This is a genomic window from Roseibium sp. QJM3NY_11 (assembly GCF_056173175.1).
The window spans coordinates 1,355,705-1,469,960 of the sequence record NZ_CM149660.1 but is presented as its reverse complement, the minus strand read 5'-3'; the positions used below and the strand labels follow the sequence as shown (position 1 = coordinate 1,469,960).

The 114,256-nt window shown below is 61.8% G+C and carries 102 protein-coding genes, 1 tRNA gene, 1 other RNA gene, 1 pseudogene and 1 riboswitch (2 of these 106 cut by a window edge); of the genes and pseudogenes, 34 read left to right on the top strand and 71 right to left on the bottom strand.

What is annotated here, in order from left to right; translation table 11 throughout:
* From AC0VX3_RS06725 to AC0VX3_RS06715, 3 genes are all read right to left on the bottom strand, one after another.
* Positions 1 to 302 carry the 5' portion of an ABC transporter permease gene (locus AC0VX3_RS06725; protein ID WP_342892915.1) on the bottom strand. 583 nt of this gene lie to the left of the window's left edge, so 302 of the gene's 885 nt are visible here — the first part of the coding sequence; it begins with the start codon at positions 300 to 302; the stop codon falls past the left edge of the window.
* An 85-nt stretch (positions 303 to 387) separates the two neighbouring features.
* Positions 388 to 1,380, bottom strand: coding sequence for a glycine betaine ABC transporter substrate-binding protein (locus AC0VX3_RS06720; RefSeq protein ID WP_348151696.1), 993 nt, complete (start codon positions 1,378 to 1,380; stop codon positions 388 to 390).
* A gap of 330 nt (positions 1,381 to 1,710) precedes the next feature.
* Complete coding sequence (locus tag AC0VX3_RS06715) at positions 1,711 to 1,995, bottom strand: hypothetical protein (RefSeq protein WP_475524050.1); 285 nt, start codon at positions 1,993 to 1,995, stop codon at positions 1,711 to 1,713.
* 27 nt (positions 1,996 to 2,022) lie between these two features.
* Between AC0VX3_RS06715 and AC0VX3_RS06710 the strand changes: the two genes are divergently transcribed.
* The 4 genes from AC0VX3_RS06710 (at position 2,023) to AC0VX3_RS06695 (ending at position 5,705) form a co-directional block, all read left to right on the top strand.
* The gene (locus AC0VX3_RS06710; protein WP_475524049.1) at positions 2,023 to 2,436 is read left to right on the top strand and encodes a VOC family protein; all 414 of its coding nucleotides are present in this window, start codon (positions 2,023 to 2,025) and stop codon (positions 2,434 to 2,436) included.
* A complete protein-coding gene (locus AC0VX3_RS06705) occupies positions 2,433 to 3,380 on the top strand; it encodes a 2-hydroxyacid dehydrogenase (RefSeq protein WP_475524048.1) in 948 nt (315 codons plus the stop codon). The genes AC0VX3_RS06710 and AC0VX3_RS06705 overlap by 4 nt, the downstream gene beginning before the upstream one ends.
* 87 nt (positions 3,381 to 3,467) lie before the next feature.
* Entirely contained in the window at positions 3,468 to 4,286 is an 819-nt protein-coding gene (locus tag AC0VX3_RS06700) for a sugar phosphate isomerase/epimerase family protein (RefSeq protein WP_475524047.1), read from the top strand.
* A gap of 1,173 nt (positions 4,287 to 5,459) precedes the next feature.
* The gene (locus AC0VX3_RS06695; RefSeq protein ID WP_475524046.1) at positions 5,460 to 5,705 is read left to right on the top strand and encodes a GIY-YIG nuclease family protein; all 246 of its coding nucleotides are present in this window, start codon (positions 5,460 to 5,462) and stop codon (positions 5,703 to 5,705) included.
* A 327-nt stretch (positions 5,706 to 6,032) separates the two neighbouring features.
* Here the strand turns inward: AC0VX3_RS06695 and gndA are convergent, their stop codons facing one another.
* On the bottom strand, positions 6,033 to 7,457 hold the full coding sequence (gene gndA / locus AC0VX3_RS06690; protein WP_475524045.1) for an NADP-dependent phosphogluconate dehydrogenase: 1,425 nt from the start codon (positions 7,455 to 7,457) through the stop codon (positions 6,033 to 6,035).
* A 256-nt stretch (positions 7,458 to 7,713) separates the two neighbouring features.
* Between gndA and AC0VX3_RS06685 the strand changes: the two genes are divergently transcribed.
* Together AC0VX3_RS06685 and AC0VX3_RS06680 are read left to right on the top strand one after the other, a co-directional pair.
* Positions 7,714 to 8,694: an ABC transporter substrate-binding protein gene (locus AC0VX3_RS06685; RefSeq protein ID WP_475524044.1), complete on the top strand. Its 981-nt coding sequence runs from the start codon at positions 7,714 to 7,716 to the stop codon at positions 8,692 to 8,694.
* Between the two features lie 138 nt (positions 8,695 to 8,832).
* Positions 8,833 to 10,533, top strand: coding sequence for an ABC transporter permease (locus AC0VX3_RS06680; RefSeq protein ID WP_475524043.1), 1,701 nt, complete (start codon positions 8,833 to 8,835; stop codon positions 10,531 to 10,533).
* Positions 10,534 to 10,710: 177 nt separating this feature from the next.
* Here the strand turns inward: AC0VX3_RS06680 and AC0VX3_RS06675 are convergent, their stop codons facing one another.
* Together AC0VX3_RS06675 and AC0VX3_RS06670 are read right to left on the bottom strand one after the other, a co-directional pair.
* The gene (locus AC0VX3_RS06675) at positions 10,711 to 11,757 is read right to left on the bottom strand and encodes an ABC transporter ATP-binding protein (protein WP_475524042.1); all 1,047 of its coding nucleotides are present in this window, start codon (positions 11,755 to 11,757) and stop codon (positions 10,711 to 10,713) included.
* A 63-nt stretch (positions 11,758 to 11,820) separates the two neighbouring features.
* On the bottom strand, positions 11,821 to 12,732 hold the full coding sequence (locus AC0VX3_RS06670; protein ID WP_475524041.1) for a phosphotransferase: 912 nt from the start codon (positions 12,730 to 12,732) through the stop codon (positions 11,821 to 11,823).
* Positions 12,733 to 12,958: 226 nt separating this feature from the next.
* On the opposite strand from AC0VX3_RS06670, the gene AC0VX3_RS06665 reads away from it, so the two are divergent.
* Both AC0VX3_RS06665 and AC0VX3_RS06660 read left to right on the top strand, forming a co-directional pair.
* A complete protein-coding gene (locus AC0VX3_RS06665; protein ID WP_475524040.1) occupies positions 12,959 to 14,557 on the top strand; it encodes a trimethylamine methyltransferase family protein in 1,599 nt (532 codons plus the stop codon).
* 62 nt (positions 14,558 to 14,619) lie between these two features.
* Complete coding sequence (locus tag AC0VX3_RS06660) at positions 14,620 to 17,055, top strand: GcvT family protein (protein ID WP_475524039.1); 2,436 nt, start codon at positions 14,620 to 14,622, stop codon at positions 17,053 to 17,055.
* A gap of 131 nt (positions 17,056 to 17,186) precedes the next feature.
* Here AC0VX3_RS06660 and AC0VX3_RS06655 read toward each other — a convergent pair whose 3' ends face one another.
* Positions 17,187 to 17,495: a hypothetical protein gene (locus tag AC0VX3_RS06655; protein WP_342892931.1), complete on the bottom strand. Its 309-nt coding sequence runs from the start codon at positions 17,493 to 17,495 to the stop codon at positions 17,187 to 17,189.
* A 153-nt stretch (positions 17,496 to 17,648) separates the two neighbouring features.
* Positions 17,649 to 18,587: a LysR substrate-binding domain-containing protein gene (locus tag AC0VX3_RS06650; protein WP_475524038.1), complete on the bottom strand. Its 939-nt coding sequence runs from the start codon at positions 18,585 to 18,587 to the stop codon at positions 17,649 to 17,651.
* Between the two features lie 162 nt (positions 18,588 to 18,749).
* Here AC0VX3_RS06650 and AC0VX3_RS06645 point away from each other — a divergent pair, with 162 nt between their 5' ends.
* On the top strand, positions 18,750 to 18,884 hold the full coding sequence (locus tag AC0VX3_RS06645; protein WP_348151732.1) for a hypothetical protein: 135 nt from the start codon (positions 18,750 to 18,752) through the stop codon (positions 18,882 to 18,884).
* 19 nt (positions 18,885 to 18,903) lie between these two features.
* Here AC0VX3_RS06645 and AC0VX3_RS06640 read toward each other — a convergent pair whose 3' ends face one another.
* Both AC0VX3_RS06640 and AC0VX3_RS06635 read right to left on the bottom strand, forming a co-directional pair.
* Positions 18,904 to 19,755, bottom strand: a complete 852-nt coding sequence (locus AC0VX3_RS06640; protein ID WP_475524037.1) for a phosphate/phosphite/phosphonate ABC transporter substrate-binding protein — start codon at positions 19,753 to 19,755, stop codon at positions 18,904 to 18,906.
* A complete protein-coding gene (locus AC0VX3_RS06635; protein WP_475524036.1) occupies positions 19,752 to 20,687 on the bottom strand; it encodes a fatty acid desaturase in 936 nt (311 codons plus the stop codon). The genes AC0VX3_RS06640 and AC0VX3_RS06635 overlap by 4 nt, the downstream gene beginning before the upstream one ends.
* 282 nt (positions 20,688 to 20,969) lie before the next feature.
* Between AC0VX3_RS06635 and AC0VX3_RS06630 the strand changes: the two genes are divergently transcribed.
* Positions 20,970 to 22,298, top strand: a complete 1,329-nt coding sequence (locus AC0VX3_RS06630) for an NAD(P)/FAD-dependent oxidoreductase (RefSeq protein WP_475524035.1) — start codon at positions 20,970 to 20,972, stop codon at positions 22,296 to 22,298.
* Between the two features lie 78 nt (positions 22,299 to 22,376).
* Entirely contained in the window at positions 22,377 to 23,498 is a 1,122-nt protein-coding gene (locus tag AC0VX3_RS06625) for an ATP-dependent DNA helicase (protein ID WP_475524034.1), read from the top strand.
* Here the strand turns inward: AC0VX3_RS06625 and AC0VX3_RS06620 are convergent.
* Positions 23,482 to 24,132 (bottom strand): TetR/AcrR family transcriptional regulator, encoded by a 651-nt coding sequence (locus AC0VX3_RS06620; RefSeq protein WP_475524033.1) that lies wholly within the window; start codon positions 24,130 to 24,132, stop codon positions 23,482 to 23,484. The genes AC0VX3_RS06625 and AC0VX3_RS06620 overlap by 17 nt on opposite strands.
* Before the next feature lie 385 nt (positions 24,133 to 24,517).
* Here AC0VX3_RS06620 and AC0VX3_RS06615 point away from each other — a divergent pair, with 385 nt between their 5' ends.
* Positions 24,518 to 26,956, top strand: a complete 2,439-nt coding sequence (locus AC0VX3_RS06615) for a Tex family protein (protein ID WP_475524032.1) — start codon at positions 24,518 to 24,520, stop codon at positions 26,954 to 26,956.
* A gap of 227 nt (positions 26,957 to 27,183) precedes the next feature.
* On the opposite strand, the gene AC0VX3_RS06610 is transcribed toward AC0VX3_RS06615, so the two are convergent.
* From AC0VX3_RS06610 to AC0VX3_RS06550, 13 genes and pseudogenes are all read right to left on the bottom strand, one after another.
* On the bottom strand, positions 27,184 to 28,425 hold the full coding sequence (locus tag AC0VX3_RS06610) for an NAD(P)/FAD-dependent oxidoreductase (protein ID WP_475524031.1): 1,242 nt from the start codon (positions 28,423 to 28,425) through the stop codon (positions 27,184 to 27,186).
* 236 nt (positions 28,426 to 28,661) lie between these two features.
* Complete coding sequence (gene arsB, locus AC0VX3_RS06605) at positions 28,662 to 29,711, bottom strand: ACR3 family arsenite efflux transporter (protein WP_475524030.1); 1,050 nt, start codon at positions 29,709 to 29,711, stop codon at positions 28,662 to 28,664.
* 14 nt (positions 29,712 to 29,725) lie between these two features.
* A pseudogene (locus AC0VX3_RS06600) lies at positions 29,726 to 30,133 on the bottom strand (arsenate reductase ArsC); the annotation flags it as partial.
* A 20-nt stretch (positions 30,134 to 30,153) separates the two neighbouring features.
* Positions 30,154 to 30,507: an ArsR/SmtB family transcription factor gene (locus AC0VX3_RS06595; protein ID WP_475524029.1), complete on the bottom strand. Its 354-nt coding sequence runs from the start codon at positions 30,505 to 30,507 to the stop codon at positions 30,154 to 30,156.
* A 455-nt stretch (positions 30,508 to 30,962) separates the two neighbouring features.
* Positions 30,963 to 31,793 (bottom strand): ABC transporter ATP-binding protein, encoded by an 831-nt coding sequence (locus tag AC0VX3_RS06590; RefSeq protein ID WP_342892943.1) that lies wholly within the window; start codon positions 31,791 to 31,793, stop codon positions 30,963 to 30,965.
* Positions 31,794 to 31,796: 3 nt separating this feature from the next.
* Positions 31,797 to 32,633 carry an ABC transporter ATP-binding protein gene (locus AC0VX3_RS06585; protein ID WP_475524028.1) on the bottom strand — a complete coding sequence of 279 codons (837 nt, stop codon included), beginning with the start codon at positions 32,631 to 32,633 and terminating at the stop codon, positions 31,797 to 31,799.
* 4 nt (positions 32,634 to 32,637) lie between these two features.
* The gene (locus AC0VX3_RS06580; RefSeq protein WP_475525153.1) at positions 32,638 to 33,489 is read right to left on the bottom strand and encodes an ABC transporter permease subunit; all 852 of its coding nucleotides are present in this window, start codon (positions 33,487 to 33,489) and stop codon (positions 32,638 to 32,640) included.
* Positions 33,490 to 33,582: 93 nt separating this feature from the next.
* On the bottom strand, positions 33,583 to 34,590 hold the full coding sequence (locus tag AC0VX3_RS06575; RefSeq protein ID WP_342892945.1) for an ABC transporter permease subunit: 1,008 nt from the start codon (positions 34,588 to 34,590) through the stop codon (positions 33,583 to 33,585).
* A 117-nt stretch (positions 34,591 to 34,707) separates the two neighbouring features.
* A complete protein-coding gene (locus AC0VX3_RS06570) occupies positions 34,708 to 36,312 on the bottom strand; it encodes an ABC transporter substrate-binding protein (protein ID WP_475524027.1) in 1,605 nt (534 codons plus the stop codon).
* A 297-nt stretch (positions 36,313 to 36,609) separates the two neighbouring features.
* Entirely contained in the window at positions 36,610 to 38,103 is a 1,494-nt protein-coding gene (gene glpK, locus AC0VX3_RS06565) for a glycerol kinase GlpK (RefSeq protein WP_475524026.1), read from the bottom strand.
* Positions 38,104 to 38,197: 94 nt separating this feature from the next.
* Positions 38,198 to 39,718 (bottom strand): glycerol-3-phosphate dehydrogenase, encoded by a 1,521-nt coding sequence (glpD, locus tag AC0VX3_RS06560; protein WP_475524025.1) that lies wholly within the window; start codon positions 39,716 to 39,718, stop codon positions 38,198 to 38,200.
* Positions 39,719 to 40,071: 353 nt separating this feature from the next.
* Positions 40,072 to 40,488, bottom strand: a complete 417-nt coding sequence (locus AC0VX3_RS06555; protein ID WP_475524024.1) for a VOC family protein — start codon at positions 40,486 to 40,488, stop codon at positions 40,072 to 40,074.
* A 129-nt stretch (positions 40,489 to 40,617) separates the two neighbouring features.
* Entirely contained in the window at positions 40,618 to 42,942 is a 2,325-nt protein-coding gene (locus tag AC0VX3_RS06550) for a mechanosensitive ion channel domain-containing protein (RefSeq protein WP_475524023.1), read from the bottom strand.
* A gap of 293 nt (positions 42,943 to 43,235) precedes the next feature.
* On the opposite strand from AC0VX3_RS06550, the gene AC0VX3_RS06545 reads away from it, so the two are divergent.
* Positions 43,236 to 44,351 carry a DUF2336 domain-containing protein gene (locus AC0VX3_RS06545; RefSeq protein ID WP_475524022.1) on the top strand — a complete coding sequence of 372 codons (1,116 nt, stop codon included), beginning with the start codon at positions 43,236 to 43,238 and terminating at the stop codon, positions 44,349 to 44,351.
* Between the two features lie 24 nt (positions 44,352 to 44,375).
* Here AC0VX3_RS06545 and AC0VX3_RS06540 read toward each other — a convergent pair whose 3' ends face one another.
* The 3 genes from AC0VX3_RS06540 to fliI all read right to left on the bottom strand — a co-directional run bounded on the left by AC0VX3_RS06540 (position 44,376) and on the right by fliI (position 46,747).
* On the bottom strand, positions 44,376 to 44,810 hold the full coding sequence (locus AC0VX3_RS06540) for a paraquat-inducible protein A (protein WP_475524021.1): 435 nt from the start codon (positions 44,808 to 44,810) through the stop codon (positions 44,376 to 44,378).
* 175 nt (positions 44,811 to 44,985) lie between these two features.
* A complete protein-coding gene (fliJ, locus tag AC0VX3_RS06535) occupies positions 44,986 to 45,393 on the bottom strand; it encodes a flagellar export protein FliJ (protein WP_342892953.1) in 408 nt (135 codons plus the stop codon).
* A gap of 28 nt (positions 45,394 to 45,421) precedes the next feature.
* Entirely contained in the window at positions 45,422 to 46,747 is a 1,326-nt protein-coding gene (fliI, locus tag AC0VX3_RS06530; RefSeq protein WP_475524020.1) for a flagellar protein export ATPase FliI, read from the bottom strand.
* Positions 46,748 to 47,120: 373 nt separating this feature from the next.
* On the opposite strand from fliI, the gene ctrA reads away from it, so the two are divergent.
* Positions 47,121 to 47,813 (top strand): response regulator transcription factor CtrA, encoded by a 693-nt coding sequence (gene ctrA, locus AC0VX3_RS06525; protein WP_475524019.1) that lies wholly within the window; start codon positions 47,121 to 47,123, stop codon positions 47,811 to 47,813.
* Between the two features lie 172 nt (positions 47,814 to 47,985).
* On the opposite strand, the gene AC0VX3_RS06520 is transcribed toward ctrA, so the two are convergent.
* Entirely contained in the window at positions 47,986 to 48,957 is a 972-nt protein-coding gene (locus tag AC0VX3_RS06520; RefSeq protein ID WP_475524018.1) for an MBL fold metallo-hydrolase, read from the bottom strand.
* 44 nt (positions 48,958 to 49,001) lie between these two features.
* Here AC0VX3_RS06520 and AC0VX3_RS06515 point away from each other — a divergent pair, with 44 nt between their 5' ends.
* Positions 49,002 to 49,253 (top strand): hypothetical protein, encoded by a 252-nt coding sequence (locus AC0VX3_RS06515; RefSeq protein ID WP_475524017.1) that lies wholly within the window; start codon positions 49,002 to 49,004, stop codon positions 49,251 to 49,253.
* Here AC0VX3_RS06515 and AC0VX3_RS06510 read toward each other — a convergent pair.
* From AC0VX3_RS06510 to AC0VX3_RS06480, 7 genes are all read right to left on the bottom strand, one after another.
* Positions 49,250 to 50,131, bottom strand: coding sequence for a CheR family methyltransferase (locus AC0VX3_RS06510; RefSeq protein WP_475524016.1), 882 nt, complete (start codon positions 50,129 to 50,131; stop codon positions 49,250 to 49,252). The two genes, AC0VX3_RS06515 and AC0VX3_RS06510, sit on opposite strands and share 4 nt — an antisense overlap.
* Entirely contained in the window at positions 50,128 to 51,348 is a 1,221-nt protein-coding gene (locus AC0VX3_RS06505; protein WP_342892958.1) for a protein-glutamate methylesterase/protein-glutamine glutaminase, read from the bottom strand. The genes AC0VX3_RS06510 and AC0VX3_RS06505 overlap by 4 nt, the downstream gene beginning before the upstream one ends.
* A gap of 21 nt (positions 51,349 to 51,369) precedes the next feature.
* Positions 51,370 to 51,735 carry a response regulator gene (locus AC0VX3_RS06500; RefSeq protein WP_475524015.1) on the bottom strand — a complete coding sequence of 122 codons (366 nt, stop codon included), beginning with the start codon at positions 51,733 to 51,735 and terminating at the stop codon, positions 51,370 to 51,372.
* A gap of 38 nt (positions 51,736 to 51,773) precedes the next feature.
* Complete coding sequence (locus tag AC0VX3_RS06495) at positions 51,774 to 52,265, bottom strand: chemotaxis protein CheW (RefSeq protein WP_348151785.1); 492 nt, start codon at positions 52,263 to 52,265, stop codon at positions 51,774 to 51,776.
* Positions 52,262 to 55,021: a hybrid sensor histidine kinase/response regulator gene (locus tag AC0VX3_RS06490; protein WP_475524014.1), complete on the bottom strand. Its 2,760-nt coding sequence runs from the start codon at positions 55,019 to 55,021 to the stop codon at positions 52,262 to 52,264. The genes AC0VX3_RS06495 and AC0VX3_RS06490 overlap by 4 nt, the downstream gene beginning before the upstream one ends.
* Before the next feature lie 134 nt (positions 55,022 to 55,155).
* Positions 55,156 to 55,800 (bottom strand): histidine phosphotransferase ChpT, encoded by a 645-nt coding sequence (gene chpT, locus AC0VX3_RS06485; protein ID WP_342892962.1) that lies wholly within the window; start codon positions 55,798 to 55,800, stop codon positions 55,156 to 55,158.
* 217 nt (positions 55,801 to 56,017) lie between these two features.
* Positions 56,018 to 56,473 carry a YHS domain-containing (seleno)protein gene (locus AC0VX3_RS06480; RefSeq protein WP_342892963.1) on the bottom strand — a complete coding sequence of 152 codons (456 nt, stop codon included), beginning with the start codon at positions 56,471 to 56,473 and terminating at the stop codon, positions 56,018 to 56,020.
* Positions 56,474 to 56,629: 156 nt separating this feature from the next.
* Between AC0VX3_RS06480 and AC0VX3_RS06475 the strand changes: the two genes are divergently transcribed.
* The 4 genes from AC0VX3_RS06475 (at position 56,630) to AC0VX3_RS06460 (ending at position 60,306) form a co-directional block, all read left to right on the top strand.
* Positions 56,630 to 57,235 (top strand): DUF1134 domain-containing protein, encoded by a 606-nt coding sequence (locus AC0VX3_RS06475; RefSeq protein WP_475524013.1) that lies wholly within the window; start codon positions 56,630 to 56,632, stop codon positions 57,233 to 57,235.
* 122 nt (positions 57,236 to 57,357) lie between these two features.
* A complete protein-coding gene (locus AC0VX3_RS06470) occupies positions 57,358 to 58,740 on the top strand; it encodes a hypothetical protein (protein ID WP_475524012.1) in 1,383 nt (460 codons plus the stop codon).
* Positions 58,741 to 58,792: 52 nt separating this feature from the next.
* On the top strand, positions 58,793 to 59,578 hold the full coding sequence (locus AC0VX3_RS06465) for a DeoR/GlpR family DNA-binding transcription regulator (RefSeq protein WP_342892966.1): 786 nt from the start codon (positions 58,793 to 58,795) through the stop codon (positions 59,576 to 59,578).
* Between the two features lie 71 nt (positions 59,579 to 59,649).
* Complete coding sequence (locus tag AC0VX3_RS06460) at positions 59,650 to 60,306, top strand: hypothetical protein (protein WP_475524011.1); 657 nt, start codon at positions 59,650 to 59,652, stop codon at positions 60,304 to 60,306.
* A gap of 140 nt (positions 60,307 to 60,446) precedes the next feature.
* Here AC0VX3_RS06460 and AC0VX3_RS06455 read toward each other — a convergent pair.
* Together AC0VX3_RS06455 and AC0VX3_RS06450 are read right to left on the bottom strand one after the other, a co-directional pair.
* A tRNA-Glu gene (locus AC0VX3_RS06455) sits at positions 60,447 to 60,522 on the bottom strand.
* A gap of 150 nt (positions 60,523 to 60,672) precedes the next feature.
* Positions 60,673 to 61,035, bottom strand: a complete 363-nt coding sequence (locus tag AC0VX3_RS06450; RefSeq protein ID WP_475524010.1) for a hypothetical protein — start codon at positions 61,033 to 61,035, stop codon at positions 60,673 to 60,675.
* On the opposite strand from AC0VX3_RS06450, the gene AC0VX3_RS06445 reads away from it, so the two are divergent.
* Both AC0VX3_RS06445 and rpoH read left to right on the top strand, forming a co-directional pair.
* The gene (locus AC0VX3_RS06445) at positions 61,034 to 62,059 is read left to right on the top strand and encodes an RluA family pseudouridine synthase (RefSeq protein ID WP_475524009.1); all 1,026 of its coding nucleotides are present in this window, start codon (positions 61,034 to 61,036) and stop codon (positions 62,057 to 62,059) included. The two genes, AC0VX3_RS06450 and AC0VX3_RS06445, sit on opposite strands and share 2 nt — an antisense overlap.
* A gap of 179 nt (positions 62,060 to 62,238) precedes the next feature.
* On the top strand, positions 62,239 to 63,126 hold the full coding sequence (rpoH, locus tag AC0VX3_RS06440) for an RNA polymerase sigma factor RpoH (RefSeq protein WP_475524008.1): 888 nt from the start codon (positions 62,239 to 62,241) through the stop codon (positions 63,124 to 63,126).
* A gap of 128 nt (positions 63,127 to 63,254) precedes the next feature.
* Here the strand turns inward: rpoH and AC0VX3_RS06435 are convergent, their stop codons facing one another.
* The 4 genes from AC0VX3_RS06435 to AC0VX3_RS06420 form a co-directional block, all read right to left on the bottom strand.
* Positions 63,255 to 64,196 (bottom strand): ABC transporter substrate-binding protein, encoded by a 942-nt coding sequence (locus AC0VX3_RS06435; RefSeq protein WP_475524007.1) that lies wholly within the window; start codon positions 64,194 to 64,196, stop codon positions 63,255 to 63,257.
* Positions 64,197 to 64,225: 29 nt separating this feature from the next.
* Positions 64,226 to 65,077: an ABC transporter permease gene (locus AC0VX3_RS06430; RefSeq protein WP_348151812.1), complete on the bottom strand. Its 852-nt coding sequence runs from the start codon at positions 65,075 to 65,077 to the stop codon at positions 64,226 to 64,228.
* A 50-nt stretch (positions 65,078 to 65,127) separates the two neighbouring features.
* Positions 65,128 to 65,234, bottom strand: a riboswitch (TPP riboswitch).
* 138 nt (positions 65,235 to 65,372) lie between these two features.
* Complete coding sequence (locus AC0VX3_RS06425; RefSeq protein WP_475524006.1) at positions 65,373 to 67,118, bottom strand: hypothetical protein; 1,746 nt, start codon at positions 67,116 to 67,118, stop codon at positions 65,373 to 65,375.
* 256 nt (positions 67,119 to 67,374) lie between these two features.
* The gene (locus tag AC0VX3_RS06420) at positions 67,375 to 68,667 is read right to left on the bottom strand and encodes an adenylosuccinate synthase (protein ID WP_342892974.1); all 1,293 of its coding nucleotides are present in this window, start codon (positions 68,665 to 68,667) and stop codon (positions 67,375 to 67,377) included.
* A 471-nt stretch (positions 68,668 to 69,138) separates the two neighbouring features.
* On the opposite strand from AC0VX3_RS06420, the gene AC0VX3_RS06415 reads away from it, so the two are divergent.
* Positions 69,139 to 70,038 carry a DMT family transporter gene (locus AC0VX3_RS06415; protein WP_475524005.1) on the top strand — a complete coding sequence of 300 codons (900 nt, stop codon included), beginning with the start codon at positions 69,139 to 69,141 and terminating at the stop codon, positions 70,036 to 70,038.
* A 46-nt stretch (positions 70,039 to 70,084) separates the two neighbouring features.
* On the opposite strand, the gene serA is transcribed toward AC0VX3_RS06415, so the two are convergent.
* From serA to AC0VX3_RS06395, 4 genes are all read right to left on the bottom strand, one after another.
* Positions 70,085 to 71,671: a phosphoglycerate dehydrogenase gene (serA, locus tag AC0VX3_RS06410; protein WP_475524004.1), complete on the bottom strand. Its 1,587-nt coding sequence runs from the start codon at positions 71,669 to 71,671 to the stop codon at positions 70,085 to 70,087.
* 75 nt (positions 71,672 to 71,746) lie between these two features.
* Positions 71,747 to 72,925 (bottom strand): phosphoserine transaminase, encoded by a 1,179-nt coding sequence (locus tag AC0VX3_RS06405; RefSeq protein ID WP_475524003.1) that lies wholly within the window; start codon positions 72,923 to 72,925, stop codon positions 71,747 to 71,749.
* Positions 72,926 to 73,179: 254 nt separating this feature from the next.
* Entirely contained in the window at positions 73,180 to 73,563 is a 384-nt protein-coding gene (locus AC0VX3_RS06400) for an outer membrane protein (protein ID WP_475525152.1), read from the bottom strand.
* Entirely contained in the window at positions 73,466 to 74,002 is a 537-nt protein-coding gene (locus tag AC0VX3_RS06395; protein ID WP_475525263.1) for a hypothetical protein, read from the bottom strand. Before AC0VX3_RS06395 ends, AC0VX3_RS06400 begins: the two co-directional genes overlap by 98 nt.
* Before the next feature lie 223 nt (positions 74,003 to 74,225).
* Between AC0VX3_RS06395 and AC0VX3_RS06390 the strand changes: the two genes are divergently transcribed.
* Positions 74,226 to 74,456 carry a hypothetical protein gene (locus AC0VX3_RS06390; protein WP_475524002.1) on the top strand — a complete coding sequence of 77 codons (231 nt, stop codon included), beginning with the start codon at positions 74,226 to 74,228 and terminating at the stop codon, positions 74,454 to 74,456.
* A 37-nt stretch (positions 74,457 to 74,493) separates the two neighbouring features.
* Here AC0VX3_RS06390 and AC0VX3_RS06385 read toward each other — a convergent pair whose 3' ends face one another.
* The 3 genes from AC0VX3_RS06385 to AC0VX3_RS06375 all read right to left on the bottom strand — a co-directional run bounded on the left by AC0VX3_RS06385 (position 74,494) and on the right by AC0VX3_RS06375 (position 80,558).
* Positions 74,494 to 76,140, bottom strand: a complete 1,647-nt coding sequence (locus AC0VX3_RS06385; protein ID WP_475524001.1) for a BCCT family transporter — start codon at positions 76,138 to 76,140, stop codon at positions 74,494 to 74,496.
* A gap of 169 nt (positions 76,141 to 76,309) precedes the next feature.
* The gene (locus AC0VX3_RS06380; protein ID WP_475524000.1) at positions 76,310 to 78,820 is read right to left on the bottom strand and encodes a CoA transferase; all 2,511 of its coding nucleotides are present in this window, start codon (positions 78,818 to 78,820) and stop codon (positions 76,310 to 76,312) included.
* A gap of 25 nt (positions 78,821 to 78,845) precedes the next feature.
* Entirely contained in the window at positions 78,846 to 80,558 is a 1,713-nt protein-coding gene (locus tag AC0VX3_RS06375; RefSeq protein WP_475523999.1) for a GMC family oxidoreductase, read from the bottom strand.
* A 202-nt stretch (positions 80,559 to 80,760) separates the two neighbouring features.
* Between AC0VX3_RS06375 and AC0VX3_RS06370 the strand changes: the two genes are divergently transcribed.
* Entirely contained in the window at positions 80,761 to 81,672 is a 912-nt protein-coding gene (locus AC0VX3_RS06370) for a LysR family transcriptional regulator (RefSeq protein ID WP_475523998.1), read from the top strand.
* A gap of 12 nt (positions 81,673 to 81,684) precedes the next feature.
* Here AC0VX3_RS06370 and glmM read toward each other — a convergent pair whose 3' ends face one another.
* The 12 genes from glmM to AC0VX3_RS06310 all read right to left on the bottom strand — a co-directional run bounded on the left by glmM (position 81,685) and on the right by AC0VX3_RS06310 (position 95,986).
* Positions 81,685 to 83,028 carry a phosphoglucosamine mutase gene (gene glmM, locus AC0VX3_RS06365; protein ID WP_342892984.1) on the bottom strand — a complete coding sequence of 448 codons (1,344 nt, stop codon included), beginning with the start codon at positions 83,026 to 83,028 and terminating at the stop codon, positions 81,685 to 81,687.
* 294 nt (positions 83,029 to 83,322) lie between these two features.
* Positions 83,323 to 85,242, bottom strand: coding sequence for an ATP-dependent zinc metalloprotease FtsH (gene ftsH, locus AC0VX3_RS06360; protein ID WP_342892985.1), 1,920 nt, complete (start codon positions 85,240 to 85,242; stop codon positions 83,323 to 83,325).
* Between the two features lie 169 nt (positions 85,243 to 85,411).
* Positions 85,412 to 86,788: a tRNA lysidine(34) synthetase TilS gene (tilS, locus tag AC0VX3_RS06355; protein WP_475523997.1), complete on the bottom strand. Its 1,377-nt coding sequence runs from the start codon at positions 86,786 to 86,788 to the stop codon at positions 85,412 to 85,414.
* On the bottom strand, positions 86,772 to 87,716 hold the full coding sequence (ybgF, locus tag AC0VX3_RS06350; RefSeq protein WP_475523996.1) for a tol-pal system protein YbgF: 945 nt from the start codon (positions 87,714 to 87,716) through the stop codon (positions 86,772 to 86,774). Before ybgF ends, tilS begins: the two co-directional genes overlap by 17 nt.
* A 381-nt stretch (positions 87,717 to 88,097) precedes the next feature.
* A complete protein-coding gene (locus AC0VX3_RS06345) occupies positions 88,098 to 88,631 on the bottom strand; it encodes a dihydrofolate reductase family protein (RefSeq protein WP_475523995.1) in 534 nt (177 codons plus the stop codon).
* Positions 88,632 to 88,893: 262 nt separating this feature from the next.
* Positions 88,894 to 89,379: a peptidoglycan-associated lipoprotein Pal gene (gene pal, locus AC0VX3_RS06340; protein ID WP_342892988.1), complete on the bottom strand. Its 486-nt coding sequence runs from the start codon at positions 89,377 to 89,379 to the stop codon at positions 88,894 to 88,896.
* 167 nt (positions 89,380 to 89,546) lie between these two features.
* The gene (tolB, locus tag AC0VX3_RS06335; RefSeq protein WP_475523994.1) at positions 89,547 to 90,896 is read right to left on the bottom strand and encodes a Tol-Pal system beta propeller repeat protein TolB; all 1,350 of its coding nucleotides are present in this window, start codon (positions 90,894 to 90,896) and stop codon (positions 89,547 to 89,549) included.
* A gap of 45 nt (positions 90,897 to 90,941) precedes the next feature.
* Complete coding sequence (locus AC0VX3_RS06330) at positions 90,942 to 91,892, bottom strand: energy transducer TonB (RefSeq protein ID WP_475523993.1); 951 nt, start codon at positions 91,890 to 91,892, stop codon at positions 90,942 to 90,944.
* A 6-nt stretch (positions 91,893 to 91,898) separates the two neighbouring features.
* Complete coding sequence (gene tolR / locus AC0VX3_RS06325) at positions 91,899 to 92,348, bottom strand: protein TolR (RefSeq protein ID WP_348151850.1); 450 nt, start codon at positions 92,346 to 92,348, stop codon at positions 91,899 to 91,901.
* A gap of 2 nt (positions 92,349 to 92,350) precedes the next feature.
* Positions 92,351 to 93,058 carry a protein TolQ gene (tolQ, locus tag AC0VX3_RS06320; protein ID WP_475523992.1) on the bottom strand — a complete coding sequence of 236 codons (708 nt, stop codon included), beginning with the start codon at positions 93,056 to 93,058 and terminating at the stop codon, positions 92,351 to 92,353.
* A 269-nt stretch (positions 93,059 to 93,327) separates the two neighbouring features.
* A complete protein-coding gene (gene ybgC / locus AC0VX3_RS06315) occupies positions 93,328 to 93,795 on the bottom strand; it encodes a tol-pal system-associated acyl-CoA thioesterase (protein ID WP_475523991.1) in 468 nt (155 codons plus the stop codon).
* A 79-nt stretch (positions 93,796 to 93,874) separates the two neighbouring features.
* Complete coding sequence (locus AC0VX3_RS06310) at positions 93,875 to 95,986, bottom strand: methyl-accepting chemotaxis protein (RefSeq protein ID WP_475523990.1); 2,112 nt, start codon at positions 95,984 to 95,986, stop codon at positions 93,875 to 93,877.
* A 525-nt stretch (positions 95,987 to 96,511) separates the two neighbouring features.
* Between AC0VX3_RS06310 and AC0VX3_RS06305 the strand changes: the two genes are divergently transcribed.
* Positions 96,512 to 98,209, top strand: coding sequence for a methyl-accepting chemotaxis protein (locus tag AC0VX3_RS06305; protein ID WP_475523989.1), 1,698 nt, complete (start codon positions 96,512 to 96,514; stop codon positions 98,207 to 98,209).
* 373 nt (positions 98,210 to 98,582) lie between these two features.
* On the opposite strand, the gene ruvB is transcribed toward AC0VX3_RS06305, so the two are convergent.
* Genes ruvB through ruvC form a run of 4 tightly spaced genes read right to left on the bottom strand, consistent with a single transcriptional unit; the run spans position 98,583 to position 100,984 of the window.
* A complete protein-coding gene (gene ruvB / locus AC0VX3_RS06300) occupies positions 98,583 to 99,623 on the bottom strand; it encodes a Holliday junction branch migration DNA helicase RuvB (protein ID WP_342892996.1) in 1,041 nt (346 codons plus the stop codon).
* On the bottom strand, positions 99,613 to 99,858 hold the full coding sequence (locus AC0VX3_RS06295) for an endonuclease (RefSeq protein WP_342892997.1): 246 nt from the start codon (positions 99,856 to 99,858) through the stop codon (positions 99,613 to 99,615). The genes ruvB and AC0VX3_RS06295 overlap by 11 nt, the downstream gene beginning before the upstream one ends.
* A complete protein-coding gene (gene ruvA, locus AC0VX3_RS06290; protein WP_475523988.1) occupies positions 99,855 to 100,472 on the bottom strand; it encodes a Holliday junction branch migration protein RuvA in 618 nt (205 codons plus the stop codon). The genes AC0VX3_RS06295 and ruvA overlap by 4 nt, the downstream gene beginning before the upstream one ends.
* Complete coding sequence (gene ruvC / locus AC0VX3_RS06285; protein ID WP_475523987.1) at positions 100,469 to 100,984, bottom strand: crossover junction endodeoxyribonuclease RuvC; 516 nt, start codon at positions 100,982 to 100,984, stop codon at positions 100,469 to 100,471. Before ruvC ends, ruvA begins: the two co-directional genes overlap by 4 nt.
* Before the next feature lie 182 nt (positions 100,985 to 101,166).
* On the opposite strand from ruvC, the gene AC0VX3_RS06280 reads away from it, so the two are divergent.
* Positions 101,167 to 101,928 (top strand): sulfite exporter TauE/SafE family protein, encoded by a 762-nt coding sequence (locus AC0VX3_RS06280; protein WP_475523986.1) that lies wholly within the window; start codon positions 101,167 to 101,169, stop codon positions 101,926 to 101,928.
* Here AC0VX3_RS06280 and AC0VX3_RS06275 read toward each other — a convergent pair.
* The 7 genes from AC0VX3_RS06275 to AC0VX3_RS06245 all read right to left on the bottom strand — a co-directional run bounded on the left by AC0VX3_RS06275 (position 101,917) and on the right by AC0VX3_RS06245 (position 105,787).
* Positions 101,917 to 102,213, bottom strand: a complete 297-nt coding sequence (locus AC0VX3_RS06275) for a MazG-like family protein (RefSeq protein WP_475523985.1) — start codon at positions 102,211 to 102,213, stop codon at positions 101,917 to 101,919. The two genes, AC0VX3_RS06280 and AC0VX3_RS06275, sit on opposite strands and share 12 nt — an antisense overlap.
* A 252-nt stretch (positions 102,214 to 102,465) precedes the next feature.
* A complete protein-coding gene (locus AC0VX3_RS06270; RefSeq protein ID WP_475523984.1) occupies positions 102,466 to 103,212 on the bottom strand; it encodes a YebC/PmpR family DNA-binding transcriptional regulator in 747 nt (248 codons plus the stop codon).
* Between the two features lie 102 nt (positions 103,213 to 103,314).
* Positions 103,315 to 104,145 (bottom strand): TIGR00282 family metallophosphoesterase, encoded by an 831-nt coding sequence (locus AC0VX3_RS06265; RefSeq protein ID WP_475523983.1) that lies wholly within the window; start codon positions 104,143 to 104,145, stop codon positions 103,315 to 103,317.
* A gap of 40 nt (positions 104,146 to 104,185) precedes the next feature.
* Positions 104,186 to 104,764 carry a 5-formyltetrahydrofolate cyclo-ligase gene (locus AC0VX3_RS06260; protein ID WP_475523982.1) on the bottom strand — a complete coding sequence of 193 codons (579 nt, stop codon included), beginning with the start codon at positions 104,762 to 104,764 and terminating at the stop codon, positions 104,186 to 104,188.
* Between the two features lie 90 nt (positions 104,765 to 104,854).
* Positions 104,855 to 105,009, bottom strand: a non-coding RNA gene (ssrS, locus tag AC0VX3_RS06255) — 6S RNA.
* 94 nt (positions 105,010 to 105,103) lie between these two features.
* Complete coding sequence (locus tag AC0VX3_RS06250; RefSeq protein ID WP_342893005.1) at positions 105,104 to 105,484, bottom strand: cell division protein ZapA; 381 nt, start codon at positions 105,482 to 105,484, stop codon at positions 105,104 to 105,106.
* A 6-nt stretch (positions 105,485 to 105,490) separates the two neighbouring features.
* Positions 105,491 to 105,787, bottom strand: a complete 297-nt coding sequence (locus AC0VX3_RS06245; RefSeq protein ID WP_342893006.1) for a DUF4164 domain-containing protein — start codon at positions 105,785 to 105,787, stop codon at positions 105,491 to 105,493.
* 456 nt (positions 105,788 to 106,243) lie between these two features.
* Between AC0VX3_RS06245 and tkt the strand changes: the two genes are divergently transcribed.
* From tkt to AC0VX3_RS06205, 8 genes are all read left to right on the top strand, one after another.
* A complete protein-coding gene (gene tkt, locus AC0VX3_RS06240; protein WP_475523981.1) occupies positions 106,244 to 108,232 on the top strand; it encodes a transketolase in 1,989 nt (662 codons plus the stop codon).
* A 141-nt stretch (positions 108,233 to 108,373) separates the two neighbouring features.
* Entirely contained in the window at positions 108,374 to 109,384 is a 1,011-nt protein-coding gene (gene gap / locus AC0VX3_RS06235; RefSeq protein WP_475523980.1) for a type I glyceraldehyde-3-phosphate dehydrogenase, read from the top strand.
* 92 nt (positions 109,385 to 109,476) lie between these two features.
* Positions 109,477 to 109,650: a hypothetical protein gene (locus AC0VX3_RS06230; RefSeq protein WP_475523979.1), complete on the top strand. Its 174-nt coding sequence runs from the start codon at positions 109,477 to 109,479 to the stop codon at positions 109,648 to 109,650.
* 30 nt (positions 109,651 to 109,680) lie between these two features.
* Positions 109,681 to 110,304, top strand: a complete 624-nt coding sequence (locus AC0VX3_RS06225) for a LysE family transporter (RefSeq protein WP_475523978.1) — start codon at positions 109,681 to 109,683, stop codon at positions 110,302 to 110,304.
* Positions 110,305 to 110,318: 14 nt separating this feature from the next.
* Positions 110,319 to 111,512 (top strand): phosphoglycerate kinase, encoded by a 1,194-nt coding sequence (locus AC0VX3_RS06220; protein ID WP_475523977.1) that lies wholly within the window; start codon positions 110,319 to 110,321, stop codon positions 111,510 to 111,512.
* 364 nt (positions 111,513 to 111,876) lie between these two features.
* Positions 111,877 to 112,944 (top strand): class II fructose-bisphosphate aldolase, encoded by a 1,068-nt coding sequence (gene fba / locus AC0VX3_RS06215; RefSeq protein ID WP_342893012.1) that lies wholly within the window; start codon positions 111,877 to 111,879, stop codon positions 112,942 to 112,944.
* Positions 112,945 to 113,083: 139 nt separating this feature from the next.
* Complete coding sequence (locus tag AC0VX3_RS06210) at positions 113,084 to 113,725, top strand: thiamine phosphate synthase (protein WP_475523976.1); 642 nt, start codon at positions 113,084 to 113,086, stop codon at positions 113,723 to 113,725.
* Positions 113,726 to 113,728: 3 nt separating this feature from the next.
* Positions 113,729 to 114,256, top strand: partial view of a tetratricopeptide repeat protein gene (locus AC0VX3_RS06205; protein WP_475523975.1) — the 5' portion only. 582 nt of this gene lie beyond the right edge of the window; the window shows 528 of its 1,110 coding nt (coding positions 1-528); its start codon is at positions 113,729 to 113,731; its stop codon lies beyond the right edge, outside the window.

The window sequence follows — 114,256 nt, the reverse complement described above, 5'->3', positions numbered from 1 at the left end:
CGCATGGTATCTTCCCACATGCCGAAGACGCCGATCAGCAGCAGGGCCACCAGGGAACCCGCCGTGATTTTCACGTCGCGGCTCATCAGGAACACGATGCCGACGAGAACCGCCAGCACCATGGGCCAGGGCGATTCGATCAGAAGGTGCTCGAGCAATATGAGAAAATCTTCCAGCGGATCCGTCGCGCGTTCGAGAAATTCGCCATAGGCGCGGGTAAACTCCCTGAACCCGCTATCGATCGTAACGCGAATGTCTCGCAAGGTGCCCCGGCTGAGCGAGGGAAATTCTATCCAGTCCATCTTCTTTGTCCCGACGGTTTCTTGTGCCCCGAAGTGAAAGGCCCGCACGTTTCGCGCGGGCCCCGTTTTTTTTCAATTCAGCCGATCAGAGGGCTGCCTTGACCTTTTCGGCAACTTCCGGCGTGACCCATGTGGTCCAGATGTTCTCGTAGTTTTCCAGGAAGTAGTAGGCACCATCTTCGTTGGTCGCCTGGTTGTCCTGCATCCAGGCCAGAACCTGGCCGACGGTCCTGTTGTCCCAGGTCCGGCCCTTGATGTAATCCATGGTCGGACCCGCCTTCGTGGAGAACTCGTCGGTCACGACAGTGTAGACCTCGGATTTCGACCAGGCGTTCGGCTTCGGCTCAAGACAGTTCTCGATCGAGGTGCACTTGTCCCACTCTTCCTTGTCGTGTTCGACTTCGAAATCGAGTAGGGTCATGTCGTACTTGCCGAGAATGGCCGTCGGTGCCCAGTAGTAGCCGAGCCAGCCGGTCTTGCGCTCGTAAGCGCGCGACAGGGACCCGTCGAGGCCGGCTGCAGAGCCTGAATCGACAAGCTCAAATCCGGCTTCTTCGAAATTGAACGCGTTGAACAGGTTTCCGGTGGTGATGCGGCAGTTCCACCCGGTCGGGCAGGTGAAGAACGCACCCTTGCTTTCGTCTTCGGCGCCCGGAAACAGTTCCGGATGCTTGAGCACATCGGCGATGGTGTGGATGTCGTGTTCGTCAGCGATATAGGTCGGGATCCAGAAGCCCTCGACACCACCTTCGTTGAGGATTTCGCCACCGATCAGCAGGGACCCTTCGGCCACGGCCTTGTCGAGCGGCTCGCGAATGGCATTGATCCAGAGTTCAGGCGCCATATCGGGTTCGGCCTTCTCCTTCATCGAGGTGAAGGTCGGCATCGTGTCGCCGGTCACCAGCTCCACCTTGCAGCCGTAACCGTTCTCCAGAATGATCTTGTCGATTTGTGCGATCGCGCCGGCCGAAGCCCAGTTCATTTCGGCGACGGTCACCGTGCCGCAATCTTCGGCCATGGCGGACGACGCCATGCCGACAAACGCGGTCGCTGCGACCGAGACAAACAACTTATTCATGAGGATACTCCTGTGCAGTCTATTTGCTTTATTTCCAATTGGGCGCAACGTGCAAACACCCCGAAAGAGGTATTCAGCATCGAGCGCATCCAACGAAAAAGTATAATCGGACAAGAACGCAAAACAGCTGCGAAGGCCACTAGATTAAACTTGTTTAATTTAGCCTTCACTTGACGCATATACGCTGTTCTTGCTCCAACGCCCGCGAGATGACCATGACCAGAGGGAAATAATCGCACCCGGTATTTGGTCCGGCTCAGGGCTTTACGGTCGACACCATTGCATTATGCAGCCGTCAGTACAACAGTATAGACGTAATTCCCATGGCAATCATATCGTAAATTTCAACAACAAGCCCGTAAACGACATTTTCATGCTTGTATTCGCCGCTACGGATAACATCCTTTCCAGAAAATGATTCTTCCGTGCGGCGCCAGCCGCCAGCAAGCCCCGGCTTTTCGCGTCAAGCTTGCAGTTCCCGACTCTGCGCGGCTTTCCCGCATGCCTTCTGAAGACTCTCTCGCCGACCCGGATGCAGAACGGCCCGGCCGCTTCCGCTGGAGTTGCATCGGCAGCCGCAACATTTTCATTGTATTGCGCGAATTCTGCTGCCAAGAGACCTTCAACACATGGGAGACTCCGATGCAGCCGTGCTTTCATCTTGCCTATCACGTGACCGACCTTGACGCGGCCCGCGCTTTCTACGGCGGCCTGCTGGGCTGCGCGGAGGGCCGCAGCGCCGGCACCTGGGTCGATTTCAATTTCTTCGGTCATCAGATCTCGCTTCATCTCGGCACGCCGTTCCGGACCGGAAACACCGGCAAGGTCGGCGACCACATGGTGCCGATGCCCCATCTCGGTGTCGTGCTGGACATGGCGGCATGGAAGGCCCTCGCAACCAGACTGACGGAAGCCGGGCTCACCTTCATCATCGCGCCGACAATCCGCTTCGAAGGCGAGCCCGGTGAGCAGAGTACCATGTTTTTTATCGACCCGTGCGGTAACCCGATCGAAATCAAGGGCTTCGCCGACGAATCCGGAGTTTTCGCCTCATGATGCCGATTGTTCCCTTCGTTTCCCCGCCCGAGTCCGGTGAACGGACCACCTGGGAGGAAATCCTGCCCGCGGCCCTCTCGGGAATTGTGCAGGTCAAGCCCTTCGATCAGCTGTCGCAGGACGAACGCCGCGCGGCAAAGGTGGCGATCGTCGCAAACCCGAACCCTGCTGATGTGGCTGCGCTGCCCGGCCTCGTCTGGATCCAGAGCCTGTGGGCCGGTGTCGAGCGCCTGGCGGCGGACCTGCCGAAGGACGGCCCGCTGATCGTGCGCCTCACCGATCCGCGCATGGCGGAAACCATGTCGGAAGCCGTGCTGGCCTGGACGCTCTATCTCCACCGGGACATGCCGCGCTACATGGCCCAGCAGCGCGCCCGGGTCTGGCGCGAGCATGACCTGACGGGTCCGGAGGACCGTACGATCGGCATTCTCGGCCTTGGCAAGCTCGGCAGCGCGTCCGCGCAACGTCTCGCAGCAAACGGTTTCAACGTTCTGGGCTGGAGCCGCAGCGAGAAGACCCTGGACGGCATTCAGTGCCACCATGGACCGGACGGCCTGCGTGCCGTCCTGAGGCAATCGGACATCAACGTTCTGCTGATGCCGTTGACGGACGACACCCGCGGCCTGATCGGCGCCCGGGAACTGTCGGCCTGCAAGGAGGGCGCGGCCCTGATCAACTTCGCCCGCGGTCCGATACTGGATGAAACCGCCCTGCTGAGCGCGCTCGATGACGGCCCGCTCAGTCACGCGGTGCTGGATGTCTTCAACGAGGAGCCCCTGCCCGCGTCCCATCCATTCTGGCAACACGAGGGCATCACCGTCCTGCCGCATGTCTCGGCGCCGACCACAAGGGCCACCGCCGCAAAGCTCGTCGCAGAAAACATCGCCCGGTATTTCGCGGAAGGCATCATCCCTCCGGCTGTTGACAGACGCCGCGGATATTGAGATTTCCGGCTGCAACGTCGCAATAGTGTCAAGGAAACCGATCTATCTGGCAGACACTCACTCCGTTTTCCCAGACCAGGTATCCTCATGTCCGATCTTCCCGTCCTTGGCGCCGCGCTCACCCTCAAGTCCCTTCAGGTCCACCACAAACTGATGCTCGACAAGCCGAGGGATCTTGAGCTGCAGGATTTCTGGCCGGCGGAAGTCCTGAATGGCGACTGGAAGCCACAGGTCGAACTGGCGAGAAAACTGCTGGACGGCCACCAGGGCCGCCTCGGCATCCATGGGCCGTTCTGGGGGTTCACCCTCGACTCGCGCGACGTCGATGTCCGCCAGATCGTCAGGAAGCGGCTGCTGCAGGGCCTGGAGGTCTGCGAGGCCCTTGGCGGCACCCACATGGTGGTGCACAGCCCCTATTCCACCTGGGACCACAACAATCTCGACAATTATGAAACCGGACGCCAGGACAAGATCGCGCTCTGCCACGACACCATGAAGGACGCGGTCAGGCGCGCCGAGGACATCGGCTGCGAACTGGTGATCGAGAATATCGAGGACAAGGATCCCCATGCGCGCATCGAACTGGCCGAAAGCTTCGGCTCGGAAGCGGTCAGGATCTCCATCGACACCGGCCACGCCCATTATGCCCACGGCACCACCGGCGCCCCGCCGGTCGACTATTTCGTCAAGGCCGCCGGCAACTCTCTGCGCCACATCCACCTGCAGGACGCCGACGGCTATGCCGACCGCCACTGGACCCTCGGCGAAGGCACCATCAACTGGCATTCGGTGTTCGACGCCCTCGGCAGGCTCGACAGCGACCCGCGCCTGATCGTCGAACTTCGCGACCACTCCGGCCTCCCCGCATCCATCGCCAACATGTCGGCACTGGGACTGGCGCAGTAAAGACCGGTCATCGCAACTTGGTGTCACCCCGGCCAAGCGCAGCGAAGATCCGGGGCCCACTCGTTCCCAGAGACGCTGAAGAAAACCATAGCAGCGCGGCACCCGTTACCGGCTTTTCCGCAAGCGGCCCGGCGAGTAGGCCCCGGCTCTCCCTCCGGTCGGCCGGGGTGACATCGAGGAAACACCCCAGCCAGTGTCTTGGTATCGGCATGCCTCCATGCACGCCTGCTTGCTGACATCAGCTCGTTTTATGGAAACCGGGCTACCAGGGTCTCACCACCCGCGTCTCCGGAAAACACAGGCAAAAGGGGTGTCACCCCGGACGCAGCGCAGCGGAGATCCGGGGCCTACTCGTTTCCAGAGACGCTGAAGAAAACCATAGCAGCGCAGCGCCCGTTACCGGCTTTGCCGCAAGCGGCCCGGCGAGTAGGCCCCGGCTCTCCCTCCGGTCGGCCGGGGTGACATCAAGAAAACACCCCAGCCAGTGTCTTGGTATCGGCATGCCTCCATGCACGCCTGCTTGCTGACATCAGCTCGTTTTATGGAAACCGGGCTACCAGGGTCTCACCACCCGCGTCTCCGGAAAACACAGGCAAAAGGGGTGTCACCCCGGACGCAGCGCAGCGGAGATCCGGGGCCCACTCGTTTCCAGAGACGCTGAAGAAAACCATAGCAGCGCGGCACCCGTTACCGGCTTTGCCGCAAGCGGCCCGGCGAGTAGGCCCCGGCTCTCCCACCGATCGGCCGGGGTGACATCGAGGAAACACCCCGCCCAGTGTCTTGGTATCGACATTCCTCAATGCACGCCCGCTTGCTGACATCAGCTCGTTTTATGGAAACAGGGCTACCAGGGTCTCACCACCCGCGTCTCAGGAAAACACAGGCAAGAGGGGTGTCACCCCGGACGCAGCGCAGCGAAGATCCGGGGCCCACTCATTTCCAGAGACATGAAGCAGTTCGCTGTCGCCGTCCGGTATCAAACCGGCATTCCAACACGTTATGACATGAGCAGGCCCCGGCTCTGAGCACTGCCTGGCCGGGTGAAACTGTAGAAGGAAAGTCACTCCACCAAAAATTGTGTTCAGCCGACTACCGAGATTAGATTTATGGAACTGAAGCACTCGCAACGACAAGCTTACGATACCTTATTTCGTCTACATCCTCGCAAGCCGGATGAATGGCACCTTGTATGTGGGTGTCACCAACGATCTTGGTCGACGGCTGGAAGAACGTCGCTCCAGAGCCGCTGCTGGATTCACGCGCAAGCATGCGGTCCAAAGGCTTGTCTTCGCCGAAAGCTTCAATCAGATCGACGAAGCTATCGCAACGGAAAAACGCCTGAAGAAATGGCGACGGTCCTGGACAATACAACTGATCGAAAAGGCCAATCCGGATTGGCACGACCTCTTGGCGCCTTGACCTCCGATGTCACCCCGGCCAAGCGCAGCGCGGAGCCGGGGCCTACTCGTTCCCAGAGCGTCGGTTGGTTGTTTGCAGATTCCGTCTCACCCGGTCAGATCCCGATACAAGCGGCACCGCGAGCAGGCCCCGGATCTCCCTTCGGTCGTCCGGTGTGACACACTGGGTAAGGATTTCAGTTAATGCCCACCTAACCTTGCCTTGTCCTGCCTCGCCGTCCCGGCCTTGAGCCGGGACCTTTCTTGCATTTTACACCGCTTGACCCCGGCGCGAAGTCCATGTCGGCGCCATTTTTGGCCATCCGGTCGCTGTAACAAGACCGCAAGTTCACCCCATCGCCCAGGGGCCGTGGTAGCCGCTGCCGTCCTTGTCGGTGCGTTCAAAACCGTGGGCGCCGAAGAAGTCGCGCTGGCCCTGCAGCATGTTGGCGGTGGAGCGGGCCGTGCGCATGATGTCGAAATAGGACAGCGCCGCGGACAGCGCGGGCACCGGGAGGCCGTGCAGGGCCGCCTGTGCCACCACCTGGCGCAGGCTCGCCTCGGTTTCCTTCAACTTTTGCGAAAAGAACGGCGCCAGCATCAGGTTGCGCTCCGCGTCATCGGCAAGCGCCGACGACATGTCGTTGAGCATGGCGGAGCGGATGATGCAGCCGTTGCGCCAGATCCGGGCGATCTCGGGAAGCGGCATGGCCCAGCCATATTGCCGGGCGGCTTCCAGGATCAGGTCGAAGCCCTGCGCATAACAGATGATCTTGCCGGCCACGAGCGCTGCCTCCAGCGCGTCGATGGTGACCGCTTCGCGGTCGATCGCGTTGGGTGCCGCACCGAACGCTGCCTCGCCCGCCTTGCGCTCGTCGAGGCGCGCCGACATGTTGCGCGCCGCCACCGCAGCCTCGATCGCACTGGCCGGTGTACCCAGCATCAGGGCCTCGATCGCGGTCCAGCGGCCCGTGCCCTTCTGGCCCGCCTTGTCCAGGATGATATCCAGTATCGGCCTGCCGGTGTCCGGATCCGCGGTTCCGGCCACCTTGCCGGAAATCTCGATCAGATAGGACTGCAGGATGCCGCCGTTCCATTTTTCGAAAACACCGCCGGTCTCCGCCGCCGACAGGCCGAAGCCGTCGCGCATGACGCCATAGACCTCGGCAATCATCTGCATGTCCGCATATTCGATGCCGTTGTGCACGGTCTTGACCAGGTGCCCCGCCCCGGCTTCGCCGAGATAGGCCGCGCAGGGCTCGGAGCCGTGCTTGGCGGAAATCGCTTCGAGTATGTGCCCGACCTGGTCCCAGGCGTCTTTCGCACCGCCGCCCATGATCGACGGGCCGAACCGGGCCCCCTCCTCACCGCCGGAAACGCCGATGCCCATGAAACGCGGACCGTGTTCAGCCGCTTCCGCGGCGCGGCGGTTGGTGTCGTGGTAATTGGCGTTGCCCGCGTCGATGATCAGGTCCCCGGCATCCAGCAGCGGCCTGAGCGCCGCGATCTGCGCATCGACGGCTTCGCCCGCGGGCACCATCAGGATGACCGCACGCGGCGGCTTGATCGAAGCGACGAAGGCTTCGAGCGTCTTCGACGGTACGAGCTTGCCCGCGAGATCGCCGGCTTTTGTGACGAACTGGTCGGTCTTTTCCGCCGTCCGGTTGAAAACCGCGATCTGGAACCCGTGCTCGGCGATATTGAGCGCCAAGTTCCCGCCCATCGTGCCGAGGCCGATCAGGCCGATTTCAGCAGTCGCACCCTGAGAACTCATGAAAACGCCTTTCTCAAATCGATTAATGTCTGGTGCGGGGGTGATAGCGGACCGGGATGCATCCGGCAATGCTCGCATTCGGGCGAATGCTGCGAAGTGTCCCGGCACAGGCCGCTATACGGGAACGCGCGATTCAGCTCATTCGGCAGGGTTCGGTACTTTTGCCGGGCAGGTAAAAAAAATCTGTCACACAAGCCTGTTACCGGAATGGCTATCCGCAACCCCCTTCCGCGGTTCCGCGCAAAGGATCTGTCATATGAAAAATCTTCTGATTGCAGCCGGCCTCCTGGCCGCCGTGTCATCATCGGCTTTCGCCGGGGATGTTTCCGGCAAGCTCGTTGTCTACACGTCCCAGCCGAACGCGGACGCCCAGGCGACCGTCGACGCCTTCACCGCGACGCATCCGGGCGTCGAGGTCGAGTGGGTGCGCGACGGCACCACCAAGATGATGGCCAAGCTGCGCGCCGAATTCGAGGCTGGAGCCCCCAAGCCCGATGTCCTCCTGATCGCCGACATGGTCACCATGGAAGGCCTGAAGCAGGAAGGCCGCCTGATGGCCCATGAAGGCGCCGATGTGTCCGCCTACGATCCGGCGATCATGGACACGGACAAGAGCTACTTCTCCACCAAGCTGATCACCTCGGGCATCGTCTACAACACCAATGCACCGATGAAGCCGACCTCCTACAAGGATCTGCTGAAGGAAGAGGCCAAGGACAAGCTGGCAATGCCGTCGCCGCTGACGTCCGGCGCCGCGACCATCCACATGGCCGCCTTGACCGCCAACCCGGACCTCGGCTGGGCCTATTATGAAGGTCTCGCCGACCAGGGCGCCAACCCGAAGGGCGGCAACGGCGGCACCTACAAGGCGATCGCCGGCGGCGAGAAGCTCTACGGCTTTGTCGTCGACTTCCTGCCGATCCGCGAGCAGCTGAAGGGCGCCCCGGTCGCGTTCGTGTTCCCGGAAGAAGGCGTTTCCGCCGTCACCGAACCGGTCGCGATCCTTTCCACCACGCAGAACCCGGATGCGGCCAAGGCCTTTGTCGACTTCCTGATTTCCGAAGACGGCCAGAAGCTCGCCGCCTCCCAGGGATACCTGCCGGCGCATCCGGATATCAAAGCTCCGGAAGGCTTCCCGGCCCGCGACCAGATCAAGCTGATGGCGTTCGATCCGGCTGTGGCCCTGGAACAGGACCAGGCCAACAAGATCAAGTTCACCGAAATCTTCGGCGGCTGATCCGCTCAAGGCAACCAAGCCGGGCAGCGCGGCATAGGCTGCGCTGCCTTTCTCTCACTTCGGACGTCATTCTGGACTAGCGCGGCACAAGCCGCGCGTCGATCCGGAATGACGTTCCGAATATTATAGCCGAGTCCAGTGCAGTCCTCGCAGCTTTCCGAAAAATCAACTCTTCTGCTCCTTGTTCTCGGCGCCACGCTGATCTGCGGGCTGCCTCTCCTGCTGCTGTTCAGGACCGGGCTGACAAGTGACGCCGGGCTCGATCTCGGACCGTTGCTCGAGGCCGTCCAGAGCCGGTCGGTGCAACGCGCGCTCTGGCACTCCATCGAAAGCAGTTTTCTGTCCGCCCTGGGCGCCACGGCGCTCGGCACCCTGCTCGCGCTTCTCGTCGGGCTGACGGACATCCGGGCCAAGGGCCTGCTGGTGTTTCTGATCCTGCTGCCGATGATGATCCCGCCCCATGTGACCGCCATCGCCTGGATCCAGGCGCTCGGTCCCGCCAGTCCGGTCCTGCGCTGGCTTGGTCTGGCACCGGAGCTGGGCTCCACCCATCCGCTTTATTCCCGCGAAGGCCTGGTGCTGCTGCTCACCCTTCAGCACAGCCCGCTGGTGTTTCTGCTGGTGCGCGCCGCACTGCGGTCTCTTCCAAGAGAATTGTCCGATGCCGCCCGCGTTTCCGGAGCCGGGGCGGTCCTGATGCTGCGCCGGATCACCCTGCCGCTGCTGGCCCCGTCCCTGCTGGCGGGCTTCGCGCTTGCCTTTGTCGCCGCGCTCGGAAATTTCGGCATCAACGCATTGATCGGCATTCCGGCACGCTACACCACGCTGCCGGTGCTGGTCTGGCGGCGGCTGGCGAGTTTCGGGCCGGATGTCCTGCCCAATGTCGCCGTGATCTCCGTGATCCTCGCCCTGGTCGCGCTTGGTGCCATTGTGCTGCAAAGCTTCCTGCAACGGCGCATGCGCACCAGCCTGATCGGACTGCCCCAGGCGCCGCTGGTTCTTTCCCTGGGCAGAAAGCGCCCCTACGCCGAAGCGTGCCTGTGGGCGTTCGTCGCGTCCGTTCTGTTGCTGCCGGCCGCGTCGCTGCTCGCGACCGCGCTGGTCCAGACCTACGGCCTGCCGCTGTCTGCGGCCACCCTGACCCTGGACAATTTCACCGAAGTGCTCTGGCGCCAGTCGGTCACCTTGCGCGCCTTCGCCAATTCCACCTTCATCGCCGGCCTCGCCGCCGGTGTCATCGCCCTCGCCAGCCTGTTCCTGGGCTACTTTCTTTCGCACCGGCGTGCCGGTCACCGGCGCTGGGCGGGACTGGTGCTGACCCAGTCCGAAATCGCCTTCGCCGTGCCCGGCCTGGTCATGTCGATCGCCTTCATCCTGGCCTTCATCCGGCCGCTGCCCGTGCTGAATGTCTCGCTCTACGGCACCCTCTGGATCATCGGGCTGGCCTATCTGTCGGTGTTCATGGCCGTCGGCCTGAAGCCGGTCGCCGCCGCCTTCCTGCAGATGGACGGCGCCCTGGAGGATGCCGCCAGGGTCTCCGGCGCCGGCTTTTTCCGCCGCATGCGGACAATCTTCGCACCGCTGGTCGCACCGTCGGCCGCATCCGGCGCCATTCTGGTCTTCCTGACGGCCTATAACGAGATCACCGTGTCGGCCCTGTTGTGGTCCACCGGCAACGAGACCATCGGCACCACCATCTTCAACTACGAGGACGGCGGCTACACCACACTGGCAGCGGCCATGTCCGTCGTGGTGGTCGCCGCGACTGTCCTGATCATGCTGGCAATGAACACCCTGGCCGGCCGGGTCCCGGCGGGGACGGTTCCCTGGAAGGATTGAAAAGCAGCGGTAGACAACCGGTGTCATCCCGCACGCAGCGAAGCGGAGATACGGGACCCAGGACTCCGTGCGCTGTACTTCTTGTCCGGCGCAATTCGATAATCTCATTCCTCCCGGGAGTCCTGGGTCTCCGCTTTTGCGGAGATGACACATTGGAGTGTGTCCCTACCCCGGCTGCTACCTCGGCAGCACCCACCCGCGCAGAACGGTGAGCCGCAGCAAGTCACCCGGCGCTGCCTTGCGAGGCATCGTCATCATCAGGGGCTGATCGAGGCCCTCGACCGAGACGAAAACCTCCCAGTGGCCGCCGCGATAGATGGTCCGCGCAACGCGCCCTTCAAAGCCGGTCGCTCCGGTGGCCAAAACCACATGTTCGGGACGCAGAAGCAGCGTGGCCGGACCGGGTGCGGTCCCGTCCGGGCAATCCACCTCCACGGTGACGTCACCGAAGCGGATCACCGCATTGCCGCCATCCACCTGCTCCACCGTGACCGGAACCAGCGAACTGCGCCCGATGAACCCGGCCACCCGTTTCGAGTTCGGCCGGCGATAGAGCGTGTCGGGATCGCTCACCTGCAGGATCTCGCCGTCCCACATGACGGCGACCTGATCGGCCAGCGCCATCGCCTCGCGCTGATCATGGGTGATGAACAGCGTGGTTGCGCCGCTGGCCTTGTGAAAGGAGGCGAGTTCCTCTTCCATGGCGCTTCTGAGATGCGGGTCCAGGTTGGCGAGCGGTTCGTCCATGAGCACGGTGGCGGCCCCTTGCGCCAGGCAACGCGCCAGAGCCACCCGCTGGCGCTGACCGCCGGAGAGTTCCGCCGGCTTGCGCTGCACGAAAGGTGTCAGCGCGACGGTCTCCAGGCACTCGGCCACCCGGGCTGATACAGCGGACCGCCGCTTGCCCAGGGTTTCCAGGGGAAAGGCAACATTGCCGGCAACGCTCATGTGCGGCCACAGCGCATAGGACTGGAACACGACGCCGACCTGCCGGTCTTCGGGAGCCAGGTGAAATCCGTCACGGGCGACCGGCAATCCGTCCAGCAGGATTTCACCCTGATCGATCGGCTCCAGTCCGGCGATTGCCCTGAGCAACGTGGACTTGCCACAGCCCGACGGCCCCAGAACGACAAAGAAACTGCCCTCCTCGATCGACAGGGAAATGCCGTTCAACGCCCTGTGCGGACCGAAAGATTTGGAAACGGAGGCAAGCTGGATGGACATGCTTTCCGGTAGCGCCCTCCTGTGACAGCTTCATTACATTGTCATAATTTACGATAAACACATTCATCGCAGGCGCAACAGCAGATCGACTTCCTCTTCCAGCGCCCGGCCATAGGCGCGCGCTGCCGGCGCGTTGCTGTGCATCAGGGTCTCGTGCCGGAACAGGCAATAGGCGGCGAAGCACCAGTGATAGGCGCCGCGCTCCTCTACAAACCGCCCGACCGTCGTCTGATCCGGATAGTTTTGCAGGAACAGGTCCTCTACGTGGGCGACGAGCGGATGCAGGCCGTACAACGTGGCAAGACCGGGTGACACGAAACAGGCGATGTCCTCGACCGGATCGCCCAGTCCGGCGAACTGCCAGTCGATCAGGCGCGCACCGTCCGCCGTCGCCTGAATGGTCCCGAGGCAGAAACTGCGGTGCACCAGCGCGCGCGCGACCTGCCTGCGCTTTACTGCGGCTTCGGCAGGCCGCAACCGTTTCAGGTTCGCCGCCTTGCGGCTGTCGGGGATGGCCGCCAGCATGGCATCGCCGCGCTGCAGGACCTCGTGATAGCCGGCCGGCGTGGTCTGGTGACCGGGCACCGGCTCCGACAGCGCGGCAAACCGGCCGATCAGGTCGGCGACCTCGCCGATGTCGATCTCGTTGTCCAGCGGACTTGGATAGCCATAGACCAGAAGCGGCGTTCCGGCCGGGCTTTCCCCGAACAGTTCCAGGTCGGGAGACAGGTCGTACCGGGCCAGCACGGCGAGCGCATCGGCTTCCTGCCGGGGCAAGGTCGGGTAAAGCGGATTGTTCTCGCTTTCGGGAAAGAACTCCTTGACGACATAACTGCGCCCGGGAACGTCAAGGCGCCAGAACCGGCAGGTGTAGGCCACCGGCAACGGGCGCAGACGGGCCCCTGACCAATCCGGCACCGGCAGCCGCACTTTCAGAAAATCGAACAGGTCTGCATCCGAAAGCTGTGCGTTCACGCCAGATCCTCAAGTGTCGTTTCTCCTGTTCTGATCACCCCGGCAGGCCTGTCCGTCAAGCCAAACTTTGCAATGCTCCGGTGCCTGCGGCCCCCACTGGCGCAGATGTCGGAGACGGAGCACTGCTGGTCGTTCTGGGACCACCCGGAAAATCGTCTGCTTCCGCTAGGGTGTGGGTTACCGGGCCGGGCCCGTGTTCAGCGGCCAGGCCTGGCCCTGATGCAACATGGCGGACCAGACAATGACGGACATGGAGACTGCATCCCCGAGAGCGGCAGCCGAAACGCAACCCGCACGCCGCGGCCGCCGGCGCAGGGGGGGCGACAAGCAGGCCCCGGACCTGTTTCCGCAAAAACCGTTCAGACAACCGCGCCACCTTTTCAAACCGCTGGAAGCCGTTTCCGCAGACGAACTCGAGGCCATTCACAATGCCTCCATGCGTGTCCTGGAGGAGATCGGCATCGATTTCCTGCATGACGACGCCAAAGCCATGCTGAAAGCCGCGGGTGCGGACGTGAAACCGGGCGAGGACCGCGTCCGCATGGACCGCGCCATGGTCGCGGAGCTGGTCGCGAAGGCTCCGTCCGAATTCACCCTGCGCGCCCGCAATCGCGCGCATGATCTGCAGATCGGCGGCAACGCCATCGCCTTTTCCTGCGTCGCCAGTGCCCCCAACGCGGTCGACCGGGACGGTGGACGGCGGCCCGGCAACCAGGAGGATTACCGCAACTTCCTGAAGCTCGCCCAGTTCTTCAACATCATTCACTGCGTGATGGGTTACCCGGTCGAGCCGGTCGACATCCATGCGTCCGTTCGCCATCTCGACTGCGTTGCCGACATGCTGCGCCTGACCGACAAGGTCTTTCACATCTATTCACTGGGCCGCGAACGCAACCTCGACGGCCTCGAGCTGACCCGGATCGGCTACGGCCTCTCCCCCGAGGAGTTCGTCAGGACGCCGTGCGTGGCGACGGTCATCAACACCTCCTCGCCACTGCGCCTCGACACCCCGATGCTGCAGGGCCTGATCGAGATGGCCAAGGCCGGGCAGGTCTCCATCGTGACCCCGTTCACCCTGGCAGGCGCCATGGCCCCGGTGACGGTCGCCGGTGCGCTCGCCTTGCAGAATGCGGAAGCCCTCGCGGGCATCGCCTTTGCCCAGATCGTCCGCCCCGGCGCCCCTGTCGTCTATGGCGGTTTCACCTCCAATGTCGACATGAAGTCCGGCGCGCCCGCCTTCGGCACCCCGGAATACATGAAGGCGGCCATTGCGGGCGGACAACTGGCCAGGCGCTATCATCTGCCCTACCGCTCATCCGGGGTCTGCGCGGCCAACACCGTCGACTATCAGGCCGCGCTCGAGACAACCCTGTCGGAATGGGGTGCGATCAACGGCGGTGCCAACATCATCAAGCACGCCGCCGGCTGGCTGGAGGGCGGTCTCAGCGCCGGCTTCGAGAAATTCATCACCGACATCGACCTCCTGCAGAAGATCGCCGAGTACCTGACACCGCTCAACGTCTCCGAGGAGGCGCTCGCGGTGGATGCGATCCGCGAGGTCGGCCCGGCCGGACATTTCTTCGGCACCCAGCACACCCAGGACCGCTACAAGGAGGCGTTTTACGCGCCGATCGTGTCCGACTGGCGCAATTACGAGACCTGGGCCGAAGCCGGCAGCCCGACCGCCCACGACAAGGCCAACCGGCTCTACAAGAAGGCGCTCGAGACCTATCAGCCCCCCGCCCTTGACCCGGCCATCGACGAGGAGATCACCGCCTTCGTCGACCGGCGCAAGGCCGAAGGCGGCGCCCCCACCGATTTCTGACTTTCAGGCAGAAGAACGAACAGACCCGTCTTTCAGAAAACGGGATTTCCGGAGCGCATTTCATGAAAACCCATACGCAGGTTGTTGTCATTGGCGGCGGTGTTGTCGGCTGCAGCGTGCTTTACCACCTGACCAAGCTCGGCTGGAAGGATGTGACCCTGGTCGAGCGCGACGAGCTGACTTCCGGCTCGTCCTGGCATGCGGCCGGCGGCTTTCACACCCTCAACGGCGACCCGAACGTCGCCCAGTTGCAGAGCTACACCGTCGATCTCTACAAGGAGCTGGAGGAGGTCTCCGGCCAGTCCTGCAGCCTGCATCTCACCGGCGGCGTCATGCTGGCAGATACGCCGGAACGCATGGATTTCCTGCGCCTCGCCCAGGCCAAGGGCCGCTATCTCGGCATGGACCTGGAGCTGATTTCGGTTGCCGAAGCCAAGACCATGTTCCCGATCCTCGACGAGAAACATTTCATCGGCGCGCTCTGGGATCCGATCGAGGGCCACCTCGATCCGTCGGGCACCACCCACGCCTATGCCAAGGCGGCCCGCGTCAACGGCGCCACCGTCCTTCGCCACACCAAGGTGGAGGAACTGGTGCAGACGCCGGACGGCACCTGGGACGTGATCACCGACAAGGGCACCATCCGCGCCGAGCATGTGGTCAATGCCGGCGGGTTGTGGGCGCGCGAATGCGGCCGCATGGTCGGTATCGAGCTGCCCGTGCTGGCCATGGAGCACATGTATCTGCTGACCGACGAGATGCCGGAAGTGACCGCCCACAACGAGGCGACCGGAAAGGAACTGATCGGCGTGCTCGACTTCGGCGGCGAGATCTACACCCGCCAGGAGGGCAAGGGCGTGCTGCTGGGCACCTATGAGCAGAACTGCCGCCCCTGGAGTCCGCGCGAGACGCCCTGGGATTTCGGCCACGAGCTGCTGCCGCCCGACCTCGACCGGATCGCCCCGGAACTGGAAGTCGGTTTCGAGCATTTTCCCGCGCTGCAGAACGCCGGCATCAAGCAGATCATCAACGGCCCCTTCACCTTCGCGCCCGACGGCAACCCGCTGGTCGGCCCGGTCCGCGGCCTCAGAAACTATTGGGTCGCCTGCGGCGTCATGGCCGGCTTCAGTCAGGGCGGCGGCGTCGGCCTGACGCTCGCCAACTGGATGATCAACGGCGATCCCGGCTATGACATCTGGGGCATGGACGTCGCCCGCTACGGCTCCTGGGCGACACTCGCCTACACCAACGCCAAGGTTCAGGAAAACTACCGCCGCCGCTTCCGGATCCGATTCCCCAACGAGGAACTGCCCGCCGGGCGCCCGCATCAGACCACCCCGCTCTACGATCGGATGATCGCGCAGGGCGCGGTGATGGGCGACAGCTGGGGCCTGGAGACCCCGCTCTGGTTCGCGCCAGAGGGCGCGGCGGCCGAAGACGTCGTCTCCTTCCGCCGCTCCAACGATTTCGACGCCGTCGGCGCCGAATGCCGTGCCGTGCGCGAAAGCGTCGGCATCACCGAGATCGCCAACTTCGCGAAATACGAGATCACCGGGCCAGGTGCGGAAAGCTATCTGTCTCACCTGATGACCAACACCATGCCGAAGGTGGGCCGCATCGTGCTGACGCCGATGCTGAACAAAAACGGCAAACTGATCGGCGATTTCACCATCGCCTGCGAGGACAGGGAAAAATTCTTCATGTTCGGCTCTTCCCAGGCCGAAATCACCCACATGCGCTGGTTCGAGCAGCACTTGCCCCGTGACGGCTCTGTGACGATCCGGGCCATCAACCTGGCCTGGGTCGGGCTGTCCATCGCCGGCCCCAATGCGCGCAAGGTCCTTGCAAAGGTGACCGGCGACGATGTTTCCGGCACCGCTTTCCGTTTCATGGATTTCCGCGAGATCGATGTCGCCAATGCGCCCTGCAAGGTCAACCGCATTTCCTACACCGGCGACCTCGGCTTTGAAATCTGGATGGCCCCGGAATACGAACGCCAGGTCTATGAGGCACTGATGGACGCGGGCGCTGAATTCAACATCCGGAATTTCGGCATGCGCGCGCTTCTGTCCCTGCGGCTTGAAAAGAACTTCGGCACCTGGTTCCGCGAATTCCGCCCGATCTACGGCCCATTCGAGGCCGATCTCGGCCGCTTCGTGAAACTCGACAAGGCCGATTTCATCGGCAAGGCGGCCGCCCGAAAGGAATTCGACGAAGGCCCGAAGCGTCTGCGTGTCGCCTTCACCGTCGATGCCTCGGATGCCGATGTCATGGGCGACGAACCGGTCTGGCACGATGGCAAGGTGATCGGCTGGATCACCTCCGGCGGCTATGCCCACTTTGTCGAACAATCGCTGGCGCAAGGCTACATACCGGCGGAACTCGCCAGAGAACTCGGCGAAGGCGCTTTCCAGATCGAGATCCTGGGCGAGCGCCGCAAGGCCACCATCCTGACCGAACCGCCGTTCGACCCGAAGGCGGAACGCATGCGGATGTGACTCTGGAGCAAGTGGCCGATCCTTCGAGACGGACCTGACGGTCCTCCTCAGGATGAGGACGAATTTTCTCCGCGCCTGTACGCGCCTTCAACACAGCCTCATCCTGAGGAGCGAGCTTGTTCAGCGGGACCTTATTTCAGCCGGATGATCTTTGCACCAAGGTGACGAATGTAGTCGTCCTGGTTGGCGATCACCACCACGTTGGTCTCACGCACCTCGGTCTGCTTCAGTTCAAGCGGCGTCTTGCCGTCCGGATTGACGATCACCTTGCGTGTCGGCGGCAGGCCGCGGAATACCAGCACGCCGGCCTCCTTGGTGACGATGGCACCATAAGCCTCGTCATGGAGAATGCGGACCGTTCCGCTTTCCGCCTGAGCGGCGACACCTGCCGCAAGAGTGAACCCGGCAGCGGCGATCAGGGATTTCAGGACCAGTCTCATGGCACGTCTCGCTGTTAACGTTTCATTTACCATGAATCGTAACCGCTCGTTAACCTTTGCACCAGCCGCCTGGCGGTTTTGCGCTGTTGAAAGGCGAATTATGGTTAATGCCGGGAAAGGCCCCGGACCGGCACAGACCTCCGCAACGGCGCGTCAGGCAGTTCCGGAAGTTCCGGAAGTTCCGGAACTTCCGAAGGATGTGCCCAGACCCAGTTCCCGGAAACACTCTTCGACATGCTGCGCAAACGCGTGGGTCGCCTTGCCGGCTTTCGCGCGTTCGCGCATGACGATGTGATAGTCGCCGATTTTCGGCAGCCCGTGACGCGCGTCCAGAACCTGCAAGGGCGGCTGGACGACGCTGGCGGGAAAGGGCGCGACCGCGAGGTCGGCCAGCAGCGCGGCTTCCTGTCCGGCACTGTGAAAACTGGTGTAGGAAACCCTGTAGGGCTTCTGGACATCGTCCAGTGCAACGCGTGCCGCGCGCCGCCACGGGCAGCCTGGCGTCGACACGGCCAGCGGCAGCGGGTCGCGTTCATGGGCAATGCCGCCTTCCAGACCCACCCAGACCAGGGGTTCGGTGAAGACGATTTCGCCGCCGCGCGAAAGTCCGGTTCCCGGACGCGCGGTGAACAGCACCAGATCCAGCTCTCCCTTCTTCGCCTTTTCGTCGAGCATCGGGCTGCCGTCCAGATGCACATCCACATTGACCCCCGGATGGGACCGCGCGAAACGCGACAGGATGTTGGGCAGAAGACGGGTGCCGAAGTCGGACGGCGCACCGAAACGCACCTGACCCTCCACCTCGGGTGACAGGAACAGAGACACCGCCTCTTCGTTCAGCATCAGGATGCGTCTTGCATACCCAAGCAGGGCTTCCCCCTCGGGTGTCATCCGCACGGACCGGCCTTCCCGGACGAAAACGGCAACTCCCAACATGGTTTCCAATTTCTTGACCTGCATCGACACGGCCGAAGGTGTCCGGCTCACGAGCTCGGAAGCCTTTGAAAAGCTGGACGTTTCCGAGATCACCACAAATGTGCGGTACAGCTCGAGATCGATCAGCGGCATTCCGGTACCGGGCAGTTTTTCCATGAAATGGCCTTACGGAAGGTGAGTTCAATTTTTTTGATCGAATAGATGAATACTATTCGTTTGATTGAAAGGCAAGATAGGCACATATGGGTGTCAAGGGGCCTGATCGAACAGCAGTGGCCCGCCCGTCACCAAATCAGAAAACTCAGGATTGGAAACGCCATGACCTATCTTGCACAAGCGCTCGGCACAAACCTCATGGGGCTGGTGCACGGCAACAGTGCCGCGCATCTGGCCCGCATGGAAGAGGCTCTTCGCCTGCGCGAAGGCGCCAGAAAACAGGGTTCCGCCCGCTGATAGGCGGAGTTCGCGCGATCTAGGCCAGGACGGAATATCCCAGGCCTGCGGCCTCCCTCTCCATGGAGAGGAGACCGGTATAGTCGCCGACGTCAAGTTTCGAGAAGCCGCGGATGCCCAGGCGTTCGCGGCTTTCTTGCGTCTCCGGCCCGGTCAGGACCGCGTCGACGGTGTCGGCGATCAGATCCGCTTCCCGGTCGGTAAAACGGAGCGAGGTGATCAGCGGCAAGCCCGGCACGGAGGCCGTCCGGCCGATCGGCCGGAGCCGCGCCGTCAGATCCGGCACCTCCCGGCAGGCAAGCCACCAGCAGACCGCATCGATGCAGGCGATGTCCGCTTCCTGAGCCACGACCGCCCGCATCGATCCCAGATGACTGCCACTTGCGACCACGTCCGAGAAAAACCTGTTCTCGTTCTCGCTCCCGCCCCCGTCCCGTCCCCGGAGCCCGGCGACCGCATGCCGGAACGCATTCATGCCCGACTGGCTGTCTGCCCCGTTGTAGACCGCGCGACGGCCGCGCAGGTCCTCAAGGCACCGGTGAGAACTTTCGGCGAAAACCACAAGCTGGCTGCAATAGGTGACCCCGTCACAGCCGGGCGCAGAATAATGCGGCGCCCCGAGCAATCGGACCCTGCCGGCAAGGGCATGGGTCAGCGGGTAGCCGCAGGTCTGGGTCAGCAGGAGATCCGGGTCTGTCCAGACCTCGACCAGCTCGGCGTTTTCCGGCCGCTCGCGAAATCCGGAAGGATCAAGATCCAGAACGGCGCAGAGCGCGCCTTGCAGCGCGCGCTCGAGCCGCAAGGTCTCCGCCTTGACTTCCGGCCAGTCATACATCGGCAGCCGGACCGGCAGGAACCTCCGGCCGGTCAAGGCGCGGCCTTCGCCGCATCCCGGGGATCACGGTCCTGCCTGTGCCGGATCGGATGGACCACCGGCTCCTTCACCTTGAAGAGGAAGTGTCTCGCCAGCTCGAAATAGGTGGCATAGACGTAGCCGCCATTGCGCCGCTGCCAGTCATCGCGCGCCGCGCGGTAGAGTGCCGGCAAGCGGTACCATGGCATCCTCGGATAGGCGTGGTGGACCACATGAAGATTGTTGTTGAGGAACAGGAGCGAGAACAGCGGGCAGAACTCCACGATGATGGAACGCGCCTCGGCACGCTCGTGAGCACGGTGTTCGGCAAAGGTCCGCAGCATCAGCAGGCTCATGGCCGGATAGGAAACACCGGCCAGATAAAGCCACAGCGGCATCTCCGCGACAAGGGTGACAAACACCAGGACGGGAACCGCCCCCGCAAGGTGATGCAGCCAGGCCCGCAGCACGGCCCGGTCGCCGGCCAGGATCATCCGGATCTCGGCGCCCAGAAAGCCGACCATCGAAACGACGGGCCCGAGCAGCAGGCGCCCGAGCAGCACATTGTTGAGCGTCAGCACTGCCCGGATCGGCCGCGGCAGCTTCTGCCAGTCCGCCCAGGCGAGATAGAAGCTTTCCGGGTCGTCGTAAGGATCCGTCAGACGGTCGTTGTTGTGGTGGCGCAGATGCAGTGACTTGAAGCGGCGGTACGGGATCCAGAGACCGAACGAACAATAGACCAGCGCCTCGTTCATGGCCGGCGAACGGGTCGGATGGCCGTGAAGCACCTCGTGCTGCAGGGAAGATTGCAGCGTGACCGCCAGGGCGGCCAGGGGACAGACAATCCACCCTCCCAACTCCGTATAAAAGCCAATCACCAGAATCCAGGTGGCCGACGTGGCCAGGACAAGAGCCAGTGTCGGCCATTCGCAAGTATTTGCGCGTGGCACATATTTCTCCAAATATTTGAAAACACGGCGAAAACCGAATGGTGTCGCGACTATGGGCGTCCTGCCGGCAGAGCGCAAAGGGAACCTTGGGAACAAATTCCACAAATGATACCAAATTCATCTATTTGACTAATTACTTAAACAGATGACGCTTCTTGCCCCCAAATATGGCCTTTGATCAAACCGCGATGGCCGGAACACGACATCGACTGGCGTTTTTGGTTCTGGACAAACCCGACCTCGTCTCCTGTTCTGGGACCCTTGTGAACAAGGACAGTCCCCATGCCCCTGCCGACCGAGCCCGACCGCCCCTACGACGCCATTATCATCGGCGCCGGGATCATCGGTTGCGCCATTGCCCTGTCGATGACACGCAAGGGCTACCGGACCCTCAACATTGATGCGCTGCCCGCCGCGGGCTACGGCTCGACATCGTCATCCGCGGCCGTGATCCGGACCTATTATTCCACCCTGGACGGCACCGCGATGGCTCTGGAGGGCTATCACGACTGGTCCGACTGGCGCTCTTGCCTGGAGGCTTCGGCGGAAGAGGAAGACGGCCTGGCGCGTTTCATCGAGACCGGCACCCTGGTCATGAAAACCCCGGCGGACAATCACCAGAAACAGGTCCTTGAACATGCCGACACCCTGAAAATCCCCTACAGGCACTGGACCGCCGACGACATCCGGAACGCCTTGCCGGGCTATGATCTGACCTGCTTCGCCCCCGCTAGAACCATGGACGACGATGCCTTCGGCACGCCGACGGGCGGCGCACTTCAGGGTGGCGTGTTTTTTCCCTTTGGCGGCTATGTCGACGACCCGCAGCTTGCGGCGCGTAACCTGAAGGACGCCGCAGCCCGGCGCGGCGCGGATTTCCGCTTCAACACCAGGGTTGTGAGCATCCCGGTCACGGCCAACCGCGTCACCGGTGTGGTCTGCGAGAGTGGCGAGACGATCAGGGCCGGCATCGTGATCAACGTCGGCGGCCCACATTCGGGCAGGATCAATGCCCTGGTGGACGGCGCTCCCGGCGTCAGGATCGGGCACCGGCCCCTGCGCCAGGAAGTGGTCCAGATCAGGCCGCCCGAAAGTCTCGGCTACTCGCGCCAGGGCCTGATCGTCTCGGACAACGACATCGGCTGCTACGTCAAGCCCGGCAGCGGCGGCCAGCTCATGATCGGCAGCCAGAACCCGTCCTGCGATCCCCATCTGGAAATGGATCCCGACGACTTTTCCAGGGACCTGACCGACCGCGCCCTGACCTATGCCTACCGGTTTTCGCAGCGCCTGCCCGGCCTCGGCGTGTCCCAGCATCCCGTCGGCATCGCCGATCTCTATGACGCCACCGACGACTGGCTGCCGATCTACGACCGCAGCGACATCGACGGCTATTACCTGGCAATCGGCACCAGCGGCAACCAGTTCAAGAACGCACCGGTCGCGGGCCGCCTGATGGCCGATCTGATCACCCGGTGCGAAGACGGTGGCGACCACGACCGGGATCCGCTGCAATTCCGGCTGCGCCATGTGGACCACACGCTCGACACAGCCACATTCTCCAGAAAACGGGAGCTGACCAGGCAGAGTTCATTCTCCGTGCTGGGGTGAGCCCCGGCCCGATTGCCTCTTGGTCGAATCGCACAAATCGGGGTAAGCAACCGGGGAACGTCCCAAAGGAGCTTTTCCGTGGCCTGGTCCCCTCAACAAGACGACGCCCTGAAGGAAACCGCCGCCTGGCTCAAGCGCGGCGACCGGCAAGTGTTCCGTCTGTTCGGCTATGCCGGAACGGGCAAGACCACACTCGCGCGTCATCTGGCTGAAGGCATCGACGGCAACGTCTGTTTCGGTGCCTTTACGGGCAAGGCCGCCCATGTCCTGCGCCAGAAGGGCTGCGCCGACGCCGGCACGATCCATTCGCTGATCTACCGTCCGCGTTCCGCCAAGGAAGAGGAAGACCGCGGCGACGACGAAGAGGACACCGGTCCCCAGTTCGCCATCAAGCGCGACAGCGCGGCGGCGACCGCCAGCCTCATCGTGATCGACGAATGCTCCATGGTCGACGAGGATCTGGGCAAGGACCTTCTGTCCTTCGGAACGCCTGTGCTGGTGCTGGGCGACCCGGCACAGTTGCCCCCGGTCAAGGGCGGCGGCTATTTCACCGAAGCCGAACCGGACGTGATGCTGACGGAAGTTCACCGTCAGGCCCAGGACAACCCGATCGTGCGCATGTCCATGACCATCCGCGACGGTGGCCAGCTGGATTATGGCACCTTCGGCGAAAGCAAGGTCATTCAGCGCAGGGACATCGACAAGGACCAGATCCTGGCCGCCGACCAGGTTCTGGTCGGCACCAACAAGACACGGCGCCTGTACAACGGCCGCATCCGCGAACTGAAGGAATTCGCGACCCCGATGCCCGCCGTCGGCGACAAGCTGGTCTGCCTCAGGAACGACAAGACCAAGGGGCTCCTGAACGGCGGCCTGTGGACGGTCAAGCGTCTGCGCCCGCCGCGCGGCAACACGCTCCGGTTCGACATCGTTTCCGAGGACGAATTGTCACGAACCGCCGTCAAGGTGAAGGTGTTGCCGTCGATGTTCGAGGACGGTGCCGAAAGCATCCCCTATGCCATTCGGCGCAAGGCAGACGAGTTCGACTACGGCTACGCGCTGACGGTACACAAGGCCCAGGGCTCGCAATGGGACAGCGTCGTGCTGTTTGACGAAAGCTGGGCCTTCCGCGAACACAAGAGCCGCTGGCTTTACACGGCCGTGACCCGGGCAGCGGAACAGATCATTGTCGTAAGATAGGCTTGGCCTGTGCCTGGGTCTCTTCCGGCATCACGGCGTTACAGGTCGGAATGACCTCGAGGCAGGTATCGATGAAGGCTTTCATGTCCGGTTCGCTGATACCGCTGCGCCCCAGAATGGCGATTGCCGAAAACTGCCCGTCCAGAAAGATCGCCAGCCGATCGATCTCGGCATCGGCCGGCACGTCCCCCGCCGCAACAGCCTTGAGCAGACGTGTGCGGATCGCTTCCAGACGCGACTCGACCAATCCCTGCACCATTTCCTTGTGACGCTCCGAGCCATACCGGCAGTCGATCACGGTATTGACCAGAAAGCACCCCGTCGGCGTGGTCTCGTCCAGCGTCAGATCGGCGACCGCTCCGAAGAACGCCCTGAGATCATCGACCACATGCCCGCCGCCCGGTCCAAGCTTTTCGAAGATCGGGCCGCCATAGGCGTTGAAATAATGCATCAGGGCCTTTTCGAACAAGGCTTCCTTGTCACCGAAAGCGGCATACAGACCCGGCTTGGCCATGCCGGACGCTTCGGAAAGATCCGTCATCGACGTTGCGGCATATCCGTTCTGCCAGAACGCGATCATCACGTCATGGAGTGCATCACCCGGGTCGATTTTTCTGGGTCGTCCCCGTGCCATGCGTCGAGTCTCCTGTCAGCAAACCGTTTGAACAACGGCGCACTGTCGAATGGATGCCTTGGGCCCTGGCGTCAGACCCCAAGTGAAATCGTGAAGTTGGAGCTCAACAATAACGACGTTTTCGCGACTGTGAACACATTTTTCGTTGCAGTGCGTTCAAGATTCCGGAAAATTCAACCATAGGAGGCAAATTTCCTTTCGGGAAGCCGCGGCATCGATACGGGAACATGTTTGCACCCGGTTCACACAGGTCTCCCAATGGGGCCGAGCGGCCTGAAAAGCTGCGAAATTTGTCAGTGGACGGGACCCGCACTTGCCTTTCCCGTCTCCTTGAGGAGGCGTATCTTCTGCGGTCCGGATTTCAAACCTGAAAGCATCTGCGTCCATGGACATCGTCACAGCATCCGAACCCAAGCGATCCGTTTCCCCCGATGAGACCGCCTTGCGCATCGCGCAGCGGATCGCCGATGAAATCGGCTGCAAGAGTGGACAGGTCAATGCCACCGTCCAGCTGATCGACGAAGGCGCGACCGTGCCGTTCATCGCACGCTACCGCAAGGAGGCGACCGGAGGCCTCGACGACACCCAGCTGCGCAAGCTGGAAGAGCGGCTGATCTATCTGCGTGAACTGGAAGACCGGCGCGTCGCCATTGCGAAGTCCATCGATGAACAGGGCAAGCTGACCGACGCACTGAAGCAGGGCATTCAGGCGGCGGAAACCAAGTCCCAGCTCGAGGACATCTATCTTCCCTACAAGAAGAAACGCCGCACCAAGGCCCAGATCGCCCGCGAGGCGGGACTGGAACCCCTGGCTGACCTGTTGCTGTCGGATCCGACCAGGGACCCGGAAGCCGAAGCCGCCGCCTTTTTCAACGAAACCGCAGGCATTGCCGACACCAAGGCCGCGCTGGACGGTGCGCGCCAGATCCTGATGGAGCGCTTTGCGGAAAATGCCGGACTGGTCGGACGCCTGCGCAGGCACATCGAGGAGCGCGGCATCGTCCAGTCGAAACTGATCGACGGCATGGCCGACAAGGGCGCCAAGTTCGCCGACTATTTCGACTATTCGGAAAAATGGTCGAAGATCCCGAGCCACCGGGCTCTGGCCCTGTTCCGCGGCCGCAATGAAGGCATACTTTCCGTCGATCTGACCGTCGACGCCGACAACGTCTCTCCGGTTCTGCCCGCCGTCAGGATGGTCGCCGACACCTATGCCATCGCCGATCGGGGCCGCCCCGCCGACAAGTGGCTGATGGAAGTCGCGCGCTTCGCCTGGAAAGTGAAGCTGGCTCTGCACCTGGAACTCGACCTGATGGGCGTGCTGCGCGACAAGGCCGAGGAAGAGGCAATCCAGGTGTTCGCGCGCAACCTGAAGGATCTGCTTCTGGCCGCCCCGGCCGGCGCCACCTCGACGCTCGGCCTCGATCCCGGCATCCGCACCGGCGTCAAGGTGGCCGTGGTCGACGACACCGGCCGTCTGGTCGACACCGCCACCATCTATCCGTTCCAGCCGCGCAACGATATCTCCGGCTCCCGCGCGGTGCTTCAGGCGCTCATCGCCAAACACAAGATCGGCCTGATCGCCATCGGCAACGGCACCGCCAGCCGGGAGACCGACAAGCTGGCCACCGATGTGCTGGCCGACATTCCCGCCGCGCAAAGGCCGGTCAAGGTGATCGTCAACGAGGCCGGCGCATCGGTCTATTCCGCCTCCGAGCTCGCGTCTGCCGAAATGCCGGATGTCGATGTCTCCCTGCGCGGTGCGGCGTCGATCGCCCGTCGCCTGCAGGACCCGCTCGCCGAACTCGTCAAGATCGAGCCGAAATCAATCGGCGTCGGCCAGTACCAGCATGACGTCAACCAGACCCGGCTCGCCCGCGCGCTCGACGCGGTTGTCGAGGATGCGGTGAACGCCGTCGGCGTCGATCTCAACACTGCCTCCCCGGCCCTGCTGTCGCGCATTTCCGGCCTGTCGGACAGCCTTGCCCGGGCCGTCGTGGAACACCGCGAAGAGATTGGCCGCTTCGACAGCCGGTCCCAGCTCAAGAAGGTGCCGCGTCTCGGCGCCAAGGCCTTTGAACTCTGCGCCGGTTTCCTGCGCATCAATGACGGCAAGGAACCGCTCGACGCTTCTTCGGTGCATCCGGAAGCCTATCCGCTGGCCAAGCGCATCGTGAAGGCTTGTGGCCGCGATGTGCGCCAGATCATGGGCGACGCCTCTCTCCTGAGTGGCCTCGATCCGGTGGAGTTCACGGACGAGAAATTCGGTCTGCCGACGGTGAAGGACATCCTCTCGGAGCTTGAAAAGCCCGGCCGCGATCCGCGTCCGGAATTCAAGACCGCGGCCCTGCAGGACGGCGTCGAGGAAATCGCGGACCTGAAACCGGGCATGAAGCTGGAAGGCACGGTCACCAATGTCACCAACTTCGGCGCCTTCGTCGATGTCGGCGTTCATCAGGACGGCCTGGTGCATGTCTCCCAGCTCGCCGACCGCTTCGTCGACGACCCGCACAAGGTCGTCAAGGCCGGTGACATCGTCAAGGTGACCATTCTGGACGTCGACGTGCCACGCAAGCGCATTTCCATGACCATGAAGTCCCAGGCCGATTACCAGGAGCAGCGCGAACGCACCCCGCAGAACCGGGGCGGTCCGGGAGGACGAGGTGACGGCGGACGCGGTCCGGGCGGAAAAAGCCCCGGCGGCAATGCTCCACGCGGCGGTCCCGGCGGCGGAAAATCCGGCGCACCGAAATCGTCCGCCAGCGACGGCGGCAACAACGCCATGGCGGCCGCCCTTGCGGCGGCAATGAACAAGAAGAAGTAACAAGGACGCAACACCGACCGCCGCTTCGCTCCCCCTCCCGGCAGTCACCCCCACCCCAATCCCCTCCCCACAAGGGGGAAGGGTCGAGACCGCCGATCCGCTTGGTCCTTCACACCTGTCGACCTGCGAAGATACGCAAACAGAATTGGGGAAACCGATGCCCAATCCCCCTCCCTCTTGTGGGGAGGGGTTAGGGGTGGGGGGTCTGTTTCTTTGCAGGGCCGCCGTCAGAACCTGTCCGCCGCGAACGGCGCCGGATCGACCGTCGGTGTCTTGCCCTCGATCATGTCTGCGATCATCTCGCCGGTGATCGCAGACTGGGTCAGTCCGTGGTGAGCATGGCCGAAGGCATAGAAGATGCGGTCGTGGCGGCTGGCCGGGGAAATCACCGGCAGGCTGTCGGGAAGGGATGGACGGAACCCCATCCAGCGCTTGCCGCCCGCCGTATCGAGGTCCGGGAAAAACAACCGCGCTTTCGTGGTCATGGCGTCGACGCGGTTCCAGTTCGGCGGAAGATCGAGACCGCCGAACTCCACCGCGCCGCCGACGCGCAGACCCGTCGACAGCGGGGTCATCACGAAACCGTGGCCGGGCAGCATGATCATGCGCTTCACCGAAACACCCGGTTCCGGCACGGTGATGTTGTAGCCGCGTTCGGTATCGAGCGGGATCTTGTCACCCAGCCGGGACGCCAGTGTTTTCGACCAGGCGCCGCAGGCAATGACAACCCGCTCCGACGCGATCCGGCCGCCGTCCTTCAGCACCAGATCGCACCCTGCCGCGTTCGGCTGAAGGCCAGCCACCTCGCCGACCGCGAAGACCACGCCCTGGCCGCGCAGCCAGTCGGCGAGTGCGAGGCAAAGCTGCTTCGGCTCGTCCACCTGCATCCAGCCCGGCACCAGCGCGCCCCCGACGACCCGTTCGGACAGATCCGGCTCCAGTGCCCGCAAGGGCCCCGCATCAAGTTCCTCGACCTCGATCCCGTAGAGACGCTGTTCCGCCCAGCGGCCCCGCGCCCTTTCAAGGCTCGACAGCGTATCGAAAAGCTGCAGGCAGCCGTCCCTGCGGACCTGGTTGTGGGTGCCGGACACGCGCCACAACCGCTCCCACGCCGGCACCACCGCGCTGTTCAGGTCCACCAGCGCCTCGGTGCTGCGGGCCACGCGCCGCGGGTTCGAGGCCGCCATGAACCGCAGCATCCAGGGAAGAATTTTCAGCGCATAGGCGGGCCGCACCGTCAGGGGTCCGAGCGGGTCGGCAAGCCATTTGAGTGCCTGCTTCCACAGTCCCGGCGAGGCCATGGGCGCCACGTCCGTCCAGGCGATCGCCGCCGCATTGCCCTGGCTGGCACCGGCCGCCGGCCCTTCCCGGTCGATGATCGTGACCTCGTAGCCGCGCTGCACCAGGCTTGCCGCTGTTGCCAGTCCGACAATCCCGGCGCCGACCACATGGACCTTTGCCTTGCTCATGAACTTTGATGCCCACCCCTGCCTGAAATCGAAACCCGGGTCAGCGTCCTTCCCCGGCCGGGGAGTTTTTGGTCATGAGGGGCGTGGTGTCAATCGCATCCGATACGCAAAGCGAAGCAACGGCCAGGGAAGCAGGGAAAATACCGCGTCATCAATTCAGGTACCCGATTTGAACGAATCGAGAGGCTGAACACGGCCCGCGCAATGTTCAGCCTGGACCGGTGCGTCAGCGCCGCCTATGCGGTCGCCGGAAAATGCGACCGTGTCCTGTTGGCAAAGGCCACGAGGGACAGCATCACCGGCACTTCCACCAGCACGCCCACGACCGTTGCCAGCGCCGCGCCTGAATTCAGCCCGAACAGGCTGATGGCGACCGCAACCGCGAGTTCGAAGAAGTTCGACGTTCCGATGAGCGCAGCCGGAGCAGCGGTATTGAACGGCACACGCCAGAAATAGCCCCAGGCATAGGCAATGAAGAAGATGCCATAGCTCTGGATCAGCAGCGGCACCGCGATCAGCACAATGACCATCGGTTTTTCGAGGATCGTCTGCGCCTGAAATCCGAACAGCAGAACGACCGTCGCCAGCAGGCCGATCACGGAAAACGGTTTGATCTTCGCCGTGAACTCGGCAATGCGGGCGTCATTGCCCGTTCCATCCAGCGCCTTGCGTGTGAAGTACCCGGCGATAAGCGGAATGATGACATAAAGGACCACCGACAGAAGCAGGGTTTGCCACGGAACAACGATGTCGGTCACACCAAGCAGCAGGGCCGCGATCGGCGCGAAGGCGAACACCATGATGATGTCGTTGATCGAGACCTGCACAAGCGTGTAGTTGGCATCGCCGCGGACCAGCTGGCTCCAGACGAACACCATGGCCGTACAGGGCGCGACCCCGAGCAGGATCATGCCCGCGATATATTCCTTCGCGGTCTGCGGATCGACGAGGCCGGCAAAGACATGCTCGAAAAACAGGATCCCGAGCGCCGCCATCGTGAACGGCTTGATCAGCCAGTTGACGACGATGGTGATGCACAGGCCTTTCGGCTTCTTGCCGACGTCCTTCAGGGACGCAAAGTCCACATTCACCATCATGGGATAGATCATGACCCAGATGAGGACGGCGACGACGAGGTTGACGCTGGCAAATTCAATTGCTGCGATCGTCTGGAAAATTTCCGGAAAGGCAGCGCCGAGACCGACGCCGGCGGCAATGCACAGGGCAACCCAGAGCGACAGATATCGCTCGAAGAGGCCTATGGGTGAGGAGGTTTCCTGGCTCATAACAACTCTTTCTCAATACGGCTTTCAAGCAGGCTGTAGGCTTCGTCAAAGGCAGCCCTGATGTCGCTCTCGGCTCCCCTGGTGTTTGCCGGATCGGGTATGCTCCAGTGAAGCACGGCGGGATGTCCCGGCCAGACGGGGCAGGCCTCTCCCGCGGCGCTGTCGCAAACGGTGATGATCTGATCCATTTCGGCTGCGCCCGCCCCTGCGAATTCTTCCCAGCTCTTGGAACGGAAACCGCCGGTGGGGAGCCCCTTGCGCTCAAGACAGTCCAGCGCGTAGGGATTGACCGTGCCTCTCGGTGTCGAACCGGCCGAGAATGTCTCGAAACGGCCTTGCCCCGCGTGGCGCAGGATTGCCTCGCCCAGGATCGAACGGGCGGAGTTCGCCGTGCAGACGAACAGGACACTACGTTTTTTCACAAGCGCACCTTGTCGGAAATTCAGCAATCCTTGGCGCCCTTCCGGGACGCCGGGTTCGCCATGTTGACGAAAGGAGCACAGAGCTCCGGATTGCCGCCGCAGCAGTCCTGCAGCAGGTAGGTCAACAGAACCTGCATGGTCTCCAGGTTCGCCCGGTAACAGATCGAGCGCCCGTCCCGTTCGGCGCGCACAAGACCGGAGCGGGACAGGGCACCCAGGTGGGTCGACAGGGTGTTCGGTCGTACTTTGAGCGCATCGGAGATCGCGCCCGCGGACATGCCCTCCTGTCCGGCCTTCACCAGCGAGCGAAAGACGTTGAGGCGCGTTTCCTGACCGAGCGCCGCCAATGCATTCAGGGCATCTTCTTTTTTCATAATTCGAGAATACCCGAAATATCGAACAAATCAACCCTCTACCGCCGATTTTCGCAAGGCGCTGTTCTTTTGTCCGCTCGCCCACCGCCTTTACGGTTGAATGCGGTGATCATCTGAAAAAAGGCTCCCGGAAATCTTCGGGAACCTCAGACTGCTGACAAACTCCCAATTGGTCATTCAGGACAAGTGCAGCGAAGCTGCGCGCTGATCCGGAAGCTTGCGCATCAGCGCGAGCGAAGGCGAGCACCGGAGCAATTCAAACATCTGAAATCATTATTAAAGACGCACCTGCGGCACGAAGTAATCGCTGGAATCCGGCTCTGGCCATGCAGCTGCGCTGCCGGTCGGCCGGAATGACCCACGTGAGTTTGTCAACAAGCTGAGGCTCCCGGAAATATCCGGGAGCCTGCTTGAAGCCGAGTAACGATGGACCTGTCCGGCGACGACAGCCCCGTTCACGCCGCCTTGGTGGCCAGGCGTTTCCGGATGCTGTCCACGTCCGCCTTCGGTGTCGCCGCGAACAGGGTCCTGGTGTACGCGTGCTGCGGGGTCTCGAAGACCTCCTCCCGCGTGCCGTATTCCACCACCTCGCCGAAATACATCACCATGACCTTGTCGGCGATGTAACGGACCACGGACAGATCGTGGGAGATGAACACGTAGGTCAGGCCCATCTCTTCCTGCAGGTCGGCCAGCAGGTTGAGGATCTGTGCCTGCACCGACAGATCGAGCGCGGAGACAGGTTCGTCGAGCACCAGCAGCTTCGGTTTCATCATGATCGCGCGCGCAATCGCGATGCGCTGGCGCTGGCCGCCGGAAAACATGTGCGGATAGCGGCCGTAATGCTCCGGCTGCAAGCCGACCTTCTGCAGCATTTCCAGCGCAAGGTCACGCCGCTCCGCCGACGGCGTGTCGGTGTTCAGGAGCAGCGGCTCTTCCAGCACGTGGCCGATCTTCTGGCGCGGGTTGAGCGAACCGTAGGGGTTCTGGAACACGATCTGCACCTTCTGGCGCATTTCCCTGGAGATCCCGGTCCGGGATATGTCGATCGGCAGGCCGTCGATCTCGATGGTCCCCGACGTCTGTGCGTCGATCATGGTCAGCATGCGCGCAAGTGTGGACTTGCCGCAGCCGCTCTCACCGACAACCGCCAGTGTGCTGCCGCGCGCCACATCGAGATTGACGCCCTTGACGGCGGTCAGCGTGGTCGGCTTCCTGAACAGGCCGCCCTTGATGTCATAGGTCCGGTAGAGATCGCGGACCTTGAGAATAACGTCGTCGGACATGTCTCAGAACCCTCCCGCTTCGGCAAAGTCGTTCACGGTCGGCAACCGGTCGCCGGTGGCATTTTCCGGCAATGCCGAAAGCAACGCTCTGGTGTAGGGGTTCTGCGGGTTCTCGAAGAGAGACAGCACGTCGGCTTCCTCCATCTTGCGGCCCTGGTACTGAACGATCACCCGGTCGGCGGTTTCAGCCACGACGCCCATGTCATGTGTGATCATGATGAGGCCCATGCCGCTGTCCTGCTGCAACGCGACCAGAAGATCCAGGATCTGTTTCTGGATGGTCACATCGAGCGCGGTCGTCGGCTCGTCGGCGATCAGCAGCTTCGGCGAACAGGCAATCGCCATGGCGATCATCACCCGCTGGCACTGGCCGCCCGACATCTGGTGCGGGAAGGCATTGTACCGGCTCGCCGGGTCGGGAATGCCGACCGAGGTCATCAGTTCGATCACCCGCTCCTTGATCTGCCGGCCCTTCAGCTGCGTGTGCGCCTTCAGGGTTTCACCGAGCTGGAAACCGATGGTGAAACATGGATTGAGGCTCGCGATCGGCTCCTGGAAAATCATCGAGATATCCTTGCCGATCACCTTCCGGCGTTCCCTGGCCGACAGGGTCCTGAGGTCGAGCCCTTCGAAGTCCATCTTGTCCGCGGTGATCGTCGCGGTGTCCGGCAACAGCCCCATGGCCGCCAGCATTGCGACGGACTTGCCCGATCCGCTCTCGCCCACGATCGCCAGAACTTCACCGGCATCGACCGTGTAGTCGACACCGTCCAGTGCCTTGAACGATCCCCTGGCCGTGTCGAACTCGACTTTGAGGTTCCTGATTTCAAGAAGCGGCATTGCCTCAGCTCCTCTTCAGTTTCGGATCGAGCGCATCGCGCAGGCCGTCGCCGACCAGATTGATGGCAATAACGGTGATCAGGATGGCAAGACCCGGGAAGGTAACGACCCACCAGGCGCGCAGGATGAACTCGCGTGCTTCGGCCAGCATGGTGCCCCATTCGGGCGTGGGCGGCTGTGCGCCCATGCCCAGAAAGCCGAGAGCCGCGGCATCCAGGATGGCGTTGGAAAACGACAGGGTTCCCTGAACGATCAGCGGCGCAAGGCAGTTCGGCAGGATGGTCTTGAACATCAGCCGCACGTGCCCGGCACCCGCAACCTTCGCCGCGACCACATAGTCGCGGGAGCGCTCCGACAGCACGGCCGCGCGGGTCAGGCGCACGAAATGCGGTTGCAGCACAAGGGCGATCGCGATCATCGCATTGGTCAGCCCCGGGCCCAGGATCGCCACCAGCACCAGCGCGAGCAACAGCGAAGGAAACGCAAGGATGATATCCATCACCCGCATGATGAAGGTATCCACTGCCCCGCGCACATAACCCGCGATCAGCCCGAGCACGATGCCGCCGACCAGCGCGATGGTGACGACGACCACACCGATGAACAGCGAGAACCGGGCGCCGAAGATCAGGCGGGAGAGCATGTCGCGGCCGACCGCGTCGGTTCCCAGAAGGAACGCGGACTTGCCGCCATCTTCCCAGACCGGCGGCACAAGGAAGCTGTCGCGATACTGGACGTTGGGATCATGCGGGGCGATCAGGGGCGCGAACACCGCCATCAGCACCAGCAGGGTGAACACAACAAGACCGACCACGGCGCCCTTGTTCTGCGAGAAATAGTACCAGAACTCGGTCATCCGCGCCTTGACGGCATTGCGGCTTTCTTCTTCGAGTTTGGCAGTGTCGGCCTTGGCAGCCGGGGAGGTATTCGTCATGTCTGGTCCCTCGGCTCAATTATAGCGGATACGCGGATTGATCAGGCCGTAAAGAATATCCACGATCAGGTTGACCAGCATGACGATCCCGGCAATCAGCAGGAGACCGCCCTGCACGACGAAATAGTCCCGTCGCGAAATGCTGTCGAGCATCCACTTTCCGATGCCGGGCCAGGAGAAGATCGTCTCGGTCAGGATGGCGCCGCCCAGAAGAACTCCAACCTGAAGACCGATTGTCGTCACCACGGGGATCAGCGCATTTCTGAGTGCGTGCAATCCGATCACCGACTTTGGAGTGAGGCCCTTGGCACGGGCCGTCCGCACGTAATCTTCGCCCAGAACCTCAAGCATGGCAGACCGGGTCTGGCGTGCGATCACGGCCAGCGGGATGGTCGCCAGCACGATCGAGGGCAAGATCAGGTGACGGACCGCTGACAGGAACGCGCCCTTTTCCCCCGACAGCAGGCTGTCGATCAGCATGAAGCCGGTCACCGAGGGAAAGAAATACATCAGCGAGATGCGGCCCGAGACCGGGGTCCATTGCAGGATGCCGGAAAACAGGATGATCAGCAGCAGGCCCCACCAGAAGATCGGCATCGAATAGCCGATCAGCGCGGTGCCCATGATCGCCTGATCGGCGACCGAGCCGCGCTTCACGGCTGCGAATATACCGGCGGGAATACCGATGCAGACCGCCAGAATGATGGCACAAAGTGCCAGTTCGGCGGTCGCCGGGAACAGCGTCATGAATTCGTCGAGAACGGGCTTCTTCGAGGCAAAGGAGGTGCCGAGATCGCCCTGAAAGACGCCGAGAACATAGTCGAAATACTGTTGCCACAACGGCTTGTCGAAGCCCATCTGCGCCATGAGTTCGGCTTTGCGCTCATCGGAAATTCCGCGCTCGCCCGCCAGAAGGTCGAGCGGATCACCGGGCAGCAATCGAATGAAGGAGAAGGCGACCAGGGTGACACCGATGAATGTCGGTATCAGCAGGCCCAGACGACCTAGAAGAAAGCGCAGCATGTCAGGTTCCAGATACGAAGAACCGGGAGATACCGTCATGAGCCATGAGGCATCCCCCGGTCAGAATGACTGAAGGCGCTGGCATCGCTGCCAGCGCCTCCCTGAGATCAGGCGGATTTACTCCGCAACGTCGACGCCGTCAAACCAGTGGCCGCCGAGCGGATCCATGACGTAGCCGGTGACCTTGGAGGACATCGGCATGAAGACGACGGAGTGCGCGATGGTTGCCCACGGAGCCTGGTCCTTGAACACGACCTGTGCCTCTTCGTAGAGCTTGGTGCGCTCTGCCTTGTCGGTCACGGTCTTGGCCTTCTGGATCAGTGCTTCGAAGTCGTCGTTGCACCACTGGGCACGGTTGGAACCGCCAACGCCGTCACAGCCGAGCAGAACGGCCAGGAAGTTGTCGGGGTCGCCGTTGTCACCGGTCCAGCCGAGCAGGACGGCACCGTCGCGGTCGACATCCTTGGAACGGGACAGGTATTCACCCCATTCGTAGGAGACGATCTCCACGTTCACACCGACCTTCGCGAAGTCGGCCTGAATGACTTCCGCCATACGCCGTGCGTTCGGGTTGTACGGACGCTGCACCGGCATCGCCCAGACTTTCATGGACAGGTCTTCGACACCGGCGGCTGCCAGCATTTCCTTGGCCAGCTCCGGGTTGTAGTCGTCGTCCTCGATCGCATCGTTGTAGGACCACATGGTCGGCGGAATCGGGTTCTTCGCCGCCTGGCCGGAGCCCTGGAACACGGCGTCGAGGATCGCCTGCTTGTTGATCGCGTGGTTCAGCGCCTTGCGGACGTCCGCCTTGTCGAACGGAGCCACCTTGGTGTTGTAGGCGAGGTAACCGACATTCAGACCCTGCTGTTCCATCAGGGTCAGATTGCTGTCGGCCTGGATATCGGCAACATCAGCCGGCGCCGGATACGGCATGACATGACATTCGCCGGCCTTCAGCTTCTGCAGGCGGACGGCGGCATCCGGGGTGATGGCGAAGATCAGGTTGTCGATCTTTTGCTGGCCGTTCCAGTAGTCCGGATGCGCCTTGTAGCGGATCACGGCATCCTTCTGGTAACCGACGAAGGAGAACGGGCCGGTGCCGACCGGCTCCTGGTTCAGCTGTTCCTTGGTACCGGCTGCTTCGAGCTGGGCCGCATACTCGGCCGACAGAACGGAAGCGAAGTCCATCGCCAGGTTGGCGATCATCGGCGCTTCCGGACGGTTCAGAACGAACTTCACGGTGTAATCGTCAACCTTGACGATTTCCTTGATCAGGTCCGGCATGGACATGCCGTTGAAGTATTCCCAGGCGGCGCCCGGCGTATACTGGTGCCAGGGGCTGTCTTTCTTCAGCTGACGCTCGAAGGAAAAGATCACATCGTCGGCGTTGAAATCACGGGTCGGCGTGAAGAATTCCGTTGTGTGGAACTTGACGCCCTTGCGCAGCGTGAAGGTGTATTCCTGACCGTCCTCGGAAACTTCCCAGCTTTCGGCGAGGCCCGGCAGAACTTCGGTCGTGCCGCGCTTGAACTCGACAAGCCGGTTGTAGAGCGGCTTGGAAGAAGCATCGAACGTGGTCCCGGCGGTGTAGAGAGCGGTATCGAAGCCTTCAGGCGATCCTTCCGAGCAATAAACCAGGTTTTTTGCGGAAGCGCCGGTTGCCGCGATCACGGCGAGACTGGCACCAAGAAGGGTTGCCTTCAAGGTTTTTTGGAAATTCATCAAACTGTTCTCCCCTTGATGAAGTGCGAGGGCCCTGCATCATTGAACGTGCAAAGGAGTTAAGCCCAGGCCAGCGCAAACTAAGGCGTTTTTTTGGCAGAAAATCAACCGCCAGCATATTTCTAATTTATGTCGTTTTTTGAAATTTTTTTGCTAGGTAAGAGTTGCTGCCGTAATTTTTTAACACCGCAGGCGCTTTGGAATGGAAACTCATACCGCAACGCAACTGATTTTGGGGATTTATGTAACCAGTTGAAAACAATAAGCTCTCTCTTGCGAGAGAGCTTCTGGTCGGCGTCAGTCCTGCGTTGATCGCGTTCTTCTCACCGCGTCCTGCCAACCGGTCAGCAACCGGGACCGATCACTTTCCTGTAAGTGCGGTTCGAACCGTTTCTCCAGCTTCCATTCCGCTGAAAAGGCCTCGGGACCCGGCCAGATTCCGGCCTTGAACCCGGCCAGCCACGCAGCCCCGAGCGCGGTTGTCTCGGCAACTGTCGGACGGTCGACCGGCGCCCCCAGAATGTCGGCCAGAAACTGCATGGTCCAGTCGGACGCAGTCATGCCGCCATCGACCCTGAGCACCGGACGCCCGGCGTCCGGCCAGTCGGCATGCATCGCCTCGATCAGGTCGCTGGTCTGGTAGCCGACACTTTGCAGCACGGCCCGGGCTATCTCCTTCGGACCGGTGTTGCGGGTCAGGCCGAACAGGGCGCCACGGGCGTCCGCATCCCAGTAAGGCGCACCGAGACCGACAAAGGCCGGCACCAGGTAGACTTCCTGATTCGGATCCGCCTGCTCGGCGAGAGACTGCGTGTCGCCTGCATTCTCGATGAGGCCGAGGCCGTCGCGCAGCCATTGCACCGCCGCCCCGGCGATGAAGATCGACCCTTCCAGGGCGTAGGTTGTCTCGCCGTTCAGCCGGTAGGCGATCGTGGTCAGCATCCGGTTGCGGGACCTGACCGGCGTCTTGCCGGTGTTCATCAGGGCAAAGCAGCCCGTGCCATAGGTGGACTTGACCATGCCCGGCTTGAAACAGGCCTGGCCCACCGTCGCCGCCTGCTGGTCGCCCGCCACGCCCGTGATCGGGATCGCCCGGCCGAACAGCTCGGGATCGGTCTCGCCGAATTCATCGGCGCTGTCCCTGACCTCCGGCAGCAGGCTCAACGGAATGTTCAGATGAGCGCACAGCGCCGCATCCCAGGCGTTGTCGTGGATGTTGTAGATCAGCGTTCGCGCCGCATTGGTGGCATCCGTCGCATGGACCCGGCCGCCCGTGAGCTGCCAGATCAGCCATGTATCGACCGTTCCGAAGACCAGCTCGCCCCGTTCGGCGCGTGCGCGCACCCCATCGACATTGTCGAGGATCCAGGCGATCTTCGTTCCGGAAAAATAAGGATCCAGCAGCAGGCCGGTGCTGGCGCTGAAGGCCTCTTCAAGACCGTCCGCCCGCAGCGCCGCGCAGAAATCCGAGGTTCGCCTGTCCTGCCAGACAATGGCGTTATAGACCGGCTCGCCCGTGGACCGGTCCCAGATCAGCGTGGTTTCGCGCTGGTTTGTTATGCCGATCGCGACCACATCCGCGCCACCGTCCGGAGCCTTTTCCAACGCTTCCCGGCAGACCCTGAGCGTGCTGGTCCAGATATCGGCGGGCACATGTTCCACCCATCCCGATTTCGGAAAATGCTGCTGGAATTCCTGCTGCCCCGCGCTGAGGGGCTGAAAATCGCCGCCGAACACAATGGCCCGGCTTGACGTTGTGCCCTGGTCAATCGCCAACACGCTTCCGGCCATGGCCGCACCTCCCGTTATTCTTGTTCAATCCGAGGAAACCACCGCTGATGCCCGGCGGGTTTCGCACAAGCTCATGTGCGCCGGTTTGAGAAAACTATGCCGCAGCGCCGGCCTGCCCGGCAAGGCAGCCGGCCATGAAAGTGTCCAGCTCCCCAGCGTCCTCCCGGCTGAGCCGCAGACCCAGCTTGGTGCGCCGCCACAAGACATCCTCCGCCGTCCGCGCCCATTCCCGTTTCATCAGCCACCTGACTTCGCATTCGAAAAGAGTGTGCCCGAACTGGCGTCCGAGGTCCGAAAGCTTTTGCGCGTCACCGAGCAGATTCCGCGCGTCCGTTCCATAGTGGCGGATCAGCCGGGTCGCGAAGGCGGTGTCAAGGAACGGATAGTCCGTTTCAAGCCGCGCGACCTCCGCGTCGACCGCGTCCACCTTGAAATCGCCTCCCGGCAGGGGCGCAGCGGCCGTCCACACACCGCGCTTGAACGGCAGGAACGGTTCCAGCTTTTCCAGGACCTGCTCGGCCAGCTTGCGGTAGGTGGTGATCTTGCCGCCGAAAACCGACAGGACCACCGGCGTGTCTTCGCCGCCATCCAGTTCCAGCACATAATCCCGGGTCGCGGCCTTCGCGTCCTCCGCCCCGTCGTCATAGAGCGGCCGCACCCCTGAATAGGTGTGCACCACGTCGGCGGGCGTGACAGGAGTTTCCAGGTACTCGCTGGCGGCCCTGCACAGGTAGTCGATTTCGTCCTGCGAAATCTCCACTTTGCTCAGGTCGTCCTGATAATCGACGTCGGTCGTGCCGATCAGGGTGAAGTCGGTCTCGTAGGGAATGGCGAAAACGATCCGGCCGTCGCCGTTCTGGAAGATGAAACAGCGGTCGTGCTCGAACCGGCGCGGCACGATGATGTGGCTGCCCTTGACCAGGCGCACCCGCGAACTGCTGTTGGAGCCGACCACACCGTTGAGCATGTCGGCAACCCACGGGCCGGCGGCATTCACGACCACATTCGCGGTGACCGTCTTTTCCTCGCCGCTCGCCAGGTCCTTCAGCACGGCCCGCCACACCCCGCCGTCCCTGCGCGCCGAGATGCATCTGGTCCGGGTGCGGATATCCGCGCCGCGGTCCGCGGCATCGCGGGCATTCAGTACGACGAGCCGGGCATCGTCCACCCAGCAGTCGGAATACTCGAACCCCTTGCGGAACAGCTTCTTCAGCCCGTGCGAAAACGGCGGCTGGTCGAGCCGGACGGTCTTCGTTGCGGGCAACAGCTTGCGTCCGCCCAGATGGTCATAGAGGAACAGACCCATGCGCAGCAGCCAGGCCGGACGCAGGTCCTTGTGATGCGGCAGGATAAACCGCAGCGGCCAGGCGATATGCGGTGCGTTGCGCCAGAGCACTTCGCGCTCTTTCAGCGCCTTGCGGACCAGGTTGAACTCGTAATATTCCAGATACCGCAGGCCGCCGTGAATGAGCTTGGTCGAGGCCGAGGACGTGGCGCCTGCCAGGTCGCCCATCTCCACAAGCAGCACCGACGCCCCGCGCCCGACCGCATCCCGGGCAATGCCCGTTCCGTTGATGCCCCCACCGATGACCAGAAGATCGTAATCAGCCGCCATGATCCAGACTCCGGCTAAATGAAATTGCGCGTTTCGACATGAAGTGAAAATAAAACGAAACTTACCGAAATTCAATCAGCATTGTGCGGAGAGGGCCGGAAACATGCGAGACCAGCGCCCCGCAGCCCGGAGGCAAGCATGAGAGACACTGCGGACAGGACATGATGCCGCGCGCGGATAAACCATGCGGGGAACGATCCGAATTCAAATCCCTTCGTCCCCTTCCGGAGCGGACCAATGAGCGGAGCCACGGGCCATGCCGGTCCTGGCGATTCAAGTCGTAAAAGCGGGCTGCTGCACCCGTCAGGTCGACGGTGAGACGCGGACCCGGGCTACCGCCATTGCATCAGGCGTCATCCGTCGCGCCCCGGTTCGTCCGGATTGCAGGAGAACAATGCGATCTTGTTGCCTTGAGGGTCGCGAAGATAGCCGACATAAAAACGGGGCCCATACGAAGCCCGAAAACCCGGCCGCCCCTCGTCAGAGCCACCTGCGGCAAGCACGGCGGCGTGAAGGTCACGAACCTGCTGTTGACTGCGCGCCTCGAAAGCGGTCATGGCACCGTTGCCGGCCGAGGCCGGGCGCCCGTCGAAGGGAGGTTTGACGTAGAAATCCGGCAGAGCGGATGACTGCCCCGGCTGAACGGGCAGCGCGTAGCTGAGACCCTCCGGCCCCTCCTCCAGTTCGTAACCAAGGGCTGGCAGAAACGCGGAGTAAAACCGTTTCGCACGGGCGATGTCATCTGCACCGACGGTGACATAGGCGATCATGCTGCGCGATCCTTCTGGCAGTTTCGAGTCGTCAGGTGAATTGATTGCACCTTGGCGGGCAGGCGCGCAATACGCCTGAATGAACGCCCTTTTTGCGACCGCTCCCCGAACCCTGATTGTCGCAAGACCCTAGTGCTCCCCGTCGTCCGCCGGCGCATCATCGGTGGCTTCGTCCGCCTCGCCGGGCAAGGCCCTGCGCTGCTTGCCTTTGGGGCCGGTGTCCGGCTGGCCCGGGGTCGCGCTATGGTAGGTGACCTGCGGGAACGGGATTTCGATGTCGCGCTCGTCGAAGACCTGTTTGACGAACTCGTTGTAGGCCCGGCCGACGGACCACTGATCCCCCGGCGTGGTCTTGATCCGGGCGCGGATATCAATGGAGCTCGCGCCGAAATTGATGACACCGTGCATCTCCAGATCGCCGTGGATCTTGGAATTGAAATCCGTCTCCTGAAGCCTGCGGAAGGCCTCGAACATGGCTTCCTTGGCAAAGGCGATGTCCGTGTCATAGGCAACGCCGATGATGGCGACATGATAGGAGAAGCCGCGCATGAAGTTGGAAACCATGTCGACCGACGAGAACGGGATGATGTGGGTGGTGCCGTTGAGATCGCGCATGCGCACGGAGCGCACCGTGATGCCCTCGACCGTCCCGGTTATGCCGGCGACCGTGACCACATCGCCCTCGTTGATGGCGTTCTCGATCTGGATGAAAGCGCCGGTGATGATGTCCTTCACAAGCGTCTGCGCGCCGAAGGAGATCGCCAGGCCGACAACACCGGCACCGGCGATCAGGGGGCCGATATCGACGCCGATCTCCGACAGGGACAACAACACGCCCATGACGATGATGACGACGGTCGAGGCATTGCGGAACAGCTGGAACAGCGTGCGTTCGCGGGCCGTGACGATGTAGCCGGACCGGGACTGCAGCCGCAGATCCACCCAGGACATCACCGCCAGCCAGACCATGAACGCGACCAGAACCACCATGAAGGCCGAACCGTAATCGCTCAGCATCCGGACGCCCGCTTCGCTGGCGAGCCAGTCCAGCACGGACAGGACGCCCCAGATTTCCAGCAACAGCAGCACGGTCGCGACGAAAACCGCAAACCGCATGATCTTGAGCAGGCGCGGGACAAAGGCGTTCAGCCTGGATTGCAGCGCCGGCAGCCTGGCATAAAGATCGTCAGGCAGCCGGATCCCGCCCTTGATGGCCCTTGTCATGACCAGGGAGATGGCGATGCCTGCCATGATCGTCAGGATGGACAGGCCTGTCGCGCGCAGGATGATGGTTGTCGCATCGAACGGACGCATCACCCAGATGAAGAAGACCGCTAGAACATAACCGAAGGCCGCAAGGTGCCAGATCCGGCCCACCACGGACAGCGCCTTGCGGGCCAGCAGGCTCTGCAGTGTCTGCGCGTAGTCGTCCGCGCCCCGTTTCACCCTGCCCCGGTTCCTGTGCACCAGCGCCAGCAGATAGACCAGGCCGGCCACGGCGAACAGGAAGCGCAACGCATTGCCGAGAACGAAGGAGACGGCCAGGTTCGCCAGCGGAACCACCAGGAACACGCCGTAGATCATCCAGTACATGAACAGGCGGAGACGGCGGTACCAATAGGCCGCGCTGCCGTCCGCAAACGGCAGCAGGCGCAATTCGGGACGGCCCGGTGCGAAGATGAACCGCAGCGCCACATTGGCCGTTCCGACAAGAAAAAACGCATTCAGCGCCAGGCTCTCCTCAAGCGTGACACCGGCTTCGAACCCACCATAAGTGGCAAGCGCGGCGGCATTGCCGACGGCCCAGCCGATGCCGACCGTGACCGCGTCCGCAAGCGAGGACAGCACAAGAATGAAACTGCGCATCAGGCCGCCGCCGTAACGGGCATGGACCGCGAAGCGGGGATAAAACCGCCTTGTGAGGGCCTGGCTCAGCAGAAATCCGGCATAGGCGGCCAGCAACACAACCCCGACCTGAACCGCGCTCTCCCAGACCCGCTCCCATTTGATCGGAATTTCGCCGCGCGCGATCAGCACGAGCCCCTTCAGCGAGCGCAGGGCCTGTTCGACCAGCAGTCCTGCGTCATCCGCGAGGACCCGGGTGTATTCGCCTACGCGAAGCGCGAAATTCTCGTCCCGCTGCGCGGAGCCCGCCTCCGCGGATTGATCCGGGGCGGATGCCGGGGCGTCGTTTGCGGTGGCCTGCCCGCTCGGAGTGCTCTTCTTGAGAAGTTCGATGAAGGCCGCCCGGCTGTCCGGATCGTTCAGAACCTTGATCAAGGCCTCGTTTGCCTGCTCGACCTCCTGCGAAGCCGTTTCCTGGCCACCCGAGTCCTGACTGGCTTCACTCTGACTGGCCACCCCCGGAACGACCGACTGCTGGGCGAGTGCGGGGGCCATGCTCGCGAGAAACAGCGTCACCAGGGCAAAAAGGCTGCAGCGCAATGTCATCATGTCGAACTCGATCCGGTTTTCTGTCTGGCGAGCTGTCCGCCCTGGCCGGGACAATAGAAAACAAAACTGCCCGATGGAAAGTGGCAACGGACAAGTTCACCTGATTTTGCACTGCACAAATACCGGGAAAGAAAAAGTCTCGAAAAACCTGCCGCGCGCCATCGTTATTCACAGGCAAATCGCTATTATCGACTCGAACTGCAATTTATTGCAATGTTTTAACGCTCCAGCGACCAAACAAGTAACGTAATAATAACAATATGGGTTGCAATTTATACTCAAACGGAGACTGGATGACGAGATCCTTGATCAAACTTGCCCTCGAAGGCACGAGCGAGGCGCGCGAACGATTGTTCGCGCGGGTGAGCGAGTTTGTGATCAAGGACCTCGATCAGCGGACCGATCGCGAACTGGGCATTTTTGCCGAGGTGATCATCAGGCTATACAGTGACGGATCGCCCAACGACCGTGCCAGGCTTGCCCAGAAACTCGCCGCGCAGGGCAACACGCCGATCGAACTGGCGCGCAGAATTGCCGATGACGACGTCACGGTCGCCGCGCCGATGCTCGCAAATTCCCCGGTCTACACCCAGGAAGATCTTCTCGGTTTCGTCGAGCGCCTCAGCACCGCCCATCTTCAGGCCATCGCAAAGCGCACCGATCTGTCACCGGATGTGTCCGACGTCATTGCTGAAAAGGGCGACCTTCCCGTGCATCGAAGTCTGGCCGGCAACCGTGACGTCAAACTGTCCCGCGAAACCATGCTCACGCTGGTCAGGCACGCGGCGGAAGACCTGGTGTTGAGAGAGGACCTCTCCTTGCGTTCGGATCTGTCTCCCGCGGTCTGCCGGATGCTGCTGCCTCTCGTCGACGGCGAGACGAGGAAACGACTGCATCGCATCATCGAAGGCGCGCTCTCCCAGGAGCAGCTCGATCAGATTGCCAGACTGAAGGTCTTGCGCCAGGAATTCGGCACCACGCTGAAGACTTCCGACATGGTCGAGTTGTGGCAGGAAGCCGAGCAGGCGGACATCACCGTCAACGAGTTGATGATCATGCTGTTGCAGGACGGCCGCCTGACACACGCGATCGAACTGCTCTGCGCGCGAGGCAGGACCGCACTGACGCCGCTCAGGGATGCCGTCTTCAACGACAAGCTGGATCTGGTCATAAGAACGGCCGCCAAGGCGGGGATCGACCCTGCCACCTTCTCCCTGCTCGCGAAGGTCCGCTGCGACCACATGAAGATACCGACCACCCAGGTGTCCGAATGGACGGCGGCCTACAGGAAACATCTCGAAAGCAATTCAGCGGCGAAACAGTCCCGCTGCGGTGATTTTCAGGCCAATCGCGGTCCCCGCAAGTCCCGGCCAGCGGGCGAACGGAACACGCGCTCACCCGCGCTCTGAACACCGGAGCGGAGGTCGATTCGCTCAGTTCCTGGAACAGAGCGCGGCGGCGAGTGCCGTCGAAAGGGTCGCACCGGCATAAAACCACAGGCCCGGCAGGATCGCGGCCGCGGCCAGGCCGCTGGTCTTCGCCGCGAACAGCACCAGCGCCACCAGCATCACGTCCAGCATCGACCATTTGCTGACCATCGACAGCAGCGCGAGCGACCGGGTCCTGGCGCCGCTCAGCACCGCCACGTGTATGAGCAGGATCTTGAGCGCTGGAAAGCCGATGGAAAACAGCGCCACGATCGCCGCAAGTACGGCGTTCCCTTCGCGCCACAAACCCAGCACCATCTCCAGAAGGGAGGGCCGGTCTTCCAGAAAATACAGCCTTTCGAAGCGCATCAGCGGCTGCGTCAGGCCAAGGGCGAAGGAAAAAGTGGCGAAGGGAAGCAGGAGAGCCAGAAAAAGTCGCATGAAATGTGCCGGGAGCTGGCTTTCGGATGGATTGGTCACGGTCGGCGCACATGGCGGCGCTTGCCGTCCCTATACCACCATAGCCGGAAAGCACAAAACCAGATCGCCGGCAGCAACGATCGGGCACACGTATCTGGTCAACAGGACCTGCCCCTGCCGCGACGGTGCGCGTCGCCTAGCGCAGCCTGGCCCGGGCGGCAACCTCGTCAAGCAGATCCTGTTCCGCCATTTCCTGGGCGGTGCGCTCGCGTTGCTGGTCGCGCTCCTCCAGTTGTTCGAACTTTTTCAATTCCTCGATCGCCTCGCCCAGTTCGTCCTGGGCACGCTGCAACTGGTCGTCCAGTTCATGCGCGGAATTGCGCAGGTTGTCGCGCCGGTCAGCGGCGGCCTTGGCAAAGGTCGGATAGGCGAAATGGGTGACATCGGTGATGCCGACCCGCTCCTGTTCGGACTTGATCTGATCGTCCAGTTCGTCGGCCATACGGTTGAATTCGGCGATCATGCTCTCGATCTGAGCAAGCTGGCGCCGCTTTTCATCAACCTGAAACCGCTTCAAGCGGATCAAACTGTCTCGGGTTTTCATTACTCAATACTCCCCTAACTCGGGCAGTCTACCCCGGAGTCATTTCCAAAAGGTTGGCAAGTTGCCGATACCCGTCGGAAAGCAACGTCGCTTCGTCCTTTCCCTGATTCAGGAAATCGTCGATCAGCGCGAAACGGTGAATGGCCTCGTCAACGGTCGGGTCCGACCCCTTGCGGTAGGCGCCCAACCGGATGAGTTCTTCCATGTCCGTATAGGTCGCCAGCAATTGCCGGGCCTTGCGCAGAACCGGCAGCTCTTCGGCGGGCACGCAGCGCGGCATGGTTCGGGAAACGGACTTCAGCACGTTGATGGCCGGATAGCGGCCGCGCTCGGCAATGGCGCGCTCCATCACGATATGGCCGTCGAGAATGCCGCGCACCGCGTCGGCGACCGGCTCATTGTGGTTGTCGCCCTCGACCAAAACCGTGAACAGCCCGGTGATCGAACCGCTGTCGGCCTTCCCGGGGCCGGCCCGTTCCAGCAGCCTCGGCAATTCGGTGAAGACGGTCGGCGTGTACCCTTTGGATGTTGGCGGCTCGCCGACGGACAGGCCGATCTCCCGCTGGGCCATGGCGAATCGGGTGATCGAATCCATCATGCACAGCACGTTGCTGCCCTCATCGCGAAAATGCTCGGCAACCGTCATTGTCAGATAGGCCGCCTGGCGGCGCATCAGCACGCTTTCGTCCGAGGTCGCCACGACGACGACCGACCGTTCCAGACCCGCCTCGCCCAGATCGTCCTCGATGAACTCCTGAACTTCCCTGCCCCGTTCGCCGATCAGGCCGATCACCGCGACATCGCAGTTGGTGTTGCGCGCCAGCATGGACATCAGCACCGACTTGCCGACACCCGAGCCGGCGAAGATCCCCATGCGCTGGCCCTCGCAACAGGTCACGAAGGTGTTGAGAGCCCTGACGCCGAGGTCGAGCGGTGGCCCGACCCGTTTACGTTCGGACGCCGGCGGCGGCGAACTTCGCAATTTGCGAGGCACACCGCCATTGGGAAGATCTCCTTTACCATCAATCGGTTCACCAAGTGCGTTAATGACTCTGCCCAGCCAGGCGTTGCCGGGATGCACCACGCTGTCGCGCGCCAGGATGACCGCCTTGCAGCCCATGCGCACGCCTTCGAGCCCGGAAAAGGGCATGCACAGGGCGTGTCCGTCCCGGAACCCGACAACTTCCGCCGGCACTTTCGGATTGTCCTCGCCGCTGTCGATCAGAAGACGCGAACCGACGCTCATTTCGTGAATCGGGCCGGCAATTTCCACGAGAAGGCCCTGAACCGCGGTAACACGACCGTAAATTTCGGTGTGCATAAGCGAATCAATCTCTGCAAAAAGCGCCTTCACGGAAGATTCCTTCGCTCGTTAACGGTTTTGGTAACCTATCGTTTACGACTCTGGTTAATCTTAACCTTTGGAAGGCTGACAAGCGAGGGCCATTTCGAAGTCAAACCGGCTTTGTCGAAAGGAATCTGAACGGAATCGGTTAGACCCGTTTCTTAATGTTCAACATTAAGCTTTGTGAATCCGGATTATTTCTGGGGATTCAACAAGTTGGCCGTTGTTCACAGATTCGTTTCTTCTGAGCTTGCCGCTACGAATCATATGTTGTTAACCATTAACCGGTAGCTTTGTGTCGGGGTTAACAAGCAGTCCTTCGTAGCGCACACCGACAGAGCCGTTGCGACTTGCCCAGAAAAGGCAGAATAAGGGGATTGGCATGCGTGTATTGTTGATTGAGGATGACAGCGCCACGGCGCAGAGCATCGAATTGATGCTGAAGTCCGAGAACTTCAACGTCTACACGACAGATCTTGGCGAGGAAGGCATCGACCTCGGCAAGCTGTACGATTACGACATAATCATGTTGGATTTGAACCTGCCGGACATGTCCGGTTACGAGGTTCTCCGGACGCTTCGCGTTTCAAAGGTCAAGACACCGATCCTGATCCTTTCCGGAAATGCCGGCATAGAGGACAAGGTTCGCGGCCTCGGTTTTGGCGCAGACGACTACATGACCAAGCCGTTCCACAAGGACGAGCTGGTTGCGCGTATCCACGCGATCGTCCGCCGCTCCAAAGGCCATGCACAGTCGGTGATCGTCACCGGCGACCTGAAGGTCAACCTGGACACCAAGACCGTCGAGGTCGGCGGCCAGCGCGTTCACCTGACGGGCAAGGAATACCAGATGCTCGAGCTGCTCTCGCTGCGCAAGGGCACCACGCTCACCAAGGAAATGTTCCTGAACCACCTTTATGGCGGCATGGACGAGCCGGAGTTGAAGATCATCAACGTCTTCATCTGCAAGCTGCGCAAGAAGCTGGCAGCCGCGACTTCGGGCAAGAACTACATTGAAACGGTTTGGGGCCGCGGCTACGTCCTGCGCGAACCCGAAGTGGAAGCCGCCGCCTGAGCGGCAGCCTCCCGATCGACCAGAAGAAGCCCCGGCATCACCGGGGCTTTTTTCGTTGATCCGTCCCCACAGTTAGGAACCGGGCCGTTGCCCGGCGGGAGGTCCTCCCCCGCCGGCCCTCGCTGAGGCAGGCCCGTAATGCATAGCGGAATTACGCTATATTTTTAGCCCCTCAGAGTTGCAACTGATAGGACGCCGGAACGTAGTGGAAGCCATCGCCACGGGTTTCGACATAGCCGACAGCCGGGAAAGGCATGTGGTAGCCGACAAACGGGATCTTGTCGCTGGCCAGCATCCCGAAAACGGACTTCCGCGTGGCCGCAGCCGCTGCCTTGTCCATGTCGAACCGGACTTCCCATTCCGGGTTCGCCAGAGACCAGACATAATGGTTGGCCGTGTCCGCGGCCAGCACCAGCTGCTTTCCGTCGCTCTCGATCATGTAGATCATGTGCCCGGGCGTGTGGCCGTTGGCGGCCATGGCGGTAATGCCCCCGGCCACCGACCCGCCGTCCGCAAGGAAGGACATTTTCTCGGCAAGCGGCTTGACGTTCTTCGCAAGAAGCTTGGTCACGCCGTTGGCTTCCGGATCCATCGCCGCCCAGAAATCATATTCCTTCTGACCGGTCACGTAGCGCGCATTGGCGAAAGTCGGCGCACCGCCTTCCATCAGGCCGCCAATATGGTCCGGATGCATGTGGGTCAGCACCACGACATCCACCTGTTCCGGCGAATATCCCGCATTTTCCAGCGCGGCGCGCATGGTGCCGCGCCCCGGACGGGCGCCTTCGCCATTCCCGGTGTCGAACAGCACCAATTCCGTTCCCGTGTTCACGAGCGTCGGCGTGAAGCTGATCTGAAATCCGTCGTCAGGCAGGAAATTTTCCGCATTGGCGGCGGAAAACGTATCGGCATCGACATTCATCGCGAAGGTTTTCTGCGGATCCTGAAGCGCCACGGCGCCATCATGCAGCGTGGTCACCTCGAACCCGCCAACGGCATACCGCGCGGCAGCAGCCGGCAGGGCGCCCTGCGGCTCCGCAGCGGCCAGTGCGGCACCCGACCCGGCCAGGCTCGCGCCCGCAAGCGCACCGCCAGCCCCCAGAAGCGCGGCGCGCCGCGTCAATTCAACTTTGATCTCGCTCATATTCCCGTTCCCTGCCAATTCTCATGGTCGAAGCAGACCTCAGCGTGAAAAATATCGATTTTTCGAGGCCTGACGCATCTTACGCAGGTGAAAATGGGATGGAAGGCAGCCTGGGCAAGTGCTTCTCGAAGCTGATCGGGCAGAAATCCGGAAGTAAAGAAAAAGAGATTAATTTCAATATGTTGAGAGAACCACCTGATCAGGAACGACCGGAATCGCCAGATCACTATCTCGTGAAAATGAAAAAGGCGGCCGGAGCCGCCTTGAACCTGTTCTTCGCTCGAAGCCGCGCCTAGCGTGTCCCGATGCCCGCGCCGACGGCGAGTCTCGGTCTGTTCACGGTGCCCGTACCTGCCTGCACGGCCTGCTTTTTCTGGAACAGTCCGCGCTTGCCCGGCACCGGCTTGAAAGCATCCGTCAGGCCGACAACCGTTTCCGCGGCCCCCAGCACCAGGAAACCGTCGTCGGGCATCGACTTCGCCAGCCGGCCGAGAATATCGCTCTTGGTAGCCTGGTCGAAATAGATCAGCACGTTCCGGCAGAAAATGATGTCGAATTCACCGAGATGGTTGAAGTTTTCAAGCAGGTTGAGCTTCTTCCACTCGATCATCGCCCGCATGCCGGCATTGATTTGCCAGATGTCGCCTTTCTGCTCGAAATACTTCAAGAGCATCTGGATCGGCAGCCCGCGCTGAACCTCGAACTGGCTGTAGAGACCGGTCTTGGCTTTCTCGAGCACTTCCTGGGAAAGATCGGTTCCCAGGATCTTCAATCTCCAGCCACCTATTTTGGCTGCCTGTTCCTTCAGGCAGATGGCAAGCGAATAGGGCTCCTGGCCGGTCGATGCCGCCGCGCACCAGACCTTGAGCTGCTTGCGCATGCCTCTGCTCTCCAGAAGCGCGGGCAGCATGGTTTCGTTGAAGTGGTCGAACGGTGTCTTGTCGCGAAAGAAAAACGACTCGTTGGTTGTCATCGCTTCGATGACATCCGTTTCCAGCGCCCGGTTCCCGGACCGCTGAAGCTGCTGGATCACCGCGCTCAGCGTTTCCAGTTTCGCGTTCCGCGCGATTGGCAACAGCCGGCTTTCCACCAGATATTGCTTGTCGTTGGAAAGAACCAGACCGGACCGCGTTTTCAGGAAGTTCTTCAGGAATTCGAATTCGCTCGGGGTCATCGTGTGTTCCCCTTCAATATGCGCGCAATCTTGGGCCCGATATCCTTGAGCGGCAGAATGTCACTGCACACGCCGGTTTGCGCTGCCGCGCCCGGCATGCCCCAGACCACACTCGTCGCCTCGTCCTGCGTGATGATGCTGCCGCCACCAGCGGAGATTGTCTTCACGCCGTCCGCGCCGTCATGCCCCATCCCGGTCAGGATGACGCCCAGAGTGGCGGACCCGTAAGCTTTGGCAACGCTGTCGAACAGCGGATCGACCGCAGGCTTGCAGAAATTCACCGGCGGACCGTCCGTGAGGCGTATCTTTACCGCCCCGGCGTCCTTTTCCAGCACCATGTGCTTGCCGCCCGGCGCGACATAGATGTTTCCAGGCTTCAGAACCTCGCCGTCCTCGCCTTCCTTGGCCGGCCGAAGCGCTGCCTTGCCCATATGTTCGGCCAGGATCGCGGTAAACGTCGGCGGCATGTGCTGCGTGATGACGACAGGAACGTCGTTGATGGCGGTTCCGATTTCCTTCATGACTTCCTGCAGCGCCTGGGGGCCGCCCGTGGACGAACCGATCGCGAGGATGCGCGGACGGGCTGCGGAATAGGGCTTGGTCTGAAGCTTGGGCGTGCCGACGGCAACCGCCGCGGGCGCCGCGCCGCGAAAGGACGCACGTGTGTCGGTCGCCGGACGCGGGGAGACCGGTGTTACCGGCTGTGTCGTGCGGCCCGCATTGGTTTCAGCACGCATCGTGCGTGCCGGACCGCGCATGCGGATTGCCCGCGCACCCAGCGCCTTGACCTTTTCGACAAGTTCACGGCGAAAATCGATGGACGTCGTGACCTCGGAGTTCGATTCAGGCTTGGGGACGTAGTCGGCTGCACCCAGCGACAGGGCCTTCAGGCTGATTTCCGCGTTCCGGCGCGTCAGCGTCGACGCCATGATTACGATCAGGTCGCGTTTCTTGGCCAGCATGAGCGGCAGTGCCGTCATTCCGTCCATCTCCGGCATCTCGATATCGAGAACGACCACGTCCGGATTGCTTTTTTCTATGTCTTCGACAGCCAGCTTGCCGTTCCTGTGGGAACCGACAACGGTCAGGCTCTTGTCTTCACCGAGCCATCGGGTCAACAGGCCGCGGATCACCACAGCGTCGTCGACGACCATCACTTTGATCGGGTCACTGCCCGGGCTGGTGCCCGCAGTGATGCTTCTTTGCGCAAACGCCATGGGGAACCGCCCAACTCAATACTAGATAAGACCGACTTCCTGAAACTTCGCTTCGACAATTTCTCTGTCGAAAGGTTTCATGATGTACTCATTTGCACCCGCACGGATGGCGCGCGCGATGTGCGCGACGTCATTCTCGGTTGTGCAGAAGACGACAATGGGACTTTCGCCGCCTTCTTCCGCCCGCAGACTGGTCAGGAATTCCAGGCCATCCATGACCGGCATGTTCCAGTCGAGGAGGATTGCATCGGGCATGGTCTTTCTGCATTCGTCAAGCGCCTGCTGGCCGTCCTCGGCTTCCCTGATCTCGAATTCCATATCTTCGAGAATGCGGCGGGCGACCTTTCGGATGACACTCGAGTCATCGACTACTAGGCACTGTTTCATCGGACGTAACTCCAATTAGTCGGCCAGGAGCGGCCCACTTATGCTGCGACCTGGGGCTCGGTGAACATCGAGCCAAGCAGGCGATCGACATCCAGAATGACCATCAGCTGCCCGTCCAGACGGTGCACGCCTCCGGAGATCTCGGCCCAGCGCCGGTCCAGGTTCGACGGATTGGCTTCAGCCGAAGCCTGCGACAACGTCAGAACCTCACCGACGGTGTCGATGACAAGCCCGTAACTTTCGTGCTTGTACTCGATCCCGACGGCCATCATCTGCCCGTCCTTGAGCGGCGGCAGATGCAGGCGCCGGCGCATGTTGATCGCCGTGACGATGCGGCCGCGCAGATTGAGCACGCCAGCCACCTCGGGTGCCGACATCGGCACCCTTGTAACGCTCTCGGGTACGAAAACGTCGTGGACCTGGGAAATCGGCAGGCCGAACAACTGGCCCCCGATCACCACGGTGACATATTGGATCATGTCACTGGCAGCGCCCTGATCATCGGACAGTTTGTGCTCCAGAACACTCATGCTGCAACTCCCATTTCACCGGAGAAGACATCTTTCAGGGCGGCAATCAGGCCCGGACGGTCGAACTTCGCGACATAGTCGTCGAAACCGGCCTGGCGCCCGCGTTCGATCGAGGCCGGCGTCACCATGGACGACAGGGCGAGGATCGGAATGCTGCGGAACCTCGGATCACGGCGCAGCGTTTCACAGAACTCGAAGCCGTTGATCTGCGGCATCTCGATGTCGCTGACGATCGCATGGAACTTGTCGCCGTTTTCCAGAAGTTCGAGGGCCTGCTGCGGACCGATACAGGTGGTCACGTCATATCCTGCCGCCTTCAGAACCGGCGTCAGCATATTGCGGAAGAAGGACGAGTCATCGACGAAGAGAACCTTCTTCGTCAGGGACGCGATGTCCATTTCCTTGCGCATGAACCAGTCCTCGAAGGCCTGCGGCAGATAGAAGCCGAGGTCGATGATTTCCGTTGCGCGTTCCTTGACGATCGCGGACCCCAGAACGCCAGGGCGTTCCGAACCGACTTCGATGTCCATCTTGTCCTCGACAATGTCGACGATCTCGTCGACCACGAGGCCCATGGACCGGCCCGCGTCGGAGAACACCAGCATCGGCTGCGTGCCTTCCGTCTTGTGACGGTCGCCTTCGTTGACATAGACCAGCGGCATCAGCGCGCCGCGGTATTGAACCAGATCGCGGCCGTTGGACCGTTCGATCTTGGAGACTTCGAACTCCTCGAGACGCGTGACCAGCGAAAGCGGCACGGCCTTCGGTTCCGCCGCACCGGCACGGAACAGCAGGAGCGAAATCGAACTCTGACCGGACATCGCCTTGCGTTGCAGATCCTCTTGCTCTTCTTCCTGATTCTCGGCAACCGCGCTGGAAGCGTAGCTTGCCATGGCTCCGGCAATGCCGTTCGGATCGATGATCATGATCACCGAGCCGTCGCCCAGGATGGTGTTGCCCGAGAACATGTCGAGGTTGCGCAGCATGGTCGACATCGGCTTGACCACGATTTCTTCCGTATGGAAGACACCGTCGACAACAACACCGAATGTCTGGCTGCCGACCTGCATGACAACGATGAAGCCGTTGTCGGAGTCGATCGCCTTCTCAACGTCTTCGCCCTCGTAGATGCCCAGCAGCTGGGACATGTGAACCAGGGGCAGCAACTTGTTGCGCAAGCGCAGGACCGGTGTGTCCTTGATCCGCTCGATGCGGTGTTCCGAGTTGGTCTGTACGCGGACCAATTCGACCACGGAAAGCTGCGGGATCGCGAACCGGTCGCCGGCCGCCTCGACGATCAGCGTCGAAACGATGGCCAGGGTCAGCGGGATCTTGATGATGAAACTGGAACCCTTGCCCTGCGTGGAGCGCAGGTCGACGGTGCCGCCGATCAACTCGATGTTGTTGCGCACCACGTCCATGCCGACACCACGGCCGGACACACTGGTCACCTGCGCGGCGGTCGAGAAACCGGCTGCGAAGATGAACTTGTGGATCTGGGCGTCCGTCATCTTGTCGACTTCGGCCTCGGTGGCCAGGCCGCGCTCGACAACCTTGGCCTTCACCCTGTCGACATTGATGCCCGCACCGTCGTCGCGGACCTCGATGATGATATGGCCGCCTTCGTGATACGCGGCAAGGGTGATCGTACCCTTGTCGGCCTTGCCGGCCGCCCGGCGATCTTCAGGACGCTCCAGGCCGTGGTCGGCGGAATTCCGGACCATGTGGGTCAGCGGATCCTTGATCATCTCAAGGACCTGACGATCCAGTTCGGTCTCGGCGCCGATCATTTCCAGTTCGATCGGCTTTTCGAGTTCCTGGCTCAGGTCACGGACAATACGCGGCAGCTTCTGCCAGGCATTGCCGATCGGCTGCATGCGCGTCGCCATGACGCCTTCCTGCAACTCGGCGGTCACATTGGACAGCCGCTGCAGCGGAACCTTGAATTCACTGTCTTCGTGACGGCGCACGATTTCAAGAAGCTGGTTGCGGGTGAGCACAAGCTCGGACACCATCGTCATCAGGTGTTCGAGCGTATCGACCGCGACGCGGATGCTTCCGCCACTCTGGGATTTCTTCTCGCCGTCGCCGCTCGCTTTTTTCTTCTCGGGAGCCTTGGCTTCAACCTTCGGAGCCTCGGGAGCCGGAGCAGGTGCTTCGACTTCAGCAACCGCTTCTTCGGGCTCCGGGGCTTCCGTTACGGCACCTTCGACTTCGCTTTCCGTCTCGCGGAATGCGCGCTCCAGTTCGTCGAGCGATACTTCGCCCGGACGCAGGGGCCGTTCAATCGACTGGTCGGCTTCGTCGCTCTCTTCGGCGGGAGTTTCCTCCTCGGCCGCGGCGTCGGATTCGGCTGTGCCACCGGCCATCGCCTTGTCGGCCTTTGCCGACATGTCTTCGAGATCGCCGATCAGAACGCTGTCGTCACCCGCGGGTTCGTCACCTTCACCGGCTTCAAGTTCACCGAGAATGGCCTTGATCTGATCGATTGACGTCAGAATGAGCGACACGGCTTCCTGCGTAACGGGCGCGCCGTCACGGAACTTGCCCATGAGGGTTTCCGCAGCGTGGGCAATTCCTTCCAGCCGGGGAAGGCCGAGGAAGCCACAGGTGCCCTTGATCGTATGCACCAGACGGAAAACGTTATCTAGTATGGTGGCGTTGTTCGGTTCCTGCTCGAACTTCACGAGCTCAACATCAACAACGTCGAGACTTTCATTGGTCTCGGTAATAAATTCCCTGAGGAGGTCGTCCATGGCCCGCTCTCACCCGACTTGTTACTGGTTCCGCATCCCGTAAAGGATGTCTGGACCGAGAAGTCCATGAGAGCTAGGTTGGCGTCAAACAGTTAAGATACGCTGAAGCCAGCGGTATCTTTTGTCGGCCAATTTTATTCTGTTGGCAGGGCCGTTATTTTTACCAATTCTTCGAGTTTATCTATTGTTAAGACCATACCACTTTCACGAGCAAGCAGCAGTGTGTAAATCGGCTGAACGGAATGCGCATCCACCCGTTCGGGCTCTTCACCGCCCAGAGTTTCCCTCATTCCCAGTGGGATTCGCGGGTTCAGGCCGCTTGCGTGAAGCGTGAATGACGGCGATTGTGGTTCACCTGTCATTTCAACCTTGATCTCTCCGCCACGCGGAACGCACTGATTGGCGATTAAGATAAGATTAAGTAGAAGTTTTACATAGTTCTTCGGCATCAGGTGCCGGGCAAGTTGCCAGTTCAGATCAGATTTTTCATTTTCCATAAAGCCCGTGGCGACGACTTGAGCGTCGCCCAGATCGATCTCGGCGCCGGCGGACCCCGCCGCGCCGAAGGCCAGCCTGGCGAACTGAAGCTTCGCGGATGCCTGACGCGCGCTCTTGCGGATCAGGTCCATCGCGAATTCGCGCATGTCCTCCGAGCCTTCCTCGTCGAGCACCTCAAGCCCGTTGGTGATTGCACCGACCGGGGAGATGATATCGTGACAGACACGACTGGCCACCAGGGCGGCAAGGTCAAGAGAGGACAGCTCTTTGAGTGCGGACATGGTGTTTTTGGGCTCTTTTGAAGATCACGGGAATTGATTCGCAATAGTGTGCGCAAAAGTTACACATCCTCAAAGCCCCTGCCAAGACGAGGTGGCGCGGCAAAGCGTGTCATCCAGATGAAAGTTGGCGCTGCCGCGCCGCCGGCAAGGATCACGGCGGCTTGCGGAGGACAGCGGCTGCCTTGCGCCGCTGCTCCGGTGGATCAAGCAACCTGACCTAGTTCAGGGGAACACAGCCGACGTTTCCGGCGTTTTCGCTGGCAGCCTTCAGGAGATGGCTCTTGTTGACGACAAAAAGGAAACGGTTCACGACCGAATGAAAAAACACGAGCCGGCCGTCAACGACCGCGTAGATGAAGGGATTGCCGGCAGTGGCGAACCCTTCCGACAAGGCATAGCCACCGCAGCCCGCGAAAAGCGGGGCATAGGCTTCCGGATCGCGTTCGAAGGCGGCCTTGTTGCCTTCGTTGACGAAGATCCATTCCGCGCCGCCCCATTTGTATTGATGCTTCCGCTGTCCCTTGCGGGGATAGCCGTCAACAAAAAAGCTGACCGGATCGTGTCCGCCGATGGCGTACCCCGTGATCGGGTCCGGAACGAACGCCTTTTGCCGCGCGCTGACTTTTCCCGCCCAAACACACGTGAGCAGCAGCAAAACTGCGGAAAGACACATCCTTGTCTTTTTTTCAGGCCAGCTTTTCATCGAGTCGGCTTAAGTAAGGTGCACGAGGGCATGCGAATCAGCATGATATCGCGTCAGTTTAGCATTGCGGTCTGACCGTACCGCAACAGCCCGCAATTCCGGACCTGATTATCGGGAGTTTCTTGAATGGCAAAAAGATCCTGGCGCGTTGCGTCGCAGATTTCCGCCGCGTTTTTCATCTTTTGTTTGATTGCCTTCCCGCACCCGTCCTTCGCCCAGGCAAACGGCAACGAACCGATCCCGCCCGGATCGACCTATGGCGAAGATGAAATCGTCAAGACCGGCCACCAGTTTTTCGGGTCCGTTTCCGGAGGTCTCGCGTCGGTGGTCGAAAAGGCCTTTTCCCGCTACGGTGAGCCGAACGGCTACATTCTCGGCGAGGAAGGCTCCGGCGCCTTTGTTGCCGGGGCCCGCTACGGCGAAGGCCACCTCTACACCCGCAATGCCGGCAATCACAAGCTCTACTGGCAAGGCCCCTCCGTCGGATGGGATTTCGGCGCGGACGGCGCCCGGGTGATGATGCTCGTTTACAATCTGCCGACAGTGAATTCGGTCTATCAGCGCTTCGGCGGTGTCAACGGATCGGCTTATCTGGTGGGCGGTGTCGGCATGACCGTGCTGGTGAAGGACGACGTGGTCCTGGTTCCGGTCCGCGCCGGCCTCGGCGCGCGCCTGGGCCTGAATCTGGGATATCTGAAGTTCACCCAGAAACCGACCTGGAACCCTTTCTAGGTCACGGGTTCAACCGGGCGGACACGGGAAGTTGCAATCGTGACAAATGACGAGACTTGGCGCCGGTCCAGGTCTCGTCTATTGATGTCATGTTGGCTTTGAGAGTTGACCGGGAGCCGGATTTGATTGAAGCAGCGATGTATGTGGCACTGGGGTTTTGCACAGCCGGCCTGATCGGCCTGGCGATCCTGCCCGCATTCTATCGCCGGGCTGCCCGCCTCACCGAGGAAGCCCTGCGCGCCGTCAACCCGGCCAGCTATGCGGAAGTCAGAGCCTCACAGGACCAGGAACGCGCGCGGTATGCGGTTGAACTCCGACGCGTGGAGATGCGGCTGGACAAGGAACGCGAGAAAGCGGCGAAGTTCCATCAGGAGACAACGCGGACGCTGACCGAGATCGAAGCTCTCAGGAAGTCCCATCAGGAAAGCATTGCCGAACTTGAAGGCAAGCTGGCCGAACAGGACAGCGACCGCCATGCGGTCGACATGCTGTCGGCGGAAGTCAAGACGCTGAAACAGAAACTCTCGGACACAGAAAAGGCCCTGAGCGAAAGCTGGGCAAGAACATCCGAAGGTCCCGCTGCGGACGAAGAGGCGACCGACGCCAGCCAGGAAGACCCCAATCAGGAAGACGCCGATGGCTGGCTGCCTGCCACCGCAACGATGGAGCTTGCGGCCATCACCGGCCTGGAGGCCGAAGTCGCCACACTCAAGGCAAAGCTTGCGAAATACGAACCTACGGTCGCCGGCGAAATCGAGAGCGCGCTCAATGAAGCGGCAAAGACCCGCCATGCCGAGCTGGAGGCGCAGCTTGTCGATACCGAAGCTCAATATGTGGCCGCCCAGGCGGAAGTGACCCGCTTGTCCCTGGTGCTGGAAGCGTCCAATGTCGCAGACACCGGCTCCGACGAGAGGCTGCAAAAGCAGCTTGAAAAAATGACCGGCGAAATCGCGGCGCAGCGCGCCGAACTCCAGGACCGGGAACGCAAGCTGCGGCGCCTGACTGGACAGATGCAGACACTCCGCAGCGATCTGGCCTCCGCCCCCGAACTGACGGAACTGCGCAAGGACTTCCGCGCCCTCGCCAGGCAATTGGCGCAGGACGGCTCCATTGCGATCAAGCCGGCGGCCGCCTCCCCCGCGCGGCGGACATCCCGGGACGATGCGAACGCCGCACCCGAGGCCGGCCCCCCGCCCCCTGCATCTGCCACCGGCACGCGAACCAACGGCAGCGGCAGCGGCAGCCGCGCCGGGACCGAGCGGGCGCCGGGAGAAACAGGCAAAAGCGCCGGCGGCCCCGCATCTTCCGCAAGGACCGCGGACATCGCCTCGGCAGCCGAAGCGCTTGTCAGCCGCATCGTCGCGTCCAGCCGGGCAAAATCCGGCGATGAGCATGATGGCACCGTGACGCCACCTGCCTCGCCACAGAAGTCCGCTCCCAAGCGCGGTACGGGCACCGCGCCGAAGTCCAAGACGGCCAAGCCGAAAAAGAAGGATGTCGCCTGATCCCGACCGGCAATTCCGCCTGATCGGACGGGTTCCGACAAGACAATGCTGAATGTTGATTGAACGCCACAATTCCATCCTGGAGCTGGCTCGCCAGCTGGGCCGGGTCAGCGTCGACGATCTCGCCAGGCGCTTTGATGTCAGCCCCCAGACCATCCGCAAGGATCTGAACGAATTGTGCGAGCGGCGCCTGCTCGCCAGGACCCATGGCGGCGCGCTCTTGTCTTCGGGCATCGAGAATGTCGGCTACGAGGCGCGCAGGATCATCTCCAGCAGGGAAAAAGCGGATATCGGCGAACAGGTCGCCGGTCTCATTCCCGACAACGCTTCGATCTTCATCAACATCGGCACCACCACCGAGGCCGTCGCCCAGGCCCTGCTGCAACACCGCGGGCTGATGGTGATTACCAACAACATCAACGTCGCCAGTCTGATGCGCGGCTATTCGCAGATCGAGGTCGTCATTGCCGGGGGCGTGCTGCGTCACTCGGACGGCGGCATCGTCGGTGAAGCCGCCGTGGATTTCATGCGCCAGTTCAAGGTCGACTTTGCCGTTATCGGCGCATCCGCGATCGATCCGGACGGCTCCCTGCTCGATTACGACTACCGCGAAGTCAAGGTCACCAAGACGATCATGGACAATGCCCGTCATGTCATTCTGGCCGCCGACAGCACCAAGTTCGAGCGCACGGCCCCGGTGCGGGTCGCGCATCTGTCGCAGATCGACACTTTCGTCACCGATTACTGCCCCAATCCGGATTTTGAGCGCATCGCCGCCGAGGCGGAGGTGGAGCTGATCCAGACCGGCAGGCAGGACGCCGGCGCAGCCGGTGTATGATCAGCGCCACTGTTATGGGGGCAGCCTCCCCTGCTGCTCCGCTCAGGACACCGGGATCGAAAGGTCAGGACATGCGCCTCGAACGTCATCGGCAATGCCGGCAATCTATTCAGGAGAAAGTCTTCCGAAAGCTCTCCTGGGCCGCCATCTTGCTGACAACTCTGATCGCCGTGCCCGCGTGGTCGCAACCCCATTCCGTATCAGGCGTCAATGCGGACGATGCCCTGAACATCCGGGCAGATATCGATCTGACACTGGATGTCGACAGTTCTGATATTGTTGGAACAATTCCGCACGACGCCTCCGATGTCATGGTAACGGGACTCTCGGTGCACATCGGCGACACGCAATGGCGTGAAATCAGGTATGACGGCACCGTGGGATGGGTAAACGCACGTTACCTGACGCCCACCAACATGTTGTTGGAGCGCCCCGAAGCGTTGCAATGCTCAGGTACGGAGCCATTCTGGAACGTCGCAATCGATGAAAACGACAGCACGTTCCTTTCGCAGGACCTGGAAAGCCCGATCGAACTTGACTACTTGCGCCTTGCGCCCGGCATCGGACGCACAGACCTTTGGGCACACTATCTGGACAGCGCTGACGGCGCATATTCCCTGACGGTCGTCGTCCGTTACACCGAAGCATGCTCCGACGAAATGTCAGACCTGACATATGATTTCGAAGCCCTGCTGCTCGGCCTGGATACTGCGGGGGCACCGGCATAAGGGTGCTGCAGCATCGGGCGTTGAGAAAAGACGGATCCGGCTGGCGGTGACGGCGGTCGTCCCAGCGTGCACCCCTGTGGGCAGGGTGTGGCAAGTCTGTTGACAGGTTGTGGAAGGTTTGTGCGGTTCTCAAGGAGAACTGGTACGCCCAACGGGACTCGAACCCGTGTTTCCGCCGTGAAAGGGCGGCGTCCTAGACCGCTAGACGATGGGCGCGCGGTGCATGGAGGCAAGAGCCTCTAGCCAAGGTCCGAGCGTATTAAGGCTGCATGAGCGAAGACGCAAGCGTTATTTTTCATTTTTCCGACGATCGTCCGGGTTTCGCACAGCCGGGTCCGCCGCCGGAAAACAACGCCGCGGAAAAGCTCACGGCTGGCGCGCGACGAAGTCGGTCCGGCCCAGTTGCCTGCCGGTCACCGGATCGAAGCGCAGCAGCGCCGTCTTGCTGCCCTCGCGAACCAGAACCAGCAGCATTCCGTCTTCAAGGCTGGTCTGAACGATCTGCGCATCTGCGCCGACAGAAATGGTTGCCGCGAAGGGTGCGTCGGACGGATCGGCCGAGTTGGTATTGATCTTGTAGACAATTGCTGCAAAGACAGCGATGAAGCCGGCAATCATGACGAGGGACGAGCCGAGCAGCAAGCGCTTCAGTTTCGCCTGGATGCGTTGGGCATCCGGATCAAGCGGCGCCTCACCCGGTCCTTCATCCCGAAAATCAGGTTGTGACATGACAGACAATTCCCTCCAAGATCCGGCCGGACAGGACCAGGATTTCAGTTTAACGGTTGATGCAGCCGATGCCGGAAAGCGGCTGGATGCGGTTCTGGCGGCTCATCTTAAAGCCCTTAGCCGTAACAGGGTTCAGTCTCTGATCAAATCGGGAGACGTCACCGTCGGCGGCGCGAAAGTAGTGGAGCCGAAATACCGGGTCAATGAAGGTGATGAACTCAATCTCACTTTGCCCGAGCCGGAAGATCCCGAACCCAAGGGCGAGGACATTCCCCTGAACGTGGTTTTCGAGGATGACCACCTCATCGTGATCGACAAGCCGGCCGGTCTCGTTGTCCATCCCGGGGCCGGCAACTGGACCGGGACGCTGGTCAATGCCCTGATCCACCATTGCGGTGACACCCTGTCGGGCATCGGCGGGATCAAGCGCCCCGGCATTGTCCACCGGATCGACAAGGACACCTCCGGCCTGCTTGTGATCGCCAAGACGGATCGGACCCACCAGGGCCTGTCCGCGCAGTTTGCCGACCACGGCAGGACCGGCCCGCTTGAACGCGCCTATTCCGCGCTCGTCTGGGGCGCTCCCTCCGGCCTGAAAGGCAGCATCGATGCCAATCTGGCCCGCTCCCACAACAACCGCCAGAAGATGGCGGTGGTCAAGACCAGCGGCCGGACCGCCATCACCCACTGGCAGGTCAAGGAACGCTTTCGCCACACCGGCGAGCCCGACCTTGCCTCGCTGATCGAATGCCGGCTGGAAACGGGCCGCACGCACCAGATTCGCGTGCACATGACCCACATCGGTCATCCACTGATCGGCGATGATGATTACGGCTCCGGTTTCAAGACCAAGATCAACCGCCTAGAAGACCCGTTGAAAAGCCTTATCCGTGACTTCGGAAGGCAGGCCCTCCACGCCGGCCTGCTGGCCTTCGAACACCCTTCGACCGGCGAAACCTTGCGTTTCGAGAGCCCGTATCCCGCTGACTTCGCAAAACTATTATCCGGATTACAAAAATTTTAGGATGCATTTCCGGCTTGCGACCATGCAATCGGCCAATTTCAAACCTATATCTACAATTCATGTGTGCCTGAACGGACACTTATGTGCGTCTATCTTTCCTCCGACATGGCTTGCTTGCGTAAATCTGCGGGGCAGCAGGAGGACAAGGGACGCAAACCTGACAAAAGGGGGTGCATGCCATGGCCCAGAACGTACCGATGCTCACAGCCGGAGAAGGCGGCCTCAGCCGCTATCTGGACGAGATTCGCAAGTTTCCCATGCTGCAGCCGCAGGAAGAGTACATGCTCGCCAAGCGCTACAAGGAGCATGAGGACCCGGCGGCAGCCGAACGCCTGGTGAATTCCCACCTGCGTCTCGTCGCCAAGATCGCAATGGGCTACCGCGGCTACGGCCTGCCGATCGGCGAGGTCGTTTCGGAGGGCAATGTCGGCCTGATGCAGGCGGTCAAGCGCTTCGAGCCGGACAAGGGATTCCGGCTCGCGACCTACGCCATGTGGTGGATCAAGGCCGCGATCCAGGAATACATCCTGCGCTCGTGGTCCCTGGTGAAAATGGGCACCACGGCCAACCAGAAACGCCTGTTCTTCAACCTGCGCCGCCTGAAGGGCAAGATCCAGGCTCTGGACGAGGGCGATCTGAAGCCGGAACACGTTTCGGAAATCGCCACGCGTCTGGGTGTCAGCGAGGAGGAAGTGATCTCCATGAACCGCCGCCTCGGCGGCGATGCCAGCCTGAACGCGCCGGTGCGCGCGGAAGCCGATGCCGGCGAATGGCAGGACTGGCTCGTTGACGAGAGCGAAAGTCAGGAGACCCTGCTCGCCAACCAGGAAGAGCTGGACATGCGGCGCAAGATGCTGAGCGAGGCGATGGACGTCCTCAACGACCGCGAACGGCGCATCTTCCAGGCGAGACGCCTGTCCGAGGATCCGATGACGCTGGAGGATCTCTCCGGAGAATTCGGCGTCAGCCGGGAGCGCGTCCGCCAGATCGAGGTTCGTGCCTTTGAAAAGGTTCAGAAGGCGGTGCGCAACAGCGCCCGCTCGGTCGATCAGCAACCGGCTGCCTGATACCCGCTGGAACCCCACCGACAAAAACGCCGGAGCTGCTGCCCCGGCGTTTTTTTTGATTAAGACCTTGTTGCAGCGGCCCACAGTCTGCGGACCGGTATCAGCAGCCCAGTGTCAGCGGACCAGTGTCAGCGGATTTCGACCGCGTAGGTCTCCACCGGAACCACCTTGCCGATCAGGCCGGCTTCGGCCATGAATTCCGCGAAGCGCTTGTAGCGGCCTGCATCCAGAGCGGCCGGACGTTTGGCGAAACGCGGCAGCGTATCGCTCCAGGCGCGCTTGTTGAGTTCGTCATCGAGATGCGGATAGGCCTCGATGAACGCCTCCCAGGCCTCGTCGGGGTGGTTGGTCAGATAAATCGTCGCCGCTTCCACCGCGGCAAGAAAGCTGACGAAGCGCGGGTCCTCGGTCTTTTCGTTGTTGACCACATAGATCAGCTCGTCAAAGACCGGAACGCCGTTTTCCTCCGGGTAGAAGGCGGTGCCTTCCTTGCCCTCGATTTCGATCTGGGTCAGCTCGAAATTGCGGTAGGCGCCGATCACGGCATCGACCTGGCCGGACAGCAGCGACCCGGACAGCGCGAAATTGACATTGACCAGCTCGACGTTGTCGATCGACAGATCCACCGAGCGCAGCATCTGGCCCAGCATGGCGTCCTCGAACCCGGACACGGAAAACCCGACGGTTTTTCCCTTGAGATCCGCCAGGGTCCTGATCGGGCCGTCCTTCAGCACGATCAGCGAATTGAGGGGCGTCTCCACCAGGGTCCCGATCCGTGTCAGCGGCAGCTCTTCCTCGATCTGGGCATGAAGCGTCGGCTGATAGGAAACGGCGATATCGCCGCGTCCTGCCGCCACAAGCTTGGGCGGCATGGCCGGATCGGCCGGCTCGATGATTTCAACTTCAAGGCCCTCGGCTTCGAAGAAGCCTTTCGTCTGCGCCGTGATCAGCGGCGCATGATCCGGATTGATGAACCAGTCCAGCAGCAGGGTCAGCTTTTCGCCGGCCTGTGCCGGTGCGGATGCGAGCAGGCCCGCGGTCAGGGCAATGAACAGAAGTTGTTTTCTCATTCGGATTCTCCGTTGTGGCAGCCTGAACTTCAGCTCACAGGCTGCCAGGGCACTAAAAACTGGGTGAGTCGATTCACGGCGAAACGCATGATCAGCACCATCGCCGCCAGCAGGATCAGGGCGGCGAACATTAGATCCGCCTGCATTCGGTTGCTGCTTTGAAGCATGATGAAAGCGAGGCCGCCCTTGGCACCGGCCCACTCGCCGATGATGGCGCCCATGGGTGCAAACACCGCGGCCACCCGCAATCCGGACGCGAAGGCCGGCAGACCGGCCGGCAGGCGGAACAGCCACAATTCGCGCAGCCGCGACAGCCGGTAGAGCCTGGCCAGGTCACACAGGCCCTGGTCAAGCCGTTGCAGGCCGTCAAAAAAGGTCGATGTCACGGTGAAGAAGATCACCAGAATGACCACCACGATCTTGGAGGCAAGACCGAACCCGAGCCACAGCACCAGGATCGGCGCGATGGCAAAGACGGGCAAGGCCTGAGTGACGAGAATGGGGGGCATCGCCAGCCTTGCAGCGGCCGGAAACAGCCATAGCAGAACGGAAAGCGCGGCACCGGCCGCGGCACCGAGCACAAAGCCGAGCACCGTTTCATAGGCCGTGATGCCCGCATGGCTCAGCAGGAAGCCGGCATTTCCGGCGAAGGCCTCGAACACCCGGACCGGCCCCGGCAGAATATAGTGCTGGGTGTCGAACACCACCACGATCGCCGCCCAGACGCCCACCGCGAGAGCGATGCCCAGCAGCGACCTGATCAGCGATGTCAGGAAGGATATCATGCGGGGCAATCCCCGCTCTGCCGCCCCAACGGGGTCGGGCTGGCCGGGACCGGCATGAACGACGATGACACCTGCCGCGTTGGCAGACAAATACACATAGGATCTCCCGTCTTCGGACACGCCGAAAATGACATTGGAGATCCGGGAAAGGCTAAGGTTTCCGTCCCTTCGCCGGCATGACCCGGATCAGGTTCTAAGGGTTCGGCTGTTCGCCATCTCAGTTCCGGAAACCGGAACACCCCTCGGACCAGGACGGACCATGCCCTCTAGGACGGCAAAAGGCAAGACACTGCGCACCGCTTTTTAAGCAGAACGACTTGCAGGCAAAAGACATCGACGACATGCCGCCAGGGCTGAGGCAATCGCATCAGTTGCCGACAATGGGTGGCGGTCAGCCGGCCTGCCAGGCGGAGATCGCCTGTTCGACCGCTTCCGATCCGGGCGTGCCCTTTTCCAGGGTCAGAATGCCCCTCTTGCCGTTTTCATAGAGCATCGGAATGTCGATCCAGCCGCGTTCGCGCAGCAAGGCCAGATTGCGCTGCTGTTCGTTCGGAAGGCTCGACAGCGCGATCCAGAAGAACCCGGGCGACACCTTGACGGATGCCCCGATGAGGGCATCGCCGCGTGCCTCCTCGGTCGGTTTCATCACCAGACCGGGCACATTGACGACATCGCCCGCGGCAAAGCTCTCCGGGAATTCGTATTTTATCTCGACGAGGTGGCTTGCCGGCAGCGAATTGTCGTCATTCGGCTTGATGCGGATTTCCACCTTCACATCCCGTTCCGGAATCTCGACGGCCGCACTCAGAACAGCCTGGGCCTGGCCGTCGAGATTGGTTTCCTCCTCGACATTCCAGACCACGGCTCCCTGCGCCGCGGTTCCCGCACCACCGGTCTCCTCGCCTTCCTCGTAGAGGATCGAGCGCTGCACGCTGTCTTCAGCAACAACGGCCGGATCCGAAGGTGCGCTGTCTTCCGGTGAAATGGCGGCCAGATTGTCTTCGGGAACAGGCACCGGTGTCTCTTCCGGTGCCGTGGGCACGCGATCGTTCTCGGCCGTAGTCACGATGGACGGCTGCTCGGGATCGGGCGCCTCGGTCTGGGGGGTGATCGTCGTTGTGGTGACAGTGCGGGCATCCGGCGCCACGACATCGGCGCCATCACCGTCATTCAGCAGCCGGTCTGCGATTTTCGAGGTATCCTCGTCGGCAGCGGCTTCAGGCTCGGCTGACTCAACCACGACAGGCTCCGGCTGGGCATCCGGCACGCTTTGCGTCTCTGCGGTCTGCGTCTGGCCGGCGCCATCGGCGGTCTGGTCATTCGACCCGAGGAAGAAGTATCCCGCCCCGGCGGCAAGCAATAGCGCCAGAACGCCGGCGGCCGCAATCGGCACAATCCGGTTCGTGGCGCCGACACCCCGCAAGGCCTCCGAGGCACTCGGCTTCGACCGCTTGTCCCGACCGTTCCTGAAGGGTGCGTTTTCCGGCGCGGCCTGGTTCCCGTTACCTTCTTCCGTCCGCCGCTCCCGGCCTGTGTCCGTGTCCGGTGCAGGTTCGAACAGGCCGTCATCGGACGCCGTCTGCGTGTTGAAAGCAGGGTCCTGCCGCCCGGAAGCCGGGTCGGCGACGATCGGGTCGGCGGCAATCGGGTCGGCAGCGTCCCTGGCGCCTTGTACCGCCTGACCGGCGGCAGATCCGAGTGCCCCGGCTTCCGTCAGTGTTTCCTGCAGCGGCGACGGGATTTCGGTCGCCGCGGGTTCCACCACCGGGGCCTCGTCAAGCGGCGCGGCTGCCGGGTGCGTTTCGGTTGCGACCGGCCCGTTTTCCGGGGCTGAAACATGTGCCGTTGCCGCCGGTTGCGAAACCGGGGCCGATGGCGGTGCCGGAGGCGCGGCCTTCGCGGCAGGCGTATTCAGGCCAAGGCTCTCGCGCGCGGCCTCGGCCTCGACCTTCCGGATGGCTTCTTCCAGGCGCAACTGCTCGGCCGTGATTTCGGATGGCGCCAGCGGAGGCTCATAGGCTTTCAGCTGATTGACAATGGCATTGCGCGCGCGGCTGTAGACGCTGCGGCGCGCGGCACCATTGTTTTCAGGCAAAGACGCGATCGTTTTCTTCAGTATCGAATAGTAATCAGCCATCTTCCCGCCTACCGGCCGACTGCAAGGATCTGTTTGCGGCCCGAGGATCCGTCTCAGGCTTATAACAAGTTTTTAATGTGCGGCGCCAATTCTTCGGCAGATGCACACCGCCAGCTTTCCTTACAGCACTCTTTTTCAACCATAAATCCGAACGAACGGCACACGAGAGCGGGCCGCCGGCCCGGTGAAAACACGCCGGGGTGATTCGCGGCGCGTTTTCATGGACCTCAATAGTGTGCTTTTAACGCCACTGATCTCAATCCTGGAAGGGATTCTGCACAAGAATTGTGTCATCCCGCTCCGGACTGGTCGACAACAGGGCCACCGGAGCCCCGATCAGCTCTTCCACATGACGCACGTATTTGATCGCCTGGGCCGGCAGATCCGCCCAGGTCCGGGCCCCTTCGGTGGATTCCTTCCAGCCCGACAGCGTCTCGTAAATCGGCTTGACGCGCTCCTGAGCCCCCTGGGACGCCGGAAGATAATCGATCCGTTCGCCATCGAGTTCATAGGCGATGCAGATCTTGATCTCGTCGAGACCGTCCAGAACGTCCAGCTTGGTCAGCGCGATGCCGTTGATGCCGGAGGTGCAGACCGTCTGGCGCACAAGCACCGCGTCGAACCAGCCGCAGCGCCGGCGGCGCCCGGTGACCGTGCCGAATTCGTGACCGCGGGTTCCAAGAAACTCGCCGACTTCGTTGTGCTGTTCGGTCGGAAACGGACCTTCGCCGACGCGCGTCGTGTAGGCCTTGGTGATGCCGAGAACATAGTTGATCGATCCCGGCCCCAGGCCGCAACCGGCAGCCGCCTGCCCGGCAACCGTGTTGGAGGAGGTCACGAACGGATAGGTTCCGTGGTCGATGTCCAGCAGCGCGCCCTGAGCGCCCTCGAACAGGATGCGCTTGCCCTGACGGCGCAAGTCGTCCAGCAGGTACCAGACCTTGTCCATGTAGGGCAGAACCTTGCCGGCGATGCTGGCCAGTTCGTCGTAGATCGCCTGAGCGGAGATCTCTTCCTGGCCAAGCCCGCGGCGCAGGGCATTGTGATGGGTCAGAAGACGGTCGATCTTGGCGGGCAGCGTGGTCAGGTTCTTCAGATCCATGAGCCGGATCGCCCGGCGCCCGACCTTGTCCTCGTAAGCCGGGCCGATGCCCCGCTTTGTCGTGCCGATCCGTGTCCCGGTGTTCGAGTTTTCACGGAGCGCGTCGAGTTCGCGGTGCAGCGAAAGGATGAGCGTCACGTTCTCCGCCACGCGCAGGTTCTCGGGAGTGACCACGACACCCTGCTGGCTCAGGCGCTCGACTTCTTCTGCCAGCGCATGCGGATCCAGCACCACACCATTGCCGATCACCGAGAGCTTGCCCTCGCGGGCCACCCCGGACGGCAACAGCGACAGCTTGTAGCTGACCCCGTCGATCACCAGCGTGTGGCCGGCGTTGTGTCCGCCCTGGAACCTTACGATGACATCGGCCTGTTCCGACAACCAGTCGACAATCTTGCCCTTGCCTTCGTCACCCCATTGCGAACCGACAACAACCACATTCGCCATCTAGACTTTGCTCTCCTGAAGCAGCTTCTCTGCATCCCCTGAACGGATTCGGGATGTCAATATGATACGTCCCCGGCAAGGGCATCCCGCGTTCGCTCGAAAGCGGACCGGATGCTCTACCATTTTTGGATCGATCAATGTCTGGATGACCAATAGCGTCCGGCTGGTTATCCGTTGATCTAGCGACCGGGGCAAACGGCGCGGACTATAGACAGGTTTCGCTGAGCGCGCGAGTCTCCGAAAGGAAATTTCGCGCCCCTCCGGCCGCTTTTTCAGACCTCGTTCAATCAGGGCAGTTTGGCTTTTTTGGGGTCGGCGAAAAAGCTGCGCAAAAGGTGAGGTCCGCTGCGTCACGCAAGACCCATCAGCCCGATTGTGAAGACTGCTTCGCCATGGCTCGCTTTTCGGGTATTCCGCCGCCGGCCCGCGTGATAGGCCGGACCGGGACACACAAGCAGAAAGACTGTCGGAATGCCCTTGCGCAACTGGATCATGCTGGCCGTTCTCGGCGCCATATGGGGCGGGGCGTTCCTGTTCGCCAAGGTTGCCGTCGCCGAAATACCGCCGTTGGTGCTGGTGTTCCTGCGGGTCGCGATCGCCTGTTGCGTTCTGCTGGCCGTGCTCTGGCATCAACGGCTGCTGCACCATCTGGAACCGCGCCTGGCGGTGCCGTTCCTGATCATGGGTTTCCTGAACAACGCCGTTCCGTTCTCGCTTCTGTTTGCCGGACAGACGGTGATCGGCGCCGGGCTCGCATCGATCCTGAACGCGACCACGCCGATCTTCACGGTCATTGTCGCCAGCCTGCTGGTCAAGCAGGAAGAATTGCGCGCTCATCGGATCGCCGGGGTTGCCCTGGGTGTTGCCGGTGTCGCCATCATGTTGTGGAGCAGCCTGACAGGGCTGGCCACCGACCCGGTCTGGGCGCAGATGTGCTGCCTGGGCGCAGCCATGTCTTATGCCTGTGCCGCGACTTTTGCCAGACGCTTCAGGTCGCTGCCGCCCCAGGTCGCCGCAACGGGCCAGCTCATGGGCTCCAGCACCCTCATGCTGCCGGTCGCGCTGGTCTTTGCCGGCGGCTGGATGCCCGCGGACGCCGGTCTGACCACGTGGCTCAATGTTGTCGCGCTCGGCGTGCTGGGAACCGCGATTGCCTATCTGATCTATTTCCGTTTGCTCGCGGAGGCCGGGGCGACCAACGCTTCTCTGGTCACGTTGCTGGTTCCCGCGAGCGCGCTCCTGCTGGGCTGGCTGGTTCTGGGGGAAAGTCTCGGTCCGCTCCAGCTGGGTGGTTTCGCCGTGCTTTTGTGCGGACTGATCGTTCTGGACGGCAGGATCCTGCGGCGCAAGTCAGCCACACCGGGCCAGTGAGGCGACCGGCGGCGCAAGAGCGCCGCCGGGTTTCCGTCGGGCAAAGTCAGAACTTCAGCAACTTGACCTGTTTGACATGCGAAACCGCCTCCAGGCGGCTCATGACGTCCCGCGACACTTCGCCGTCCACTTCGACAAGACAGATGGCGTCGTCTCCCGCCGCCAGCCGGCCAAGGTGGAAAGTGGCGATATTGACGCCGCTGTTGCCGAGTTCCATGCCGAGCTGACCGATGAAGCCCGGCTTGTCTTCATTGGTGATATAGAGCATGTGCGGCCCGAGTTCGGCTTCCATGTTGATACCCTTCACCTGAATGATGCGCGGTTTGCCGTCACCGAACACCGTCCCGGCGACCGAACGTTCCTGACGCTCGGTGATCACGCTCAGGCGCATATAGGTTTCATAGGCGCCCTGCTTCTCGCGCCGAAGCTCCTCGACCTTGATGCCCCGTTCCTTGGCCAGGATCGGTGCGGACACCATGTTGACCGTCTGCAGGAGCGGCGTCAGCAGCCCGGTCAGGGCGGCGGCGGTGAGCGCCTGAACGTTCATTGCCGCAACCGCACCGGCATATTCCAGCCGAACGCCCTCGATACCCGTTTCGGTCAATTGCCCGGCAAACGATCCGAGTTGCTCGGCCAGGCGCACAAAGGGCGCCAGCTTGGGGGCTTCCTCGGCGGAAATCGACGGCATGTTGAGCGCGTTGCGCACCGCGCCCTGAAGAAGGTAGTCGCACATCTGCTCGGCAACCTGCAGCGCGACATTCTCCTGGGCTTCCGTCGTCGACGCGCCCAGGTGCGGCGTGCACACGAAATTGGGCGCACCGAACAGCGCGTTGTCCTTTGCGGGTTCCTCGGCGAACACGTCGAAAGCAGCACCGGCCAGCGTGCCCGCGTCGAGCGCGGCCCGCACGGCCTCCTCATCGGCCAGCCCGCCGCGCGCGCAATTGATCAGGAACGCGCCCCTGCGCATTTTCGCGAGGGCGTCCGCGTCGATGATATGCCGCGTCTTGTCGGTCAGCGGCGTGTGCAGGGTGATGAAATCCGACCGGCCCAGAAGCCCGTCCAGTTCCACTTTTTCGACACCCAGTTCGACCGCCCGTTCCGGCGTCAGGAACGGATCATAGGCGATCACCTTCATCTTCAGGCCGATCGCCCGTGCGGCAACGATCGAACCGATATTGCCGCAGCCAACCAGTCCGAGGGTCTTGCCGGTCAGTTCCCGGCCCATGAAGCGGGACTTTTCCCACTTGCCGGCCTGGGTCGAGGCATCCGCAGCCGGGATCTGCCGGGCCACCGCCATCATCATGGAGATCGCGTGTTCCGCCGTCGTGATCGCATTGCCGAAAGGCGTGTTCATGACAATGATGCCACGGGCCGTCGCCTTCTGGATATCGACGTTGTCGACGCCGATGCCCGCCCGGCCGATCACCTTGAGGTTTTCCGCCGCCGCAATGACCTTTTCGGTCACCTTGGTGGCGGAGCGGATCGCAAGACCGTCATAACGGCCGATGATCTCCAGAAGTTTTTCCTTGTCCTTGCCGACATCGGGCAGGAAATCCACATCCACGCCGCGATCCTTGAAGATCTGAACGGCAGCGTCGGACAATTTGTCTGAAATCAAAACCTTGGGAGCCATGTGAGCTTCTCCTTGAACAGGGAACACGTCCGGGCAGCGCACCGCCCGGAAAGATCTTCACGTTTGGAGAAAAACTCAGGCGGCGTGAGCCAGTTTCGCTTTTTCGCTCTGGTAGGCCCAGTCGAGCCAGGCCGTCAGCGCGGCGATGTCCGAGGTCTCGATGGTCGCTCCGGCCCAGATCCTGAGACCGGACGGCGCATCCCGGTAGGCGCCGATGTCATGGGCGACACCTTCGCCGTCCAGCGTGCTGACGATGCCCTTGGCAAAGGCGGCCTGCGCATCGGCGGCGAGCGCCTGGACTTCCGGATCGGTCACCTTGAGACAGACGGACGTGTTGGATCGTGTCGCCGGATCGGCGGCAAGAAAGTCCACCCATCCCGTGGCAGCAACCCAATCGGCCAGAACCTTGAGATTGGCATCGGCCCGCCCGCGCAAGGCCTCGAGGCCGCCGAGACCGTCCGCCCATTTCAGTGCATCGAGATAGTCTTCCACGCACAGCATGGAGGGCGTGTTGATGGTCTCGCCCTTGAAGATGCCCTCGATCAGCTTGCCGCCCTTGGTCAGGCGGAAGATCTTCGGCAGCGGCCAGGCCGGCGTGTGGCTCTCCAGCCGGTCGACGGCACGCGGGCTCAGGATCAGCACGCCATGGGCCGCCTCCCCGCCGAGCACTTTCTGCCAGGAAAAAGTGACCACATCGAGCTTGTCGAAGGGGAGGTCCTGCGCGAAGGCCGCCGACGTCGCGTCGCAGATGGTCAGGCCGTCCCGGTCCGCCGGGATCCAGTCGCCGTCCGGCACCCGCACGCCGGATGTGGTGCCGTTCCAGGTGAAGACCACATCGTTGGAAAAGTCGGCGGCGGACAGGTCGGGAAGCTGGCCGTAAGGCGCCTCCAGGGTCCGGGCATTGTCCAGCCTGAGCTGCTTGATCACATCCGTGACCCAGCCGGAGCCGAAGCTTTCCCAGGCCAGCATGTCGACGCCGCGCGCACCGAGCAGTGACCAGAGCGCCATCTCGACGGCGCCCGTATCGGAGGCCGGAACGATGCCGATCCGGTAACCTTCGGGCACCTGCAGCACCTTGCGGGTCAGCGCGATGGCTTCGGCGAGTTTCGCCTTGCCCGGCTTGGCGCGGTGGGACCGGCCAAGCGGCGCGTCGCCAAGCTGGTCGAGCGACCAGCCGGGACGTTTGGCACAGGGACCGGACGAAAAATTGGGATTGGCCGGACGCACGTCCGGCTTGACGGTAAGCTTGGTCATATCAGTCTACCCTTTCAGATAGGAGCCCCTCGTTGGGGAGGGGTGGCCCACCTATGGGGATAAGACGATAGCGACCCGGGGTCAATTCAATTCACGAATGAGGGCTGCGCGCGAGACCGGCTTCCGCATCTCCGGGAACCGCGCGCGCCTCCCGAAGGATTGCCGCTCGTCTCTCGGCGGCCACGGCGGTGCCGGCCCGGACACAAAAGAGGCCGGTCAGACGACCGGCCTCTTGAAGACTTCTGATCGGTGGATCAGAAGTTGCTCGTGATCGGGCCCTGCGGCTCGTAGTAGACCGGACCCGATGCCGGTGCACTGGTACTGCCGAAGCTGTAGCGCACACCGAGGCGGATTTCGTGAGCGGTCAGGTCTTCCCACTTGACGCGGGTCTCACCGGTGCCGGCATCATGCAGTTTCACGGTCGCGGCATCGCCGAGATCGCGGTACTGGTAGCCCGCATCAAGCGCCCAGTTGTCGGTCACCGCATAGGACGCACCGGCCATCAGGGCCCAGGCGAAATTCCATTCGCTGTTCTTGCCGTCATAGTTGGTGCGGCCGCCACCACCCGGGTTGATCGAGTAGGTGCTGTTGGTGGTCACGTAGGACGCGCCGATACCCGCGCCGACATAAGGCGTGATCTTGTGCCAGGTGCCCAGATCGACATAGCCGTTCAGCATCATGGTCCAGACGTTCGATGTCTGTGGCTTCTGTCGAGAAGCCGCCGGCGCAGGTGCCGCAGACCGCATAGCCCTTGGCCTGAGCGGCGGTCTCGTAGTCCAGCGTCACATCCGTGCGGAAATAGTCGTTGAACTTGTAGCCGACACCCACGCCGATCATCCAGGCGTTGTCCATCGACTCGCGCTGAAAGCGCAGGTCGCCGATCACAGGGTCGTTAAAGCTTCCGCTCGGATCATTGTAAAACTTGTAACCGATGTCGCCGCGCAGGTACCACCCGCCGACCGCCGGAATTTCCGGCACGTGCTCGATAACCGGAGTTGGCAAGTCCGCAGCGAAGCCCGCAGTGGAAAGCACAACAGCAAACCCGGTCAAAGACAAACGCTTGATGAAATTGTCCATGTCCTCGTCCTCTTCCAGTGAGCGTCCGCCTCATCTATTATTCGGACACATCAAACTTGAAAGCATACTGAGGCGAATTCATTAATTGTGCCTTAACTCTGTTAATTAACCGCGTTTTTTTACCTTAAGAAAACCTTAATGGCAGCAAGCCTTGCTTACAAATGAAGACCTTGGTTTCCGTCAAGGAACAGATCCACCTGCCGAGAACCCCGGTCAGGACAGGATGAAACAGATACTGATCACCGCTGCGCCGGTCACGGACCAATTTGGCAGGAGACTGCGCAGCATCGTCGAACAGGCCCGGATCGACGTGTATCCGGCAGGCGTTTCAGTTCGGTTCATTGACGACCATGACGCCGGATTTCAAATCCCGAGCACTCTTTCAAAAGCCGGATCAGGAAGGATAAATTGCAAAAAGTCCGGCGTGCCCGAAAACCAGGCATCGACGCATTGAAACGGGAGAGGCCGTGCAGACTCCCCCGCTCTTGAGCTCATGGCGCGACATGAACGCTCTGCACGCCGTTTTTCTCTCGAATGCCGTCGCGAATGACGGCTTTGACGAGCGCAAACGCCATCAACACCATCACCAGGCTGAACGGCAAGGCTCCGATCACCATGGCGGTCTTGATCGCGCCAAGGCCTCCAACGATCAACAGCCCGCCAACCACCAGACTGAGGGCGGAGCCCCAGAAGATGATATGCGGACGTCCGCTTGGATTTTCTGCACCTGCCGCATTGATCGTGTTGACGATGAGGATTGCGGAATCTGCCGTCGTCACCAGGTAGGTCAGCAACAGCACGACAACGATCATCGCCATCAGCCAGGCAACACCGCCTGACAGGATCAGGTCCAGCATTACGAAGAGCTGACTTTCCTGCCCAGCACTCGAAATCGCGTCGCCTGCAGATCCGTTCAGGGTCAGGTCAATCGCGGTCCCGCCCACGACCGTGAACCAGACGAAACACATCAGCGACGGAACGACAATCGAGCCGACAATGTATTCGCGCAACGATCTGCCGCGTGAAATTCGGGCAAGAAAAACCCCGACAAACGGTGCGAAGGCAATCCACCAGGCCCAGTAGAACACTGACCAGCCGCCTTGCCAGGCGGCAAGTGCGTCGCCGGTTTCGGTTCCATCCGGACGCCAGACGGTGACAAGAAGTTGAGGCAGTGAGATCACGTAGTCGATCAGACCGCTCAGCAGCGCGTTCATACCGAAGAAAGTCGACCCGAAAAGCAGGAAGAACGCGAGCAGAAAGAAACTCAGCCCCATATTCAGGTTGGACAGCCATTTGATGCCTTTTCCGACGCCTGACAAGGCGGACAACGTCGAGGCCCCCATGATGACAAGCAGCGCAAGGATGACGCCTGCTGCGGTCGGCTTGCCGTCAGGCTGGATGATCCAGTCACCAAGTCCGATCCGGCTGAGACCGGACACGAATTGCTCCACGCCAAACCCGAGGGTCTGCGCGACGCCCAGGATTGTCGCGACGACTGCAACAACATCGACCACGTGGCCGATGGTTCCTGAAAGGCGTTCCCCGAAAATGGGTGTCAGACCGGAGCGAATGGTAAGCGGCAGGTTCCGCCGATACGAGAAGTAGGCAAGCGAAAGCCCGACCAGGGCATAGCATGCCCAGGCCGAAAAGCCCCAATGCAGGAATGACCAGACGTAGGCGGGCGTGACATTGTTTGCCGAAAATCCTTCCGCTTCACCCAGGATCACATTTGGATTGGTGGCGAAGTGATACATCGGCTCCGCCGTTGCAAAGGTCAGCATGCCGATGCCGATCCCTGCTCCGAACATCATCGAGAACCAGGAAAAATTCGAAAACTCCGGCTTGTCCCCGACTTGCCCGAGTTTCAACTTTCCTGTGCTCGGTATCAGCGCCAGGATGAAACAAAGAACAAGAAAGAAGGCAACGGTATAGACGTACCAGCTGGCAAAATTCTTGAGCAGCAGGCCGTTGAGCGCATTGAGAACGGCAGCCGCATTTTCCGGCACGGAAATCGCCCAGACAATCAGTGCACTGACCAGCACCTTGGATGTAATCGCGACATTCTTGCTGAAGCCCGAGTAAAATCCGCTGTCCGCGGTTTCGATGGACAGGTGCATCAAAGGGGGTTTCTTCGCCATGGTTCTTCCCATATGGCTGGTAAGCACGAGACAAACAGGATCCGTTGCCCCCCGCAGGGAGTTGCCGGCTGTCTCGTGTCGTTGGGAAGGCGCGCGTTTTCTGATGTTCTGATGCACGCCCGCAGGGGTCGGGGCGGACCGCCCTCCAGCGATCCGTCCCGCTCAAATATCAACTTGGCAAATATTCATCGCTCCAGGAAACACTGAGATCTCCGGATTTGAGCATGGTCTCAATGGCCTGATCCGCGTAGCCGAGTTCCTTGAGAATGACGCGGGTCGACGCCCCGAACTTTTCCGCCGGAGACACGGAACAGACCTTGCCTCTCACCGTGCGCACCGCGTACGGGTCCAGTTGTGTGATCTCGTGCCCGCTGGGATGATCGGGGTAGATCGAGAAGGAAAAACTTCCGTTTTCAACGCCCGACGTCCCATCGGCGATGCGTGAATTTTCAGCGCGCAATGCATCGATGTTGTCGCAGATCGCGACACCGATATCGGCAGCGCGCAGCCGCTCGACCCACTCGGTTGCCGGGAATGTCTGGAACGCGGTCGCAAGATAGGCGGCGCGCTCTTCCGCCGGCACGTCCGGCAGGTCCTCCATGCCCTCGACATTGCGGAACCGGGGCAAGTCGCTCTCATAAGCACTGAGCAGCACATAGACACCCGATGCCGTGCTGTAGAAACGGCTCAGGTCATCATGACCATTGGCTTCCGGACCCGACGGCTCGTCAAACAGACCCCGGCCGCGGTAATCGTAGCAGTACGGGATCTGCAGCAACCCGCTGTTGGCCGCGAGCGACGTGCGCCCGCGCCCGATCCGGCCGAAACGGTGCTTCTGGTAAAGTGCGGTCGCCACGGCAAGCGCTCCACCGAAGCCGCACATCACATCGATGGTGCCGACATGCGCGTGCTCTTCCGGCGTATCCATGGCACCGCCGAAGCGCAGCATGATGCCGGTGATCGCCTGGACCAGATCGTCATAGCCGATGTAGTCCGTGCGTGTGCCACGCTGAACGCCACTGAAGCAATCCAGCTTGCAGAACAGCGCATTGGGGTTCAGCTTGCGCAGACGCTCCGCATCGAGCCCCACCCGTTTGATCTGTGTGTCCGGCGCGTTCCAGACGATGACGTCCACGGATTTCACGATATCCTCGAACACCTTGCGGCCGTGTTCCGCCTTGATGTCCGCCAGGATCGACCGTTTGCCGCGCATTTGCGACATGCCGTAGACCACGGTGTTCCAGCTGTCGTAGAGCGGCTTGGACGGGTCCAGCTTGATCACTTCCGCACCGAAGCGGCTCAGATAGCTTGCAGAGTGCGGGCCGGCGATCACATTGCAAAGATCGAGGACCTTGACCCCCGATAGCCAGGCTTCCTGGGCGGTATCCTCGGAGGGCTCGGGAATCTCTGTCCGGAGCTTCTTGAGGATCTTCAGCGCCTCATCGAATTCGATCCAGCGGCGCGGTTCGGGCCGCAGGGCCTCCTCGCCGCTTTCTTCCATCCAGACGACCGGCCCGGGCTGGGTCATGTCGCCATAGACCGGGTCCCACACGTCGATCATCAGGCCGGAGGTTTCCGCATACTCGTCATGGATCCACTCCTGCAGCCAGCGCTGCGGAGCTCCCGGGATGCCGCAGCGGCCGAACAGCTTCTTCCATTCATGGGATGTACGGGTGATGAAGACCTCTTTCATCCGCGCGGCAATCTTGTCGGCCCATTCCTTCGGCATGGGATAGACACCAAGCGAGGTATCGCTGCTCCACTCGGCGTAAGGCTTGTAGGTATCGTCTTCCTCCGTCAGGCCTTCCTCGACGAACTCGTCGTAGAGGTTGAGCACTTCAAGGCAGCGGCGCGCGTGATGCTTGTGGCTCGGGCAGACGACGTAGAACATGCGGCCGTCCTTGCACATGTAGCTGCGGAAGAACGGATCGAGGAGTTCCTGCAGATCCTCGTAGCTGACGTTCATCGGCAGACCTTCGATGCGCCGGCGCTCGATCTCGATCTCGCGCTGCGTCAGATAGCGCGCGGGCATCTCGTTGATCTTGATCGAATTGTAGCAGAGCCCCTCCATCACGGCAGCGGCCAGAGGCACCTCGATCTGATCGCCAAGGCCCGTTACCTGCCGCGACTGGAGCGCCAGAACCACCGAGGAGGCCGCGATCTGGGAGGCATAGGCCGAAGACAGAGGCAGGGGGGAAAAGGACGGATTGAGCCCCATGAGAACCCGGTTCAGCCCCATATCGGTAAACACACCCAACGTCGCCGACACGATGCTTTCGAAGGCCCGCAATTCGCGGCGCTGTTCGTCATTGGAGGCAAATCCGGGGATCGACAGGGTGATCAGTTCCGGACGATCCTGGCGCATCGCCGCAAAATCGATGCCCAGCTTCGCAAGCTTGCCCGGCCGGAAGTTCTCGATGACAATGTCCGCTTCGGCGCATAGCGCAAGGGCTTTTTCCAGGCCGTCATCGGACTTGAGGTCGAGGTTGACGATCACCTTGTTGCGGTTCAGCGTCGCATTGGCCGGACTGTCCCACATTGCCCCTGCCGGCGGATCGATATGGACAACTGTCGCCCCGAGGTCGCCCAGCAGCATCGCAACCGCCGGCCCGGCAATATACTGCCCGAAATCGACGACCTTGACCCCTGTCAGAGGTAGGTTTGAAAAGGAACGGGTCATTTTTTCTCCAGAAAAACGAACGGGCTCATGCCCTGTTGCTCTGCGTCTTCAAGGCATCCTGCGACCGGTCGGCCAGGATCCAGCCGGCGGCTTTCTCGGCAATCATCAACGTCGGTGAATTGGTGTTTCCGCTGGTGATTTCCGGCATGATACTGGCATCCACCACACGCAGGCCGGCCACGCCTTTCAGGCGCAAGTGCGGATCGAGAACTGCGTCCGGATCATCCTCCCGGCCCATCTTGACGGTGCCCACGGGATGGAAAATCGTATTGGCGATGTCGCCTGCAAGCTTGGCAAGATCCTCGTCACTCCGGAACTGCACACCAGGCTTGAATTCCTCCGGCTGATAAGCCTTCAGGGCGTCCTGGGACATGATTTCGCGCACCTGCCGCAAGCTGTCTGCCGCGATCTTCCGGTCTTCTTCCGTTGCAAGGTAATTCGGTGAAATCTTCGGCGCGTCCCGGAAATCCGCCGAGCCGATCCGCACGGATCCGCGGCTGGTCGGGTTGAGATTGCACACACTCACCGTCATGGCGGGAAAGTCGTGCAGGTCTTCACCGAAGGCCTCGAGGCTGAGCGGCTGAACATGGTACTCGAGATTGGCGTAGGCCCGGTCCGGATCGGACCGGGCGAATGCCCCCAGCTGGCTGGGGGCCATGCTCATGGGCCCGGTGCGTCTGAGCACATATTCCAGCCCGATTTTTGCCTTGCCGGTCAGCGAGTTCGCCAGTGTGTTGAGGGTGCGGGTTCCGGTCACCTTGTAGACCGCCCGGATCTGCAGATGGTCCTGAAGATTGTCGCCGACGCCGGGGGCATCAAGCACGACATCGATGCCATGGGACTTGAGAAGATCCGCCGGACCGATCCCCGAAAGCTGGAGGATCTGCGGAGAATTGACCGCGCCTGCCGACAGCACCACTTCGCTCCTGGCCGAGACGGTCACCGAATTGCCTTTGAGGTTCACACGCGCACCCGTGCAGCGCGGATAGCCGTCGGGCGCGGTCTCGAAGGTCAGTTTTTCAACCTGCGCCTCGGTCCAGATCGTCAGATTGGGACGTGACTTCGCCGGGCGCAAAAATGCCTTCGACGTATTCCAGCGCCATCCGGACCTTTGATTGACCTCGAAGTACCCGACCCCGGCATTGTCGCCGCTGTTGAAATCATCGCTTTTCTCGATACCGATCTGTTCCGCGGCCTCGGCAAAGCTGTCGAGCACGTCCCAGCGCAGGCGCTGCTTCTCAATGCGCCATTCGCCGCCATGTCCGTGCATGTCGGAAAAACGGCTGTTGCCGCCAGTTTGCGGATCCGCGCCGTCATCCAGCTTGTAGTGGTGTTCATGGGCCTTGAAATCCCTGAGGGAATTCTCCCAGGACCAGGCATCCTCGCCGGTGAGCCTCGCCCAATTGTCATAGTCCCGCGCCTGGCCGCGCATGTAGATCATGCCGTTGATCGACGAGCAGCCACCGAGCGTCTTTCCTCTCGGATAGCGCAAGGTGCGCCCGTTCAGGCCCTTGTCCGGTTCGGTCTGATACATCCAGTCGGTGCGCGGATTGCCGATGCAGTAAAGGTAACCGACAGGAATATGGATCCACGGATAGCTGTCGGGCTTGCCCGCTTCAAGCAGAAGCACGCGCGTTGCCGGGTTCTGGCTCAGTCTGTTGGCGAGCAGGCACCCGGCCGAGCCGCCGCCCACCACGATGTAATCGAACGCCCCGTCACTCTTTGAGCCAATGGCCATAAGCTCTCACCTTGCTGCGGTTGGACGCGTCTGCAAGAGCTTGAAAAAGCACCGGAGGCCCGCATGAAAGAAGGTCTGCCTCTTTCGACGCGCGTGGCCCAGATCGATGCGATCCTCCCAGAACGCGTTTTTCGAAGTCTTAGGCACAAGAGCAACACAAAGCTAATGACGAATCTCACAGAGCTATATTAGAATTTTTAATATGGATCGTTTCCCGAACACGAACATACTGCTGGCCTTTGCAACGGTTGCCCGTGAGGGCAGCGTCTCGCGTGCGGCCGAGGTTCTCAATCTGACGCAGCCGGCCATAAGCCATCAGATCAAGCGTCTCAGCATCGACACCGGCATCGACCTGTTCGAGCGCACGGCGACCGGGCTTCGGATCACCCGGGACGGCGCGGCGCTCTTGCAGAAGGCAGAGCTTGTCCTGGAGGCAATGGCCGAGTTCCGGCGCAGCGCCCGCCAGCGCGCCGGCCGGATCAGCGGAAGGCTGAGGATCGGCACCATCGTGGATCCCGAATTCATTCGTCTGGGGAAATTGCTGAATGAATTGCGGGTCGAATATCCGGACATCGAAGCCGAGCTGGTTCACGGTGTCAGCGGCAATGTGCTTGTCAGAACCAAGCGTGGTCAGATCGACGCCGGATTTTATCTCAGCGGCCGGGATGAGATCGGCCAGCTGGGCCAGGAGGGCGAAGACCAGATCCACGCCGTGAAACTGGCCGATTTCGACTACAAGGTCATCGCACCTGTGGGCTGGCAGAACCGGATTGAACATGCGGGATGGCCGGAACTGGCCCAGATGCCCTGGATCGGCACACCCGAGGTCTCGGTTCACCACCGTCTGCTTGGCGCGATTTTCGAAAAACACGGCTGCAAGCAGAACGTGGTCGCGCTGGTCGACCAGGAGGCCTCCATGCTGGAGATGGTGCGCTCAAGCGTCGGCCTGAGTCTTGCCCGCGAGTCCATCGCTTTGCATCAAAGACAGTCCTTCGGCCTTGCGGTCTGCAACGCGGTCTCGGTCCCGGCATGCCTGAGTTTTGTGACCTTGAAACGCCGAAGGAAAACGCCCGCCATTGCCGCGCTGTTTGAGCTCTTGCAGACCATCTGGTGAAGACCGCCCGGATCAGGCCGCGGCCGTCGCCACCACCCCGGCAATGTCGTTGACGACCTGCTTCACAAGCTCGGCGTCGTCGCCTTCCGCCATCACCCTGATCAGCGGCTCCGTGCCGGACGCCCTGATGACCAGTCGGCCGGACGTGCCCAGGCGCGCTTCGCCGTCCACGATCGCCGACTTGACACGATCCAGCTCAAGCGGCGCACCGCCCTGGAAACGCACATTCTTCAGGATCTGGGGCACCGGTTCGAAACGGCGGCAGACTTCCGACACGGGCTTGTCCTGATCCTTGACGCAGGCCATCACCTGCAGGGCCGCGATCAGGCCGTCCCCCGTGGTAGCGAAATCGGACAGAACGATATGGCCGGACTGCTCGCCGCCGACATTGTAGCCGTTTGCCCGCATGTGCTCGACCACGTAGCGGTCGCCGACCTTGGTCCGGGCCAGTCCCAGGTCCAGGCTTTGCAGATAGCGCTCCAGCCCGAGGTTCGACATCACCGTGGCGACGATGCCCGGTGCCGACAGCCGGTTGTTGGCCTGCCAGGACTGGGCCACGACCGCCATCAGCTGGTCGCCGTCGACCACCGCGCCGTTTTCATCGACGATGATGACCCGGTCGGCGTCACCGTCGAGCGCAATGCCGATATCGGCACGCGTTTCATGAACCTTCGCCGACAGGGCGTCGGTCGAGGTCGAACCGCAGTCCTTGTTGATGTTGAAGCCGTCTGGGGAGACGCCCATCGAAATGACATCGGCTCCAAGCTCCCAGAGCGCTTCGGGGGCCACCTTGTAGGCGGCGCCATTGGCGCAATCGATGACGACTCGCAGGCCTTCCAGGTTCATCTCCCGCGGCAGCGTGCGCTTGGCAAACTCGATATAGCGTTGCTGGGCACCGTCGATGCGTTTCGCCCGGCCCAGGTCGCTTGCCCCGGGAAGCCGCGACGTCAGGTCGGTCTCGATCAGCTTCTCGATGGTTTTTTCAATCTCGTCGCTGAGCTTGAAACCGTCCGGACCGAAAAACTTGATGCCGTTGTCCTCGAAGGGGTTGTGCGAGGCGGAGATCATCACGCCGAGATCGGACCTCAGCGACCGGGTCAGCATGGCGACCGCCGGCGTTGGCATCGGGCCGAGCAGGAACACATCCATGCCCACTGACGTGAAGCCGGCAACCAGCGCCGTTTCCAGCATGTAGCCGGACAGGCGGGTGTCCTTGCCGATCACGACCCTGTGCCGGTGGCCCCCGTTCTTGAACACCAGCCCCGCGGCCATGCCAATCTTGAGCGCCATCTCGGCGGTCATCGGATATCGGTTCGCGCGTCCGCGAATGCCGTCGGTGCCGAAAAATTTACGCATGCATGATGCCTGTCTGAGAGGTTGTCGTGCGCCCTTATTAGCTCAATCGGGCCGGAAAACGATTCAAAAAATATTTGTGATTGTTACCAAATGCGCCCCTGTAGCCGCCCGCAAGGCAATATGCCCGGTAATGCCGGGCATCCCGGCGTGATGACAAACTCACGGCGTCATTCCGGATCGGCGCGCAGCGTTGCTGCACTTGTCCGGGAAGACCAACTGAGAACCTGTCAGCGGCCTGCAATGCAAGATGCCCGGCAACGCCGGGCATCCAGTTGTTCGGTTTGCCGGGTCCGGTCAGGACTGCGGCTGAGGCTCCATGCCACCGCTGGCTTCGTCGCCGCCGCGTTTGGCTCCAGCGGTCGGGACCGCAGAGGAACGTCCGACCGGCTGATCGTCGTCGGTGTCGCGCACCGGCGGCTTGCCATCCAGCAGCCCCTTGATCTCGTCCCCGGAGAGGGTCTCGTATTCCAGGAGACCCTTGGCGATCGTGTGGAGCTGGTCCTCGAAATCGCCCAGGATCTTCTTCGCGGTCTCATAGCCCTGATTTACGAAGGACTTGATTTCCGCGTCGACGATCTTCTGGGTCTCGTCGGCGACATTCTGGTTCTTGGCGACCGAATGGCCCAGGAACACCTCTTCCTGGTTCTCGCCATAGAGCAACGGCCCCAGCTTGTCGGACATGCCGAACTGGGTCGCCATGGCGCGGGCGAGTTTCGTCGCCATCTGGATGTCACCGGAAGCCCCGGATGTGACCTTCTCGTAACCGAAGATCATTTCCTCGGCGACGCGTCCACCCATGGCTACCGCAAGATCGGCCTTGCACTTGGCCCGGGTCAGGGACACCTGATCCTTTTCCGGAAGGCGCATGACCATGCCCAGCGCGCGCCCGCGCGGAATGATCGTGGCCTTGTGGATCGGATCGGACGCTTCCTGATGCAAAGCGACCAGGGCGTGGCCTGCCTCGTGATAGGCCGTCAGTTTCTTTTCTTCCTCGGTCATGACCAGCGTGCGCCGTTCCGCACCCATCATCACCTTGTCCTTGGCATCTTCGAATTCGGCCATGGTGACGAGACGCTTGGACCGCCGCGCGGCAAGCAGTGCCGCCTCGTTGACCAGGTTCATCAGATCCGCGCCGGAAAAGCCCGGAGTGCCGCGTGCCAGGGTTCTCACATCGACATCCGGTGCCAGCGGCACCTTGCGCATGTGCACCTTGAGGATTTTCTCGCGGCCGGTCACATCCGGGTTGGGCACAACGATCTGGCGATCGAAGCGGCCCGGACGCAGCAGCGCGGGATCGAGCACGTCGGGACGGTTGGTCGCCGCGATGATGATGACGCCTTCATTCGGCTCGAAACCGTCCATCTCCACGAGCAGCTGGTTGAGTGTCTGCTCGCGCTCGTCATTGCCGCCGCCGAGACCGGCGCCGCGATGACGGCCGACCGCGTCGATTTCATCGATGAAGATGATGCAGGGCGAGTTTTTCTTCGCCTGTTCGAACATGTCGCGGACACGGGAAGCGCCCACACCGACGAACATTTCAACGAAGTCGGAGCCGGAGATGGTGAAAAACGGCACATTGGCCTCACCGGCGACGGCACGGGCCGTCAGCGTCTTACCGGTGCCCGGAGGACCGACCAGCAGAACGCCGCGTGGTATGCGGCCGCCGAGGCGCTGGAATTTCTGCGGATCACGCAGGAACTCGACGATCTCCTGCAGATCTTCCTTGGCTTCATCGATGCCGGCAACGTCCTCGAAGGTCACCCGGCCATGGGCCTCGGTGAGAAGCTTCGCCTTGGACTTGCCGAACCCCATGGCCTTGCCACCGGAGCCCTGCATCTGGCGCATGACGAAAATCCAGATACCCAGAATGATCAGCATCGGCAGCCAGGAGAACAGGGCGCCGAGCAGCGGCGAGCTTTCCGCAGGCGGCCGCGCGTTGATCAGCACGCCGTTGTTGCGAAGTTCGTCCACATACTGCGCGCCGTCCGGAGCGTAGGTCTGGAAGGCACCGCCGCTGTTGTAGGCACCGGTGATCTTCTGCTCCTGGATCGTGACCGACCTGACCTCGCCGTTATCGACCTGCTTCATGAAGTCCGAATAGGCAATGTCATTGGTTGCGCTGTGCTGCGCAGGGCTCTGGAACAGCTGAAACAGTGCGATCAGCAGCAGCGCGATGATCACCCAAAGAGCAAAGTTGCGAAAATGTGCGTTCATTTCGTTTCCTTAACCGCCCGACGCGACTTAACTCACGCGGTCACATTTCTTTACAGCGAACATAGGTCGCCCGATGCCCGCTGCCAAGGCGGTGCGCCATTGTTGCGCAGATGCACTGACTATTTTATTAAGCCGGCAGGTCTATCAGATGATCGGCGCCGAGAAAACGTCAGTTTTCGCCCTCATCGTCGCCGTCATCCGCAAAATTGGCCGTCAGACGCTCCTGGAAGGGCAAGCGCTCCAGTTCCGCGCCTTTGGACCCGTTAAAATTACCGATGCCATCTGCCGCCGGCAGGCAGGACGACCAGAGATCTCCGGTCTCCGTCCAGACGACGGGCACGCAATCGAACGCGGCTTTCGGCCAGCCATCCGGCCGGACAACCTGCCGGACACTGCCTGGCGCCGCAAGCAGCGGCCCGAGACACAGCGCCGGCAGCGGCGTTCCGCCCTCCGCCCGTTCGGGCACACGGTAACGGAACCGGTTGTCCCAGACCCCCTCACCGGTCACGCCGGCCAGCGTTTCGGGGGGTGTGCGCCCCGGCTCTCTCCAGCAGAACAGCGTTTCCGCGTCACCATGAAAAAGCACCCCCGCAAGGGTGTGGCGGCAGGCGCCATCCGTCATGAGCACACGGTCCAGGGCCGCCAGCTTGCGCAATCGGAGCCGCGGCGCAGCGCCCGTCGCCCGGCCGATCAGCGCCGACAGCAACCTCAGCCGGAGTTCCTCGGCAAGCCCGCGGAACGCCGCACGCTCAAGTTTGAGCGGCCCGGCCGGATGGTCGGTGACCAGCCGCCTGAAAACATCGCGGACAGCCCGGTCAAGAGCGTCTCCTGCCCGGCGGATATTTCCGGCGGTCCGGGCGATGCGCTCCACGGTGAGCCCCTCGTCCTTAAGAAGTGCCATGATCGCCCTCAGGCGGCTTCTCTTGTATTTTGTGTCCGTGTTGGAAGGATCGGTGCACCAGGTCAGACCGCGCTCGGCAAGACTGGCCTCGAGCCGGGCCCTGGGCACACTCAGGAACGGCCGCAGCAGCCGCAGGCCTTCCGGACCTGCCGGTTCGTCGTCCGCCATAGCGCTCAGGCCGACGACACCGCTGCCGCGTGTGAGCCGGTCCAGAAAGGTCTCCGCCTGGTCGTCCAGATGATGCGCCAGCAACAGCGCCTGCGCACCGGATCGGTCCATATGCGCCGCCATGAGCCGATAGCGCGCAAGCCGCGCCTGCTCCTGAATGTTGCGTCCGGGCCTGTCACCGGCCCAGTGGAGGATGGTGCAGGACAGGTTTCGCGCGCCGGCGCATTTCGCCACGAAGGCCGCCTCCGCGCCACTTTCCGGGCGCAGTCCGTGATCGACGCAGAGGACCTCCAGCGTGCCGCGCCAGCCGCTGCGCCGTTTCCATTCGCTCAGCAGGGTCATCAGGCACAGGGAATCCGCGCCGCCGGAAACGGCAACCGCAAGATTTGAAAAAGGAATCAGCCGGGAAAAAAGGGCATCGACTTGATCGTCCGGGAGCCAGGCGGGCTCGACCGGTGCGTCAGGCGCATTGGGCACGGCGACGCTCATCCCGGGCCTGTGACAGGACTGCGGGAGCGGCATTCGGATACTTGTTCAGGAGCTCGGAAAACGTCGCGCAGGCAGCTTCGGATTCGCCCAGGCCATGCAGCGACATGCCAAGTTTCAGCAGGCTGTCCGGACTCTTGTCGTTCCCGGGATGGTCGGTATAGGTCTTCAGGAAAGCATCCGCCGCTTCCCGGTAGTCCTTTTGCGCCAGCAGGCTCTCGCCCAGCCAGTATTGCGCATTGGCCGAAAGTCCGCTGTCCGGGTAGCTCTCCAGAAATTCGCGAAACCCGCGCTCGGCGCCGGCATAATCGCCGTTCACCGCGAGGGAGTAGGCCGCATTGTAGTCCAGTTGGGGATCACCGCCGCCGATGACATTCGCGATCTGGTCATCATCGGTCGCCAGGCCCGGATCGGGTGCGATGTCCCGGCCGGTGCCCGGAAGATTTTCCAGGCCGTTGGCCAGCGCGGACAGGTCGATCGGCCCGTCGGTGGGCAGGCCTGTCTCATAACCGCCCGTCTGGTCCCAGCCACCGTCTCCCGAACCGCTTGCGGGCAGCGTCGCCAGGTCTCCTCCCGGGGCAACCAGCGCGCCGCTCTGCGGCACGCCATCCCGGTCAAGGCCCGGAGCCGTCGAACCGGGCACGATGTCGGATCGTTTGCCCGGCGTGCCGCTTTCGAGCTGCTGGAAGCGGTATTCGTTGTCCTCCTGCATGCGGCGCATCTGGTCCTGCAGCTCCCGCATCTGAAAGGACAATTGCTCGATTTGCCCGGTCAGCACCCGGATGCGTTCTTCCAGTTGACCGATCCGCACTGATGAATCGTTGTTCTTGCGTCCGAACAACTGGGCTTCGGACGGTGTGGCAGCGGCGATCATCACCATCGCCAAAAGGAGACCTGTCAGTCCCTTGAAATGTCGCATTCGCTCCTCCGGTTGGGAATTATGAGAGCGGCCGGTCCGCAACCGTCATCGGCGGCTGTCCGGTCGGCCCACGGTTCCTTCCGCATGATGTCTTATCATGACCGGCTTCGTACTCAAGGGCACACAGCGCCCCGACTTCGGCTAAATTTTGACCAAGGTGGCCTCCCGGGCGGAGAATTCCGTCAATTTCACCGGCCGCAACGAAAAAGGCCGGGCAGTCGGCCCGAGCCACTCCGTCTGTAGGCCATGGCCGGTGACCTTTCTGACCGCCCGTTGCTTATTGGTGCGCGGCTACATTTCGAATGAAGGGGTTTCGGATTGCGGACGAAAGGCCAGTACATGGCTGGCCGCATATCGAAATCCAATGTCCGGTTCACACCCCTAAGCGACCTTGTATCTTGACGTGACCAATCCAGATGGAAATGACTTCGACTCCAAAAGCTGCAGGTCAATATCCGCATGCAATGACCCAAACATCCGTTTGCCCTTCCCGATAAGGATTGGAACAACGGTCACGGTCATATCTGCGATCAGTCCTTCGCGCATGAAGCTTTGAATGATTTTGCCGCCGTCGATATAGGCACGTTTCCAGCCTTGCTTCGACAGGGACGCCATAAGTTGTCGCGGCGAGAGTGCACTTACGGTCACTTTGACACGAAGGTCTTCAGGGACATCTCCTTGCGTCATGGTCTGGCTCAATACGACAACCGGCTTTTCATAGGGCCAGGCACCGAAAGTGAGTGTGGTCCGAAACGAGCCACTCCCCATGACCAGCCCATCGACTGACGCCATGAACGCATCATGGCCATGCTCTTCGCCCTCGGTCTTTTGCTTCATCAGCCAATCAAGGCCAAAGTCTTCTCTTGCGACAAATCCATCGAGACTCATTGCCATAAACATATGACCTGTTGTCATTTTCACCTCTTGTGAGTGGACATGGAAGCCACGCTATTCCTGACGCTGATGAACACAAGGCGCCTACTCACCCATGCTGGTGGACAAAGCGTCCGGACTACAAATTTTAAAAGGCCCCGAAACAGATATAGGTTTCGTCGAAATTCGGTCGTAAAACAAGAAAACCTGCCAGCTTTTCAGCTGACAGGCTTCATAAGGTTGTGTCCGGCAGAACGGAATGGCTCCCTTTCGGCCCGGCCTTCGCGTTCGCAAAACAGCGCCGTCAGTTGGTGGCGTTGTTCAGGACCGTCACGGCGCGGCGGTTCTGGGACCAGCAGCTGTTGTCGTTGCAGACCGCGACCGGCCGTTCCTTGCCGTAGGAAATCGTCTTGATCCGCGACGCGTTCACGCCTTGCGAAACCAGATAGTCACGCGCGGCCTGCGCACGGCGTGCGCCCAGCGCGATGTTGTACTGGCGCGTGCCGCGTTCGTCCGCATGGCCCTCGACGGTAATCGTGTACTGCGAATATTTGCTCAGCCATTTGGCCTGGTTCGCCAGCGTGGCCTGTGCCTGGGAGTTCACGACCGACTGGTCTTCCTCGAAGAACACGCGGTCGCCGACATTGACCACAAAATCCTGCCCCGTGCCCGGCTTCACATTGCTCGACAGTCCGTCCGGCTTCGTCTGGGCACATGCCGCCGCGAACATCACGGCAAAACAGACAGCCAGCCAGCGCGCGCCCTGTGTGGCGATTACACTCTTGATCATTCCAGTCTCCTAAGCCCCAACCCCGAAAACCCCGTTTTTGAGAACCTCGGCCCGGGACCACCCGGTTCTTGGTAAACGCTTTCTAGCCAAAACCGGTAAAAAACGTCTTTTCAAACGTGGTTAGCGAAAACTTAACACGACCTGCTCCTGCAGGCCGAACCTCTTCTTCAGTCGATCAGCGGCGACCAGGACGGATCCGATGCGAATGCCGGTGTCTCGACGCGCTGTTCGTTGTAGCCGGTCAGGTCCACGGTCCAGACCTGCGGCCCGCCGTTGGCGCCCGGCGTGTCGCGGAAGAACACCAGGACACGGCCGTTGGGCGACCAGGCCGGCCCCTCGTTGTGATAGCCCTCGGTCAGGATCCGCTCGCCCTTGCCGTCCGGCCGGATGACACCGATCATGAACCGGCCCTGATGCTGCTTGGTGAAGGCGATCAGGTCACCGCGCGGCGACCAGACCGGCGTGGAATACCGGCCCGGGCCGAAGGAAATGCGCTGAGCCTCGCCGCCACCCGCGCTCATGACATAGAGCTGCTGGGTGCCGCCCCGGTCCGATTCGAACACGATCCGGCCACTGTCCGGCGAATAGGACGGGCTGGTATCAATCGCCGCGGTGTTGGTCAGGCGGGTGGTGCGGCGCGAGCGCAGGTCCATCTTGTAGATATTCGCGTTGCCGCCCTGCTGCAGGCTCATGACGACGCTCTGCCCGTCGGGCGAGAACCTGGGGGCAAAGGTCATGCCCGGGAAATTGCCGACGATTTCGCGCTGTCCCGTCTCGATGTTGAGCAGGTAGACGCTCGGATCGTTGCCGCCATACGACATGTAGGTGACCTCCTGGCTGGTCGGCGAGAAGCGCGGTGTCAGCACAAGGTCGTCGCCGCGCGTCAGGTAGCGCACATTGGCGCCGTCCTGGTCCATGAGGGCCAGACGCTTGACGCGCTTGTCCTTCGGACCGGTCTCGTCGACATAAACGATACGGGTATCGAAATAGCCTTTTTCACCCGTCAGCCGCTCATAGATCGCGTCCGCGATGATATGTGCCAGCCGGCGCCAGTTTTCCGGTGTGGTGTAGAACTGCTGGCCGAGCATCTGCTCCTGCGCGAACACGTCCCAGAGACGAAATTCGGCTTTCAGGCGGCCGTCCGCCTGCTTGATCACAGTGCCGGTTACGAGGGCCTGGGCGCTGATCTGGCGCCAGTCCCCGAAACGCGGCGTGGAGTTCACGCTCATGTTCTTCTGGATGAAGCTTGCCGGGTCGAGCGGCTGGAACAGGCCGGACCGTTTCAGATCGGCGGCAATGACGTTGGTCATGTCGCCGGCGAGCCTGTTGTCGCCGCCTTCCGCGGAAAAGGACGGCAGCGCGATCGGCAACGGCTCGATGTTGCCCTGGGTGATATCGATCTCCACAAGCGCGGCGGCCGGCAGTGGCCCCATCACGGCCAGGGCTGTTGCGACAAATGCGAGCCCCAGGGCCTTCCGGCCGGCAAGAACAGAAAGTCTTTTCAGAATTTCGCGCATGAGCAGTACAGCTCCCTCATTGATTTGAAATCCGGCTTGGCCGGACTATCCCCCGAGCATTTCTCTCGGGTCGAAATTGATGATGACTTCCTGCCACGCGTCATACTTGGCAATTGGCAGAGAATATGGCTGACAGCGCATGATCGCACGAACGGCGCTGCTCGCGGCGGCCCGGAAGGCCGGATTGCCGCTTGAGTTGAGGATTTCCGGCGAGCTGGATACCTCGCCGCTTTGCGACAGGCTGAAGCGCACCCGGACCTTGAGTTCATCCGCGCCGACGGCCCCGACCGGCGGGCTCCAGCATTGCGCCACCTGACCGCGCAGCGCGTCGAGTTCGGACTGGCTCATGCGCACATCCTGCGCGCCTGTGCGTGAACCCAAAGAGGCTGGCTGTTCGGAGGCCTGGCCCGTCTGCTGCGCGGGTTCCACCTTGTTGAGCAGCGCCGCGATCTGGTTGCTGTTGAAATCGTCACTGGGCGGCTCGGGCGTCCGGCGCGGCGGTGTCGGCTTCGACCTCGGCGCGACGCTGGTGACGATCGGCTGCGGTGCCGGGGCGGCCTCCTGCTGCGGCTCGGGCTCGGGCGCCGGTTCCGGCTCGGCGGCCGGCACCGCCTCGGCAGCGGGGGCCGGTTCCGGGGCCGGCGCGGGCTCGGGTTCCGGCTCCGCAACCGGTTCAGGCTCGGGTTCCGGGACGGGAGCCGGCGTCGGCGATGGCGTCGGCGGGGTCGGCTGCTGCTCCTGGCTTTCGCCCGGTTTGTCCGCCGGCTGCGGTGGATCTTCCGCAGGCGTCTCGCTGGGCTGAACCGCGGCCACTTCCCTGACTTCGGCGGTCTTCTCGCCGATCCGGAGCCGGGTGAACTCCTCCACCGGAACCAGGTCCACCGGCAGGGATTCCACTTGCGGAACGGAAAAGCTCTCCGCGTCCGGCAAGGCGATCAGGCCCCAGAGCAAGATTGCCGAATGACCGGCCAGAGACGCGATGAGACCAGCGCGCATGACGCGTTACGAGTCCCGTTCTTCCAGAGTGACCAGACCGAGCCGTTTGAACCCGGCCGCGCTTATCCGGGCCATGAGTTGCATCATGGTCCCGTAGTCCGCATCCTGATCGCCGCGCACATAGATGCGCTCCTCGTAGCCGTTGGCCGCGATCGCCTCCAGCTTCGGCACGATCTCGTCGATGGTGATCGGCGTGTCCTGTATGAAGAATTCTCCGGCCGAGTTCACCGAAATCGTTATCGGCTCCGTGTCGCCTTCAAGCGCCTTGGCCCGGGTTTCGGGCAAGTCGATCGGAACGCCGACCGTCAACAGCGGAGCGGCGACCATGAAGATGATCAGCAGAACCAGCATGACATCCACGAAGGGGGTCACGTTGATCTCGCTCATGGGCGCATGTCTGGCCCTGCGGCGGCCGCGCCGCCCTCCAGACTGTCCGGAACCGACCTGCATGGCCATGGTCAGGCCCTCTCGTCGATCTGGCGGGACAGGATGGCGGAGAATTCGTCGGCAAAGCCTTCCATCCGCGCGACCGCCTTGCCCACGTCCGAATTGAACTTGTTGTAGGCAATCACCGCCGGAATCGCGGCCAGCAGGCCGAGAGCGGTCGCAAACAATGCTTCCGCAATGCCCGGTGCGACAACCGCAAGGTTCGTGCTTTCTGACGCCGCGATCGCCTGAAACGCCGTCATGATGCCCCAGACCGTACCGAACAGGCCGATGAAGGGCGCGGCGGACCCGACCGTCGCCAGGATCAGCAGCCGGTTTTCAAGCAGCTCCGCCTCACGCTGGATGGTGACGTCCATGACCCGGTCGATCCGCTGCTGCAGACTGCCGATGGCCGGACGCGCGCCCTCGTGGCTGCGTTTCCATTCGCGCATCGCGGCCACGAAGATCGCCGCCATGGAATGGTTCACGCGGTTGTGAAGCGTGTTGTAGAGCTCTTCCAGAGACTGGCCCGACCAGAACACGGTCTCGAACCGGTTCATCTGCCGCCGGGTCCGGCCGACCAGCATGAGCTTGTCGACGACGATCGCCCAACACCAGACAGAAGCGCCCAACAGGCCGACCATCACGATCTTGACGACGATATGCGCCTGCCAGAACAGCGAGAAGAACGAAATGCCGCTGTCCGGCGTTGCCAATGTCGATTGGACGAGTGTTTCCATAAATTCAATGACCCCTGGGTCGTCTGTCGCTGTGATGCGTTCATGGTTCCGAAAACGGCAGCGAGGAACCGGGAACGATCGACCGGTTCATGTGACCAGCCGCCTCTCTGACGTTCGATTTTGTCAAAACTGGGACTTTTCCAGCCAAAGGAAGTCCCGCTCTAAAGGAATCAATTAAGGTTACTGCCAGATTAACGCAGTGTTTTGTATTGAAAGTTATTTTTTGGCCGCGTCAATGGCCCGGACACGAAAGAAACCCGCAAGGGCTTTCAATCACGTCCAGATTCGCCGGGCGAATGCTCCAGAAGCTTTTCCGCCAGTGTCTTCGGCAGGCGGGCCGGACGCCCTTCCATCGTGATCACGGCGATCGTCACCGCGGCCGATACGAGAAGCTCTTCATCCCGGTAGATCAGCTGATCGAGCCGGATACGGGCGCCCTTGCATTCGGCAAGGCTGGTGCGCACCTCCAGAACATCGTCGATGCGGGCCGGCTTTTGAAAATCCAGCGTCATCGAGCGCACGGCAAACGCCAGCACGGCCCCATGGCTGCCGGATGCCATTTCCTTGTGATGAATACCGATCAGGCGCAGGAAATCGGACCGGGCCCGCTCGAAGAACCGCACGTAGGCGCCGTGATAGACGATGCCCGTGAAATCGGTGTCCTCGTAGTAGACCCTGACGGGAAGAACATGTCCGCCCGCTTCGAGGCGGCCTGCAAGGTCCGGCCAGTCCGACACAATGAACTCCTGTTCCCGTTCAAGAAAATGCCGCCCGGTCAGCCGACCGGACGGCACCTCGTCCTACCTATCGCCGCAATCAGGCCGCCGCAACCTCGGAAAGGAATTTCTCGACCGAGCCGCGCAACTGTTCTGCCTGCTGCTTCATCTCCAGCGTCGCCGTGAGCATGTCGCCCACCGCTTGCGAGTTTTCGGCAACGCCCTCGTTGAGGGAAGCCACCGTCGCGGCGACGCTGCGCGTGCCGTCGGCTGCCTCCGCCACGTTGCGCGAGATCTCGCTGGTCGCCGATCCCTGCTCCTGGACGGCACTGGCGATGGTCGTCGTATAGGAATTGACCTCCTCGACGGAGTCCGACACCCGGGCGATCTCCTTTACCGCTTCCGAGGTGGAGGCCTGGATCGCGGCGATCTGTGTCGAGATTTCCTCGGTGGCCTTGGCGGTCTGACCCGCCAGGGATTTCACTTCGGAGGCAACAACAGCGAAGCCCTTGCCCGCATCGCCGGCCCGGGCCGCCTCGATGGTCGCGTTGAGAGCCAGCAGGTTGGTCTGTTCGGCGATCTCGGAAATCAGCGAGACCACGTCGCCGATCTTGTTTGCGGCGTCTTCAAGACCGGAAATCTTGGAGTTCGAGCTTTGTGCCGCTTCCGTGGTCTTTTCCACGATGGAGGCGGTCGTCTCGACCTGCCGGGAGATTTCGGAGATGGAGGCATTCAGTTCCTCGGTCGCGGAGGCAACCGCCTGCACGTTCGAGGACGCGTTTTCGGAAGTGGAAACGGCCGCCTGCCCCTGTTCGGAAGCGGAAGCGGACCGATCGTTGAGCGACGAGGACACCGCTTCGACACGGGCAATGTTGGTTTCCACCAGTTCGAGCACGGTCTGGGACTCGGCCCGGAACGCCGCGATCAGGGAATCGATCAGTTTTTCCCGGTCCATACGGGTGATGTGCCCCACCTTGCGCTCGGCCGCCAGGCGCTCGCGCTCGACGGAATTGTCCTTGAAGACCTCGATGCAGCGCGCCATGCGCCCGATCTCGTCCTGCCGCCCGGTCGCCTCGACCTCGACCTCGAGATCGCCGTCGGCGATCTTTCGCGCCGCGCCCGCCAGCCGTTCCAGCGGTGCGAACATGCGCCGCGTGACGAACCAGATCAGGCCGACAATCGGGATCAGGCAGAGAAAGCCGGAAAGGATCGCACCGAAGGTGATACGGTCCGCCGCCGCCGACAGCTCCGTCTGCCGAAGCGCCTGCACGACACCATAGGACGTTTCCTGGAATGTGCCGGAAGCCTCGGCATAGCGGTAGTTGTCGCCGTCAAGCACGATCTGGCTGTCGCCCGCGGAAATGCTTTCGAGCGAATGCAGGCTGCCGGCATCTCCCCTGGCATCAAGAGCGGCGAGCTGGCCGCCGGCTTCCATCAGGAACACCTGTTCGCTGTCACCCAGTCCGGCCGGTTCGTTCAGCAGAGCCGCCAGTCGTTCCATGTTGGCCGAAAAGGCGACCGCGCCGAAAAACCGGTCGAGATAAAAAACCGGCGCCGCCAGCACCAGGGAGACCTTGCCGTCCTGTCCCGCGATGAAACCGGAAGAAAAGATCTGTCCGGCGGCGAGCGTCTCGTCCCGGGAGGCATCGAACAGCTTGCCGAGCGCAATCTGGATCGGCAGGCCCTTGATGTCGGTGTCGTCAACATGAAAGGCAAACTCCGCGCCCTTGCCGTAGGTATAGGTGATGAAGCCGTCGGGATTCGTCAGCGCGGCATCGGAGAACAGGCCCTGCCCGACCACGTCCTGATAGATCGGATGGACCGCCTTGTGATTATTCACGTAGTAGTTGGACTCGGTCGGCTCGACCAGCAGGTGCCGTTCATGCGCCGGATGCGGATTGTCGGTCACGAAGATCTTCCGCAGGGTCTCTTTCTGGCCCTCCTTCAGGTTCTTCCACCCGACCAGGGTCTTCATGAGACTGTCCTTGGCCTCTTCCAGCGAGACGAAGAATGTTGCGCTCGTCGTGACCTGGTCCAGCGCCAGTTCCAGCACCTTCTGCTTGGCCCTGGTCGCGCTCTGCAAACCGGCATCCGCCTGACCGTTGGCCACATCCCGCGAAATCGTCGATGTCACGGTGACAATGGCGACGCACATGGTCAGCGCGCCTGCCAGAAACATCAGCACCAATTTAGAAGATAGTCTCTTACGCATGAATCCCCCCGCGTGGTTAACGGGACGCTACGCCGACAGGAAAGAATAAATACTTAATGGCAGCGTTGACCATGACAAAACCTACAGGAATTGAAATAGTTCTCCGTTTTCGACTTGAGGCAGGCGCGGTGAAAGCCTGCGTTACTCCACCCCGCCCCCGGAGCAAACCCAGATCCGGCAGTCAGGTCAGGCGGGCAGGTCAGGCAAGGTGAGGTGCCGGTCCCCCAGTTGTATCGGCCCTTCCTCAAGAAGCCCCGAAGCTCTTGTGCAGTTGCGAAAAAAACTGACAACAACGTTTTAAAACCGACCAAAAAAATCTGATGACAGAAGAGCATTTCCATTCAATTTCAGGAGTTTTCACTAACACCATACATCAGATATCTGCTTTTCCGACAATGAGAACGAGCAAAGAACAAGAAAATTTCAATCAGACAACCGATTGCCCGAATTTATCCTCCTGTTCAAATTAAATTAACAATATCAATTGATTATGATGAAAACGCCATCACCATTAGGACCTTCGACATGCTCCTCGATAAATTCCGTATCGGATTCAAGATCTGGATCCCGGTCGTCAGTCTGGCCGTCTTCACACTTGCGCTCGTCACGTATGATCTCTTGTCGCTGCGATCGATCCTCTACGGGGAACGCACTGCAAAAACCCAGACGGTTGTGGAGATCACCAACTCCGTTCTGAATTATTTCCACAAGCTGGAAACTTCCGGAGAGTTGAGCAGGGAAGAAGCCCAGGAGTGGGCGCGCAACGTCGTTCGTGCGATCCAGTTCGACGGCAACAACTACGCCTTCGTTCAGAGCTATGACGGAACCCGCATGGTCAGCGCCAACAAGGCCAGCGAAGGAACAAACGCATGGGATTCGCAGGACAAGAGCGGCAAGTACCATGTGCGTGAGATCATCGAGGTTGCCCGCAACGGCGGCGGCGTCGTGACCTACACGTGGAACCGCAAGGGAGAGGAAGCGCTGAGCCCGAAGTCCACCTGGTCGGCAGCCTTCGAACCCTGGGGCTGGGTAACGGCTGCGGGCGTTTATGTTGACGACGTCTCGAAAGCTTTCTGGACCAAGGCCAGCACGATGCTCGGCTTCCTGGCCGTGGCCGGCATCATCGCCGGCATCATCGCGATCGCGACGATCCGCAACATCGTTGTGCCGCTGAAAGGCCTGACACGCAGCATGAAGACACTGGCTGACGGCGACACCGCGGTCGAAATCACCGGCATGCGGCGCGGCGACGAGATCGGCGAAATGGCGGAAACCATGGAAACCTTCGTTGCCAACGAAAACGCACGCCGGGAGCTGGAGCACAAACAGAACGAACGCCAGCAACTGGACCTGCAACGCTCGGACAACATCCAGGATCTTTCCTCGAAATTCGACATCCAGATCACAGGTCTGCTGAACACGATCACCGGATCGGTGGAAAGCCTGCAGCATGCCTCCACCAATCTGAATTCGGGAGCCCAACAGACGACGGACCAGAGCGAAGCCGTCGCGTCCGCAGCCTCGACCGCTTCCGCAAACACGGAGACGGTTGCAGCCGCCGCAGAGGAACTCGCCGCGTCGGTTGCCGAAATCAGCCGCCAGGTATCCGCTTCCAGCGAAATCGCCTCGCAGGCCACCGAGCAGGCCTCCTCCACGAACGAACGCATCCATGGCCTGTCCGAAGCCGCCGCCAAGATCGGTGAAGTCGTCACGCTCATCCAGGCGATTGCCGAGCAGACCAATCTGCTGGCACTCAATGCCACCATCGAGGCCGCCCGTGCCGGTGAGGCCGGCAAAGGCTTTGCGGTTGTCGCGGCCGAAGTGAAGGAACTGGCGACACAGACCTCCAAGGCAACGGAGGAGATTTCCTCGCATATTTCGAGCATTCAGGGCGAAACCAGTCACGCGGTCGAAGCCATCGGCGCCATCACGGGCACGATCAGCAAGATCAACGAGATCACCAGCGGAATTTCGGCTGCGGTGGAGCAGCAGGGCGTCGCCACCAACGAGATTGCCTGCAACATCCAGCAGGCTGCCGCCGGTACGCAGGAAGTGACTGCCAACATAGGCGGCGTATCGTCTGCCGCCGGCGTTACCAACGAGGCCGCCGACATGGTCAATGCTGCCGCCCAAAGCCTTGACCGGGAAGCCAGGGAACTGCGTTCGAGTGTCGGAACCTTCCTGACCGGCATCAAGGAAAACTCCGCGAACGAGGCGGCCTGACCCTTAACCCGGCTCACCGTCGACCCGAAACAGAGGCAACGAGGCCGTCCCTTTGGGCGGCCTCTCAGCTTGTTGACAGGTTCCCAGTTGGTCATTCCGGACAAGTGCAGCGAAGCTGCGCACTGATCCGGAACCTGGCGCATCAGCGCGAGCGAGGCGAGCACCGGAGCAATTCAAACATCTGAAATCATTATTAAAGACGCGCCTGCGGCGCGAAGTAATCGCTGGTTTCCGGCTCTGGCCATGCAACTGCGCCGCAGACCGGCCGGAATGACGAAATTGAGTTTGTCAGCAGTCTGCGAGGCCGGCCCTTTGGGCGGTCTCTGCTTTTCGACAAAGGGGTCGAAACGGGTCAGATGGAAGGCAGGAAACTCTAGTCAGGATCCTGGAACAGACCTATCTGCCGTAAGTCCGCTCTGGCAGGCGCTGCCAGGCCGAGATGCTCGAACGCCATCGGCGCCAGCACCCGGCCGCGCGGCGTCCTCTGCAGAAAACCGTTCTGGATCAGATAAGGTTCGACGATCTCCTCGATCGCGTCTCTGGGCTCCGACAGCGCTGCCGCAATCGTCTCGATCCCGACCGGTCCGCCGCCGAAATTGGTGGCGATCTGGGTGAGATAGCGCCGGTCGAGACTGTCCAGGCCGGCGCTGTCGACTTCCAGCTGCAACAGTGCCTTGTCCGCCAGCGCCCGGTCGACGCGTTCGATACCCGCGACAATCGCGAAGTCCCGCACCCGCCGCAGCAGGCGGCCCGCGATGCGCGGTGTTCCGCGCGAGCGCCTGGCGATCTCTCGGGCACCATCCTCCGCGATACCGATACCCAGGATGGCCGCGCCCCGTTTGACGATGTGTTCCAGCTCCGCGACCGTATAGAACTGCAACCGGACCGGAATGCCGAACCGGTCCCTGAGCGGCGTGGTCAGAAGACCCAGCCGGGTGGTTGCCGCGACAAGCGTGAACTTGGCCAGGTCGATCTTCACCGACCGGGCCGCCGGCCCCTCGCCGATGATCAGATCGAGCTGGAAATCCTCCATGGCCGGATAAAGCACTTCCTCGACAGCCGGACTGAGCCGGTGGATCTCGTCGATGAAAAGCACGTCCCGCTCTTCCAGGTTGGTAAGCAATGCGGCGAGGTCGCCCGCCTTGGCGATCACAGGCCCGGAGGTGGCCCGGAAGTTCACGCCGAGTTCGCGCGCCATGATCTGGGCAAGCGTCGTCTTGCCGAGGCCCGGCGGGCCGACGAACAGGACATGATCGAGCGCCTCGCCGCGCGCCTTGGCCGCTCCGATGAAGACCTTCAGATTGGCGCGGGCCTGGGCCTGGCCGACAAAATCGTCCAGCACCTGCGGCCGCATGGTGCTGTCGATCTCATCGCCGCGGATTTCCGGCGTCACGATCCGGCTGTCATCCGACATGGCTTACGACCACGAACAGGAGCACCAGCAGGGCGGCGGAGTAAGCCACCCTGATCGCATAGAATTTTCTGTACTGGCGGCGCACGAAAGGATCGTCGGTCTCGATCCGCCTGCCCTTCATGGCAAAGGGCCGGTCGCCCACGGACAGGGAGAACCGGTGATCGAGATACATGATCCCGCCGATGCCGAGAGCGACAAAAACGATCGCAAGGACTGCGTAGGCAAATACAATCATCCGGCGAGTTCCTTAAGGCCGAGGCGGATCAGTGTTTCCGTCTTCGCGTCATCGCCCGCGGACTGCATTGCCCTGGCGACCGCCGCGCTTGCCTGTGCGGGAGCGTAGCCCAGATTGGTCAGCGCGGACACTGCTTCGGCAACCGGGCGCGCGGCGACATTGTCGGCCACCGTCTGCGAAACCGAAATCGTGCCCTCGTCGACGGTCGCAAGGCTCGGCGCCTTGTCTTTCAGTTCCGCGAGAATTCGCTCCGCCACCCGCTTGCCCACACCCGGGGCCCGGGTGATCGACGCCTTGTCGCCGAGCGCGATGGCGTTTGCCACTTCGCTCGCCTTCAGGATGCCCAGGATGCCGAGCGCGACCTTGGCACCGACGCCTTGCACCGTCATCAGCATGCGGAACCATTCCCGCTCCGCTTCCGCTGAAAAACCATAGAGCCGGATCATGTCCTCGCGGACAATGGTCTCGATGAACAGGACCGCCGCCTCGCCTGCCCGCGGCAACCCCTGAAGGATCCGGGAGGGGCAATGAACCTGATAGCCGACCCCGTGAACGTCCAGAATGACGTGATCTTCGCCGTAGCTGTCGATCGTGCCCTTGAGTTTTCCGATCATGCCGCCCCCATTGCCGCCAGTCTTGCCGCTGTGCTCGCCCGGTGCTGCGCGTGGCAGATGGCGATCGCCAGCGCGTCCGCGGCATCGTCCGAATTGAATGTGGCCCGCGGCATCAGCACCTTCACCATAGCCCGGATCTGGTCCTTTTCCGCATGCCCCGTACCAACCACGGTCTTCTTGACCAGGTTCGGTGCGTATTCGGCCACCGGCAGGCCGGCGAGCGAAGGCACCAGCAGCGCGACCCCGCGCGCCTGGCCCAGCTTCAGCGTCGCCCCGGCGTCCTTGTTGACGAAGGTGAGTTCGACCGCGGCTTCCATCGGATTCTGCAGGCGAACGACCTCGCTCAGGCCGTCGTGCAACTGCACCAGCCGTTCGGCGAGGCTCTTCTTGTTGTCTGAAGTGACCGTGCCGGACGCGATGAAGGACAGGCGGTTGCCCGCCGCCTCGATCATGCCCCAGCCGGTGCGCCGCAGTCCGGGGTCGATGCCCAGCAATCGAATCGCATGTGTCATGGAACAAATCGGTAACAAAACTTGATCGTTGACGCCAGCCAAAGCACGGCTTACCAGCAGGAAGCCTGTCGAATTCGACCCGGAAGCCGCTGTCCGGGAGCCGTTCCGCCCATCGCACAATAAAATTTCGCTGTTTCTTCCCCCCGTTCGCCGTTTTCCCCGATGCGCACACCGTGAGTTCCATGTTCGAGATTTTCAGTTCCTATCCGCCGAACCTGCTGATGTTCCTGGCCGCAGTGCTCTTCGTCGCCGGATGCGTGCGCGGATTTGCCGGCTTCGGCGCCGGCATGATCTTCATGCCTGTGGCGACCAGCGTGATGCTGCCATCGACGGCAGCCGCCGCATTCCTGTTCATAGACGGCATCGTGGCGTTGCCGCTGGTCGTCCGGGCGCTGCGCCTGTGCAACTGGGCCACGGTGCTTCCTGCGGTCCTGGGCGCGGTGATTTTCGTTCATTCCGGCGCATGGCTGCTGGCCAATACCGATGCCCTGCTGCTGCGCTGGGTCATCTTCGCCATCGTCACCGGCTTGCTGCTGCTGCTCGTGTCCGGTTGGCGCTACCACAAAAAACCCACCCGGCCGGTGTCCTTCGGGATCGGCGCGGTCGCCGGCGTTCTCGGCGGGATTTCACAGGTCTCAGGCCCCCCGGTTGTCGCGTTCTGGCTTTCCAGCGCCAGCGAACCGGCCATCGTCAGGGCCAACCTGATCGTATTTTTTGCGCTCGCCAGCATCGGCACCTTTGCCGCCTATATCCTCAACGGCTTTTTCACGCTCCAGGTCTTCCACCTTTTGTTGATCGCAATCCCGGTCTACGCCCTTGCAATCTATATCGGCTCGAACGGTTTCAAGGTCGCCAGCCCCGCGCATTACCGCAAGCTCGCCTACGGGCTGATCGGCCTGGCCGCACTCACCAGCATGCCCGCGCTCGATCCCCTATTCCGTTAGTTTTTCCTGCCACTTGGAGCATTTCAAAGCCATCAGGCGATCAAGCTCGGCATCGAAATCCTCGCGGCTCGAAGACGCCTGCGCCAGAATGCTCAGCGCCACGATGGCCGCGTCCACGGCCTCTTCGCGCACATCGCCAAGCGAATGGGCCTTGTATTCGCTGCCCGGCGCCTTCGTGACCGAGAGCACCGCCTGCGCCAGTTCCCCGGCCTCCTCCGCCAGCTTCAACGCACGCTCCTGGAGAGACTTCGGATCCTTTTGTGTGAGGTCGTAGATATCGAACATCGCTGCATCTCCTGTACACGCGGCAAGGCTGTTCCCCCACCCCTAACCCCTCCCCACGAGGGGGAGGGGAATAGTGCCGTGCCGTCGTCAAGGCCCCGGTTTCGCAACGCCTCTACAAGGCAGAGATATCCCGAAAACGATGAGCCGGTCCCCCTCCCCCTTGTGGGGAGGGGTTAGGAGTGGGGGTCCCGCATTACAAACAAAAAACCCCGGCCGAACCGGGGTTTCCAATTCACAATTCCTCTAGTCCGGTCAGGACGCCAGCGCCGCCATGGTTTCCTCGTCGACGTTGAAGTTGGAATAGACGGTCTGGACGTTGTCGTCGTCTTCCAGCATGTCGATGAGTTTCATCAGTGTCTGGGCCTTGTCCGCGTTGACCGGCGTAAGGGTCTGCGGTTTCCAGATGATCCGGGTCGACTCGGCTTCGCCCAGGGCATCTTCCAGCGCCTTGGCAACCTCGTTGAGGTCTTCAAAGGCCGTGTAGATCGTATGACCGTTTTCGTCGGATTGCACGTCTTCGGCACCGGCCTCGATCGCCGCTTCCAGGACGGCTTCCGCTTCACCGGCTTCAGGCTTGTAGACGACCTCTCCGACCCGGTCGAACATGAACGACACCGATCCGGTCTCGCCGAGAGATCCGCCGCATTTGGTAAAATAGGAGCGCACGTTGGACGCGGTGCGGTTCCGGTTGTCGGTCAGCGCCTCGACCACGACGGCGATGCCTGCCGGACCGTAGCCCTCATAGCGGATTTCTTCGTAGTTCTCGGCATCCCCGGTCTGCGACTTGTTGATCGCCCGCTGGATGTTGTCCTTGGGCATCGACTGCCCCTTCGCGTTCTGCACGGCGAGGCGCAGGCGCGGATTGGCGTCAGGGTCCGGGTCGCCCATCTTGGCGGCGACGGTGATTTCCTTGGACAGCTTGGAGAACATCTTGGAGCGGACGGCGTCCTGGCGTCCCTTGCGGTGCATGATGTTCTTGAATTTTGAATGGCCTGCCATGGCTCTTTCCGGTTCTCTGCGGATGATTTCGATGAAAAACTGCGCCGCTTATAGGCAAGTTGGCGTGGAAAATCCAGATCTGTGAATTTCACGGCCCGCGGCTCAGCCGCCTGAGGGCCAGAACTGCGGGAGCACGGGCTCCAGCCGCCCGCCGATCCTGACAGGGGCAATTCGCTCGGCCAGCCCGGTCCGATCATCCGTTTCGATGGCAACGCCGCTGATGGTCGCCTCGCCCGTCGCCGGCGTGAACCTGCCGCCCGGTATCTTGCGCTGGAACCGGTTGACCGGTTCCTCCTTGTCCATGCCCAGAACGCTGTCATAGGCGCCGCACATGCCCGCATCGGACATATAGGCGGTGCCGTTTTCGAGAACCTGGTGATCGGCGGTCGGGACGTGGGTATGCGTGCCGACGACGAGGCTGACACGTCCGTCCAGGAAATGGCCCATGGCCTGCTTTTCGCTGGTCGCTTCCGCATGCATGTCGACGATGATGGCATCGGCGACCTGTCCGAGCGGACAATTGTCGACCACCTTGTCGATGGCGGCGAACGGATCGTCCAGCGCATCCATGTAGACCCGCCCCATCACATTCGCGACCATGACCTGCGCGCCGTTGCGGGCGGTAAAAAGATGCGCGCCCCGGCCCGGCGTTCCGGCCGGATAGTTGACCGGTCTGAGCAGCCTGTCCTGCCGCTCGATATAGACGAGCGTATCGCGCTGGTCCCAGGCATGGTTGCCCGTGGTCACCACATCGGCGCCCGCGTCCAGGACATCCTGGACAATGGCTTCGGTGATCCCGAATCCGGACGCCGCGTTCTCGCCGTTGACGATCACGAAATCAAGCTGGTTGGCTTCCACCAGTTCAGGAAGCTTTTCAATCACCGCGGTCCGGCCCACACGCCCGACGAGATCGCCCAGAAACAGAATACGCATCAAATCCTCACTGAACGAACGGCCGTGGCCTCGCTGCCTTTCAGCCGAACGCCCGGTAGCCAAGTTCGGTCAAAATTCCATCCAATGGTTTGTCATGCGCTTCCGTCGGCACGCGGTCAACCTCCTGCGCGGCAAAGGCCAGTCCGATACACAGGAGAGGACCCGTCTTTTCCAGCGCGGTGATCGCCGTGTCATAATGGCCCTTGCCGTATCCGATCCGGTTTCCCGCATCGTCGAACCCGGCCAGGGGCATCAGCAGGACCCGTGGCTGCACGGTGGCCGCTGCCGGTCCCGGCGCGACGGTGCCGAAGCCGGCGTCGACAAGCTCGGCGCCGGGCTCCATCGTTCTGAACACCAGGTGAGGGTCGGCGACGACCGGCAGGCACAGCGGATGGCCTTTCCGGCGCAGACTGTCCAACAGCGGTCTCGGGTCGATCTCGTCGCGGATGGGCCAGAATCCCGAGACAATGGCGCCTGCCGGGATCGGCAGGGTGCCGGCATGATCTGCCAGCGCGAGACTTTTTTCGATCCGCTCGAGTTCGCCCATTGCCGCCCGTTTGGCGAGCGCCTGCTTGCGGAGAACGTTTTTTTCAGTGGCAGGAGAAGACAGGTCGATCATGGGACCTCAACAACCGGGCCATAAAACCAGACCCGCGACGACAGTGATATCGACGACAAATACATCGACCAGTGAAGCGGAAAAATCAGAAGCGCAGCCGCCCGATCGTTGGATCTGCAATCCCGGAGAACCTACAATGTAGGTGGGCGCCGTATGCCGAGGACCACGGCCCAAAGCAGGGACAGCTCCCTTAGGAATGCGTAAGGCCCCGGGGATAATGGTCCTGACGTGTCGGGCAGCCGCAGCTACCGCATATAGTCGGATGTGGGCGCAATTTCCAGAGCGGCCCGGATTTCATCGCAAACGAATTGGGAAAAACCCCGGCGCGTCGGCCCGGTTTCAGGAAACATCGGGGTTCCTGAGGCTCTTGGAAAGGCTGTCGGCGAGGCTTTCGATTCGCGCGGCGGCCGTGTTGACAGCCCGGGAGAGCTGTTCCTCGTTCTGGCTCATGTCGTCCAGGGCAGCCACTTGCTGGTTTTGTGCATCGGCCAGTTCCCCTTCCAGTCTGGCAACCTTGCGCTCCAGTTCGGAGACCTGGTCGGTTGCCATGATGCCCGCCATGACCGTGAGCCGCTGGTCGCCGATCTCGCCGAACGAGCCCCGAAGGTCCGAGATCCAGTTGTCGAATCGCGCGGCCAGCCCGGTAAGCCGCTCCTCCTCGCCGTCGTCGCATGCCATGCGGAAGGATTTGCCGTTGATGGTGACCGTGATCTGCGCCATGAGAAATCAGCCTCCGTGCGCGTCGAGCACGCTGCGAATGGTTTCCATGGCCGACACAAGCCGCCTGGAAACATCCTTGTTGGCCTCTTCGAGCCGGGACGCACGCGCTTCGCTTTCATCCAGTGTCACGGCGAGCTGGGAGCGGTCCTCGCCCAGTCTTTGCAGGTCGTCCTGGAGAGCGTTCAGCGACCGGTCGGCGTCCATTCTGCGCTGAATGGAGGTTTCCAGATGGCCGACCGCCTGATCCAGGCGCCTGACCGCGTCGGTGAGGCTGGTTTTTTCAATGCAGTCGACATCCGCCATAAATTTCATTGTCCCAAGTGTTTTTTTGCGGCGGTCCGCGCATTCCTTTCAAATATCAGACTGGCCTTTCAAACATCCTGCCGGAGAGCCGCCGTTTCAAACTCCGCAACCGCTGCATAAACAAAACACAAACAGAACGAAGCTTCACGGCGCATGTCCAACGACGAAAAAGCAAATCTTTATCAGGCGATCAAGCTTAGGCACCGCAACTTCTTCCAGTCAATGCCGCCTTCGGCAGAATCCTCAACTCTGTAACCCCTCGCCGGATATTTTTCTGCCGATGCCGCCCGTTCACGTCCCCAACCAGCTTTGTTGACTCGTTGACGGTTCCTGATATTTGTCTGGCGCCTGATCGAAACTGACGACAGTTAACTTTTGAGCAACGTACCTCAAATTTGCCTTGCCGGGCGCTCCGCCCTGGCCAGGGGAGGCTTCAAAGCAAGCAACGGGAAGAAGATGACCGATCTTGATAAACACCAGCGCATGGCAAATGCGATCCGCTTCCTTGCCATCGATGCGGTCGAAAAGGCCAAGTCCGGTCATCCCGGGCTGCCAATGGGCGCTGCGGATATCGCGACAGTGCTGTTCACCGAGTTCCTGAAATTCGACCCGACCGCCCCGAACTGGGCCGACCGCGACCGGTTCGTCCTGTCCGCCGGTCACGGCTCCATGCTGCTTTACAGCCTGCTGTATCTTCTCGGCTACGAGGACTTCTCGCTCGACGAGATCAAGAACTTCCGCCAGCTCGGTTCGCGCACCGCCGGCCATCCGGAATACGGCCACGGCGCCGGCATCGAGACGACCACCGGCCCGCTCGGCCAGGGGCTCGGCAATGCCGTCGGCATGGCCATCGCCGAACGGCTCCAGTCGGCGCGCTTCAGCGAGAAGCTGGTCGATCACTACACCTATGTGCTGGCCGGCGACGGCTGCCTCATGGAAGGCATCAGCCAGGAAGCCCTGTCCATGGCCGGGCACCTGAAGCTGAACAAGCTGATCGTCATCTGGGACGACAACGGCATTTCCATCGACGGCAAGGTCGACCTCACCGACAGCACCGATCAGCTGGCTCGTTTCGCCGCATCGGGCTGGAACACACTCAGCGTCGACGGCCATGATCCGGTTGCGATTTCCGCCACCATCCGACAGGCCCAGGCAAGCGACCGGCCGACGCTGATCGCCGCCAAGACCACCATCGGCTTCGGCGCCCCGACCAAGTCCGGTACGGCCAAGGTCCACGGCGCCCCGCTCGGCGCCGAGGAAATCTCCGGCACCCGCGCGGCGCTCAACTGGCCATACGAACCCTTCGAGGTTCCGAGCGAGATCCTGGACGCCTGGCGCATCGCCGGCCTCAGATCCGCCCACGCCCACAAGGACTGGCAGAAGCGCTTCGCCGAGGCCGACGCGGAAACCCGGGCCGAGTTCGAACGCCGGAACCGCGGCGATCTTCCGGCGGCCTATGCCACGGCCATGATGGACTACAAGAAGAAACTCGCCGAAGACCAGCCGACCATGGCGACCCGAAAGGCCTCCGAGGCCGTGCTGGGTGTCATCAACGAGGTCGTGCCGGAAACCATCGGCGGGTCCGCGGATCTGACCGGTTCGAACAACACCAAGACCAAACAGACATTGCCGGTCACGCCGGACGACTTCTCCGGCCGTTACATCCACTACGGCATTCGCGAGCACGGCATGGCTGCGGCCATGAACGGCATCGCCCTGCATGGCGGCCTTATTCCCTATTCCGGCGGCTTCCTGATCTTCTCCGACTACTGCCGCCCGTCGATCCGCCTTGCCGCACTGATGGGCCAGCGGGTCATTCACGTGATGACCCATGATTCGATCGGCCTCGGCGAAGACGGCCCGACCCACCAGCCGGTCGAGCATTTCGCCGCCCTCAGGGCGATCCCGAATCTGACCTTCTTCCGTCCGGGCGACATCACCGAGACGCTGGAATGCTGGCAGCTGTCCCTGGAAAACCGCGCCGGCCCGTCGGTCCTGGCCCTTACCCGCCAGAACCTGCCGTCGCTGCGCAAGACCTTCGAGGAAGACAATCTGTGCGCCAGGGGCGCCTATGCCCTCATCGACAGCGACGAGGATGCCGCCGTCACGATCTTCGCTTCGGGCTCCGAGGTCGAGATCGCCGTGAATGCCCACGCGGCTCTCACCGAGGCGGGTATCGCGGCACGGGTCGTTTCCGTTCCGTCCTTCGAACTGTTCGAGGCCCAGTCCGACGACTACAAGGCAGACGTCATCGGCACCAGCCCGGTCAAGATCGCGGTGGAAGCCGGCATCCGCATGGGCTGGGACCGCTTCATCGGCAACGACGGCGCCTTTGTCGGCATGACCGGCTTTGGTGCAAGCGCTCCCTACAAGGAGCTCTACGAACATTTCGGCATCACCAGCGAAGCCGTCGTGGCGGCTGCGAAGGAAAGGCTCGAAGCTTAATCGAGATCAATACCCGGCAGCATGATTTCCTTTTATGTTGCCGGACCCCGGGCACGGGTGTGCTCTTAAAAACACCACGGCATGTGGTTTTCAGATCGGCGGGAGCCTGCGACGGCACGCCGAAGATTGCGGGAGTGGACTATGGTAACCAAGGTAGCAATCAACGGATTTGGACGCATCGGCCGCAATGTTCTGCGCGCCATCGTCGAATCGGGCCGCACCGACATCGAGGTCGTCGCGATCAACGATCTCGGTCCGGTGGAAACCAACGCGCATCTGCTGCGCTACGACAGCGTTCACGGCAGGTTCCCGGCCACGGTCACGGTGGACGGTGACGCCATCTCCGTCGACGGCGGCAAGCCGATCAAGGTCACCGCGATCCGGGACCCGAAGGACCTGCCCTGGGGCGAACTTGGCGTCGAAGTCGCGCTGGAATGCACCGGCATCTTCACCGCCAAGGACAAGGCGTCCCTGCACCTGGAAGCCGGCGCCAAGCGCGTCCTGGTTTCCGCCCCCGCAGCCGGTGCCGACAAGACCATCGTCTACGGTGTCAACGACGACGCGCTGACGGCCGGCGACCTGGTGGTCTCCAACGCCTCCTGCACCACCAACTGCCTGGCTCCGGTCGCTTATGTCCTCAATGAGGCCATCGGCATCGAAAAGGGCTTCATGACGACGATCCATTCCTACACCGGCGACCAGCCGACGCTGGACACCATGCACAAGGATCTCTACCGCGCCCGCGCAGCGGCGATGTCGATGATCCCGACCTCGACCGGCGCCGCCAAGGCCGTCGGTCTGGTGCTGCCGGAACTGAACGGCAAGCTGGACGGTGTCGCCATCCGCGTCCCGACCCCGAACGTCTCGGTGGTCGACCTCAACTTCATCGCCAGCCGCGAGACCACCGTTGAGGAAATCAACGCCGCGATCCGGAGCGCGGCCGACGGCAAGCTGAAGGGCATCCTCGGCTACACCGACGACAAGCTGGTCTCCATGGACTTCAACCACGACAGCCATTCGTCCGTGTTCCACACCGATCAGACCAAGGTTCTGGACGGCACCTTCGTGCGCATCCTGTCCTGGTACGACAACGAGTGGGGCTTTTCCAACCGTATGGCCGACACCGCCATCGCGATGGCAAAGCTGATCTGATGGGTCGGATGACCGAACATCCCTGTTGACCTCAAGGGCGGTTGCGGCAGAGCTGCATCCGCCCTTTCATTGCGAGCGGGCCGGAGGAAAGCATGACTTCGTTGGCCATGATATTCGGGTTTGTCGTCCTCCTGGGCGTCGGCTTTTATGTCCTCGATCGATCCATCGAGCGCACCAAGAACCGGAGCCATCGCCATTGGCAACCGGATGTCGACAAGACCAGGGCCGAGATCATGAAGAACCTCGAAACGCCCCCGGACCGCTGATCAGCCTGCTTCCAGAACATCGGAGACTTCGTGCTCGAGCTTCTCACTGTCATTTCCCTGACCGTTGTCGTCGCGGTCGTGCCGGGGCCGGACTTCGCCGTGGTCCTGCGCAACGCGCTGATCGGCGGCCGACTTGCCGGCATCATGACCGCACTCGGCATCGCCCTGGCGCTTGGCGTGCACGTCACCTACGCCCTGGCCGGCATCGGTCTGATCGTGTCCCAGTCCATTTTCCTGTTCAACGCGCTCAAGCTGATCGGCGCCGCCTATCTGATCTTCCTCGGCGTGACCATGTACCGGACCGCCTCGCGGGAAATGCCCGCTGAAGATGCGCTCACCGGCATGCCGCCGCTGAAGGCGCTGCGGTGGGGCTTTTTCACAAATGTGACCAACCCCAAGGCCACCATGTTCGCGCTCTCGGTGTTCCTGCAGGTCACATCCCCGGCAACCCCGCTCTGGACCCAGATCGGCTATGGCGTGATCATGGCGAGCGGCGTGTTCTTGTGGTTCGTGCTGGTGACCCTGTTCTTCACCCTGCCCGCCGTCCGGCTCCGGTTCATGCGCCTCAAACTCTGGATTGAGCGCTCCTTCGGTGTTCTGCTGACCCTGTTCGGCATCGGCATCGCCGTCTCAACCAATTCGTCCCGTTCCTGACAACAGGTGTTTCCATGGCTTTCAAAACACTCGATGACCTGACTGACATCGCCGGCAAACGCGTTCTGGTGCGTGTCGACCTGAATGTTCCGATGAGCGGCGGCAAGGTGAGCGACACCACGCGCATCGAACGTATTCTGCCGACCATCACCGAGCTGTCCGGCAAGGGTTCGAAAGTGATCCTGCTCGCCCATTTCGGCCGCCCCAAGGGCGAACGCGTTGCGGACATGTCCCTTGCCCCGGTTGCCCCGGCCGTTGCCGCCCTGCTCGGCAAGCCGGTTGCCTTCGCCGACGATTGCATCGGCCAGCCTGCCGCCGATGCAGTAGCGGCCATGGCCGGCGGCGATGTGCTCCTTCTGGAAAACACCCGCTATCACAAGGGCGAGGAAAAGAACGACCCGGACTTCGCAACAGCGCTGGCCTCCAATGGCGACATCTATGTCAACGACGCCTTTTCCGCCGCCCACCGGGCCCACGGCTCCACAGAAGGCATCGCGAAGCTTCTGCCGGCCTATGCCGGCCGGACCATGCAGGCCGAACTCGAAGCCCTCGGCTCGGCGCTCGGCGCACCGGTCCGCCCGGTCCTGGCGGTTGTCGGCGGCGCCAAGGTTTCTTCGAAGATCGATCTTCTGGAGAACCTCGTCACCCGGGTCGACATGCTGGTGATCGGCGGCGGCATGGCCAACACGTTCCTCGCCGCCAAGGGCATCAACGTCGGCAAGTCCCTGTGCGAGCATGACCTTTCGGAGACCGCGAAGACGATCATGGCCGCGGCCGACAAGGCCGGTTGCGAAATCGTGCTGCCCGTCGACGCCGTCGTCGCCCGGGAATTCAAGGCGGGCGCCGCCAACGAGACCGTTTCCCTCGATGCCATTCCGCAAGACGCCATGATCCTGGACGTCGGGGCAGCGTCCATCGACACCGTCAGGGCCAGGATCGACACCGCAAGAACGCTGGTCTGGAACGGCCCCCTCGGTGCCTTTGAAATCGCCCCCTTCGACAAGGCCACCGTCGCCGCGGCGCAGCACGCAGCCGAAAACACGAAGGCCGGCAAACTCAATTCCGTCGCCGGTGGCGGCGACACGGTCGCGGCCCTGAACCACGCCGGGGCGGCAGACGACTTTTCCTACGTCTCCACCGCCGGCGGCGCCTTCCTGGAATGGCTGGAAGGCAAGGACCTGCCGGGCGTGAAAGCACTGGAAGCCTGATAGGCGCAGGCGGCAAGCCGGCCGGCTCCTCGGCCGCTTTCCCTCGCCCGGCCGCCTTGCTTTCCACGCCGTCCCGGCCTTGCGCCGGGACCTGTCCCTTCCGGAGCAGGGGCCCCGGTTCAAGGCCGGGGCAGCAGCCTGTCTCTCGGGATATCCGCCTGAATTAATTCGCAGATCGAATTAATCTCTACCTGTGAATTTGACGAAAACCCTTGTATTTAAATTGATTTAGGCGGTCACTGCCCTCTTTCCATGTCCGAAAATCTTGCTAGAACCACCGTGGATTGATGCACAGCAACACCGGCCGCGCGATTTTTTGCTAGCTTCCACGGCTACACGAATACGGACACTCGGGAGAGACTTAATGGCACGCATTACCCTTCGCCAGTTGCTTGATCACGCCGCTGAGCACGACTACGGCGTCCCGGCGTTCAACATCAACAACATGGAACAGGCGCTGGCGATCATGGCGGCCGCGGATCAGACCGATGCTCCGGTGATCATCCAGGCCTCGCGCGGTGCCCGCGCCTACGCCAATGACATCATGCTCAAGCACATGATGGATGCGGTCGTCGAAATCTACCCGCACATCCCGGTTTGCGTTCATCTGGACCACGGCAATGCCCCGCAGACCTGCATGACCGCCATCCAGGCCGGCTTCACGTCGGTCATGATGGACGGTTCCCTGGAAGGCGACGGCAAGACCCCGGCCGACTGGGACTACAATGTCGGCGTCACCAAAACGGTCACCGACATGGCCCATCTCGGCGGCATCTCCGTGGAAGGCGAGCTTGGCGTGCTCGGCTCTCTCGAAACCGGCATGGGCGACAAGGAAGACGGCCACGGCGCGGAAGGCAAGCTCAGCCAGGACCAGTTGCTGACCGACCCGGAAGAAGCGGTCAAGTTCGTCAGGGAAACGAAGGTCGATGCCCTGGCGATCGCCATGGGCACCAGCCACGGCGCCTACAAGTTCACCCGCAAGCCGGACGGCGACATTCTGGCCATGCACGTGATCGAGGAAATCCACCGCCGCCTGCCCGAGACCCATCTGGTGATGCACGGGTCGTCCTCCGTGCCGCAGGATCTCCAGGACATCATCAACCGGTATGGCGGGGAAATGCCGCAGACCTGGGGCGTGCCGGTCGAGGAAATCCAGCGCGGCATCAAGAACGGCGTGCGCAAGGTCAATATCGACACGGACAACCGCATGGCCATGACCGGGCAGATCCGGAAGATCCTGAGTGAGAATCCGGGCGAATTCGATCCGCGCAAATATCTCAAGCCGGCCCGCGATGCCATGCAGAAGCTCTGCATCGAGCGTCTGGAGGCCTTCAACACCGCCGGCCAGGCATCCAGGATCAAGAAAATCGTCACCTTGTCCGACATGGCCGCCCGCTACCAGTCGGGCGATCTCGACCCCAGGATCGCCTGATCCCGGACAGGCAGGGCAGCACCGGGGCGGCGCCGGCGCGTTCCGAATTTCTTCATTTTCTTGAAAGAGGGGCCTTGCGTCCCTCTTTCGCCGTCTTTAGGGACAAGAACCCTTATTTCCGAAGATCAGGACCGCCGCCGTGAACCGCCCCCGCCTCTTTCTCGTGACACCGCCGGAATTCGATCCGGGCGACATGGCCGAAAAGCTGAAACTGGCTTTTGCCGGCGGCGATGTCGCCTGTGTGCTGATCTACATGCCCGGCGCGGCGACGAAGGACATTCAGGCCGCCGCGAGCGTGCTGGTGCCGGTCATCCAGGAAGGCGGGGCTGCGGCCATCGTCTATCAGGACACCCAGGCCACTGGCCGATGCAACGCCGATGGCGTTCATGTCGACACCTCGCTGGAAGACCTGAAACTGGCAATCGAGAGCTTCCAGCCCGAACGGATTGTCGGTTCGGGCGGCACCAAGCTCAAGCACGACGCCATGGAACTTGCGGAAACCGGGGTGGACTACATATTTTTCGGCAAGCTCGATCTCGCCGAGAAGGAAAACGCGCATGCCAAGACCCTGACCGGAGCCGCCTGGTGGGCCGAGCTGTTCGAGACCCCCTGCGTGGCGATGGCCGGCAACACGCTCGACACCCTGGGCGAGGTCGCGGCGACCGGCGCGGATTTCGTTGCATTGAAAGATGCCGTCTGGCAGTCCGGACCGGAAATTTCTGCTACGATCGCCGAAGCAAACCGTATTCTGGAGACCTACCCGTTCCCCGAGGCCGACTAACTTATGATTAGCCTGCGACAGAACACGCGGACCGCCTTGCGCCTGACCGCCGCGATTGTCGCCACTGTCGCGGCCGGTTCCGTCGTGGCGCAGGAAGCGGATGCCGCCGGTGAGCCTGTTGCCCCTGCTGCGGCAAGCAGTCTCGCCGCCCCCGTGCCGGCACTGGTTGACGCCACCACCCATGACAAGACGCTCCGCAGCATCGTCGACGCCGGTCCGCCCAGACTGGCGGACGGCGAGGAGGCCGGGTCCGACATCGCCTATGCCGCCTTTCAGCGCGGCTGGTTCCTGACGGCTTTGGGGCTGGCCACGCCCCTGGCGGAAAACGGTGACATGGCGGCGCAGGCCCTGATGGGTGTCCTGCACGAGGCCGGGCTCGGCATCGTTCAGGACAAGGCCAAGGCGGCCGACTGGTACGCGCTTGCAGCCGCCAAGGGCGACGCGGGCTCCGCGATGCAGCTCGCACAACTTTACCTGCTGGGCACGGGAATCGAGGCGGACAAGAAAAAGGCCGCCGACTATTTCGAACAG

Excerpts from the sequence above, each read along its gene's own strand:
- AC0VX3_RS06720 (WP_348151696.1), bottom strand. The coding sequence starts at position 1,380 with ATGAATAAGTTGTTTGTCTCGGTCGCAGCGACCGCGTTTGTCGGCATG.
- AC0VX3_RS06710 (WP_475524049.1), top strand. The coding sequence starts at position 2,023 with ATGCAGCCGTGCTTTCATCTTGCCTATCACGTGACCGACCTTGACGCG.
- AC0VX3_RS06705 (WP_475524048.1), top strand. The coding sequence starts at position 2,433 with ATGATGCCGATTGTTCCCTTCGTTTCCCCGCCCGAGTCCGGTGAACGG.
- AC0VX3_RS06700 (WP_475524047.1), top strand. The coding sequence starts at position 3,468 with ATGTCCGATCTTCCCGTCCTTGGCGCCGCGCTCACCCTCAAGTCCCTT.
- AC0VX3_RS06695 (WP_475524046.1), top strand. The coding sequence starts at position 5,460 with ATGAATGGCACCTTGTATGTGGGTGTCACCAACGATCTTGGTCGACGG.
- gndA (WP_475524045.1), bottom strand. The coding sequence starts at position 7,457 with ATGAGTTCTCAGGGTGCGACTGCTGAAATCGGCCTGATCGGCCTCGGC.
- AC0VX3_RS06685 (WP_475524044.1), top strand. The coding sequence starts at position 7,714 with ATGAAAAATCTTCTGATTGCAGCCGGCCTCCTGGCCGCCGTGTCATCA.
- AC0VX3_RS06675 (WP_475524042.1), bottom strand. The coding sequence starts at position 11,757 with ATGTCCATCCAGCTTGCCTCCGTTTCCAAATCTTTCGGTCCGCACAGG.
- AC0VX3_RS06665 (WP_475524040.1), top strand. The coding sequence starts at position 12,959 with ATGGCGGACCAGACAATGACGGACATGGAGACTGCATCCCCGAGAGCG.
- AC0VX3_RS06660 (WP_475524039.1), top strand. The coding sequence starts at position 14,620 with ATGAAAACCCATACGCAGGTTGTTGTCATTGGCGGCGGTGTTGTCGGC.
- AC0VX3_RS06655 (WP_342892931.1), bottom strand. The coding sequence starts at position 17,495 with ATGAGACTGGTCCTGAAATCCCTGATCGCCGCTGCCGGGTTCACTCTT.
- AC0VX3_RS06650 (WP_475524038.1), bottom strand. The coding sequence starts at position 18,587 with ATGGAAAAACTGCCCGGTACCGGAATGCCGCTGATCGATCTCGAGCTG.
- AC0VX3_RS06645 (WP_348151732.1), top strand. The coding sequence starts at position 18,750 with ATGACCTATCTTGCACAAGCGCTCGGCACAAACCTCATGGGGCTGGTG.
- AC0VX3_RS06630 (WP_475524035.1), top strand. The coding sequence starts at position 20,970 with ATGCCCCTGCCGACCGAGCCCGACCGCCCCTACGACGCCATTATCATC.
- AC0VX3_RS06620 (WP_475524033.1), bottom strand. The coding sequence starts at position 24,132 with ATGGCACGGGGACGACCCAGAAAAATCGACCCGGGTGATGCACTCCAT.
- AC0VX3_RS06615 (WP_475524032.1), top strand. The coding sequence starts at position 24,518 with ATGGACATCGTCACAGCATCCGAACCCAAGCGATCCGTTTCCCCCGAT.
- AC0VX3_RS06610 (WP_475524031.1), bottom strand. The coding sequence starts at position 28,425 with ATGAGCAAGGCAAAGGTCCATGTGGTCGGCGCCGGGATTGTCGGACTG.
- arsB (WP_475524030.1), bottom strand. The coding sequence starts at position 29,711 with ATGAGCCAGGAAACCTCCTCACCCATAGGCCTCTTCGAGCGATATCTG.
- AC0VX3_RS06595 (WP_475524029.1), bottom strand. The coding sequence starts at position 30,507 with ATGAAAAAAGAAGATGCCCTGAATGCATTGGCGGCGCTCGGTCAGGAA.
- AC0VX3_RS06590 (WP_342892943.1), bottom strand. The coding sequence starts at position 31,793 with ATGTCCGACGACGTTATTCTCAAGGTCCGCGATCTCTACCGGACCTAT.
- AC0VX3_RS06585 (WP_475524028.1), bottom strand. The coding sequence starts at position 32,633 with ATGCCGCTTCTTGAAATCAGGAACCTCAAAGTCGAGTTCGACACGGCC.
- AC0VX3_RS06580 (WP_475525153.1), bottom strand. The coding sequence starts at position 33,489 with ATGACCGAGTTCTGGTACTATTTCTCGCAGAACAAGGGCGCCGTGGTC.
- AC0VX3_RS06575 (WP_342892945.1), bottom strand. The coding sequence starts at position 34,590 with ATGCTGCGCTTTCTTCTAGGTCGTCTGGGCCTGCTGATACCGACATTC.
- AC0VX3_RS06570 (WP_475524027.1), bottom strand. The coding sequence starts at position 36,312 with ATGAATTTCCAAAAAACCTTGAAGGCAACCCTTCTTGGTGCCAGTCTC.
- glpK (WP_475524026.1), bottom strand. The coding sequence starts at position 38,103 with ATGGCCGGAAGCGTGTTGGCGATTGACCAGGGCACAACGTCAAGCCGG.
- glpD (WP_475524025.1), bottom strand. The coding sequence starts at position 39,718 with ATGGCGGCTGATTACGATCTTCTGGTCATCGGTGGGGGCATCAACGGA.
- AC0VX3_RS06555 (WP_475524024.1), bottom strand. The coding sequence starts at position 40,488 with ATGATCGCCTATGTCACCGTCGGTGCAGATGACATCGCCCGTGCGAAA.
- AC0VX3_RS06550 (WP_475524023.1), bottom strand. The coding sequence starts at position 42,942 with ATGATGACATTGCGCTGCAGCCTTTTTGCCCTGGTGACGCTGTTTCTC.
- AC0VX3_RS06545 (WP_475524022.1), top strand. The coding sequence starts at position 43,236 with ATGACGAGATCCTTGATCAAACTTGCCCTCGAAGGCACGAGCGAGGCG.
- AC0VX3_RS06540 (WP_475524021.1), bottom strand. The coding sequence starts at position 44,810 with ATGCGACTTTTTCTGGCTCTCCTGCTTCCCTTCGCCACTTTTTCCTTC.
- fliJ (WP_342892953.1), bottom strand. The coding sequence starts at position 45,393 with ATGAAAACCCGAGACAGTTTGATCCGCTTGAAGCGGTTTCAGGTTGAT.
- ctrA (WP_475524019.1), top strand. The coding sequence starts at position 47,121 with ATGCGTGTATTGTTGATTGAGGATGACAGCGCCACGGCGCAGAGCATC.
- AC0VX3_RS06520 (WP_475524018.1), bottom strand. The coding sequence starts at position 48,957 with ATGAGCGAGATCAAAGTTGAATTGACGCGGCGCGCCGCGCTTCTGGGG.
- AC0VX3_RS06510 (WP_475524016.1), bottom strand. The coding sequence starts at position 50,131 with ATGACCCCGAGCGAATTCGAATTCCTGAAGAACTTCCTGAAAACGCGG.
- AC0VX3_RS06505 (WP_342892958.1), bottom strand. The coding sequence starts at position 51,348 with ATGGCGTTTGCGCAAAGAAGCATCACTGCGGGCACCAGCCCGGGCAGT.
- AC0VX3_RS06500 (WP_475524015.1), bottom strand. The coding sequence starts at position 51,735 with ATGAAACAGTGCCTAGTAGTCGATGACTCGAGTGTCATCCGAAAGGTC.
- AC0VX3_RS06495 (WP_348151785.1), bottom strand. The coding sequence starts at position 52,265 with ATGAGTGTTCTGGAGCACAAACTGTCCGATGATCAGGGCGCTGCCAGT.
- AC0VX3_RS06490 (WP_475524014.1), bottom strand. The coding sequence starts at position 55,021 with ATGGACGACCTCCTCAGGGAATTTATTACCGAGACCAATGAAAGTCTC.
- chpT (WP_342892962.1), bottom strand. The coding sequence starts at position 55,800 with ATGTCCGCACTCAAAGAGCTGTCCTCTCTTGACCTTGCCGCCCTGGTG.
- AC0VX3_RS06480 (WP_342892963.1), bottom strand. The coding sequence starts at position 56,473 with ATGTGTCTTTCCGCAGTTTTGCTGCTGCTCACGTGTGTTTGGGCGGGA.
- AC0VX3_RS06475 (WP_475524013.1), top strand. The coding sequence starts at position 56,630 with ATGGCAAAAAGATCCTGGCGCGTTGCGTCGCAGATTTCCGCCGCGTTT.
- AC0VX3_RS06465 (WP_342892966.1), top strand. The coding sequence starts at position 58,793 with ATGTTGATTGAACGCCACAATTCCATCCTGGAGCTGGCTCGCCAGCTG.
- AC0VX3_RS06460 (WP_475524011.1), top strand. The coding sequence starts at position 59,650 with ATGCGCCTCGAACGTCATCGGCAATGCCGGCAATCTATTCAGGAGAAA.
- AC0VX3_RS06445 (WP_475524009.1), top strand. The coding sequence starts at position 61,034 with ATGACAGACAATTCCCTCCAAGATCCGGCCGGACAGGACCAGGATTTC.
- AC0VX3_RS06450 (WP_475524010.1), bottom strand. The coding sequence starts at position 61,035 with ATGTCACAACCTGATTTTCGGGATGAAGGACCGGGTGAGGCGCCGCTT.
- rpoH (WP_475524008.1), top strand. The coding sequence starts at position 62,239 with ATGGCCCAGAACGTACCGATGCTCACAGCCGGAGAAGGCGGCCTCAGC.
- AC0VX3_RS06435 (WP_475524007.1), bottom strand. The coding sequence starts at position 64,196 with ATGAGAAAACAACTTCTGTTCATTGCCCTGACCGCGGGCCTGCTCGCA.
- AC0VX3_RS06425 (WP_475524006.1), bottom strand. The coding sequence starts at position 67,118 with ATGGCTGATTACTATTCGATACTGAAGAAAACGATCGCGTCTTTGCCT.
- AC0VX3_RS06420 (WP_342892974.1), bottom strand. The coding sequence starts at position 68,667 with ATGGCGAATGTGGTTGTTGTCGGTTCGCAATGGGGTGACGAAGGCAAG.
- AC0VX3_RS06415 (WP_475524005.1), top strand. The coding sequence starts at position 69,139 with ATGCCCTTGCGCAACTGGATCATGCTGGCCGTTCTCGGCGCCATATGG.
- serA (WP_475524004.1), bottom strand. The coding sequence starts at position 71,671 with ATGGCTCCCAAGGTTTTGATTTCAGACAAATTGTCCGACGCTGCCGTT.
- AC0VX3_RS06405 (WP_475524003.1), bottom strand. The coding sequence starts at position 72,925 with ATGACCAAGCTTACCGTCAAGCCGGACGTGCGTCCGGCCAATCCCAAT.
- AC0VX3_RS06395 (WP_475525263.1), bottom strand. The coding sequence starts at position 74,002 with ATGGACAATTTCATCAAGCGTTTGTCTTTGACCGGGTTTGCTGTTGTG.
- AC0VX3_RS06390 (WP_475524002.1), top strand. The coding sequence starts at position 74,226 with ATGAAACAGATACTGATCACCGCTGCGCCGGTCACGGACCAATTTGGC.
- AC0VX3_RS06385 (WP_475524001.1), bottom strand. The coding sequence starts at position 76,140 with ATGGCGAAGAAACCCCCTTTGATGCACCTGTCCATCGAAACCGCGGAC.
- AC0VX3_RS06380 (WP_475524000.1), bottom strand. The coding sequence starts at position 78,820 with ATGACCCGTTCCTTTTCAAACCTACCTCTGACAGGGGTCAAGGTCGTC.
- AC0VX3_RS06375 (WP_475523999.1), bottom strand. The coding sequence starts at position 80,558 with ATGGCCATTGGCTCAAAGAGTGACGGGGCGTTCGATTACATCGTGGTG.
- AC0VX3_RS06370 (WP_475523998.1), top strand. The coding sequence starts at position 80,761 with ATGGATCGTTTCCCGAACACGAACATACTGCTGGCCTTTGCAACGGTT.
- glmM (WP_342892984.1), bottom strand. The coding sequence starts at position 83,028 with ATGCGTAAATTTTTCGGCACCGACGGCATTCGCGGACGCGCGAACCGA.
- ftsH (WP_342892985.1), bottom strand. The coding sequence starts at position 85,242 with ATGAACGCACATTTTCGCAACTTTGCTCTTTGGGTGATCATCGCGCTG.
- ybgF (WP_475523996.1), bottom strand. The coding sequence starts at position 87,716 with ATGCGACATTTCAAGGGACTGACAGGTCTCCTTTTGGCGATGGTGATG.
- AC0VX3_RS06345 (WP_475523995.1), bottom strand. The coding sequence starts at position 88,631 with ATGACAACAGGTCATATGTTTATGGCAATGAGTCTCGATGGATTTGTC.
- pal (WP_342892988.1), bottom strand. The coding sequence starts at position 89,379 with ATGATCAAGAGTGTAATCGCCACACAGGGCGCGCGCTGGCTGGCTGTC.
- tolB (WP_475523994.1), bottom strand. The coding sequence starts at position 90,896 with ATGCGCGAAATTCTGAAAAGACTTTCTGTTCTTGCCGGCCGGAAGGCC.
- AC0VX3_RS06330 (WP_475523993.1), bottom strand. The coding sequence starts at position 91,892 with ATGCGCGCTGGTCTCATCGCGTCTCTGGCCGGTCATTCGGCAATCTTG.
- tolR (WP_348151850.1), bottom strand. The coding sequence starts at position 92,348 with ATGGCCATGCAGGTCGGTTCCGGACAGTCTGGAGGGCGGCGCGGCCGC.
- tolQ (WP_475523992.1), bottom strand. The coding sequence starts at position 93,058 with ATGGAAACACTCGTCCAATCGACATTGGCAACGCCGGACAGCGGCATT.
- AC0VX3_RS06310 (WP_475523990.1), bottom strand. The coding sequence starts at position 95,986 with ATGCGTAAGAGACTATCTTCTAAATTGGTGCTGATGTTTCTGGCAGGC.
- AC0VX3_RS06305 (WP_475523989.1), top strand. The coding sequence starts at position 96,512 with ATGCTCCTCGATAAATTCCGTATCGGATTCAAGATCTGGATCCCGGTC.
- ruvB (WP_342892996.1), bottom strand. The coding sequence starts at position 99,623 with ATGTCGGATGACAGCCGGATCGTGACGCCGGAAATCCGCGGCGATGAG.
- AC0VX3_RS06295 (WP_342892997.1), bottom strand. The coding sequence starts at position 99,858 with ATGATTGTATTTGCCTACGCAGTCCTTGCGATCGTTTTTGTCGCTCTC.
- ruvA (WP_475523988.1), bottom strand. The coding sequence starts at position 100,472 with ATGATCGGAAAACTCAAGGGCACGATCGACAGCTACGGCGAAGATCAC.
- ruvC (WP_475523987.1), bottom strand. The coding sequence starts at position 100,984 with ATGACACATGCGATTCGATTGCTGGGCATCGACCCCGGACTGCGGCGC.
- AC0VX3_RS06280 (WP_475523986.1), top strand. The coding sequence starts at position 101,167 with ATGTTCGAGATTTTCAGTTCCTATCCGCCGAACCTGCTGATGTTCCTG.
- AC0VX3_RS06275 (WP_475523985.1), bottom strand. The coding sequence starts at position 102,213 with ATGTTCGATATCTACGACCTCACACAAAAGGATCCGAAGTCTCTCCAG.
- AC0VX3_RS06270 (WP_475523984.1), bottom strand. The coding sequence starts at position 103,212 with ATGGCAGGCCATTCAAAATTCAAGAACATCATGCACCGCAAGGGACGC.
- AC0VX3_RS06265 (WP_475523983.1), bottom strand. The coding sequence starts at position 104,145 with ATGCGTATTCTGTTTCTGGGCGATCTCGTCGGGCGTGTGGGCCGGACC.
- AC0VX3_RS06260 (WP_475523982.1), bottom strand. The coding sequence starts at position 104,764 with ATGATCGACCTGTCTTCTCCTGCCACTGAAAAAAACGTTCTCCGCAAG.
- AC0VX3_RS06250 (WP_342893005.1), bottom strand. The coding sequence starts at position 105,484 with ATGGCGCAGATCACGGTCACCATCAACGGCAAATCCTTCCGCATGGCA.
- AC0VX3_RS06245 (WP_342893006.1), bottom strand. The coding sequence starts at position 105,787 with ATGGCGGATGTCGACTGCATTGAAAAAACCAGCCTCACCGACGCGGTC.
- tkt (WP_475523981.1), top strand. The coding sequence starts at position 106,244 with ATGACCGATCTTGATAAACACCAGCGCATGGCAAATGCGATCCGCTTC.
- gap (WP_475523980.1), top strand. The coding sequence starts at position 108,374 with ATGGTAACCAAGGTAGCAATCAACGGATTTGGACGCATCGGCCGCAAT.
- AC0VX3_RS06230 (WP_475523979.1), top strand. The coding sequence starts at position 109,477 with ATGACTTCGTTGGCCATGATATTCGGGTTTGTCGTCCTCCTGGGCGTC.
- AC0VX3_RS06220 (WP_475523977.1), top strand. The coding sequence starts at position 110,319 with ATGGCTTTCAAAACACTCGATGACCTGACTGACATCGCCGGCAAACGC.
- fba (WP_342893012.1), top strand. The coding sequence starts at position 111,877 with ATGGCACGCATTACCCTTCGCCAGTTGCTTGATCACGCCGCTGAGCAC.